The 115343-nt window shown below is 61.0% G+C and carries 88 protein-coding genes and 2 pseudogenes (2 of these 90 only partly in view); 42 read left to right on the top strand and 48 right to left on the bottom strand.

Annotation, left to right across the window (positions count from 1 at the left end; genetic code table 11):
• Together rfbD and rfbC are read right to left on the bottom strand one after the other, a co-directional pair.
• A protein-coding gene (gene rfbD, locus NHAM_RS05405; RefSeq protein WP_011509605.1) for a dTDP-4-dehydrorhamnose reductase crosses the window boundary here: on the bottom strand, window positions 1-4 show its 5' portion. The gene continues 911 nt to the left of window position 1, outside the view; only the first 4 of its 915 coding nucleotides appear in the window; its start codon is at window positions 2-4; its stop codon lies off the left edge, out of view.
• Window positions 4-558, bottom strand: a complete 555-nt coding sequence (gene rfbC, locus NHAM_RS05400) for a dTDP-4-dehydrorhamnose 3,5-epimerase (protein WP_011509604.1) — start codon at window positions 556-558, stop codon at window positions 4-6. The genes rfbD and rfbC overlap by 1 nt, the downstream gene beginning before the upstream one ends.
• A 105-nt stretch (window positions 559-663) precedes the next feature.
• On the opposite strand from rfbC, the gene rfbA reads away from it, so the two are divergent.
• The 3 genes from rfbA (at window position 664) to NHAM_RS05385 (ending at window position 4006) form a co-directional block, all read left to right on the top strand.
• Complete coding sequence (gene rfbA, locus NHAM_RS05395) at window positions 664-1539, top strand: glucose-1-phosphate thymidylyltransferase RfbA (RefSeq protein ID WP_011509603.1); 876 nt, start codon at window positions 664-666, stop codon at window positions 1537-1539.
• 25 nt (window positions 1540-1564) lie between these two features.
• Window positions 1565-2632 carry a dTDP-glucose 4,6-dehydratase gene (rfbB, locus tag NHAM_RS05390; protein WP_011509602.1) on the top strand — a complete coding sequence of 356 codons (1068 nt, stop codon included), beginning with the start codon at window positions 1565-1567 and terminating at the stop codon, window positions 2630-2632.
• A 72-nt stretch (window positions 2633-2704) separates the two neighbouring features.
• Window positions 2705-4006 (top strand): UDP-glucose dehydrogenase family protein, encoded by a 1302-nt coding sequence (locus NHAM_RS05385; protein WP_011509601.1) that lies wholly within the window; start codon window positions 2705-2707, stop codon window positions 4004-4006.
• 204 nt (window positions 4007-4210) lie between these two features.
• On the opposite strand, the gene NHAM_RS05380 is transcribed toward NHAM_RS05385, so the two are convergent.
• The 8 genes from NHAM_RS05380 to NHAM_RS05345 all read right to left on the bottom strand — a co-directional run bounded on the left by NHAM_RS05380 (window position 4211) and on the right by NHAM_RS05345 (window position 17126).
• Window positions 4211-5425 carry a glycosyltransferase family 92 protein gene (locus NHAM_RS05380; protein WP_245270014.1) on the bottom strand — a complete coding sequence of 405 codons (1215 nt, stop codon included), beginning with the start codon at window positions 5423-5425 and terminating at the stop codon, window positions 4211-4213.
• Window positions 5426-5734: 309 nt separating this feature from the next.
• Complete coding sequence (locus tag NHAM_RS05375) at window positions 5735-6658, bottom strand: glycosyltransferase family 2 protein (protein ID WP_011509599.1); 924 nt, start codon at window positions 6656-6658, stop codon at window positions 5735-5737.
• A gap of 15 nt (window positions 6659-6673) precedes the next feature.
• Complete coding sequence (locus NHAM_RS05370; protein WP_011509598.1) at window positions 6674-8878, bottom strand: glycoside hydrolase family 99-like domain-containing protein; 2205 nt, start codon at window positions 8876-8878, stop codon at window positions 6674-6676.
• Between the two features lie 188 nt (window positions 8879-9066).
• A complete protein-coding gene (locus NHAM_RS05365; protein ID WP_011509597.1) occupies window positions 9067-11106 on the bottom strand; it encodes a tetratricopeptide repeat protein in 2040 nt (679 codons plus the stop codon).
• Complete coding sequence (locus tag NHAM_RS05360; RefSeq protein ID WP_011509596.1) at window positions 11106-12455, bottom strand: HlyD family type I secretion periplasmic adaptor subunit; 1350 nt, start codon at window positions 12453-12455, stop codon at window positions 11106-11108. Before NHAM_RS05360 ends, NHAM_RS05365 begins: the two co-directional genes overlap by 1 nt.
• A complete protein-coding gene (locus tag NHAM_RS05355) occupies window positions 12445-14679 on the bottom strand; it encodes a peptidase domain-containing ABC transporter (protein ID WP_011509595.1) in 2235 nt (744 codons plus the stop codon). The genes NHAM_RS05360 and NHAM_RS05355 overlap by 11 nt, the downstream gene beginning before the upstream one ends.
• Window positions 14680-14976: 297 nt before the next feature.
• Window positions 14977-15534 (bottom strand): methyltransferase domain-containing protein, encoded by a 558-nt coding sequence (locus tag NHAM_RS05350; RefSeq protein WP_157043540.1) that lies wholly within the window; start codon window positions 15532-15534, stop codon window positions 14977-14979.
• A gap of 479 nt (window positions 15535-16013) precedes the next feature.
• Entirely contained in the window at window positions 16014-17126 is a 1113-nt protein-coding gene (locus NHAM_RS05345) for a calcium-binding protein (RefSeq protein WP_011509593.1), read from the bottom strand.
• Window positions 17127-17642: 516 nt separating this feature from the next.
• Here NHAM_RS05345 and NHAM_RS05340 point away from each other — a divergent pair.
• A complete protein-coding gene (locus tag NHAM_RS05340) occupies window positions 17643-18284 on the top strand; it encodes a ParA family protein (protein WP_041357732.1) in 642 nt (213 codons plus the stop codon).
• A 48-nt stretch (window positions 18285-18332) separates the two neighbouring features.
• Here NHAM_RS05340 and NHAM_RS05335 read toward each other — a convergent pair whose 3' ends face one another.
• Together NHAM_RS05335 and NHAM_RS05330 are read right to left on the bottom strand one after the other, a co-directional pair.
• Window positions 18333-18788 (bottom strand): helix-turn-helix domain-containing protein, encoded by a 456-nt coding sequence (locus tag NHAM_RS05335; RefSeq protein ID WP_245270054.1) that lies wholly within the window; start codon window positions 18786-18788, stop codon window positions 18333-18335.
• 799 nt (window positions 18789-19587) lie between these two features.
• Entirely contained in the window at window positions 19588-21282 is a 1695-nt protein-coding gene (locus NHAM_RS05330) for a methyl-accepting chemotaxis protein (protein WP_011509589.1), read from the bottom strand.
• A 528-nt stretch (window positions 21283-21810) separates the two neighbouring features.
• On the opposite strand from NHAM_RS05330, the gene pabB reads away from it, so the two are divergent.
• Both pabB and NHAM_RS05320 read left to right on the top strand, forming a co-directional pair.
• A complete protein-coding gene (pabB, locus tag NHAM_RS05325) occupies window positions 21811-23925 on the top strand; it encodes an aminodeoxychorismate synthase component I (protein ID WP_011509588.1) in 2115 nt (704 codons plus the stop codon).
• 176 nt (window positions 23926-24101) lie between these two features.
• Entirely contained in the window at window positions 24102-25031 is a 930-nt protein-coding gene (locus NHAM_RS05320) for a LysR family transcriptional regulator (RefSeq protein WP_011509587.1), read from the top strand.
• 132 nt (window positions 25032-25163) lie between these two features.
• Here the strand turns inward: NHAM_RS05320 and NHAM_RS28830 are convergent, their stop codons facing one another.
• The 6 genes from NHAM_RS28830 to NHAM_RS05295 all read right to left on the bottom strand — a co-directional run bounded on the left by NHAM_RS28830 (window position 25164) and on the right by NHAM_RS05295 (window position 32862).
• Window positions 25164-25295 carry a hypothetical protein gene (locus NHAM_RS28830; protein ID WP_011509586.1) on the bottom strand — a complete coding sequence of 44 codons (132 nt, stop codon included), beginning with the start codon at window positions 25293-25295 and terminating at the stop codon, window positions 25164-25166.
• Window positions 25296-25337: 42 nt separating this feature from the next.
• Window positions 25338-27545 carry a xanthine dehydrogenase family protein molybdopterin-binding subunit gene (locus NHAM_RS05315; RefSeq protein WP_011509585.1) on the bottom strand — a complete coding sequence of 736 codons (2208 nt, stop codon included), beginning with the start codon at window positions 27543-27545 and terminating at the stop codon, window positions 25338-25340.
• Window positions 27546-27708: 163 nt separating this feature from the next.
• A complete protein-coding gene (locus tag NHAM_RS05310) occupies window positions 27709-28725 on the bottom strand; it encodes an FAD binding domain-containing protein (RefSeq protein ID WP_011509584.1) in 1017 nt (338 codons plus the stop codon).
• Window positions 28722-29228: a (2Fe-2S)-binding protein gene (locus NHAM_RS05305; RefSeq protein ID WP_011509583.1), complete on the bottom strand. Its 507-nt coding sequence runs from the start codon at window positions 29226-29228 to the stop codon at window positions 28722-28724. Before NHAM_RS05305 ends, NHAM_RS05310 begins: the two co-directional genes overlap by 4 nt.
• A 128-nt stretch (window positions 29229-29356) precedes the next feature.
• On the bottom strand, window positions 29357-30118 hold the full coding sequence (locus NHAM_RS27480) for a hypothetical protein (protein WP_198137003.1): 762 nt from the start codon (window positions 30116-30118) through the stop codon (window positions 29357-29359).
• Window positions 30119-30525: 407 nt separating this feature from the next.
• Entirely contained in the window at window positions 30526-32862 is a 2337-nt protein-coding gene (locus tag NHAM_RS05295; protein ID WP_011509581.1) for a Tex family protein, read from the bottom strand.
• Window positions 32863-33115: 253 nt separating this feature from the next.
• Here NHAM_RS05295 and NHAM_RS05290 point away from each other — a divergent pair, with 253 nt between their 5' ends.
• The 3 genes from NHAM_RS05290 (at window position 33116) to NHAM_RS05280 (ending at window position 35175) form a co-directional block, all read left to right on the top strand.
• On the top strand, window positions 33116-34372 hold the full coding sequence (locus NHAM_RS05290) for an Hsp70 family protein (RefSeq protein WP_011509580.1): 1257 nt from the start codon (window positions 33116-33118) through the stop codon (window positions 34370-34372).
• Window positions 34373-34517: 145 nt separating this feature from the next.
• Window positions 34518-34760: a hypothetical protein gene (locus NHAM_RS05285; protein ID WP_011509579.1), complete on the top strand. Its 243-nt coding sequence runs from the start codon at window positions 34518-34520 to the stop codon at window positions 34758-34760.
• 154 nt (window positions 34761-34914) lie between these two features.
• Entirely contained in the window at window positions 34915-35175 is a 261-nt protein-coding gene (locus tag NHAM_RS05280) for a hypothetical protein (RefSeq protein ID WP_157043539.1), read from the top strand.
• Between the two features lie 48 nt (window positions 35176-35223).
• On the opposite strand, the gene NHAM_RS05275 is transcribed toward NHAM_RS05280, so the two are convergent.
• The 3 genes from NHAM_RS05275 to NHAM_RS05265 form a co-directional block, all read right to left on the bottom strand.
• Window positions 35224-35421 carry a hypothetical protein gene (locus NHAM_RS05275; protein WP_157043538.1) on the bottom strand — a complete coding sequence of 66 codons (198 nt, stop codon included), beginning with the start codon at window positions 35419-35421 and terminating at the stop codon, window positions 35224-35226.
• Window positions 35422-35762: 341 nt separating this feature from the next.
• Window positions 35763-36368 carry a helix-turn-helix transcriptional regulator gene (locus NHAM_RS24605; RefSeq protein ID WP_011509576.1) on the bottom strand — a complete coding sequence of 202 codons (606 nt, stop codon included), beginning with the start codon at window positions 36366-36368 and terminating at the stop codon, window positions 35763-35765.
• Between the two features lie 25 nt (window positions 36369-36393).
• Entirely contained in the window at window positions 36394-37266 is an 873-nt protein-coding gene (locus NHAM_RS05265) for a S1C family serine protease (RefSeq protein ID WP_011509575.1), read from the bottom strand.
• Between the two features lie 181 nt (window positions 37267-37447).
• On the opposite strand from NHAM_RS05265, the gene NHAM_RS05260 reads away from it, so the two are divergent.
• A complete protein-coding gene (locus NHAM_RS05260; protein WP_011509574.1) occupies window positions 37448-38404 on the top strand; it encodes a S1C family serine protease in 957 nt (318 codons plus the stop codon).
• Between the two features lie 85 nt (window positions 38405-38489).
• Here the strand turns inward: NHAM_RS05260 and NHAM_RS05255 are convergent, their stop codons facing one another.
• Complete coding sequence (locus NHAM_RS05255; protein WP_011509573.1) at window positions 38490-40004, bottom strand: CYTH and CHAD domain-containing protein; 1515 nt, start codon at window positions 40002-40004, stop codon at window positions 38490-38492.
• 84 nt (window positions 40005-40088) lie between these two features.
• On the opposite strand from NHAM_RS05255, the gene NHAM_RS28020 reads away from it, so the two are divergent.
• The 7 genes from NHAM_RS28020 to NHAM_RS05225 all read left to right on the top strand — a co-directional run bounded on the left by NHAM_RS28020 (window position 40089) and on the right by NHAM_RS05225 (window position 47393).
• The gene (locus NHAM_RS28020; protein ID WP_011509572.1) at window positions 40089-40256 is read left to right on the top strand and encodes a ParB-like protein; all 168 of its coding nucleotides are present in this window, start codon (window positions 40089-40091) and stop codon (window positions 40254-40256) included.
• Window positions 40257-40426: 170 nt separating this feature from the next.
• Window positions 40427-41590, top strand: coding sequence for a GNAT family N-acetyltransferase (locus NHAM_RS05245; RefSeq protein ID WP_011509571.1), 1164 nt, complete (start codon window positions 40427-40429; stop codon window positions 41588-41590).
• A gap of 236 nt (window positions 41591-41826) precedes the next feature.
• Window positions 41827-42192 carry a DUF2946 family protein gene (locus NHAM_RS29220; RefSeq protein WP_011509570.1) on the top strand — a complete coding sequence of 122 codons (366 nt, stop codon included), beginning with the start codon at window positions 41827-41829 and terminating at the stop codon, window positions 42190-42192.
• 96 nt (window positions 42193-42288) lie between these two features.
• On the top strand, window positions 42289-44664 hold the full coding sequence (locus NHAM_RS05240; protein ID WP_011509569.1) for a TonB-dependent receptor family protein: 2376 nt from the start codon (window positions 42289-42291) through the stop codon (window positions 44662-44664).
• Window positions 44665-44680: 16 nt separating this feature from the next.
• Entirely contained in the window at window positions 44681-45889 is a 1209-nt protein-coding gene (locus tag NHAM_RS05235) for a sialidase family protein (RefSeq protein ID WP_011509568.1), read from the top strand.
• Window positions 45886-46383 carry a TlpA family protein disulfide reductase gene (locus NHAM_RS05230; RefSeq protein WP_011509567.1) on the top strand — a complete coding sequence of 166 codons (498 nt, stop codon included), beginning with the start codon at window positions 45886-45888 and terminating at the stop codon, window positions 46381-46383. Before NHAM_RS05235 ends, NHAM_RS05230 begins: the two co-directional genes overlap by 4 nt.
• 824 nt (window positions 46384-47207) lie before the next feature.
• Window positions 47208-47393, top strand: a complete 186-nt coding sequence (locus NHAM_RS05225; RefSeq protein ID WP_011509566.1) for a hypothetical protein — start codon at window positions 47208-47210, stop codon at window positions 47391-47393.
• A gap of 28 nt (window positions 47394-47421) precedes the next feature.
• Here NHAM_RS05225 and NHAM_RS05220 read toward each other — a convergent pair whose 3' ends face one another.
• The 5 genes from NHAM_RS05220 to NHAM_RS05200 are packed head-to-tail and all read right to left on the bottom strand — an operon-like array spanning window position 47422 to window position 55822.
• Window positions 47422-48600 (bottom strand): NAD(P)/FAD-dependent oxidoreductase, encoded by a 1179-nt coding sequence (locus tag NHAM_RS05220; protein ID WP_011509565.1) that lies wholly within the window; start codon window positions 48598-48600, stop codon window positions 47422-47424.
• On the bottom strand, window positions 48581-48997 hold the full coding sequence (locus NHAM_RS05215) for a hypothetical protein (protein WP_011509564.1): 417 nt from the start codon (window positions 48995-48997) through the stop codon (window positions 48581-48583). Before NHAM_RS05215 ends, NHAM_RS05220 begins: the two co-directional genes overlap by 20 nt.
• 2 nt (window positions 48998-48999) lie before the next feature.
• Window positions 49000-51645 (bottom strand): LodA/GoxA family CTQ-dependent oxidase, encoded by a 2646-nt coding sequence (locus tag NHAM_RS05210; protein WP_011509563.1) that lies wholly within the window; start codon window positions 51643-51645, stop codon window positions 49000-49002.
• A gap of 39 nt (window positions 51646-51684) precedes the next feature.
• The gene (locus NHAM_RS05205) at window positions 51685-53655 is read right to left on the bottom strand and encodes a tyrosinase family protein (protein ID WP_245270011.1); all 1971 of its coding nucleotides are present in this window, start codon (window positions 53653-53655) and stop codon (window positions 51685-51687) included.
• A 16-nt stretch (window positions 53656-53671) separates the two neighbouring features.
• The gene (locus tag NHAM_RS05200) at window positions 53672-55822 is read right to left on the bottom strand and encodes a multicopper oxidase family protein (protein ID WP_011509561.1); all 2151 of its coding nucleotides are present in this window, start codon (window positions 55820-55822) and stop codon (window positions 53672-53674) included.
• A 314-nt stretch (window positions 55823-56136) separates the two neighbouring features.
• On the opposite strand from NHAM_RS05200, the gene NHAM_RS05195 reads away from it, so the two are divergent.
• Complete coding sequence (locus NHAM_RS05195; protein ID WP_011509560.1) at window positions 56137-56430, top strand: DUF6916 family protein; 294 nt, start codon at window positions 56137-56139, stop codon at window positions 56428-56430.
• Here NHAM_RS05195 and NHAM_RS05190 read toward each other — a convergent pair.
• Genes NHAM_RS05190 through NHAM_RS05175 form a run of 4 tightly spaced genes read right to left on the bottom strand, consistent with a single transcriptional unit; the run spans window position 56423 to window position 58679 of the window.
• Window positions 56423-56995, bottom strand: coding sequence for a GNAT family N-acetyltransferase (locus NHAM_RS05190; protein ID WP_245270053.1), 573 nt, complete (start codon window positions 56993-56995; stop codon window positions 56423-56425). The two genes, NHAM_RS05195 and NHAM_RS05190, sit on opposite strands and share 8 nt — an antisense overlap.
• 1 nt (window position 56996) lies before the next feature.
• Window positions 56997-57539 (bottom strand): phage tail protein, encoded by a 543-nt coding sequence (locus NHAM_RS05185; RefSeq protein WP_011509558.1) that lies wholly within the window; start codon window positions 57537-57539, stop codon window positions 56997-56999.
• Window positions 57540-57583: 44 nt separating this feature from the next.
• Entirely contained in the window at window positions 57584-58114 is a 531-nt protein-coding gene (locus NHAM_RS05180; RefSeq protein ID WP_011509557.1) for a phage tail protein, read from the bottom strand.
• A 34-nt stretch (window positions 58115-58148) separates the two neighbouring features.
• The gene (locus tag NHAM_RS05175; RefSeq protein ID WP_011509556.1) at window positions 58149-58679 is read right to left on the bottom strand and encodes a phage tail protein; all 531 of its coding nucleotides are present in this window, start codon (window positions 58677-58679) and stop codon (window positions 58149-58151) included.
• Window positions 58680-59194: 515 nt separating this feature from the next.
• Here NHAM_RS05175 and NHAM_RS23895 point away from each other — a divergent pair.
• Entirely contained in the window at window positions 59195-62473 is a 3279-nt protein-coding gene (locus tag NHAM_RS23895; RefSeq protein WP_049769296.1) for an IPT/TIG domain-containing protein, read from the top strand.
• The gene (locus tag NHAM_RS05165; protein WP_198137001.1) at window positions 62356-63642 is read left to right on the top strand and encodes an autotransporter outer membrane beta-barrel domain-containing protein; all 1287 of its coding nucleotides are present in this window, start codon (window positions 62356-62358) and stop codon (window positions 63640-63642) included. The genes NHAM_RS23895 and NHAM_RS05165 overlap by 118 nt, the downstream gene beginning before the upstream one ends.
• A 30-nt stretch (window positions 63643-63672) precedes the next feature.
• Here NHAM_RS05165 and NHAM_RS05160 read toward each other — a convergent pair whose 3' ends face one another.
• A complete protein-coding gene (locus NHAM_RS05160; RefSeq protein ID WP_041357725.1) occupies window positions 63673-63897 on the bottom strand; it encodes a hypothetical protein in 225 nt (74 codons plus the stop codon).
• 122 nt (window positions 63898-64019) lie between these two features.
• Here NHAM_RS05160 and NHAM_RS05155 point away from each other — a divergent pair, with 122 nt between their 5' ends.
• From NHAM_RS05155 to NHAM_RS05110, 10 genes are all read left to right on the top strand, one after another.
• Window positions 64020-66956 carry a monovalent cation/H+ antiporter subunit A gene (locus tag NHAM_RS05155; RefSeq protein ID WP_011509555.1) on the top strand — a complete coding sequence of 979 codons (2937 nt, stop codon included), beginning with the start codon at window positions 64020-64022 and terminating at the stop codon, window positions 66954-66956.
• Window positions 66956-67300 (top strand): Na+/H+ antiporter subunit C, encoded by a 345-nt coding sequence (locus tag NHAM_RS05150; protein ID WP_011509554.1) that lies wholly within the window; start codon window positions 66956-66958, stop codon window positions 67298-67300. Before NHAM_RS05155 ends, NHAM_RS05150 begins: the two co-directional genes overlap by 1 nt.
• Window positions 67301-67308: 8 nt before the next feature.
• Window positions 67309-68904, top strand: coding sequence for a monovalent cation/H+ antiporter subunit D (locus NHAM_RS05145; protein ID WP_198137031.1), 1596 nt, complete (start codon window positions 67309-67311; stop codon window positions 68902-68904).
• Window positions 68901-69389: a Na+/H+ antiporter subunit E gene (locus tag NHAM_RS05140; protein WP_011509552.1), complete on the top strand. Its 489-nt coding sequence runs from the start codon at window positions 68901-68903 to the stop codon at window positions 69387-69389. Before NHAM_RS05145 ends, NHAM_RS05140 begins: the two co-directional genes overlap by 4 nt.
• Window positions 69386-69664: a K+/H+ antiporter subunit F gene (locus NHAM_RS05135; protein ID WP_011509551.1), complete on the top strand. Its 279-nt coding sequence runs from the start codon at window positions 69386-69388 to the stop codon at window positions 69662-69664. Before NHAM_RS05140 ends, NHAM_RS05135 begins: the two co-directional genes overlap by 4 nt.
• Window positions 69661-70020, top strand: a complete 360-nt coding sequence (gene mnhG, locus NHAM_RS05130) for a monovalent cation/H(+) antiporter subunit G (RefSeq protein WP_011509550.1) — start codon at window positions 69661-69663, stop codon at window positions 70018-70020. The genes NHAM_RS05135 and mnhG overlap by 4 nt, the downstream gene beginning before the upstream one ends.
• 169 nt (window positions 70021-70189) lie before the next feature.
• Window positions 70190-71059 carry a bifunctional DNA-formamidopyrimidine glycosylase/DNA-(apurinic or apyrimidinic site) lyase gene (gene mutM / locus NHAM_RS05125; RefSeq protein WP_011509549.1) on the top strand — a complete coding sequence of 290 codons (870 nt, stop codon included), beginning with the start codon at window positions 70190-70192 and terminating at the stop codon, window positions 71057-71059.
• A gap of 1242 nt (window positions 71060-72301) precedes the next feature.
• A complete protein-coding gene (locus NHAM_RS28015) occupies window positions 72302-73291 on the top strand; it encodes an autotransporter assembly complex protein TamA (protein ID WP_347336451.1) in 990 nt (329 codons plus the stop codon).
• Window positions 73291-77754, top strand: a complete 4464-nt coding sequence (locus tag NHAM_RS05115) for a translocation/assembly module TamB domain-containing protein (RefSeq protein ID WP_011509548.1) — start codon at window positions 73291-73293, stop codon at window positions 77752-77754. The genes NHAM_RS28015 and NHAM_RS05115 overlap by 1 nt, the downstream gene beginning before the upstream one ends.
• Before the next feature lie 256 nt (window positions 77755-78010).
• Window positions 78011-78196, top strand: a complete 186-nt coding sequence (locus tag NHAM_RS05110) for a hypothetical protein (protein WP_011509566.1) — start codon at window positions 78011-78013, stop codon at window positions 78194-78196.
• Between the two features lie 139 nt (window positions 78197-78335).
• Here the strand turns inward: NHAM_RS05110 and NHAM_RS05105 are convergent, their stop codons facing one another.
• Both NHAM_RS05105 and NHAM_RS05100 read right to left on the bottom strand, forming a co-directional pair.
• Window positions 78336-79094 (bottom strand): transporter, encoded by a 759-nt coding sequence (locus tag NHAM_RS05105; RefSeq protein WP_011509546.1) that lies wholly within the window; start codon window positions 79092-79094, stop codon window positions 78336-78338.
• 67 nt (window positions 79095-79161) lie between these two features.
• The gene (locus NHAM_RS05100; protein WP_011509545.1) at window positions 79162-79944 is read right to left on the bottom strand and encodes a COG4705 family protein; all 783 of its coding nucleotides are present in this window, start codon (window positions 79942-79944) and stop codon (window positions 79162-79164) included.
• A gap of 330 nt (window positions 79945-80274) precedes the next feature.
• Here NHAM_RS05100 and NHAM_RS05095 point away from each other — a divergent pair, with 330 nt between their 5' ends.
• The 4 genes from NHAM_RS05095 to NHAM_RS05080 all read left to right on the top strand — a co-directional run bounded on the left by NHAM_RS05095 (window position 80275) and on the right by NHAM_RS05080 (window position 88021).
• The gene (locus NHAM_RS05095) at window positions 80275-80937 is read left to right on the top strand and encodes a response regulator transcription factor (protein ID WP_011509544.1); all 663 of its coding nucleotides are present in this window, start codon (window positions 80275-80277) and stop codon (window positions 80935-80937) included.
• Complete coding sequence (locus NHAM_RS05090) at window positions 80931-82247, top strand: ATP-binding protein (protein WP_081434956.1); 1317 nt, start codon at window positions 80931-80933, stop codon at window positions 82245-82247. The genes NHAM_RS05095 and NHAM_RS05090 overlap by 7 nt, the downstream gene beginning before the upstream one ends.
• Before the next feature lie 745 nt (window positions 82248-82992).
• Window positions 82993-84348 carry an NADP-specific glutamate dehydrogenase gene (gene gdhA, locus NHAM_RS05085; protein ID WP_011509542.1) on the top strand — a complete coding sequence of 452 codons (1356 nt, stop codon included), beginning with the start codon at window positions 82993-82995 and terminating at the stop codon, window positions 84346-84348.
• Window positions 84349-85618: 1270 nt separating this feature from the next.
• A complete protein-coding gene (locus NHAM_RS05080) occupies window positions 85619-88021 on the top strand; it encodes a glucan 1,4-alpha-glucosidase (protein WP_011509541.1) in 2403 nt (800 codons plus the stop codon).
• Between the two features lie 91 nt (window positions 88022-88112).
• Here the strand turns inward: NHAM_RS05080 and NHAM_RS27475 are convergent, their stop codons facing one another.
• From NHAM_RS27475 to NHAM_RS05070, 3 genes are all read right to left on the bottom strand, one after another.
• Complete coding sequence (locus NHAM_RS27475) at window positions 88113-88289, bottom strand: hypothetical protein (protein WP_198137000.1); 177 nt, start codon at window positions 88287-88289, stop codon at window positions 88113-88115.
• A gap of 146 nt (window positions 88290-88435) precedes the next feature.
• Complete coding sequence (locus tag NHAM_RS05075; protein WP_011509539.1) at window positions 88436-91582, bottom strand: efflux RND transporter permease subunit; 3147 nt, start codon at window positions 91580-91582, stop codon at window positions 88436-88438.
• 3 nt (window positions 91583-91585) lie between these two features.
• Window positions 91586-92734 (bottom strand): efflux RND transporter periplasmic adaptor subunit, encoded by a 1149-nt coding sequence (locus tag NHAM_RS05070; RefSeq protein ID WP_011509538.1) that lies wholly within the window; start codon window positions 92732-92734, stop codon window positions 91586-91588.
• Window positions 92735-93091: 357 nt separating this feature from the next.
• Here NHAM_RS05070 and NHAM_RS24600 point away from each other — a divergent pair, with 357 nt between their 5' ends.
• Window positions 93092-93340 carry a transposase gene (locus NHAM_RS24600; RefSeq protein WP_081434955.1) on the top strand — a complete coding sequence of 83 codons (249 nt, stop codon included), beginning with the start codon at window positions 93092-93094 and terminating at the stop codon, window positions 93338-93340.
• A gap of 280 nt (window positions 93341-93620) precedes the next feature.
• Here the strand turns inward: NHAM_RS24600 and NHAM_RS05065 are convergent, their stop codons facing one another.
• From NHAM_RS05065 to NHAM_RS05030, 8 genes are all read right to left on the bottom strand, one after another.
• On the bottom strand, window positions 93621-94763 hold the full coding sequence (locus NHAM_RS05065; protein ID WP_011509537.1) for a TatD family hydrolase: 1143 nt from the start codon (window positions 94761-94763) through the stop codon (window positions 93621-93623).
• Window positions 94760-95239, bottom strand: coding sequence for a c-type cytochrome (locus tag NHAM_RS05060; RefSeq protein WP_011509536.1), 480 nt, complete (start codon window positions 95237-95239; stop codon window positions 94760-94762). Before NHAM_RS05060 ends, NHAM_RS05065 begins: the two co-directional genes overlap by 4 nt.
• A gap of 118 nt (window positions 95240-95357) precedes the next feature.
• Window positions 95358-96785 carry a PQQ-dependent sugar dehydrogenase gene (locus NHAM_RS05055; RefSeq protein ID WP_011509535.1) on the bottom strand — a complete coding sequence of 476 codons (1428 nt, stop codon included), beginning with the start codon at window positions 96783-96785 and terminating at the stop codon, window positions 95358-95360.
• A 141-nt stretch (window positions 96786-96926) separates the two neighbouring features.
• Window positions 96927-97253 (bottom strand): DUF6220 domain-containing protein, encoded by a 327-nt coding sequence (locus NHAM_RS05050; RefSeq protein ID WP_157043537.1) that lies wholly within the window; start codon window positions 97251-97253, stop codon window positions 96927-96929.
• Between the two features lie 74 nt (window positions 97254-97327).
• Entirely contained in the window at window positions 97328-98233 is a 906-nt protein-coding gene (locus tag NHAM_RS05045; RefSeq protein WP_011509533.1) for an EboA domain-containing protein, read from the bottom strand.
• An 8-nt stretch (window positions 98234-98241) separates the two neighbouring features.
• The gene (locus NHAM_RS05040) at window positions 98242-99120 is read right to left on the bottom strand and encodes a UbiA family prenyltransferase (protein WP_011509532.1); all 879 of its coding nucleotides are present in this window, start codon (window positions 99118-99120) and stop codon (window positions 98242-98244) included.
• Window positions 99117-100319, bottom strand: coding sequence for a metabolite traffic protein EboE (gene eboE, locus NHAM_RS05035; protein WP_011509531.1), 1203 nt, complete (start codon window positions 100317-100319; stop codon window positions 99117-99119). Before eboE ends, NHAM_RS05040 begins: the two co-directional genes overlap by 4 nt.
• Window positions 100316-101509 carry a 3-dehydroquinate synthase gene (locus tag NHAM_RS05030; protein WP_011509530.1) on the bottom strand — a complete coding sequence of 398 codons (1194 nt, stop codon included), beginning with the start codon at window positions 101507-101509 and terminating at the stop codon, window positions 100316-100318. The genes eboE and NHAM_RS05030 overlap by 4 nt, the downstream gene beginning before the upstream one ends.
• Before the next feature lie 278 nt (window positions 101510-101787).
• Here NHAM_RS05030 and NHAM_RS05025 point away from each other — a divergent pair, with 278 nt between their 5' ends.
• A complete protein-coding gene (locus NHAM_RS05025; RefSeq protein ID WP_011509529.1) occupies window positions 101788-103167 on the top strand; it encodes a nucleotide pyrophosphatase/phosphodiesterase family protein in 1380 nt (459 codons plus the stop codon).
• A gap of 269 nt (window positions 103168-103436) precedes the next feature.
• On the top strand, window positions 103437-104930 hold the full coding sequence (locus NHAM_RS05020) for an MFS transporter (RefSeq protein WP_011509528.1): 1494 nt from the start codon (window positions 103437-103439) through the stop codon (window positions 104928-104930).
• Between the two features lie 232 nt (window positions 104931-105162).
• Here NHAM_RS05020 and NHAM_RS05015 read toward each other — a convergent pair whose 3' ends face one another.
• Window positions 105163-105963: an AMP nucleosidase gene (locus NHAM_RS05015; protein ID WP_041358781.1), complete on the bottom strand. Its 801-nt coding sequence runs from the start codon at window positions 105961-105963 to the stop codon at window positions 105163-105165.
• Window positions 105964-106292: 329 nt separating this feature from the next.
• Window positions 106293-106586 (bottom strand): GYD domain-containing protein, encoded by a 294-nt coding sequence (locus tag NHAM_RS05010; protein ID WP_011509526.1) that lies wholly within the window; start codon window positions 106584-106586, stop codon window positions 106293-106295.
• A 349-nt stretch (window positions 106587-106935) separates the two neighbouring features.
• Here NHAM_RS05010 and NHAM_RS24595 point away from each other — a divergent pair.
• From NHAM_RS24595 to NHAM_RS04985, 4 genes and pseudogenes are all read left to right on the top strand, one after another.
• Window positions 106936-107121, top strand: a pseudogene (locus NHAM_RS24595) (hypothetical protein); the annotation flags it as partial.
• A 698-nt stretch (window positions 107122-107819) separates the two neighbouring features.
• A complete protein-coding gene (locus NHAM_RS04995) occupies window positions 107820-109769 on the top strand; it encodes a PrkA family serine protein kinase (protein WP_011509524.1) in 1950 nt (649 codons plus the stop codon).
• A 15-nt stretch (window positions 109770-109784) separates the two neighbouring features.
• Window positions 109785-111104 (top strand): YeaH/YhbH family protein, encoded by a 1320-nt coding sequence (locus NHAM_RS04990; RefSeq protein WP_011509523.1) that lies wholly within the window; start codon window positions 109785-109787, stop codon window positions 111102-111104.
• The gene (locus NHAM_RS04985; protein WP_011509522.1) at window positions 111101-112639 is read left to right on the top strand and encodes a SpoVR family protein; all 1539 of its coding nucleotides are present in this window, start codon (window positions 111101-111103) and stop codon (window positions 112637-112639) included. The genes NHAM_RS04990 and NHAM_RS04985 overlap by 4 nt, the downstream gene beginning before the upstream one ends.
• 169 nt (window positions 112640-112808) lie before the next feature.
• On the opposite strand, the pseudogene NHAM_RS28010 reads toward NHAM_RS04985, so the two are convergent.
• Window positions 112809-112946, bottom strand: a pseudogene (locus NHAM_RS28010) (IS110 family transposase); the annotation flags it as partial.
• 223 nt (window positions 112947-113169) lie between these two features.
• On the opposite strand from NHAM_RS28010, the gene NHAM_RS04975 reads away from it, so the two are divergent.
• Window positions 113170-115343, top strand: partial view of a TonB-dependent receptor gene (locus tag NHAM_RS04975; protein ID WP_011509520.1) — the 5' portion only. The gene runs 115 nt beyond the window's last position; the window shows 2174 of its 2289 coding nt (coding positions 1-2174); the start codon lies at window positions 113170-113172; the stop codon falls past the right edge of the window.

The raw sequence follows: 115343 nt of genomic DNA, 5'->3' as shown, positions 1-115343 counted from the left end.
GCATCAGATCTGCCCATAGACCGGAAGGTTTTTTACGTCGGCGAGCAGCGGCGCGCCGGCGTCCTTGGCCGACAAGAACGGTGTCTCCAGGCCCCAGTCGATACCGATCGCGGGATCGTCCCAGCGAATCGAGAGCTCATCCTTCGGACTGTAGAGATCGTCGCATTTGTAGAAGAAATCCGCAGTCTCGGAGAGAACAACGAAGCCGTGCGCGAAGCCGCGGGGGACCCAGAGCTGCCGCCTGTTCTCTTCGCTCAGTTCGACGGCAACGTGGCGGCCAAAATTCGGACTGCCCACGCGCACGTCGACGGCGACATCCAGAACCTTGCCGCGGAGCGCGGTCACCAGCTTCCCCTGTGTGAGCGGATTTTGCAGGTGCAGCCCACGCAGCACGCCTCGGGCGGAGCGGGACAGGTTGTCCTGGATGAACGGACGACTGACGCCGTACTCGGCGTAGCGGTGAAATTGATAAGTTTCGAGAAAAAAGCCGCGCTGATCGCCGAACAGCCTGGGCTCGATGATGATGACTTCAGGGAGTTCGGTCTCGATAACATTCATTTTATGTCACTTCAGATTTATTAACCCATGGTATCACCGCATTGATAACAAACTTGCACACTTAACACTATATGTTATGTTATCACCGATAAGATGTGAGGGGCCATGAAGGGCATTATTCTTGCCGGCGGGACGGGCTCGCGCCTTTACCCGGTGACGACGGTCGTCTCAAAGCAGCTCCTGCCCGTCTTCGACAAGCCGATGATCTACTATCCGCTCTCGACGCTGATGTTGGGCGGCATCCGCGACATTCTGATTATTTCGACGCCGCAGGACGAGCCGTTGTTTCATCGACTGCTCGGCGACGGCAGCGAGATCGGCATGCGCTTTTCCTATGCCACGCAGAAAACGCCGCGCGGGCTGGCGGACGCCTTCATCGTCGGCCGCGACTTTATCGGCTCGGACGCGGTCGCGCTGGTATTGGGAGATAACATTTTCCACGGCCACGGGTTGCCCCGCATGTTATCGGCGGCGTCCGCCCGCAAGAAGGGCGCTACGGTGTTCGGCTACGTCGTCAACGCCCCCGAACAATACGGGGTGGTTGAACTCGACGACACAGGGCGCGCGCGCTCCATCGAAGAGAAACCGAAACAACCGAAGTCCAACATAGCCGTCACCGGGCTGTATTTTTATGACAACGACGTCGTTGAAATCGCAGCCGGCATCAAGCCGTCCGCACGCGGCGAAATCGAGATCACGGACGTCAACAACGCCTATCTCGAGCGCGGCAACCTTTATGTCGAGGTGCTCGGGCGCGGGTTTGCCTGGCTCGACACCGGTACGCATTCCTCGCTGGTCGAGGCCAGCCACTTCGTCCAGATCCTGGAGCAGCGCCAGGGCTTGCGCATCGCCTGCCCCGAGGAAATCGCGCTGCGGCAGGGTTACATCTCGCTTCAGGCATTCGAGAAAGCGGCCGAGAAGAACGGGAAAAGCAGCTACGGCGAATATCTGAAATCAGTTGCCCTTTCATACGAGTGTTGATTCCAGTCCACGGAGGCGATCGGTCATGCGCTTCAAGGCTTCGACCATTTTTGTCACAGGCGGCGCGGGGTTCATCGGTTCGGCGGTGATTCGTCACCTCCTGCACAATACCCACGCCCGCGTGGTCAATATTGACAAGTGCACCTATGCCGCGAATCTCGACTCGTTGCCTGGCACGAACGAGAACCTGAACTACGCCTTCGAGAAGCAGTGCATTTGCGATGGCACCGGCCTGCGCCATCTTTTCGAGAGATACCGGCCGGACGCGGTGATGAACCTCGCCGCCGAGAGCCATGTCGATCGCTCGATCGACGGCCCCGGCGAGTTCATCCAAACCAACATCGTCGGCACGTTCACCCTCCTTCAGGAAACGCTGCGCCATTGGCGCACGCTGTCGCCTGAGAAACGCAAGACATTCCGTTTCCTTCACGTCTCTACCGACGAGGTGTTCGGTTCGCTCGGCGATGACGGCTTTTTCACGGAGACCACGGCGTATGCACCGAACTCACCTTACTCGGCGAGCAAAGCCTCCTCCGACCACCTGGTGCGCGCCTGGCGCGAGACCTATGAACTGCCGACGCTGGTCACCAATTGCTCGAACAATTACGGGCCTTATCACTTTCCGGAGAAGCTGATCCCGCACATGATCATCAAGGGCCTGGCCGGTGAGCCGCTGCCCGTCTATGGCGACGGCAAGAATATCCGCGACTGGCTCTATGTCGAGGACCACGCGAAGGCGCTCACGCTGGTGCTTGAGCACGGCTTGGTCGGCGAGACCTACAACGTCGGCGGCCGTAACGAACGTACCAACCTGCATGTGGTCGAGAGCATCTGCAATCTCCTCGACGAGGTCGCGCCGGGGGCAAGGGGTGCCCGCCGCGAGCTGATCACCTTCGTCGCCGATCGCCCTGGTCACGATCGCCGCTACGCCATCGACGCCTCAAAACTCGAGCGCGAACTCGGCTGGCGGGCGGAGGAGAATTTTGAGAGCGGCATCGAGAAGACGGTCCGTTGGTATGTCGACGAGCAACCCTGGTGGCGGGCGATCCTGGCGCGAGGCTATGCAGCAAAACGCGTGGGGCTCAGCCAGTGACACAACCGGTGATCCGACAGGGAACGGCATGACTTATCTAACTTGCGATCGGCAACCCAGGTTCGTACCACGATGCGCATCGTGATGATTGGGGCCGGCTATGTCGGCCTGGTGTCCGGGGCCTGCTTTGCCGATTTCGGCCATGACGTCACCTGCATCGACAAGGATTCCGACAAGATCGCGGCACTGAACCAGTGCAGGATTCCGATCTTCGAACCAGACCTCGACAAGCTTGTCGAGTCCGGCATCAATTCGGGCCGGCTGAGGTTCGGGGTCGATCTCTCCGAGATCGGCGACGCGGACGCCGTATTCATTGCGGTCGGAACGCCGTCACGGCGCGGCGACGGCCATGCTGATTTGAGCTATGTGCACGCCGCAGCCGGCGAGATCGCCCCGCGCCTGGAGGGCTTTACGGTCATCGTCACCAAATCGACGGTGCCGGTCGGGACCGGCGACGAAGTGGAGCGGATCATCCGGGAGACCAATCCGGCGGCCGACTTCGAAGCCGTCGCGAACCCGGAATTCCTGCGCGAGGGCGCCGCGATCCGCGACTTCCAGCATCCGGACCGTATCGTGGTCGGCACCGAGGACGAGCGCGCCAGGAAAGTGATGGGCCAAATCTACCGCCCGCTTTATCTCAACCAGGCGCCGATCCTCTACACCAGCCGGCGCACCGCCGAACTGATCAAATACGCCGCCAACGCCTTTCTCGCGACCAAGATCACCTTCATCAACGAGATCGCGGACCTCGCGGAACGGGTCGGCGCCAACGTGCAGGAAGTCGCACGCGGCATCGGGCTCGACAATCGCATCGGCGCCAAATTCCTGCATGCCGGTCCCGGCTATGGTGGCTCCTGTTTTCCGAAGGACACCCGCGCGTTGTCGAAAACCGCGCTCGATTACGGCGTGCAGCTTCGCGTTGTCGAGGCAACCCTGACCGTCAACGACATCCGCAAGCGCACGATGTCGCGAAAGGTCGCCGGCGCGCTCGACAACGACATCCGCGGCAAGACCATCGCCGTGCTGGGCCTGACCTTCAAACCCGACACCGACGACATGCGTGAAGCCCCGTCGATCGCGCTGATTGCCGGCCTCCTCGATTTCGGCGCCAAGGTAAGAGCGCACGATCCCGTCGGCATGGAGCAGGCGAAGAAGGAGATTTCCGGCATCGAATATTGCGACGATCCCTACTCTTGCGCCCGCGGCGCACACGCGCTGGTGATCGTAACGGAGTGGCGGCAGTTCCGCGCGCTTGACCTCGAGCGGATCAAAGCAGACATGACTACGCCGGTGATCGTGGATTTGCGGAATATCTATCGGCCGGAAGACGTGCGTTCGGCCGGATTCAAGTATGAGAGCATCGGACGACGATAAGGCGGCATTCGGAACCGGCGGGAACACTGTCGTCGCGTCAAGACGCGTGCAGAGTTCGATACTTTCCGTCGATTCTTCTCGGGAATGGCTCGTCAGGTAAGGCGTCGCATCGGGCGAACATGAATCCGGGTCGGAAGCGCATACCACGCGCACCATGCACGGCACCTGCATCGCAATGCTTAGCGATAAACCGGTATCTTAAGCTCAGAGATGAACGAGCCTCTTAAGCTCGGGCAGGAATTTCAGGATCGTTAAATCCTCGACATCATTCCGGTCTCGAAGCGTAAAGAATTCCATCGCGCGTATGCGCTCGGGGTCACCTTCCCCTAAAGGCCTTCCCCGCTCCCGCTTCTTCAAAAGCTGCTGCCGAGACTTTGTATAGTAATGATTGATCGCCAGCTTCCGGCGCTTTGGAACCGAGCATCGCCCGCCGATCGGGAAAACCTGGGTACCATCTTCCTGGACATAACATCCTAACACAAGAGACTGGTGAGGATGGAGATAGGCCACGATCGCATCAGGACGTACAATTGATTTCATCACATAGTGATCCGGAAAATCATCAGGCGCCCGTCGCGTGAACGACTCGATGCTGAGACCTTGCGGTCTCGCGTCGTGACCGTTGGATCCGAAATTCAGCCAGTGAACCGCAACGGCCGGCGCCGATGAAACCTCTTCCAGAACATCTTTGATGCTGCCGCCCTCGACGGGATAGAGAAACTCGTCGGCATCGATGAAAGCGCACCATTCGGAGCTGTTTCGATAGCTGTCGATCGCGTGATGAAATGCGCGTATTTGACCGAAGTCGCCCTCCACGTAGTGGTACGTGATCATGTCCGGCCAGGGAAACGATTCTATGATCGTTCGTGTCCCGTCGGTGCTTTCATTGTCGTACAAATAAAAGTGGTCGACACCAGCCAGCTTGTGAAAGTGCAGCCACTCAAGCAGATCGTCCGCTTCGTTCTTCATCGCACACACAACAGACAATCCGTGCTTCTTGCGTCTCACTCCGGCATGCAGTTTTCTGGCATCCATGACTCGCAGGAGGCCGGCGAGTTCCCGGCGAAGATTCTCGCTCTGCGGAGCCAGAGCCAGGGCGGCAAGATAGGTGTCTTGCGCCGCCTGGGCAGACCCCATGTTCAAATGCGTTACCGCAAGTCGATGCAGGATACGAGAATCGGAAGGCAGCTCCCTGGCAAGGCGGGTCAGAATTTCCCGGGCTCGCGCAAAATCACACGCCTGCACGAGAACCGCGGCCTTCGCGAATTGATATTCGCTGAAACCGCTGAACTGCTCTTCCAGCTCCCTGACCGACTGCATCAGGTCTTCCGGATTCGGATTGGCGATCCGGCTGGAAAAAAACTCTCTCAATCTTCGCTCGATCTCGTTTACCGAGAGCGCGTCGATATCCAGGTCCAAGCCGAATCTTGTCAGTGTCGCAGTTTCCGTGTCCACCCTACAGCGCTCCAGGCTTGTTCAAAAAACCTAACACCGGCACTCCGGAAATTTCCGCCGGAGCAACTTTGATCTGCTGAAAATGTGACATAATCTTAACAAATCGACGCGGTATTCCAATTTATGTGTGAAACCTGTTCTTGATTGTTGTAAGGTTATTTCGAGGAAAATCAATCAGATCGTTAACGAAGACCTTTGTGCAGTGTTATGGTTATCTCGTCGCAAAGGCGCAAACCGTGTCTTTCGGCGGGGTCCGCGGCCAGCCGGGCAGGATTATCGCCAGTCGGGCGGCATCGTCCATTCATTCCAGTCCACGGTCCGATGATCGGGCTGATAGGGAGCATACAATTGCTTCGCCCAATAGTTGAAGTTCGGATGAAGCTTGATGAACTTGTAGAATGCATCTCCGAAGTTTATGGGACTGAGGCAAGCTCTGTTGATCGGCCGTTGGGCTATCGCGTTCATGCAGTATGACGACATGCAGGCCCTGGTCTCGCTTTCGGCCACGTTGCTCAGGCTTCGAAAGCTGTTCGTCGAATGAAGCCGATACATATAGCGATCCGATTCCACGTATCTGGGCTCGACCACGGTTATGGCGCGTAGCGCGAACTCCCAGTCGTGGCAGTATTTCAGGTCGGACAGCAGTCCGATCTTCCGCAGCAATTCCCGGCTCAACACGAAATTGCCGGTAGAGGCGGCGATCTGCGAATCCAGAAATGACCAGGATAGTGGAGAGCCGGTTATCCGGGCCCGATCGATGGCGTATCGAAGGCTCGTTGGAAATTGGTGAGTCGTTATCGGCCTGCCGCGTTCATCGATCGGTTCGACGGCCGAAAAGCCAAAAAACAGTTTCTCATTGTCATATTGGCTGGCGAATATCCGAATGCGATCCTTTGAAAAGGCATCGTCGGAGTTCAGGAAGAAGATCAAGTCTCCCTTTGCAAGGGACAACGCCCTGTTCCAGGTGCAGTGTGCTCCAAGATTGAGAGGGTTTCTCAGGAGCGTGCAAGACACGAACCGTTTGCTAAAAGACTTCTTTTTGGTGAGCCGCTGCGCGACTTCAAAACTCTTGTCAGGCGAATGATCGTCGATGACAACGAGCTCGATATCCGGAAAGGTCTGTCGATAAACAGTCTCCAGGCACTCTTCGATGTACGATTCATGCCTATAGCAAGCGATCACGACGCTGGCCAACATTGCGGATTCCTCAGCTCAACGTCGAACGATGATCGAGTGATTCGTCCTGATGAGCGCACGGCTTCCCTCGCCCACCTCCAGAACCGCGATCTGGTACTCTCCGTCGGGAATATCGTGGACGAAAAAGGAGAGCTGGAAGCCGAAATAGCAATCCCTGCTTTTCGCTCTCATATACTCCTTGACATCAAAGCGCTCGTGCCAGTCCACGACCAGGCAGTAACCGTTCTGATCCTGCTTTTCTGGGTCCGCGGAGATGAGGATCAGGAAAGCCGTCCTGTGCTTGCTCGCCTCGAAAGCCTCACCTGCACAGACCCACCCTCGTATGAGGACGATCGATCGCGGATCGACCACCACCCGTTCGCTCGTTTGAGAATTGACGTTCTCAATGACGAGCAGTGATTCAGGCGGATTCTCGGACGCACCTTGAGCCTCCGCGGGAATCCCGTTTCGCGTATGCTGCAAGCCCGAATAGGCCATCTCCGATCGATGAAGGGTCGCGAGCAGTTGAACGTGAGTGGCCGCTTCCTTCACCGCTCGCTCCAGCTCCTGCCGGCTCAGGCAGTCCAGCAAATCCGGATTCGAACGGACCTGGGTCGAGATCGGCTCGGACGATGCCACCCTTCTCACCGCCTCCAGAAATGCTCGTCCATACCGCGAGTCCGGCTCCAGGTGGGCCCCTTCGGCCCATTCGTTCCAGGAGTTGATGAAAACGATCGGCTCCGCAAATGCGCTTTTTCTCGCTCGGTTGGCGGCATCCCGCAGCCATACTTCGAACGCCTCCGGACTCGACCTGTTGAAGATGTGCCCCCGTGAACCCTTGCGGGGCGTATTGTCCCAGCGCGGCATAACGGCCGGGAAATAGGGAAAATCGTATGTCTTGCCCAACGACGAGCGCACGGCATCGACATAATCGTAAACCTTACCCGTAAAGCTCGCGGGGGCGCCCAGCTCCGAGAGCGGCTGCTCCATCGTCGAGACGGTATGCGGAGGAAACTCAACTGCGGCATCGCAGTTAAGGTCACGCGGATCAAACTCTCCGAACGTCATGGCGTTGCAGATCAGAATCTCTCCGATTCCCAGTTCCCTTGCTCTTGCGCGCCAGATCTCGAACAGGCGCTGCCTGTCCGGCAATAGCGACGGCCGGTAAATGAGAATGATCTTGCGGCCGTCCACCGTGATGTAACGTTCGTCGAGCAGAAGCTGTGCCATATCGTCGATAAAGCGAACATCGTCATCGAGCGAATGATTTTGTCCGAGCAGGAGTTCGGCATCCGAGCCGTCCCAGCGGCGTGACCAGTTCTCATTCGCCCAGCAAATGCAGAAGGGCAGATCCGGTTCTCCATCCTCCAGAAGGAGTTCCAACGGTCGTTCGAGAAGTCTGCGCCCCTGGAACCAGTACACGTAGTAGCAGAAGCCGTGGATGCCGTAGCGGCGGGCCAACTCGGCCTGTTGCCGACGGGTCTCCGTCAATCTCACATCATAAAAGCCGAGGTCCGCCGGCAACCAGGGAGATTGATGAGCCGGGAACTGAGGACGCATGCGCGAAATGTTGGTCCATTCGGTAAAGCCGGGTCCCCACCATCGGTCGTTCTCCGCGAACGCATGAAACTGGGGGAGATAGAAACAAACATGGCGCACCTGCTTCCCGGCCGGATCCGGAGCAGACGTGACGACCCTGTTATTATTCGGAATCAGCAGATCAGTGTAATCGGCGCTCGAAAATCCCAGTGCGACAACCAGTTCATCGGACGCGATGTTGTCAAACAGCGGAATCTCAAAAAATTCTCCATCGTCCAGGCTGACGCGGAGGTAGATCTGCGTCTGGCCCGGATCCGCCAATGTGTTTCTGAGCGCGCGCGCCAGGCGTCGACGCGCCGCCGGGTTCGCCAGATCGATGCGAAACCCGGGGCGACCGAATGCCTTGCGAGAGCCAATTCCGGTAGGAGCCGCGCGGTCCGTTCTCGTCTCTTCGATCGCATGGGACCCGACACAGAGAGAAAGAGAAACCGATGCCTTGGGCGAGCGCGCATCGACGATCCAGCCGGAGATTTCCCGGCCGGAATACTCCAGTATCGCACCACGCAGGCGCGCGCCCGACTCCAGATCTCCTAGACCAGGATCCAGGAACGAGTTTTGAAGATTTTCCTCTTGTGGAATAGGACTGGCAACGGGTTGCGTGTCCTTCGCAGTCCTGACGCCGCGCTCCGCAATCTTATTCATCGTACCCCGATCTCCTGCTAGAGCGTTTTCGAGCGAAGTGGATACCGGTTCGCGGGAAGAAAACGCGTCAAATCAAAATCATAGAGCCCGCTTCTGACTCCATCAGAAGCGAGAAGGCTCTAGTCCTCGGAACTAGAGCACGGCTCCGCATCCAATCTTCAATGATCGAGCCGCTCGCTGGGCGATGCTCAACCATCGACCAGCGTCACGCCGATCGCATCCAGACGGCGCACCGCCCCTTCGTGGTTTTGCCGCGCGGCCTGCTGATACCAGTGCACCGCCGCGTCCCGGTCTTGCGCAACGCCGCTTCCCGACATCAACGCATCGCCGAGCGCAACCTGCGCTTCCGCCATATCCTGCTCAGCCGCTTTCTCGAACCATTCGACCGCCTTCCCGGGATCGGCCTCGCAGCCCTGTCCTTTTCCAAGCATCACCGCGAGGTTGAACTGCGCTACCTTATGCCCCTGTCGCGCGGCAGCCTCGTACCAGTTCGCGCCCTGCGCGACATCCTGGGCTACGCCTGCGCCGGTGCAATAGATCACGGCGAGCTGAAACTGCGCGCCAGCATGGCCTGCATGGGCGGCTCTGGTCATCCAGGATACCGCTGCCTTCGCATCGCTCACGGCGTTGTTCGGATCGAGATACAGAAGCGCCAAAGTGTATTGGCCCTCGACATGACCTGCGCCGGCGGCACGGGAGAACCACGACACGGCAGCTTCGACATCCACGCTCCCGCCAAACCTGCCCATTTCCAACACACCGAGCTGGAATGCAGCCGGCGCGTGGCCGGCTTCAGCCGCCTCGCTCAACAGTGATCGCACCTGTTCAAGCCGCTCGGTCGAATCGTCGTGGTGAAGCAGGAAAAACGCATAGGCCGTCTTGGCGTCCGGCTCTCCGCCCGAAGCGGCCTTGCTGAGCCATTCTCCCGCCCGCTTGTGATCTCGCGGAACCCCATTGCCCGCCGAATAAAGCCTCCCGAGTTGCAACTGCGCGGCGCGGATGCCGCTTTCGGATGCGCGCTCGAACCATTCGATTGCGGCTTCCACATTGCGTTCGACGCCGGAGCCATTGAGATAGAAGATGGCGATGTTGAACGCGGCGGTCGCATGACCATTCCCGGCCGCGCGCTCGAACCATTTTGCGGCTTGACGGATATTCGGACCGACGCCGGTGCCCGTCGCATAGAAGCGGCCCATGAAAAACTGCGCCTGCACATCGTCCCGCTCGGCGGCCTTCTCGTACCAGACCGCGGCCTCCCGCAAATCGGGCTCGGAGCCTGCGCCGTGCGAATAAAAATCCGCCAGCGCCTGGACTGCCGGAAAGTAGTCCTTGCGCGCCGCCTTGCGCAGTGCGGTTTCGGCCCGGTCGATATCCTTCGCAACGCCATGGCCGTTCAAGCGCAACAGGCCGATGTTGTAGAGCGCGATCGTATCGTCTTGCCTGGCGGCACCCTGGAACAGGCGAGCGGCTTCAGCGGGGTCCTCCGGCAGGCCCGTTCCTTTCAGGTTCATGAACGCAAGCGCAACCTGCGCCCTGACATGATCCTGTTCGGCCGCCTTGCGGTACCAGACCGCCGCCTGCTCGAAATCAACGGGAACGCCTTTGCCTTGATAATGGACGTCGCCAAGCGCGAATTCGGCTGCGGCGCAGTTCTGGTCGGCCGCGGCCCGATACCATGCGAGCGCCGCACGGAAATCCTTCTCGCAGCCGACTCCCTCGCAGTACATGTTGCCAAGGACCGTCTGTGCTTCTGCTTTGCCTCTTTCCGCCGCGACCGCTATCCAACCGAAAGCAGCGTCGACATTCCGCTCAACGCTTGTTCCATGCGGAAACACGAGCTGGTGAATAGTTGACGCTTTGTCGCCGAGCCGAACGGCGGAGGACTGGCGCCACGTTTCGTGGCGACAGGGACCGAGCAGCGGCTTGTCTCCATGTAGAAAGATCAAGCCGAGTTGGAACATGGCTTCGACGTTGCCGAGTCGGGCCGCCCACTCATACCAGACGACGGCATCGGGCACGCTTCTGACGACCCCCTCGCCTCTCACATAGAGCATTCCTATTCGATAGCCCGCTTCGGCCTCGCCAGCCTCTGACGCGAGCTTCCAGAGCTTGATCGCCTCCAGATACTGACGGCGCTCGTATGCAGCCATTCCATGCGCCAGAGGGGCAGCGCGGGATGATGCGGAAGCCGGTCGAAACCACTCGAAAAGCGATCGCGATGAAAGCATCATGGTTCACGCATAGCCTCGTGGAAGCCCTTCAGCATTCCGCCGAGCAGATACATCGCGACGGAGCGGGTTCCGACATTGATGTCCCCCTGAAGGGTCATGCCTGGAATCAGACGAAAATTGCTCGGCACATCCTTGAAATTGGACGCGTCCACCGAGCACCGCGCCTTGTAGTAGGTGTAGTCGAGCGGCTTGCCATCGTCGTCCGTGGTGAACGCGCCCTCGCTGATCCAGCGCACATTTCCACTCGCCGTGCCATGCACCGCCGCATTAAAGGCATCGACCTTCATGGTGCAGGGATCGCCAGCCCGGATAAACCCGACATCGCGCGAAGAGATCCTGATTTCCGCTTCGAGCTTGGTGTCGATCGGCATGAGCGTGATGAAGGGGTCGCCCGGCTTGAGGACCGAACCGACCGAGAGCCGTGCCATCGTCAGCACCACCGAGGGGTCGGCAGCCGTCCAGCGCACGAGATTCTGGTGCTTGAGCGCCTTTTCATAGGTCGCCCTTGCTTCGTCGAGCTTGTTGCGCGTCGTCACCAAATCCTGGCTCAATTGCGCGAACCACTGCTGTTTGAATGCGTCACGGTCGGCGGTTATCGATCCCAGGGTATTTTTCGCCTCGATCAGGCCATTGTGCGCATTCTCCAGTGTCCGCAGCAATTCCAGCCGGGCGTCCTGGGAAATGTACATGTTGAGCCGCGATCCCGTGCCACGCTCGGCAAGCGTCGTGCGCATGGTCTCGATCTTCTGCAAAATCTCGTCGCGCTGTCGATACCGGGCATCGTCGTCACGAAGCTTTTCGATCGTCGCCTGGGTCTCCTTGATCTTCGACTCGAAACTGTTGAGCTGGGCGGTATACTGGGCCACGCGCTGACCGTAGAGCGCCTTCTGCAGGGCAGCGTATTTTTGGAAGTCGGGATCCGGGTTGTCGGCAAATACAAGCGGTTGCTGCTTCAGTTCGGCCTCATCGCGCGCCGCCTGCGCCTCGAGGCTCGCGACCTGCAACTTCGCCTGTGTCAGATCCGCGGACGTGAAGGTCGCATCGAGCGTGGCGAGCAACTGCCCCGTTTCCACCTGCTCGCCCTCGCGCACGTTGATCGTCTTGATGATCGATGGATCCAGCGCCTGCAAGACATTGACATGACCGACCGGCACGATTCTGCCGCTAAGGCTGGTGATGACGCGATCGATCCGCGTCAGGCACAGGATCGCGACGATCGAAACCAGGAACGCGGAGAGCACGAACAGGGTGGCGCGCGCGACCAGGGGCTCGGCGGCCTCCCGAATTGCATCGGTCTCCGACTGGAATTGGCGAACGGTTGCGAGCGAAGCCTGGCTAGGGGACAAGGGTCGGGCTCCGGAGTTTCGGCTTGTCGCTGCGGACCGCGGGCGCGAGATGCGTGTTCTGCTGGTACCAAAGCGAACTGTAGATATCGTTCCGCTCCAGCAACTCCTCGTGTCGCCCGATGTCGTCGACCGCCCCGCGGTCGAGTACGAGGATCGCATCCGCCCTCGTCAGCGACGACAGCCGGTGGGAGATAATGATCAGCGTTCGGCCATTTGCTATCCGCGCGATGTTGCCGTTCACGATGGCCTCGCTATCGGCGTCAAGTGCGCTGGTCGCCTCGTCGAGAATGAGGATCGGCGGATCGACGATCAACGCCCGCGCAATAGCGAGCCGTTGCCGCTGCCCTCCGGAAAGGTTGGGCGATCCTTCATAGACACGGGTTTCGTAACCGCGTGGCAGCTTGTCGATGAACTCCTCTGCGCCCGCCATTCGCGCCGCCTTGACGATATCGTCAAAGGTGGCGTCCGGCACGGCTGCGCAGATGTTCTCGCGAATCGTCCCACTAAAGAGAAAATTTTCCTGCAGCACGATGCCGACGTTCCTGCGCAGGTGATCGACATCGTATTCGCGAACGTCGACTCCGTCGATCTTGATCAACCCGTCATAATCGGAATGCAATCGCTGCAAGAGTCGCGTGATCGTGGTCTTGCCGGAACCACTCTTGCCCATCACACCAAGCGTGGTTCCCCTGGTTACTTCAAAGGAAATGCCGTTCAGCGTTGGCGAGACGGCGCCTTTATACCTGAAGGTGACATTGGAAAACTCCACTCTGCCCTCGATCGGCGAGCGAACGCCATGCCCGGAACGCCCCTCCTCGGCGGGCTGGTTCACGAGGTTGCGGACCGTGGCGACCGCACTACGCGCTTCATCGTATTGATTGATCAGCTGGGCCATCTGCATCAACGGGGCCGATACCCGCTGCGACAGCATCAGGAAGGCAAACAACGCCCCGATAAAGACCGGGTCATCGTTGGTCAGCGCGAGATAAACGCCGACCGCATAAGAACCGCTCACCGCCAGCCGCTCCAGCGGACGCACCACCGCCTGGATCGCGTTTCCGGTCATCCCTTCCGCGAACCGCGCCCTGGCGACACGTGCAACGAGCACATCCCACAAATGGCGCTGCCGCGCATCGAGCGCCAGCGATTTTACCGTCCGAATGCCGTTGAGCGTTTGAACCAGGAACGCGCCCTGCTCGCCTTCCGCGACCAGCACGGCGTTCGACGACTTGCGGTAAGCCGGCAGCATCAGGATAAGCCACCCGACGATCATCGCCGACAGCGCCAAAACCACCAAAGTCATGGTCGGGCTGAAGAAAAACATGACCGGTAGGAAGAAGATCAGCGTCGTTGAATCGAGCACCGTACCGAACAACTGACCCATCAGGAACGAGCGGATGCGGAACACTTCCCGGATGTCGCGCGCGACGAGGCCGACGGCGGTCTGCTCGAAATAATCGATAGGAAGGTTGAGGACCTTTTCGAAAACGTAAGTGGACAGCTTGACGTCAAGCCTGGTCGTCAGGCGATGAACAAGGATTTGCCTGAGAAACGCGAATGTCGCCTCGAAAGCGATGATGACCAGCATCGCCAGGCAGAGCACGTAGAAGGTATTGTACGCGTGATAGAAGATCACCTTGTCCGACAGCAGGCGCCAGAACATGATAGGCGCAAGGCCGAGGAATCCGAGAACCAGCGCAGCGATTGCGACGTCCCGGACGATGCGACGCTCGCGGAATATCAATGCGGCCACGAGACCAAAACTGAACGGCTGCGATTCGTCCGAGATTTCGTAGTTGCGCTTGGCGAGAACGACGTCCCCGGACCAGATATCTTCGAAGCGCGGTTGATCGATCACGAGCAGCGCGTCTTCCGCCGCGTTCGGGTCTCTCAACGCGATACGGGTATTGTTGGCGTCTCCATCGACGCGCAGCAACACCATGTAGCTTCCATCGCGCAGGCCGACGATGGCCGGGAGCGCCTTTTTCAGATGAGAAAGCCCGTCCCAATCGAGCTTAACGTGCTTCGATCGCAGACCGGCCTTCTCGGCGCAGCGGACGAGCTGGCCGGGAGCCACTTCCCGGTCGGTAAGAAGGTTATCCTTGATAAGCTGCGTCGCGGTGAGATCCAACCCGTGCGGTCGTGCGACAATGACCAGACATTCGAGCCCGGACGGATGAATCGGATCAACATCGGCATTCTCGGCGACGGCTTGCGCGATCATGAAAGCTCGGTCTGTATGTTACGATGAATGACAGGCCATCACGACCTCCGAGAGGAACGATAGCCTATTGTTATCGATAACATTACATACGATAAAAGTGACGGAAACACGAACATATAAAACGATAGCCGGTCGCCCGGCGGTGGTTCCGAACCGCATTCACGTAGCAGGAGCGTTTTCAAGCGAAGCATGTCCTCGGGCTTGACCCCGGGGATGGATGCGGTCCGCGTCAAGACAACGCGTCCAAAAACAAAATCATAGAGCCTCGCTTCTGATTCCATCAGAAACGGAAAGGCTTTATGTCAGTGCTTCCTGAAAATTAAAGCCGCTTTCTAACAAAGCCTTCTTGATGGCCGCATCATCGGCCTCGGGCATCAGCGCCAGCGCGCAGACCTCGAAGTTCTCCGTCGCCACCGACACAGTGGGGAAGCCCGCCATCAACAGCAGATTGCCGAGCCGCTCGGCCGTAAATCCGGTGCGATGGGCCATATGCACGTGCCCTTCCTCGATCGCGCGGGAATGGCCGTAAAGCATATCGAGCGGCCTGATCGGGCCTGCCGGAGAATTATAGGCGACGGCCGCAATACCTTGCTCGACGATAAAATGAGCTACGGCTTCGAGATCCGGGCTCATGATCAAAGCGAATCCGTCCAGCTTCAGGATCCGATGGAACTGGCGCAGCGTGGGAAAGATCTCGTGAGCATAGAGATGCTCAAGCACGTGCGACGACCATATCACATCGAAGGACTGCGGCTCGAAGGACGTCTCGATTTCGAGGATCGAGCCCACGACATCGGGTTCGACACCGGGATCGATGTCAAAGCGCACCTCTTTCAGGTCTTGCTCATGTACCATTCGAGCAATTCGTCGCGCGGATCCGGGTCCGGAGCCCGCATTAAGCAAGTGCTTGATACCGGGGGGCAAGATCGGCTCCTAACATCCCGATCGGAGCTATCGGAAACGGGGTGAACAATGCGGCTCCGGGTTGCCGACTATCATCACGTTATCGATGTGGCCTCACAAAGGCATAAATTGCCTCTCAAACCATCTTCACATCACTAAAACTGGAGCGTTACATATTTTGACGGATGCGCTTTGAAACGGCGTTGCCGGCATAAACGTTCGAAGAACGGCGTCGCTTGCGCTCGCTGGTGCGAAGAACAGCGTCGCTTTGGCTTGCCTATGCCCGGCAAAGCATTCTTCGTCAAAAAGATGGGTGCGCCGATCAAGTCCGCGCACGACAACATTGATTCAATGTTAAAATCACAATGATTAAAAGAAAAAGCCCCGCCGGTAGCGGGGCTTTCACAGATGCTGCTCCTCCAGAGGCCGAATTATGAGAGTTTCGGCAGGTTGACGACCTGGTCGCTGAAGTGAAGATCCTCAACTCCACTGACCGCAATCGTCTGGTCATCGCTGAAGTGGAGGGTGTAGGTCGACGTGCTCGAGTCGACATCAATCTTGGCCACATCGAAGAACGAACGGCCGACGAAGTCGACGGAGTCCTTACCATCACCGCCGAAGATAGTCGAGTTGCCGCTATGCGATTCAATGCGGAAGGTGTCATTGCCACCGCCGCCCTCCAGCGTGGAGTTGGCACCCGGTGCTCCACCGGAGAGCAAGAACTGGTCGTTACCTGCGCCGCCCTGCATGACGTCGCCCTGCACGCCAACCAGCGTGTCGTTTCCAGCGCCGCCTATAAGCGTGCTGTGCCCTTCCACATTGCCGCCAGGCCCTTGACCATCGCCAGGCCCCTGACCACCGCCGTGGCCATCCCCATGACCCTGACCACCACCATGGCCGTTTCCATGACCATGACCCCGGCCGCCGCCATGGTCATCATCATGCCCCTGACCGCCGCCCTGCCCCTTCCCGAAGACTTGGTCGTCCGCACTGGCGACGCGCGCGTTACCGCCCGTGCCCGACGCCAGCGCGCCCGACACCAGATAGTCGTTGCCGGAGCCGCCGTCCAACGTGTCGTTGCCGGTGCCGCCATAGATGCTGTCGTTTCCTGCGCCACCAAACAGCGAACTGTCGCCGTGGCCGCCGCGGATCACGTCGTTACCGCTACCGCCGTAGACCGTGTCGTTGCCGCTGTCGTGCAGGTTGATGGTGTCATTGCCCCTGCCCGCAGCGACAAATACGTCATTGTCGCCGCCGGTCACGTTCAGCCTGGCGCTATGGTCATCCAGAATGATCGCCTTCAGATTCGGATTTGTCTCGACGGTCGTCGAGCGAGACACGTCCAGGATCTGGACGGTCGGCGGGACCGCCCCGCCGTGAAACGGTCCATACTCGAACCACCCCCTCGCGCTGCTGTCGTCATCCTTGAATACGCCGCTTTGTTCGAGCGAGTCGATCAGCGCCGATCGCACACCCGCCTCGATGTTTCCGTTATGATGGAGAAACTCGCCTAGCTCGGTCTTCGTCAAGTAGGAAACGGCCATGGCACCCTCTGGACTGGATTCTCAAGAATCATGGCGAAAGCAGATACCCGGTCGACGCCAATCGACACCAATATGCTGCGGCTCGAATGTGCTAAGCTTGAACCAGAGCGAAGTGGTCTCGCCGGCCCCAACGCATCACATATTATGTTAGTATGCATCGCACCATTTGTTATTTGTATGTTAGGTGCGCGAGGCCGCCCAAGTCAAGGGGCAAAAATCACGCGCTGTTAACGCACATTTGACTGATATTATCGGTGGCGGGCTGGTGAATGGCGTAAAAGCCCGCTTCACAGGCGTATTTCGGTCAGTCAGTTTTGACGAACATCCGCTGGCTATTCGAAATTCGCCGACAAGGCATGCATGAGGACATGCATCACGATCAGACATTGCCGCAACCGAGATCCGACCGATCGCCGATTGTGATTGCCGGTTAAGAATTGGTAACGTTGACAGGCATTTTTACCTGGAAATGTGAGGATCTGTTATCGTGGCGCCCGAATGAACTCTCCCGGACCGATGCGGAGGATTATCACGGTTACCCAGCGCAAGGGCGGTGTCGGCAAAACCACGATTGCGGTCTGCGTCGCCGCCGCACTCGCCCGCCGCGGCCATGACGTTGCGCTGGTCGACAGCGACCCTCAACGCTCCGCCTCGCAGTGGGCGGAGCCGGGTAATCTCGAATTCCCCGTCTATGAAATGGCTTTGGAGCAAATGTCGGTGTCCGCCTGGGCCCAGGACGTGCGCGGCATCCAAGCCGGCGTCGTGGTCATCGATACCGCTCCCAATGCGCGTGGAATGGGAGCCTCAATCGCCCTGGCCAACCTGACCCTGGTACCCTGCACTCCATCCGGCCTCGATCTCGACGCGACACTGCAGACTCTTGCGATCATCGACGCAGCGCGGGAACATCGGGGGGATCGGATCAAGGTGATTCTGGTGCCCAACAGAGTAGACCGCCGCACGCTTGAGGGACGGCAACTGATCGATGAGTTGAGCGGATTCGGTGAGATCGTTGCGCCGCCGATCGCCAGCCGTGCGGCCTTCGTCCGCTGCTTCACCAGCGGTCAATCGGTCGCGAGCTTCATGCCAGGAGATGCCGCCGATCGGGAAATCCAGCAACTCACGGATGCAATCGAACGGGCTGACCGAGATGAATAGCGCGACGTCCGCCGTCGATCGCGATCCCTGCTCTCCCTTGACGGGCAACTACCTGGAATTGGAGGGACCAAGCAGAGCCTGGATCACACCTTGCGTGCCGGATTGACGAGACGAGCCGGCAACCGCGGCTTCCTCCAGCCTCATTTTCTCAAGCAACAGATCCGTGACTATCTTCCGAAGCCGCTGGTTCTCGAGCTTAAGCTCCTCCAGAACTCGGCGCGTCTCGTCCATCGTCGGCGGGTTGGTGAACGCCTTGCCGTCGTCTGCGCGATCCTGGGAAATATCTGCTTCGGGCTTGGGCAGAGGCAGTTTCCGCCACCGGTGCAGCGTCATGACGCTCACGCCAAGCGCCTTGCAAACATCCACCTGGGATTTGCCTGCGCGAGCAAGTTCGTCTGCCCGGGCCAGTTTCAAAAGAATTTCCTCGTGCGAATGCTTCTTCATCTTCCCGCCTAAATGCGCTCGGGTCATCGCCACCGGCGAGAAGTCGCCTCGAGCCGACACCAGAATCAATGTAAATACTCACCGTCAAAAACAAAGCTACAGCAGAAATATTCGGCAAGCCCGCGCCAGCTCAAGTGTCAATCATCATCCGCGATCCGCGCAAGTTAGCCTTTGGTGTTAGCTGCAGTGCAATGTAAACTTGCAAGCGGCCGACCGGCCAACAATCGTCGCGACCCCGAGTCTCATTTTATCAACAGATGCTGAACATTGCCACCATTGCGATTATACAGCGAAACATCGTGAGAGCATTGCTCTCTAACAGTATATCACCTCTTCAAACTATGGGGCGATACCGCCTGCGCCCGATCCGATCCCTCCCTATCGCGGCGCGCCACACTTCTCGCGCTCGCCAAATCCCCTGCAAAAAGCCATCTGCCTGCATCCTGCGTAATCGCAGCAGAACTGCCGGTCAACCTCGGACCGGTGCGCGATTGTAACGATTACTTGCGCGGACCAACGGCGCTCATGTGATGATTTGCGAAGCTCCACAGACGCGCCCACAGTCCCGCCGGGACCCTCTCCTTCCGCTCACGCAAAGGGACCTGTACCCGACCGATGCCGAGATCACTTGACGGTTCACGGCGTGTTGCACCGAAACCTATTTTTGCTAGTGGTCCTTTGATTCTAACATTTGCAAGGGCGCCCGCTGAAACGGGACGCAAATGGTAGAATCGGACCACTGGATCATGCTGTTGGTCAATTCTGCATACCCTCGCCACTCCATGGCAAGGAGCGCGTGGGCACAGCACTGACCCGCGCCAGGTTGCGCCTTTCCGACGCCTCGTCACGTGTCGATGCTTTATGCAACCCGAACGGAGTTCAGGAAGTTGTTGACCTCTGCCTTGAGCCGGGCGCTGTCGCGCGACAGCGTTTGCGCAGCGGACAATACCTGGGACGATGCAGTTCCGGTTTCCGCCGCTCCGCGCTGGAGATTGCCGACATTCGAGGAGACTTCCTGCGCCCCCTGGGCGGCGTGCTGCACATTGCGGGAGACTTCCTGGGTGGTCGCGCCCTGTTCCTCGATGGCGGACGCGATCGTGGAGGAGATTCCCGAGAGTTTTTCGATGGAATTGCGGATCTCGTTGATCGCGGCGACGGATTCCTGCGTGGCAGACTGGATGCCGCTGATCTGCTGGCCGATTTCGCCGGTCGCCTTGCCGGTTTGCTCGGCGAGCGCCTTCACTTCGGAGGCAACGACCGAAAACCCCCGGCCGGCTTCCCCGGCGCGCGCCGCCTCGATGGTGGCGTTCAGGGCGAGGAGGTTGGTCTGACCCGCGATATTGTTGATCATCTCGACGATGTCGCCGATGCGCGACGCCGCGCTCGACAGCGCGCTGACGCGCTCCGTCGCCGAATGCACCTGATCGACGGCATCGCCCGCCATGCGCGCCGATTCCTGCACCCGCTGGCTGATTTCGCGAACCGAGGCGGTCATCTGCTCCGTAGCCGAGGCCACCGAATTGACGTTCGAGGAGGCTTCGGTCGAGCCGTTGGCGACGCGTGCAGCAAAATCCTTTGCATGGTCGGCATTCGACGCGAGCGTGGTTGCGGAAGCCTCCAGTTCGGTCGCTGAGGTCGCGACAGCCCCAACGATCTCGCCGATCGCCGCTTCGAAGGAATCGGCGATTCTCGTCATGTCCGTCTTGCGCTGGGCCTCGGCCCGGCGTTGCGTGGAATTGACCTCTTCCCGGCTGAAGCGAATCAGCGTCTGAACGGTCTGAAGGTTGCGGAGTGCTTCGCCGATCTCGTCGTCGCGCTTGATCTCGATGCGATTGTCGAACTTGTCGTAGACGAGGTTCAGCATCGTCTCGTTCAGGTGCTGCATCGGCCCCTCAAACGCACGAAGCGTCTGGCGTCCCACGATCCCCCCGACGGCGACCCCGGCAATGGCAAGAAGGCCGAGGACGAGGCCCCACGTCCCGCCAGCCACGGTTGCCCCCAGCACACCACAGGTGAGCAGAAAAGCAGCCTGCAGCGCGATCAGCGTCGTCATTCGCGCCCGTATGGTGCGGGTGAACAGCCCGAAACGATCGAAGAACGACCGTTTCCGGATGATGCCGGCATCGATCCGGTATTGATGCGGCCGCTTTTCGCGAATGGCTGCATAAACGTCTTCCGCCAGCGCGCGCTGGTCGGCGGCAAGCTTGGTGCGGATCGAGGTATAGCCGGTGACCTGCCCGTTCTGCCGGAGCGGCGAGGCGCTCGCCAGCACCCAGTAGAAGCCGCCGTTCTTGCGGCGGTTCTTGATCGCTCCGACCCAGGGCTTCTCGGCCTTCAGGGTGTCCCAGAGATCCTCGAACGCTTCCGCCGGCATGTCCGGGTGGCGGACGATGTTGTGCGCCTTGCCGATCAACTCCTCGGATGTGAATTCCGCTGCGTCGATGAAGTCTTCGTTGACATAGGAGAGACGGCCTTTGAGATCGGTCCTGGAAACGATCAGCGTTTCGTCGGAGACGGGGTATTCGTCATCGGTAACCGGAAAATTTTTGCGCACGGGAAAACTCGTCGATCTGTTGTGGTTGAAGCAAGCGGCACGACCGATGCGCTGCCATGACGCGATTCGCGAGGAATTGCGTGAGCAGAACTCGGTAGCGATGCCCTCAAAAGCTTACCTGGGACAAACGCGCGTCGGGGCTGGGTGACAACTGGGCAAGCGAACCATCGCGGGGGCACCTTCTGTGGCTTACCGGGGACTCGGCTCTCGTCTGATCCATGTCGAATCGGAAACAGGATGGAGCAATTCGGTTAAAAAAGGATGGTTGGCGGTTCTCGCACACTATCAAGCATGGCCTTCAGTGGAAGAATGCGCCTTCCGGCTGCGACCAGCACGGCGCTCTACAACCGCCTCATCCGCAGGAGGCCGGTCGGGCGTATCCGGCCGCATCGGCTGGAAACCCTGCTTCGCGGATCGACGGCAGCGGCTAAAGTTGATACTAAATCCGAGTCCTGCGGAACAATTCGGGTATGAATCTATCGACGCCCACCGCTTCGTGCGGGCGTGGATGCGTGTCGAGGTCATGTGGTGAGGACGCTGATAATCGACAACTACGATTCATTTACCTACAACCTGGTGCATTTGATCGCAGATATTAATCAGGAAGAGCCCCTCGTCGTCCGCAACGATACAACGACCTGGGACGAACTCTCTGGGAGACGCTTCGATAATATCGTCATCTCACCGGGGCCCGGACGACCCGACCGGGTGACGGATTTCGGCCTGTGCAAAGCTGCCATCGAAGCGGCCACAGTTCCCTTGCTTGGCGTGTGTTTGGGACATCAGGGCCTTGCCATTGCGTCGGGCGCGTCCCTGGAGCGGGCTCCATCTCTCGTCCACGGACGCACCTCCGGAATCGTGCACCAGGGCTCCGGCCTCTTCGCAGACATGCCGCCATTATTCAACGCGGCGCGCTATCATTCCTTTGTTATCCAGCGCCCCCTCCCCTCCACTCTTGAGGAAATTGCCCGCACCGAAGATGGCCTCGTCATGGGCATCGCTCGTCGTGGCCGGCCGCAATGGGGCGTTCAATTTCACCCGGAATCGATCCTTACCGACAATGGCCGCATCTTGCTGCGAAATTTTCGCGACCTGTCGTTTCGCGCCTCGGGAAGAATATCAACGCCACCCCCGGCACGTGCGGACAAGCGACGTGCGACAGCGCCAACCGCGGCGACCCGCAAGGCCTTCTGGGTTGAAATCCCGCGTGCGATCGACACTGAGGCGGTGTTCTGCTCGCTCTTTGCCGACCAACCCTTCGCCTTCTGGCTCGATAGCAATCTCGCCGGGTCGGCGCTGTCGCAATGGTCTTACATGGGAGATGCATCGGGGCCCCATGCGGCGACGGTCCAGTATCGCAGTCACGACCCAATGATCGTTATCGATGATGCTCACGGTCACCGAACCGAGAACGTCGATATATTCGAGTATCTTCAAAGGGAGCGTCCCAGCCGGCCGCAGTCGGCGCCGCCCTGTCCGTTCGTCGGCGGGCATGTCGGCTGGTTCGGTTACGAGCTGCGACATGATTGCGGTTCGCCGACCGGGCGGCGCGCCGCAACACCCGACGCATTGTGGATCCGTTCGGACAGATTCGTCGCCGTAAACCATCTGGACGGGAAAACCTATGTGTGCGCCATCGATCATCCCGGCGAAGCCGGCCGCGCGCAGCATTGGATTCAATCGACACTCAAGCGAATCGAATCGGCACGCAGACCGCCTATGGAAGTACCCGACGCGGTCGGCCGGGACCCGCTTGAGTTCCTTATGCGGGATGGGAAAGCCAGCTATCGCTCCAAGGTCGCGCGCTGTCTCGACTTGATCGCACAAGGCGAGACTTATCAGGTCTGTTTGACCAACGAGCTTTCCTGTGCCGCCACGGTCGAGCCCCTGCGGGTTTATCGCGCAATGAGACGCGTCAATCCCGCTCCGTTTGCGGCTTTTCTCAAATGGCCTGGCGGGGCCGTCCTCAGTGCGTCGCCGGAGCGATTTCTTGCAGTCGATGCAGACGGCAACATCGAAGCAAAGCCGATCAAAGGAACGGTCCGGCGCGATGCCGATCCGCTTGAAGACGAGAGGTTGGTCGAAATGCTGCGAGCCAGCCGAAAAAACCGGGCAGAGAACGGGATGATCGTCGATCTGCTGCGTCACGATCTATCGCGCTGTTGCGAGATCGGGACTGTATCCGTGCCGAGCTTGTTCGACGTCGAAACGTATCAGACGGTCCACCAGTTAGTCAGTACGATACGCGGTGTTCTGAACCCGGAGCACACGCTCATTGACGTGCTGCGCAGCGGCGCGTTTCCGGGAGGATCGATGACCGGCGCGCCGAAATCTCGCACCCTTGAGCATATCGATCAGTTGGAACAGCGTGCCCGCGGCATCTATTCCGGCTCGCTTGGCTGGCTGGGTGACGATGGCGTTGCCGATCTGAGCATCGTGATCCGATCCATCGTGTCGGCGGATGGACGGTTCTCGATCGGTGTGGGAGGTGGTGTCGTTGCAGAATCGACGCCAGACGGGGAATTTGACGAAATGCTCCTAAAGGCCGAGGCTTCGATCAAATCGATCGTCATCGCCGCATTTGGAAGCTTTAGCGATGATCACTATCAACTCTTGGAATCCAGCGATGGTATGGCTCCCTAAGCTAGCAGTTCGCTGAAGAACTCACTCGCCACGAGGAGGAACTGGTACCGTGCTTGGGCCGTCCTGGTCGGGGGCGGTTGACGCCGCCTTCACACGCAAAATGAGGGGTGGCGTGCATCGGGTGTAGCCTACTATGTTTGGGTGTTATCCATCGGCTGGACCGATAGAGGGTGCCGATGCTTGAAAGCGTATCGTTCGACCAGTTGCGGATGTTCGTGGCTGCGGCCGATGAGGGCAGCTTTTCGGCCGCGGCGCGCCGCGTGCGAAGAACCCAATCAGCGGTCAGCGAGGCGATTCTGAGTTTGGAGACGCAGCTTGGCGTCGTGCTATTCGACCGTGCGGGGCGTTATCCCAAGCTGACGACGGACGGTGTTGTCCTGCTGGCGGACGCGCGCGCGGTCATCAGCGGCGTCGACGCCATGAAGGCACGAGCGAAGGGAATTGCTGGCGGGCTCGAGGCCGAACTGACCGCTGTCCTCGACGTGTTTCTGCCGATAGAGGTGATCGCCGAAGCGGCGCGTGAATTTCGTATCCAGTTCCCTGCGACGCCATTACGCATTTATGTCGAGGCGTTGGGCGGCGCGGTGCAGCCGGTTCTGGATGGCCGAGCGAGCATCGGCGTTGTCGGTTCTCTGCCGACGCTTCCGCCCGGTCTGATCAAGGAACGCCTGTTCGACGTCAAACTGATGATGGTGGCCGCAGCGAGCCATCCTCTTGCATCCTACCGTGGTACCATCCCCAAGGAGGAGTTAGCGCGGCATGTGCAACTTGTCCTGACGGACCGATCCACTCTCACCGAAGGCCGCACCATCGGCGTGATGTCGCCATCCACCTGGCATCTGGCGGACCTCTTTGCCAAGCATGCCTTCCTTATCAGTGGCCTGGGATTTGGAGGCATGCCCCTCCATACCGTGGCAAGGGATATTGCCAAAGGGCGGCTGGTCGAGCTTTCGATTGAAGAGGCGCCGCCTGGAGGGCTGCCTCTGCCCATGTTCGCAGTCTATCGGGAAGGCGAGCCTCCGGGGCCAGCCGGGCGATGGATGATCGAGCGCTTGAAGAACTGCTCGGCAGGCGTCGCAGCGAAGGAGACCTCGCGAACGTGCTGAGCGGAGCATGCCGTTAGGGCGCAAGATCGCTGCGCCCGGTTTGGTGGACGGCGAGACGGTATTGTCCGTCTTCCGAAAGCAGTCCGAGTGCAGCGCCGAGTGTTGGGCCGGCGCGGCGTATCGGTCATCTCGCTACTTCTTGCGAGACTTTTCCGCTTCCGATTGCATAAGGCCCTTCATGCTTGGAGCCGCCGCAATCACTTTCGGCTTTTCCTTCTTCGGCTTCTTGGTTTCGCGGTTTCCGCGTTGCTCGCCTTTTGCCATGGTTCAGTCCTCCGGCCCGGAGCGGGCCTTCGATCACACAAGCTAGGTGTCCCGTGTTAACTTGTCGAGAGTGATCGGGAGATCTCGCACCCGTTTGCCTGTGGCATGATGGACCGCGTTGGCAATCGCCGCGGGAACGCCGACGATGCCAATCTCGCCCAACCCCTTGATGCCCATCGGGTTGACGATGTCGTCCTGCTCGTCGACGAAGATCACCTCGACGTCGTGGACGTCGGCATTCACCGGCACATGATATTCGGCGATATTGGCATTCATGATCCGGCCGAAGCGGTGGTCGATCAGCGTTTCCTCATGCAGCGCCATACCGATGCCCCAGATCATGCCGCCCATTACCTGACTGCGCGCGGTCTTGAGGTTGAGGATGCGTCCCGCAGCGACCGCACTGACGAGGCGAGTCACGCGTATCACTCCCAACTGCTCGTCCACCTTCACCTCGGCGAAGATCGCCGAATGGGCGTTGTGAGCGTGTTTGCCGTCGTTCTGGAACTGCGTGGCCTTTTCCTGCGCGATACGGTCGACGCCGGCGTGCCGCATGACGTCCGCAATCGGAATCGTGCTGCGCGGCGGCTTTTTGGAGATAATGCTGCCATCGGCCAGCGCCACGTCGTCAGCCGTCGCGCCCTTCAGCGGCGAATCCGGCATTGTCTGCGCCTGCCGCAACAGTTCGTCGCGGATAGCGTTGCTGGTGGTGAGGATGCCGTTCGAGACCGACGCGGCAATCCATGACCCTCCTTCAACCGGGGATTGCGGCAGCGTCGAGTCGCCGAGCTTGACGGTGACGTTGTCGATCGGCAGGCCGAGCATGTCGGCGGCGACCTGCGCCATGATCGTATAGGTGCCGGTGCCGATATCGGATGTCGCGCACGCAACTTCCGCGTGGCCGTTGGCCGTCAACGTGATCCGCACGGTGATCGGGACCTGCAGCGCTTCCCAGATGCCGGTGGCCATGCCCCAGCCAATCAGGTCGTTACCGTCGCGCATCGAGCGTGGTGCGAGATTGCGCTTGTTCCAGCCGAACGCCGCCGCGCCTTGGCTGTAGCATTCGCGCAAGCTTTTGCTGCTGAAGGGCAAGCCGGTGATCTGATCGCGATCGGAATAGCATTTCAGCCGCAGTTCGAGCGGGTCCATCTTCAGTGCGACCGCAAGTTCGTCCATCGCCGCTTCCAGCGCATAGACACCGGTCGCAGCACTTGGCGCGCGCATGTCGCACGACGTCGGCAGATCGAGATGCGCGAGTTTGTGCGCGTAGCTTGCCGTCTCGCTCTTGTAGAGCAGGCCGGACCATGTGGTCTCGTTGCGGTGGAAGTCCTCATATTGCGAGGTAGTAGTGGTGGCATCATGGATGATCGCATTCAGCGTGCCGTCCGGCTTCGCGCCAAGCTGGATGCGCTGGATCATCGCCGGGCGATAGCCAACCTCGTACATCTGCTGTCGCGTCAGCACGACGCGAACCGAGCGTTTGAGCGCACGGGCGCCGAGCACGGCCAGCACGACCTGAAACTGCGGTCGCAGGCCGGAACCAAAGCCGCCGCCCATATAGGGCGACATCACCTGGATTTCGTCGGACCTGGCCTCGAACACGCCGCATAGATAGCGCTGAACGTTCTGCACGCCCTGGGTTTTGTCGTAGACCGTGAGCTTGCCGTCGCGCCACACCGCTGTTGAGGCAAACAACTCCATTGGATTGTGATGCTCGACCGGCACATAGTATTCGGCATCATGCCGGATATCCGAAGCCGCAAAGGCTTGCGCGGCATCGCCGCGAGGTTTGGCCGGCGCATCGAGCGGAACCGCGTTGCCCCGCTGCCGTTCGATATCGGTGATGTGTGGCTGCTCGTCATATTCGACGCGGACGAGGGAGGCGGCAAAGGTTGCGGTCTCGAAATCCTCTGCCAGCACCAGCGCGACCGGCTGGCCGTTAAACCTGATCTCGCCGTCGTAGAGCGGACGATAGGGTGAGCCTTGCTCGGGTGCGACGTCGTCCTTGTAGGCCTTGTCGTTATTTGCCATCGGCGGCCGATTCTCGTGGGTGAGGACGGCGATGACGCCATCGACCTTCGCAGCTTCGCTGGTATCGATCCGCCTGATCCGACCTTTGGCGATGGTCGAGGTGACCACGCTGCCATGCACAAGGTCGGGTGCGCCGTGCTCACCGGCGTAGCGTGCGGCGCCGGTGACCTTGTCGCGCCCATCGACGCGGGGCGTGGCTGTACCGATATAAGACGTCATGGTTTTGCTCGCTTGATTGGTTCCTGGCGTCAGCGGCGCCGCTGTGCTTCCGCCTAATCCGTATCCCATGGCGCCGACAGCGACGGCGCCTTCCAGCACACTGCGGCGGCTGATGCCATTAGTGTCGTAAGAACCGGATCGGGTGAAGCGCGCCATAACCAGCTCATGCGATTGTCTTATTAGATTGCGATTGCGGTGTGCCGTTCGCGGCTTGCGTCAACCCGCGAACGATGACGCGCCGAGCGAGGTCGATCTTGAAGGTATTGTGGCCGAAACCCTTAGCCTCGTGCAGAACGATGTCGGCCGCGCGAGCGAAGGTGTCGTGAGTGGCGGGCTGTCCGATCAAGGCTGCTTCGGCTTCCGGATTCCGCCACGGCTTGTGGGCCACACCGCCGAGCGCCAGCCGCGCATCGTGGATTGTGCCGCTATCGATCTCGAGCGCGGCCGCGACCGAGACCAGCGCGAAGGCATAGGACAAACGATCCCGGATCTTCAGATAGGTGTAGTGCTTGTTGAAGCGCTGCGCTGGCAGTTCGATGGCCGTGATGATTTCTTTCGGATCGAGATTGGTATCACGCTGTGGCGTGTCGCCGGGCAGGCGATGGAAATCCGCCATGGCAATGGCGCGCTCACCGTCGGGGCCGGCGATATGCACCTTGGCATCGAGCGCCGCCAGCGCGACGCACATGTCGGAGGGATGGGTGGCGATGCAGGCATCGCTGGTGCCGAGGATGGCGTTGATCCGGTTGATACCGTCTTTTGCCGAACAGCCGGAACCGGGCTCGCGCTTGTTGCATGGTGTCGCGACATCATAGAAATAGAAGCATCGGGTCCGCTGCAGCAGGTTGCCGCCGGTGGACGCCATGTTGCGCAGTTGGGCCGAGGCGCCGGCGAGGATGGCGCTCGACAGCAGCGGATAGCGTTCCATCACCAGTGGATGCCAGGCGAGGTCGGAATTCGGCACCAGTGCGCCGATGCGCAGACCGCCGCCGGTCGTTTCCTCGACCTTGGCTAGCGGAAGGTGCGAAATGTCGATCAGCCGGCCGGGGCGCTCGACGTCGTATTTCATCAGGTCGACGAGATTGGTGCCGCCGGCAATGAACTTTGCCGAGGCATCGGCCGCGATCTGACTCAGGGCGTCAGCAACGTCGGTTGCGCGCGAGTACTGGAAATTGTTCATGACGCATCCATGGCCTGCGCAATCGCAGCGACGATGTTCGGATAAGCCGCACAGCGGCAGATATTTCCGCTCATCATCTCCCGAATGTCATCGGGTGTCTTCGCCTTGCCTTCGGCGATCAGGCCGACCGCGGAGCAGATCTGGCCCGGCGTGCAGTAACCGCACTGGAGCGCATCGTGATCAATGAAGGCCTGCTGCACCGGATGGAGGACGCCATCGGTCGCAAGACCCTCGATGGTGGTCACCTCGGCGCCGCCTTTCATCACCGCAAGCGTCAGGCAGGAATTGATCCGTCGGCCGTCCACCAGCACCGTACAGGCACCGCATTGGCCATGGTCGCAGCCTTTCTTGGTCCCCGTCAGGCCAAGACGATCTCGCAAAGCATCGAGCAACGTTGTCCAGGGAGCAATATCGAGCTTTACCTTGGCGCCGTTGACGGTCAGTTCAATGCTGATCAGGCCGGGAAGCGAAACGGTTGCCGGAGCGGTGTTTGACCGGGCCATGCCGATACCCCCGCTAGTCTGGAAGAACAGGCGATAACGCGATCCCGGCCCACATGTTCCATGGGGGCCACCAACACCAATCCGAACGATAACGAATGCCGTACGTAATGACCGTTTCGCTTGCGTCGTTACTGCAACGGCATCGGCGGCCGCGGAGCGCTGTTGTCGCCAGGCTGCGGCGGAAGTCGGGCCGATCCGGGCGGCTGCGCCGGAATGTAGGCGTCGTGTTGTATCGGTCCTTGCGGGTGTATCCGCCTTTCAGTCGCCGGCGGGGGCGGAACGGAAGGACTGTGTGGAACTGCCGCTTGAGGCGAGGTGCGTTGTCGCCGTGGCGGAACAGGCGTTGCCCGGTGTTGCACAGGCTTGGGGTGCGCTTCGCGCTCTGCGGCCGTTGCGATCTCTCGGTGCAGTTGCTGCTGGCTGGCTTTCAACTCCTCGACCGCCTGCTTCAGCGCGGCGATGTCGTTCGCCATTGCCTCAAGCGACTGTGCAGTTTCGGCCGGAAGCGCGGCTTGAGCTGGTGGAGGTTGCGTCGGCGCCGTAACTGGATCCGTCGATGGTGTTAACGGCTGGGGTGCGACCGTCGCGGCGTCTTGCGCGGGTTCCGCTTCGGCAGTTGGCTGAGGCATGGCCGCTTGAGCCGCCGTGTCCTGCGCTTCAGTTAAGTTGGCGCCTTGTGGGGAGGCGAAAGTCTCCATTAGAATTTGCGGCAGTGGCATAAGGCGCGAAAGCCTCTGTTTGGCCTCTTCACCGTAGGAGTGCCAGGCCGTCGTTGCGGCAATGCCGGCACAGATGGCCAACAGCACTTTGAAGATACCGCGATGAGACCGTGCGCGCGGCATTGTATTGACGTGCGCGTCGGCGTTGTCGTTCGACGGCGCAACCTGCAACAATGATTCGTCGATCGGCTGAGACGTCTCCGTCGATGGAGACGTCTCTTTATTTTCAGACGGATCATGTGCGATGCGTGGCGCCAGGTCGCGAAGCTGCGCGACGATAGCGTCGTGCGGATCGGCCTGAGAACCAGCCGGTCGTGATCTGAATAACATTGGAGCCCCAAGTTGCTTGCTGCGCGGCCGGGGTTCGGCCGGGTCTGCATGTCGAGAAGGAGGCTCTGCGCTTTGGCCTCAGCAAGGCGGCAAGATGAAAAGTGTAAGGCAGGGGAACCGGCGACAGAGCGCTTTCGAGCCGAGCATCTCCTTAGGCTTGACCCGAGGATGGATACCTGTTCGCGTGAAGAAAACGCGCTAAATCAAAATCATAAAGCACCGCTTCTAACTCCATCAGAAGCGGGGTTCTATGACTTAGTCTTGCCGCTTCCGCTCTTCTCGGTCGCGCGCCGCAGGGCTTCAGCAAGCGCTCCGCCGCCGGACTGCTGATGCGGCCTGGCCGGCGGCGATGTCATCGGGCGGGTTTTGTCTCGTGGGAGGCCTTGCGCCGCACGCTCGCTCTTGCCGCCGAGTTCGTCATCGAGACGGAGCGTCAATGCGATCCGCTTACGGGCGACATCCACCTCCAATACCTTCACCTTGACGACGTCACCCGACTTTACGACCGCGCGCGGGTCTTTGACAAAGGACTTCGACATCGCCGAAATGTGGATCAGGCCATCTTGATGGACACCGATATCGACGAAGGCGCCGAACGCCGCCACGTTGGTTACGGCACCTTCGAGGATCATACCGGGTTTAACATCCTTGAGTGTCTCGATTCCCTCTTTGAACACCGCAGCCTTGAAGGCCGGGCGCGGATCGCGACCGGGTTTTTCCAGCTCGCGCAGAATGTCGACCACGGTCGGCAAACCGAAGGTGTCGTCAACGAAGTTCTGCGGCTTGACCTGACGCAGGATATCCACGTTTCCGATCAGCGCCTTGATGTCGCTCCTGGTTGCAGCAAGAATTTTGCGCACGACGGGGTAAGCCTCCGGATGGACTCCCGAGGCATCGAGCGGGTCGTCGCCGCCGGTGATCCGCAAGAAACCTGCGCATTGCTCGAACGCTTTCGGCCCCAGCCGGGGCACCTGCTTCAGCCCCTTCCGTGTCTTGAACGGCCCATTGTCGTCACGGTGTTGGACAATGGTTTGCGCCAACCCCGCGCCGATCCCTGATACGCGTGCCAGAAGCGGCGCAGACGCCGTGTTGGCATCCACTCCGACCGCGTTAACACAATCCTCAACCACCGCATCGAGGGAGCGAGCCAGCTTACTCTCGCCAAGGTCATGCTGATATTGTCCCACCCCAATCGCCTTCGGATCGATCTTGACCAGTTCGGCCAATGGATCTTGCAGTCGTCGAGCAATCGATACCGCGCCGCGCAGCGTGACGTCGAGTTCGGGCAGTTCCTCGGACGCAAAGGCCGACGCCGAATAAACCGAAGCGCCGGCCTCCGACACCACGATCTTCGACATCTTCATATCGGGCAGGAGTTTTACCAGATCCATAGCGAGCCTGTCGGTCTCGCGCGACGCCGTGCCGTTGCCGATCGCGATCAAGTCGACGCGATGTTGAACGGCGAGCTTGCCGAGCGTGGCGAGCGTGGCATCCCATTGCCGCTGAGGCTCGTGCGGATAGACGGCCGTGGTCGCCACCACCTTGCCGGTCGCATCGACAACAGCGACCTTGACGCCGGTGCGGAATCCGGGGTCGAGACCCATGGTTACGCGCGCGCCCGCCGGCGCCGCCAGCAGGAGGTCGCGCAAATTCGACGCGAACACGCGTACCGCCTCCTGCTCGGCCGCGTTCCACAGTCGCATCCGCAAATCAACATTGAGATGAACCTGGATCTTGGTCCGCCAGGCCCAGCGCACCGTTTCTATTAGCCACTTGTCGCCGGCCCGGCCACGATCGGAAATCGCGAAACGCCGCATGATCTTCAATTCGCAGGGGCTGACCGGGGCCGGCGTAGCGGAAACTGGTTCGGGCAACATTTGAAGGTCGAGGATATCCTCTTTCTCACCGCGAAACATTGCGAGGATGCGATGCGACGGCAACTTGGTGAGCGGCTCGCTAAAATCGAAATAGTCCTTGAACTTTTCGCCCTCGGTCTTCTTGCCGGAACGCACGGTGGACGCCATCAGACCGTTCGACCACATCTGTTCTCGCAGCGCGCCAATCAGGTCGGCATCTTCCGCGAAATGTTCCACCAGGATAGCGCGGGCGCCGTCGAGCGCAGCCGCGACATCGGCGATCGACTTTTCGGCGTTGACGAACGGCTCTGCTACCGTCTTTGGATCATTCTGCGGTTCGGCCAGCAGCAAGTGAGCCAACGGCTCCAGCCCGCGCTCTTTGGCGATCTCAGCTTTGGTACGGCGCTTCGGCTTGAACGGAAGGTAAATGTCCTCCAGACGCCCCTTGCTGTCGGCAGCGAGGATCGCCGCTTCCAGTGCGGCGTCGAGCTTGCCCTGTTCGCGAACAGAATTGAGAATCGTGACACGACGGTCTTCAAGTTCGCGCAAATAATTCAAACGTTCTTCCAGCGTCCGCAATTGAGCGTCATCCAGCGAACCCGTGATTTCCTTGCGGTAACGGGCGACGAAAGGAACAGTTGCGCCACCGTCGAGCAACGCTACCGTCGCTTCGACTTGCTGCTCGCGAACGCCGAGTTCTTCCGCGATCCGTCGATTGATGTTTGCCACGCGCGATCTTTCTGAACCATCCGCGACGGATAAAATGGCTCGCCGCCAAATGACGCTTATGGACCACCGCCGATTGATTTATCAACCCGTTTTATCAAGCCGTGGGACCAAACAAATTGATCTGTGGACTGGCTTCGATCGCAACCCGCGAGTGCGGCCATTTTTCAGAACGCCCTCGATACGTCATGCAACGAGATAAAGGTGGATCGGTGGCGCTTAAATGTGTAGACGAACGCTCCTTCCTGGAGTGCTTATGTCAATTTGCGGACTCGATTTCGGGACATCAAATTCCACGCTCGGCACCATCGCCGACCGTGAGCCGGTTCTGACGGCACTGGAGGCCGACCAGACCACGATTCCCAGCGCGATTTTCTATGAAACCGGCGGCGCCGTCTTGATCGGACGCAGGGCGATTGAGGCCTATGTCGAGGGTGTGCCGGGCCGACTGATGCGCAGCCTTAAATCAGTGCTTGGCACCGCGCTGATCGACGAAACCACACGACTTGGGCGCGAGCGGACCAGCTTTCGCAACGTGATCGCTTATTACGTCGGTGCGGTGAAACGGCGCGCCGAACAAGCTATCGGTCGCGAGCTGCGACACGTCGTGCACGGCAGACCGGTTCATTTCGTCGACAACGCTCCGGATGCCGACCACAAAGCCGAGCGGATATTGTGCGATATCGCTCGCGAGGTTGGCTTCAATCAGGTTTCCTTCCAGTTTGAGCCGATTGCTGCGGCACTCGACTACGAGCGGCAGATATCGGCTGAAGAAATCGCATTGATTGCCGATATCGGCGGCGGGACATCTGACTTCTCGATCGTGCGCCTCGGGCCGAAACGTCACGGCAAGGTAGACCGTTCAGAGGATATTCTTGCCAATGATGGCATACGCATTGGCGGCACAGACTTCGATCGCCAACTCAGTCTCGGCGTCATCATGCCGTTGTTCGGCTTTGGCAGCGCCATGAAGCGTCCAGGGCTGGAGGTGCCTTCGAGTTATTTCCACGACCTGGCAACCTGGTCGAATATCAATCGGATGTACGAGCCGCGAGTGGCGTCGGATATTCGTCGGGTTCGCCGCGATGCCGATGAGCCAGCCTTGCTCGATCGGCTACTGCGCGTAGTCGCAGAGCAGCGCGGCCATACGTTGGCGATGGAGGTGGAAGAAGCCAAGATTGCTCTATCCGGTGTGCCCCGCGCAAAAATCCCGCTGGATTGGGTCGCAGCAGGCCTCAAAGCTGCCGTCAGTCGACCGGATCTCGTGAATCATACAAAACAATTGGCCGATTGTATCGGCGCCCGCGTCAAGATCTGCCTCGCGCAAGCGCACTTGACAGCGAGCCGCGTCGATGCCGTGTTCCTGACCGGCGGGTCGGTGAGGCTGGCCCATGTCCGCAACGCAATCACAAAGACACTACCCTCAGCCCGTATCGTCGAAGGCGACACCTTCGGCGCAGTCGGCAAGGGCCTCACCCTTGAGGCCCTCCACCGATATGGGCCGGAGAAATAAGCCAGGAAGCTGGCCGGCGATCTGACCGTCCCTCTTGCCCCGAGTGCGACGATGCCGACAAGATCGGGGTGAATAAGGCTTTGCCGGTAAGACGAAAGCCGAGTTTGAATCTCATCAGGAAGTAGCTGCAGCACAGGAGTATTTGATGGCAAACGATGGTTTCGAGATGGAAACTGAAAGTTCCGCAATCGCAGCATTCACGCTGGCTCAGTTCGCGTTTTGGGGTCTTATCGAGAGCGGTATTATCTCGACTGAAAAGGCCTCAGAGATGCTGGAACAAGGAATAGCAGCCCATTCCAAAGGAGATCTGGTCCATCAGAACGCTGCACAAATGCTGCAAACCATCCTTGACATGGTGCAGCGAGATCAAAGATCTCCCGTGAACTGAGCCCATCCGCTGGTGGAGTGGGCGTCGGTCGAGGGCACGCAAATTTCTTATGATCCGCTAGACGGTGGGCACGTTGCGGAGTTTTCTATCGGGGCTTCGGCTTCGCTGCCGGTCGCTCCCGGCCCCCTCTCGACTCCTCGCCAAAGAAGAAGGCATGATCGGCCCCATTTTGGTCACCCGCCGCCCCATCCGAGGATCCCCGATGGACGTCATGAATTACCCCGACAAACTGAGTGTTGTCACCGTGACCGCTTCGCGCCCGTTGATCCGGCCTGATGGCCGCTACGCCATAGAGCTTTCGACGAGCGAGCTGGGCGACATCGCATTCGAGGTAGATGAGCGGGCGCTCTTTGCATTGCGCCAAGCCATCGGTGAAATCGAAACCGAGATGAAGCGCAGGCCCGGCCGGGCCTGATTGAATCCCCAGAGGCAATCCGACGCCTGGCCGCTTACCCTAAGGTCTTTACGCCACAACTATCGCGATACCGGCGATTTCTGCTGCACGCCGGGTCGGTTCCTGATCCTGATGCCATACGCTGCTGGCACGGGTAACCCCATGATCCGCTCTGTAAACAGCCGACACCAGCGCGTTGACGCCCAACAATGTTGCGATGGTTAGAATTGCTGCCAGGACAATCTTAATTTTCAGCTCGCTTTTCATGTCGCCCTCTCCTTTCATAAGCTCCAACGGAGAAACAATGCGCACGTTCCTATCTTCCCATCTAATGTGCGGTGAGATTGACAGATTTTAAGATCCTTAACCGGCGCACTTGCGCCAGGCCGTAGTGACGATAGTGGTCGATAGATTCTAACATTCGCAAGAAGGCGCGCTGAAGCGGGATGCGAATGTTAGAATCGGACCACCAGAGCGTTTTCGAGCGAAGCATGTCCTCGGGCTTGACCCGGGGATGGATACCGGTTCGCGTGAAGAAAACGCGTCAAATCAAAATCATAGAGCCCGCTTCCGATTCCGCTTCCGATTCCATCAGAAGCGAAAAGGCTCTAGACCAGCACCAGCCCCTGCCGCATAGCGGTGGCGATGGCATCGGTGCGGTTGGCGGCGCCAAGCTTCACAAGGAGCGCCGCGACGTGGAACTTGACGGTGTGGACCGAAATCCCGAGCCGGCGGGCGATCACTTTGTTGGGTGCGCCTTCGGCAAGCAACGCCAGCACCTCCGCTTCGCGCGGCGACAGGTGGATGGGGAGGCTGGCCGCAGTCTCTTCAGGATCGTTGGCAACCTCGTCAGAGAGACGAGCCGAAGCGCTGAGCGTACCTCCGGTTATCCGATAGCCGGCAGCCGCCAGGCGTGCCGCCGCGGCAATCAGAACAGGATCGGCATCAGCGCCAAGCGTTGCAGCGACAGTGCCGCGCGTGATTGCCGCGCTGTCGCGGCCGGAAAGCAGCACGACGGGCGTGCCCGGCGGCAAGCTTTTCACGGTCGCAACGTCGTCGACGACCGCAACCTCCGCGTGGTCGGGTTCCATATCCTCCCCAACCAACGCAATGACGCCGCCCAATCCGGCCAGCGATGCGGCAAGACGCTCGCCGCGACTGGCATCGCTGAGCGCGACGAGAACGAGAAGGCTGACCTCGCCGTCGTGTCTCATCAGCACCGTCTGTCCCTCATGCCGTTCAGCTCAATGGCTTCTCGCCAATGGTAACCGTCACATCGCGCGCCTCGCCGCCACGCAATACGCCAAGCGTGACCGCAGCGCTTGCACTGTCCGGTCCCAGTCTGCGGATCAATTCGCGTGGTCCGCGCACCTTCTCGCCGTTCCAACTGACGACGATGTCGCCCAGCACAATACCGGCCGCCTTCGCCGGTCCTTCTTCATCGAGGCCGACAACGATGGCGCCCTGTACATCGGTGTGATGGATCGGGTGCAGCCCGGCGCCAAGATAGCCGCGCACGACATGGCCCTTGCTCCTTAACGTCGCGACCGTGCGCTCAATCGTCTCAAAGGGGATGACCAGCGCCCGCCTGCGCGGACCAAACAGCAACATCCCGACCAGTCCGCCCCGGGCGTCCAGCACCGGTCCGCCCTCGAAGCGCCCCCCCGTCATCACCGCCAGATTGATCCGACGATCGATGGTGCCGCCGCGCAGCGAGCGCCACGCCGGCCCGACCTCGCCCACGGTTCCGAGCACAGCGAGCGACGAAGCCCCCTCACGCCCCGCTACGACGATGAGGTGGCCGGGCCGTACCGGACCGGCTTTCTCAAGGACAGGCGCGACGGCAGCAGTCGCCGAGTTAAACAGTGCGATGCCGGTCGATGGATCGCGACCGACCAGTTTTGTCGTGACGGTCTCCCCGGAAGCGAGCGAGAGCCGCAGATCCTCGTCCGGCTCGACAGCCTCCTCGGCGGCGACATAGAATCCATCGCCCCAATGAAAGGCCGTTGCGGTGCGGCCATGCTGGGTCACGAAACTGGCGGTGGTCGGTGCGGCCTGTTCGGCAATGCCGGCGACCGCGTCGGAAAAAGCACCAAGATCGAAACTGCTCATCACTCCCTCCCGGGTTCGGTCCTTCGAGACTTTCGATACCCGGATATTGTCGTGCCGCGGCGCACTTCCTACTCGCCCGACGGCTAGGGTGTGCGCCCACTGGCCATCCGGTCAGGTCGCGGAGCGACGGCGCACCCAGCACATATGGGCATCCGCTTCTTGTCTTGCCTGGAACGCTCCTATGGCTCTACCCGCGCCCGAACCGCAGCCGGATGACTCCCGCCTGCTCGATAGCTATTCCGCCACCGTCACCGACGCCGTCGACCGTATCGGTCCAGCCGTGTGCCGGATCGAACCCGTTGGCGCCCACCGCGATGCCGGACTAGGCTCCGGCTTCGTCATCGCGCCGGACGGTTTGATCGTCACCAATTTCCATGTTGTCGGCGATGCGCGCGCTGTGCGCGTCGCCACGCCTGATGGCGCGTCCACAGAAGGTCGGGTGCTCGGTCGCGACCCCGACACCGACGTCGCGTTGGTGCGCGCAGACGGGCATTTCTCCGACATCGCACCACTCGGCGATTCCGGGCGCCTCCGCCGCGGCCAGATCGCCATTGCCATCGGCAATCCGCTCGGCTTTGAGTGGACGGTGACGGCCGGCGTCGTCTCGGCGCTAGGCCGCTCCATGCGCGCCTCGACCGGACGACTGATCGACGACGTGATCCAGACCGACGCCGCGCTCAATCCCGGCAATTCCGGCGGCCCCCTGGTCTCGTCGGCAGGCGAGGTGATCGGCGTCAACACCGCCATGATCCGCGGCGCGCAAGGCATCGCCTTCGCCGTCGCTTCCAACACCGCCAGTTTCGTCATTGCCGAAATCATCCGCTTCGGCCATGTGCGCCGCGCCTTCATTGGCGTCTCGGCCGACACGGTCGTGTTGCCGCGCCGCGCCGCGCTGATGTCGCAAGTGACGAGCCGTACTGCCGTGCGGTTGCACTCGATCGAGGCGCATGCGCCTGCGGCAAAAGCCGGCCTGAAGGAAGGCGACATCATCGCGGCGATAGACGGCCGTGCCGTTGGCGGAGTGGACGATCTGGTACGCATGCTCACCGCTGAAAGGATCGACAGGGAAACGGTGTTTACAGTAGTCGGCCGCGCTGGGGTCAGGCAGATAACAGTAATTCCAACGGCGCGCCGCTGACTGCGAAACATCCATTGGATGAGTCGGGACCTGGTTGGCGGTAGCCAATCCGCGCCTGACAGTTTTCGCGGGTCGAGTGACGAACTCACCGATTCCAGAATGTCTCCGCCGTCTTGAATCGTCGCCATCTTTTGCGCAGCGCTTTCGCCGCCACCAACTGGTCGCGTGCCTGCCAGCCGGTGACCACGCCGGCGGCGAGAGCGAGCGCGGGTTGATCGTTCCGCCGGATTACATCGATCAGAGTGCGGCTGCTGGCGATGTCGCATGCTCCGCCGAGCGCGGCTTGAAGCCCGGCGAGGCGCTTCACGTAGCGCTTTACAGGTAAGTGAGCCGCATAAAGCGGTAACAGGAACTCCGCCGCGTAGCGCAATTTCTTGACGTCAATTCTGAGCCTGTGTTGCATGGCGGAGTCGAGGCGATTGAAATGCACGCCACGCTTGAGCGCCTTACGATGAAGTCGCGCTAAAATCTTGTCCGCGAGTCCCAGCATTGGCCGCGACAGGACGACCAGCGCCTCGCTGTCGATTTCATTGCGCCAGCCACGACGTTCTATCATGTGGCCCAGCGTGAGCAGAAAACGGCTGCAACGGGGATCGGCGAGAGCAGCCTGCACGGCGCCGTAGTTCGACTGGCGCTGCCGCTCGACCACCTCGCGCAAGCCGCTCAGGTCGATCTCCGGGATGGTTGTAGCCAGGCGAGTGGCGGTCTCCGCGAACACATCCCAGTCCCGCGTCCGTCCGAGCTGCTGCATCACCCACTTTGCTTCGGTGCTGACCGCCTGAAATACCGGCGACGGTATATAGTGCTGGAACATCGTGCAGACCGTCCGCAAACGGCGCAGCGCAACGCGCATCTGGTGCACCCCTTCTGGATCTGTCTCCTCCTGCGCCACCTCGCTATTCTTCACGAGATGATGCCAGCATGATCCCATCAGGCGCGCGATGACGTTGTCGACGACCTCGTCCGCGGCAATATCGGGCAGCCTGGCCTTCGTCGCTGACCGCTCGAGATCAAACGCGAGCATGTAGCCACGCTCCGCCGTATTGCAGACACTGAATTGCAGGGGCGCAGCGCCGAGCAGTTGTCCTCCGAGATCGAGCAGAACACCCGCATTGCCGCTCTTCAATTTGAGTTTGATTTCAAATACAGCTTCTTGTTGCGTACCGGCCTCGATCGTCCCTTCGTCGAATACGATGTCCGCCGACGCATCGGGGAAATCGAGCCGCTGCACATATCTGCGAACCTTCGTCGTGAAAACCGGCACCAACGTATTCTTGATCTGCGCCATTATCGGATGGCCGATTTCATCGGCGGGAAGCCGTGCCAAATCCGGAACGATACTGTCAACCGGCACATCCCGCTGCCGTCGTCCCAGAGGCCTGCCGTCGGCGGGTGGAAGCTTTAATGTTTGAACGAAATGCCGGCCGTTGCGCCGCACGCGCAATGATATGCCATGTCGAAATAGCAGTTGCTTCGCGGTATCGTAGTAGACCGATTCGAGCCGACGCAACGTGGCGCGATTGCGCGTATGCTGTATGACGACAGGCAACTCGCGCACCTTTTCGAAGGCTCCTCGCGATGCAAGCAGCCTCAACTCCATTCCCTCTTGTCCAGCTATTGGAGCAAGACTGGCGGCTGCGCGTTCAACGATATCTCCGTCGACGTCTTGCATGAATGCTTCACGATGGCTCTGGGGTTTTCGTTAGCTTACGCCTTCCTGACCGTGCTCGACAACCGCGCCGGAATGCACCCGTTCGATACCTCCGGCCGGCGGCGTCCCTACAACGATCTTCCCAAGAGCGTTGACAAACTCGTCCGGCAAACCATGCCGCTCGATCATCGACGCCGCTAATCTGAAGGCGCACCGTGCCGCCGCGAGCCTTTTTACCGGCATGGACAGTATCGAGGCTGTTTGTGACAGCACTTGCCCAAGGTGAAACCCGGAACTGCTCTCTCGCCGGCGCGTTGGTTCCTGACGACAAAACTGAGACGAAAGGCTGAGCAAAGCAGCCAGAACGGCGCATGGAACAGCACATTCCGGCCCCTGATTCCCTTTCGGTCGCACCGATCAGCCGCGACGAATTGCGAACCTGTGAGGCGTGGCGGACTGCCTTCGCCGACCGGCGCAAGGATCACCGCTACTACGAGATCATTGCGGACACGATCCGCGATCGCTTCGAGTATGGTTATTTCGCGATCCGCGATGCGTCAGGCCGGGTGCTGGCGGTGCAGCCATATTTTCTGCTCGACCAGGATGTCCTGGAAGGCGTCAAGCTCGATGGTTGGTCGCTCGTCGCAAGCATCCGCCGCCGCTATCCACGTTTCCTGAAACTGCGCACACTGATGCTCGGCTGCACGGCAGGCGAAGGGCATCTCGCGACCAGCGCGCACCTTTCGTCCACGGCCATCGCCATGGCCTTGGCGCAAGGTATCGTTGCCCAGGCGCGTGCGTTGGGTGCGCAGATGATTGTGCTCAAGGAATTTCCGCGCGGCGATCGTCGCGATCTTGCGTGTTTCGAGCGCGAAGGGTTCGGTCGCGCGCCGAGCATGCCGATGACCATACTCGACATCGACTATGACAGTTTCGATGACTACATGCAGAAAGCATTAAGCGCGAAGACGCGCCGTCATCTGCGCAAGAAATTCCTCGGCACTGAAAACTCCGGTCTCGCCATGACGGTGGCCGATAATGCGGCGAGCTTCATCGACGAGCTCTATCCGCTCTATTTGCAGACCTACGAGCACTCGAACTTTCATTTCGAGAAACTGACCAGGGATTACTTCCGCCGTCTCGGCTGCGAGATGAGCGACAAGACCCGCTTCTTCATCTGGGATCGCGGCAATACCCTGATGGCGTTCGCTCTATGCATGGTCGAGGGCGACGATATCTTTGCCGAGTATATCGGCCTCGATTACGACTTCGCGTTCGACCTCCATCTCTATCACTACATTACGCGCGACATGATCAGCTGGGCGATGGCCCATGGCTACAAGCGCTTCCGCAGCAGCGGGCTGAATTACGATCCCAAGCTGCACCTGCGCCATCGGCTCGATCCCATTGATCTTTATGTGCGGCTTGTCTCGCCGTTCGCCAACCGGATCCTGCGGTTGGTGCTGCCATGGATCGTCCCGGTGCGCTACGACGCGACATTGCGGAAGTTTTCCGACTATCATGAGATGTGGTGAGGTGTGCCATCGACGAAAACGGAGGCCGCCAGGCCATGCGTCCCGTCACCGGCCCTCCGTCGCCGGCTACCCCTCACCAAGGGCCGGGATACTCGCTCAAATGCAACTCCGCGGCGGCCTCATTATAATAATGCGATATAATAGTGCGATCGCACACCGACCTCCGGGCAGTGAGGCCCAGACTCGACGCCCATACTCAATCATGTTACCGGCAGGAATCGGGCTGAGGTGCAATAATGCGGCGGGCATTTAGCAAATTCCTACCTATTGTATTGTTCGCGCTGTGGGCACAGATCCTTGCGCCCATCGTGCCGTATTTGCTGACGGCTGCCGCGGCCGACCCGTCTCACTCGGAGATATGCTCCAGTCATCCGTCATCGGACCAGGGCGATCGACAGGCTCCGGCTCCCGTCCATGATTGCTGCTATGCACTGTGCCCGGCCCATGCGGGCGTTGGACAGGCGCTGCTCGGCGGCCTGCCGATCCATTCCCTTAACATTGAGCGTGAGCCACAACGCGTCGTTTGGCTCGATCGTGCTTCGACCCTCTTGCCGCACAGGTTGCATAGTCCTGTGCAGGCGCGCGCGCCGCCTGCGCCCTGACTCAAAGCTTTTGATCGTGCACTAGCGGGCCATCAGCTTGTCCGCGCCATTTTCATTGCATCAACCGGCGGGCATCCCCGGTATCAGGAATATCCCATGTTTCGCTCTCGCGTCCTTTCGGGCGTCAGCGCGCTGGCGTTGCTCGCTGTTTGCGACGATGCTGCCGCACAGACCGCCGTCCAGACACTGCCAGGCATTACGGTCGAAGCCCCGCGCCCTGCCCAAGCCAGTCCGCGCAAAAAGCGAACGGTCGCGCGCCGCACCGCTCCGAGACCGTCACAGCCGCGGCCGACCGTGGCGGCAAAGCCATCGCCCGTATCCATCGATTCGAACCTTGCGATCCTTTACCAGGCGCCGGGCGGGCAGACCCAAACATCCATTGGCCGCGATCAATTTGACAACCGGCCGTCTTTCTCCGTGGCCGACGTGTTGCGCGACAGCCCGGGCATCTCCGTCAAACAAGGGAACGGACCTCGGGACTTCGGCATCTCGATTCGCGGATCGAACGCGCGAAACGGCTATGGCATTCGCAACCTGGTGATCTTTGACGACGGCTTCCCGGTCACCCAGCCTGACGGATTGTCCCGCAGCGACCTAATCGATCCTCGTGCCTACGGGGCCATCGACGTCATCCGGGGTCCGTCTTCAGCGCTTTACGGCAATTACGCGACCGGCGGCGCGCTGAACTTCAGGACCCGTCGTGGCGCCGAGATCAACGGAATAGAGTACGGTCTCGATGCCGGAAGCTACGGCTACCTCAACAACTATCTGACCGCCGGCAAGAAGATCGGAAACTTCGAGGCTTCGCTGTTCGCGAGCGACGTGCGCGGCGACGGCTATTTCGGCAATAGCTGGTTCAATACCCAGACCGTGAACTTCCTGGGGACGCTGCAGGCGACGCCGGACGATCGTTTCACCTTCAAGCTGATCAACAACATGCTGGATGCGCGCATCCCGATCCGGTCCTCGCTCAATCAATTCGACACCAACCCTTTCCAGCGCGGCTGTGCGACGGCCGCGACGGCCGCTCCCGGCTGCGGCACGGTCACGCTGTTCAACAACGGCTTCAACGCGACCGCCGGGACCGACCGCGAAACGGCCGAGCAGGCCGGGCTCGGCCGCACCGATCGCCGGACCATTGTCGGCGGCCGCTGGGAACACGATTTCGACAACCAGACCACCTGGCGCAACCAGTTCGTGTTCGACGATCGCAATATCAACCAGCCGACCGGCACCACGAGCGCGATCGGCGATTATCCGTCCTATAATTTCATGAGCGACGTCGTCAGGCGGAGCCAGTTGCTTGGCATGGACGCGACCAGCTATGTCGGCGTGTTCTACAACACTCTGAACTGGTCCGGTGACACGCGTAACGTGATGCCCGGGGGGAACGCCACGCTCGGCCGGCTATCGTCGAATATCACCGGCGAACACACCAATTACGGTGTCCGCGCGCGCGAAGAACTCAGGCTTACCGATTCATGGACGGCCATCGCCGGTATCGGGTGGGAGACGACGCATCTAAAGGGCATCAATACAGCTTACGCCTATGCCGGACCAACGGGAATCGCGACCACGGCGATCAAAAGCGCGGACCGCCAATTCCAGAACACCGCGCCGGAATTCGCGCTGCAATACCGCGCGAACAAGGACTGGCTCTTCCATGCGCGGGTCGCGACCGGCTACGGGACGCCACAGGTCGGAAACCTGTTCGTGCTGCCAAATGGCCAGAACGGCAACAACACGCAGCTCAATCCCCAAAAGAACCTCGGTTACGATCTCGGCTTTGACTGGACACCGGATCCCACGCTCAGGGTGAGCGCGACCGGCTTCTACGAGTTCTTCCGCGATGAACTGGTCACACAGGCAACGCCCCTCGGCGCGCCCAATTCGAGCTACACGTTCAATGCCCCGAAATCCGAGCACCGGGGCGTCGAGCTGTTGGCGGACTGGCGCTTCCTGCCAAACTGGCGGGTGACAGCCGCTTATACTTATCTCGACGAGATTTACACCAGCTACACCGAGAATATCAACAATGGCGCCACTTTCGGCTTCAATCGGGCGGGCAACAAAATTCCCGGCGTATCGCCGAACGAACTGACGGCGCGGCTTTCCTATGACCAACTCTCTGGATCCTTGAAAGGCGTCGGTGCATTCGTCGAGTTCCAGTGGAAGGACGCATTCTACATGGACAACGCCAATCTCCTGAAGGCTCCCGGCTACGATCTGGTCAACCTCAACCTGCACTACGACAGGCCCCTGCAATCGGACTACCTGAAGTCGCTTCATCTTTTCTTCGAAGTGCGGAACGTCTTCGACAAGACATATGTGGCATCCGCCAACAATATCGCGAATTCGGTAACCGGCGCGGGCATTCAAAACCCCGCGAGCATCCTGGCCAATACCGGCGGCTCCATCTATGCCGGGTCGCCGCGCACGTTCATCGCCGGAATGAGGCTTGCGTTTCGATAGCATGAGGTGTGTGACCATGATCAGAACAGCAACCCTTGCTGCGATCGCGCTCCTCTTGCAGGGCGCCGCAAGCGCGCAAATGAGCCATCATTACGTATCGGAGGCCGCCTGCGATACGGCCGAACTGCGATGCGCCACCAAGGTCACGCCGGCATTCGCCCCGGACGGGACCTTGTGGCTGGCGTGGATGGCAGGCGGCCGCATTTCGGTGGCCAGTTCCAGAGATCGCGGAAAAACCTTTTCAACGCCGGTCGCAATCGTCGATCAACCGCTCGCGTTGGATTGGGGACCCGATGCACGCCCCAAGATGGTCGTTGACCGCCACAACCGGATCGCCATCGCCTTTTCGATTTTCAGGGACAAGAACTTCAACGGCGAGGTGTTGCACACGCGCTCGGTGGATGGAGGCCACAGCTTCGCCAAGCCCGTGCCCATTACGCCGAACACGGAAAGTCAGCGCTTCGAGCAGCTCGCGCTGGATGCCGACGGCTCGATCTTCGTGGCTTGGCTCGACAAGCGCAACCGGGCGCAGGCGCGCGCTGACAATCGAAGCTATAACGGGGCGGGGTTGTTCTTTGCATGGTCGAAGGACGGCGGCGGGACTTACTCCGAAGCCCGCATGGTGAAGGACAACACCTGCGAGTGCTGCCGGATCTCCGTCGCATTTGCAGGCCTTGGCCGGCCGGCCGTTCTGTTTCGCAATATCTTCCCGGGTAGCGTTCGGGACCATGCGATCGTCACCTTCAGGGATCCGGCTACGCCGGGAGAGATCTATCGCGTGAGCCACGACGACTGGAAGACCGAGGCGTGCCCGCATCAGGGGCCGAGCCTCGCCATTTCGCCGGGGGGGACCTATCATGCGGTCTGGTTTACCGGCGGCGGAATTCGAAAGGGTTTGTTCTATGCGCGCTCGACCGACGGTGGACAGACGTTTTCCGAGCCAACGGCCGTCGGCAGGCCGGACCGGAACGCATCCCGCCCCTACGTGGTGGCGAGCGCCTCGGGCACCGCGATCGTCTGGAAAGAATTCGACGGCGAGAAGACAACTGTGAAGCTTATGACATCCCGCGACGACGGGAGAACCTGGTCGCAACCGAAGGTCATCGCTGCGACAACCGACGCGTCCGATCATCCTTTACTTGTGAGTCATGGACGCGAGACCTTCCTGTCCTGGATGACCAAGGCTGACGGCTACCGCATCGTGCCGATCGGGGACGCACCATGAAGCGTCAATTATTATTTGCGGTCGCGTTCGTATGGGCGCTGCTCCCGCAACATCTTGCCGCGCACGATCAATTGCACGCATTCCAGCGCGGAAGCTGGCAAGCCATTCTCCATGCACACGCCGGCCGTCCCACGATGGTCAATTTCTGGGGCGTCACTTGCGGCCCTTGCAAGGTCGAGCTGCCGCTGCTCGGGAAGTTCGTCAAAGACAATCCGGGTGTCGATGTCGTAACGGTCAATGCCGACCTCGTTCCGAACGCGCCCGAAGCAACGCTGTCGATGCTTGCAAAGGCAGGCCTATCGTCAGTTGAAAACTGGACCTTCAGCGACGGTTTCGTCGAACGGCTGCGCTTCGAGATCGATCCCAACTGGCAGGGCGACATACCGCGCACGATGTTGATCGCGCGCGATGGCAAAGTCACGATCATGGAAGGCATCGTCGATTTCGCCGATGTGAGGAAATGGTTCGACGCTCAACCGATCGAAGCGAGATGAAAAGCTTCGGCCCGGCAGTCCGCCAGCTACCAGGCAGGACCATTTGACGCGATTCCACGTCGCGCTCTCGGCAGCCTACGCTTTATCCAGGAGTTGTCCAGGATTGCGCGGGCCTCCGAACCGTTGATCACGGTGACTTGCATCCTAAAAAACGCCGAGAGGAACCGTGTATTTGCTCCAGATCAAAGACCTCTTGTGAGGGATATGCATCCTTGACTCGTTAGGAAAGGAGATCCTCATGCCAACCGAAACAATCATTGTGGCCGGGTTTGTTACCGCTGTCATAACTATATTCTCGCTAACTATTGCTTATGGCCAGCGTCAGACCACGGCTTACCGCCGTGAACACCCGCAAAAGTAAGCGCGCTGGGCTGCATCAATCGCGACCGTGCCGCTCCAAACATCCGGACAGTCGCATGAAGCCAGCGTGAAGAAGCATGGCGACGGACGGCGCTTCGCTGTCCTCGCCCGCTCCAAACGCTTCCATAGTATCGCACCCGACCTTGCGGTCGGATGCTTTGACCAGAGAGTTGGCGCGGTAGGCGCTGTATTTCTCGACATAAGCACGACAACTATACGGCGTCGGCAGCGGATCGCCCGAATCGGAGCTTTCCTGCGGAAACTCAACCGTTCATCACTGCATCGCAGAACAGATCCCTGAACCTGATAGCGGGACTTCGTTCGTTGCGTTGTTACTACCGATTGGCGCGCTTGCCGGTGTTCCCGGTAGTAGCGTTGTTCTCTTTACGTCCCACACCAGCTTTACATCACGTGACCATCTTCGTAAGACGCACTATCCTCAACAAATGATGGACACCTGAGAAATGGCGAAGAAGGCCAAGAAGAAAATTGTTCGCAAGCTTTTCACAAAGGACGATGTGAAGACGCTCAAGGCTCATTCAAAAGCCAGGACGCCGGTCGCAAAGATCGCCAAGCAGATGAAGCGCACCGAAGGCTCGCTTCGTCAGAAGGCCATCAAGCTTGGGATCGGTCTTGGACATATGAGGTAGAACCAGAGCCTTTTCGCTTCTGATGGAATCAGAAGCGGGCTCTATGATTTTGATTTGACGCGTTTTCTTGACGCGAACCGGTACCCACTTCGCTCGAAAACGCTCTAACAGCGTGATTCGCGGCGCGGTCTTCGAGCTGAGGGCGACGCCGGTTCCAGAAAGCTGTGTCCCACCGCGCAGCGGCCGCATAGCGAGCCGCAAGGGCTGGCACGTAATCGGCAAAACCCTGCGCCGCGATCATCGCGTAGCGCTTGCGAGCAAGTTCATCCCGGCCGTCAATCATATCCGACGCGGCATAGGCAGCGAGGATGCCCGAGCGCAGCGCATGAACGATCCCGCGCGACGACAGCGGATCGGCGGTGAACAGGGTGTCGCCTGCTGCAACCCATCGCTCGCCCGCAGCCCGATCGACTGTGGCTGTTCCCGCTGACTTCACCAATTTTGCGGTTTCGTGGGCATCAGGCGGCACAAGCGGTGCGATAAACCGTGTCGCCGCCAAAGCGCGGTACCAGTGTTTCGACTGGCGCAGTTCGCTGCCCAGATCCGGATCGGTCAGACATGACACCACCCGGCATCGATCGGGCAAATCGGCGCTGTACCACCAGCCCTCGGGGCGCGCCTCGATGACCATTCGGCAATCGCCCGGCGCGCGGTCGAAGAAGCGGGTATAGGCCACAAGGTGGCTGTGCACCCGAAGCTTCGCGCCGAAGGACCGGGCGAGCCTCCAGTTACGGCCGGTTGCCCAGATCACCGCGCTGGCGCGAATCTCTCCATCAGCCAGATCGAGCCGCCAGGCCCGGCCTTCGCGAACCGCCGAGCGCACCGCGCTCCCGATTCGCACCTCGGTGCCTGCTGCCCTCGCCGACCGTACCAGCAGCCGATCGAACCGCGCGCGGTCGAGCTGCCAGCCGGCGCCCTGAGCGGAGAACATGCTGTGCCGCTCGTCGGGTGCTTCATCGCTCCATGCCGAAACGACCGCGCGGCTCCTTACGAACGCCTCGGCCGCGAACGGTGTCCAGACGTCGAGCTGGCGCAGCAGCCCTTGCGCCACTGCCGGCAAAATCTCGCCTGGTTTTGGCTTTTCGTGCCGCCCCGCCTCCAGGAGCACGACGCGCTTTTGGGGTGCGTGGCGGCGCAGTGTCAGAGCCGCCGCCGCGCCCGCCGGCCCACCGCCTATGACGGCGAAATCAACCTGCTCGGACGGCATAGAAGGATGCCACCACTCCCGCCGGGTTGGTGCCGCCGCCGCTGCCCGAATGCGGGATAGTGCGCACCACCGAGCCAACGATCGCGGGCACTTCGAGTCCGTCAGTGCTGTTCGGCCACACCGGCACAAGCCAGCCGATATAATCGTAGATCCATTGCTCGCCGCCGACCACGCCCTTGCCCTGGAAGCGCACCTGCATGGGCGAACCGTAGGCAAAGCTGCCGCGCAGGTTGAGCGACCATCCAGGTCCACCAATCGTTCCTGAAAGCTCGGTCTCGGACTGCTCCACAATCGCGATCGTGCCCTCGCCGAACAGCAGGTCGTTGGCGGCCTTGTCGAGATCGGGATCGTTGAGGAAGCTGCGATAGCTCCAGTTGCCGGCAAAGGGATTGGTCATCGTCATTCTCCCGAATCTTCGACGCAGATGTATTTGACGCCGGGCGATGGCTGATCGAGGCCTCCCCCGGGGTTGCGGACGACAAAGCCGAGTTTCGACCACTCGGTCACCATCTTCAGGTCACCGGCCAGCGTCTGCGGAATGCCGCGCGCCCAGCTGCGGAACTGGAAATCGCTGCCGACGGGATAATAGACCTGCATCGGCCGGTGCGCCGGCCACCACAGGGTCTCCCATACGCGACGCTCGCGCTCCAGCAGTGTGTTGCCGACGCTGTCGGGATAAAGGACGTTCCATTCCTCGTAGGTCACGTCGATGGTCTGAGTAGAGCATTCGTTGAAATCGGCCTGCCACGGCAGCCCGCTGAGTTTGGTGAGATCGCCGGGCTGCAAGCCCACATCGAAATCGCTGCCTTGCGACAGCGGGTCGGAAGCATAGGCGATGTAGCCCTCTTCGCTGACGCCTGCCCCCCACCGGTTGGCATTCTCCTGCGCCGCGGTCAGAGCGAAACTGTACCATTCAGGGTCGGCCTTGATCCGGTAGGGCTCGCGCCAGATCGCCGGGTTGCGGATGATCCATGCCACTTCGCCCCCCGGGCAGAAAGCGCCGCCGAGCCCGTTCGACAGCACGCCCCGGTCAAGACCGCGGCCGCCGGGCACATTCCAGTCATTGTAGGGCTGCCACGGATCGATCGCCGGCGCGAAGCCGGCATCAACTTCGTCGATAAATACGCCCGCTGCCCATTGTCGCAGCAGGAAAAGCTGCGTGTCCGTCAGCCGCAGGAACTTGCTCACCGTTTTGTTGGTGATCGGATTATCGCCGGCAAGCAGCGGCATCAGCGGCAGGTGATAGGTGCGCGTCGCGGGGTTGGCGTCGAGATGGAACAGATTCTCCTCGCCGGGTTTGCGCAGCAGATCGAACAGATATTGCCGCGCGGAACGGCCGGGATCAGTGATGGCATCTTTCGCCGCAGCGGCAAGCGCGCGCTCAAGCAACTGGCCGGAACGGTATTCGAGCGCCAGCCGCCGCAGCGCCGCTTCAATCGGCTCATCAGGATCGGTGCTTCGATCCGGCTCGGTGGGCTCCTGCCGCGACGAAGATCGGGCGAGCTTCAGCATCCGCTTTGGCGGCGGCGCGGCAGCCGCGGCGATGCGCTCAATCACACCGGCGACCACCGCATCGAAAGCGTTGCGTGCCTCCACGTAGGCGGCATCGGCTCCCGCGTCATTGCCTGCGAAGATCTTTTGCCAGCGCGCGGCGTAGGCGCGTGGCGCTTCACCATTGTCGGGCGGGCAGACCGCTGCGGTGAACGCCGCCGCCGCCGTCCTGAGCGCAGCGGCGGCATCGCCGACCACGGCATCATCCGCCGCGCCGGGGGCCTGCGTCGCATCGAGCAGCATCAGACTCGGCTCGACTGCGACCTCGAGGAGACGTCCGCTGACATGCTCGTCCTTTGAACGCGCCTCCTTCTGCGCCAGCGCGCGCGGCGCGATCCGTGGCGGGATGCACAGGCGATAGGGATCGAAAGTTCCCCGGCTCGACTGGTTGTGCGGAAAGTTCGATAGCTGGAGGATGTTGGCGAAATAGGAGAATTCGTCGGCGCGAAACAGGATCGGCCAGATGTCGCGCCAGAACCACGGGCGATAGGCCGGATTCCACTCAACCGACCCCGCCTTCCAGTGAAGCAGGGCCGCCGTATCGGTAGGATCGATCTTCTGCGGCGCGTCGAACGTCCCAGTGGTGCCGTACATATCGGTGCGATAGGCAAATTCGCGGATCGACATGTCCTCGACCACATCTGCAAGCGTGATCATGTCGAGCACTTCCGGCGCATAGCGCGGATAGCCGACCAGCACCCAGGCTGGATATTCGACATCGATGTAGCGCAATGCCTGGACGCGCTCCTCCATCATCACCAGCCGCGCCATCACCGGCCCGTCTGAGATGTCATCGAACCAGCCGTCGCTGTTGGCGTAGGTCTCGATGCGCGGATGGCCGAACCCGCTCAAGAACGAGCCGCTGTTGCCGTGCCCGCCAAGCACCAGCAGCCGTCCGCTGTCGTCCGTCATCATGTCGCCGAGCGTGGCGATGTCGTGCGGTGCCATCCCGGTCGGCGGGAAGGTGACGGCGTAGGCCGGATTGGTGTCTCGCCCGAAGCTCGCCTTGCGCCGCGCCGTGCAGTCAACGGCCTGGGGGCCAGCGTCGATGATCAGATTTTGCCGTTCCACCGGATCGGTGATGGCGGCATTGCGCAGCGGCGTGTCGGTGGGGTAGCCGGCCTCGCCGCGCAGGCCGTCGAACGTGAACCATACCGCCTTCTTGTTGGCGAGTTGAACGCGCCACTGGATATCGACCAACTTGCCACGATTGCCGCCGCCCTCGACATGATCGCCGATCTTGAGCGGAATGCCTTGGGGATTGGCCGCGTCATAGACGAAGATCTGGAAACGCGCGGCCTGGCGCTTGATGCGACCCTTGTTGTCCTTGAAGTGCTTGATCGGTGCATCGCCTTCGGCAGCGTTGCCGTCGGCGTCGCATTCGATCGGCAACTGCGACGGCTTTTCCGGCGAGATACAGAAGGCCTCGGGGCTGTCGCCGAGCCGGGCGATGCCGACGGCCGGGTGGATGCGATAGACTGTTGGGTCGGCCAATTGATTTCCCCCTGCGCCCGTACCGGCCGCGTCTTCCGTTCAATCGAGAAAGTTGAGCGAGACCCCGTCCAGCCTCAGCAACTCGCGGTCTTCCTCATAGGAGGCGCCGATCACCACCAGGCTCACCGTGAGGCGGGTGGCACCGGCCACGATCAGCCGCCGTGCCGCGCGAGTCACATCGATGCGGTGGTTGCGCGGCGTGTTCATGCTGCGCTCGCGCAGATCGAACTTGCGATTCTCCGCTGGCGGAATTTCGCAATGCCCAGGCCCGCCGAAACACTCACCATGGCCGAAGACCGAAGCGTAGCCGGCGTAGCCCGGCACATCGAGCGGCGTGCTGGCGTCGGCATCCGGCGTGTTGAGAAACACGCGGATGAAGCATGAGCGCGGCAGTTGCGGCACGCGGTGCAGCCGCACTTCGGCCGAGCGGAAGGTCTTCGTTGCATCGGGTACGGCAATCGGCGCCGAGACGAAGCGTCCAACGGGATTGGTCAATCCCACCGGCATGAGGCATCCGCCGCGAACATACTCATAGCCGAAGCGGTTCATGTCGAGCGTATCGCGCACGGCGTAGCTCCACGGCGTCACAGCGGAATCGAGATCGGCCGGCAGGCCGTCCGGGTGATCCTGCTGCCAGCGCCACCAGAGCCGGTCTATATTCGCGTGCACGGGCCAGAAGATCGGGTCGTAGGACGCGGTCAGGTTCGAGAACATGTCGCCGAACTGGGGCTCCGAATAGAGATCGTCGCGCTGGTGGAACTTGCGGCCGGCAACGCGCACCGCGCTGTTGCGGTTGGCGGGAGCATCGGTCGTGAACGCCGGGTTCATGCCCCCGGTCCAGATATGCATCGTGTTGTGCGGGTTCTGGTCCAGGAATCCGAAGCTGTCGACATAGAGGCTGCCGCCGCCGAAATCGCGGAAGGTGCGCAGGCTGAGAATCTCGTCGATGTCTTCCTGAGCCGGATAGTGGTAGTGGATGGCCGTGTTGATCGTGCCTTTGCCGAATTGGCCGGAATAGCGCAGCGGATACCAGAGCGAATTGGCTTCCAGCAGCGCGTCGATCAGCCTTTTGCGGTTCTCTCCCTCCACATAGTCCGCGCCGCAAGCGGCGCTGACTGCATCGTAGACTTGCGTCGGATTGGCCCACAGTTGGCCCACCAGCGTCTCGACCTCGGCCGGGAAACCATGAGCGCGCAGGAAGCGAACCGAGGCATCGGTGAGGAAACCCTTGAATGCATCGGGAAGGATCGCGCCATCGGCCGGATTCTCCGGCTTGTAGCGCGGGGCCGGAAAATCCCACCATGGCATGGTCACATCCGGGCAAAAGTCCTGCAGGGCTTGCTCGAACTCATAAAGATAGACGCGATGCCACGGCAGGAAACGCTCCCAGCCATGCTGACAGTGGTTCTGGTGGATCAAGGCCAGATTGTTGTAGCTGCGCTTGTCACCGACCCATTTGTTGAGCTTGTAGAGTTCGCGAAAGGCGTAGCGCAGCCGCTCTTTCTGCGGCTCGCCCAGCACATCGACATCCATTCGCTGCCGCAACTCGCCTTTGGCGTAGCGCCACGCCGCCGGATCGGATGCCGGACCAAAGACGGGACCGGCAAGCCCCTTGACCTGGACGCGAGCCTCGGTCGTCACGCTCACTTCGCCGGCGAGCGCAACCGACCCGATCAAGCCCTCGGGACAGCCTTCCTCGATCCACATTTCGATCCGGTCGATATCCTCATCGGCGACCGGCGAGCCGCCCCAGGGCAGTCGAGGAAACTGCTTCCCGTCGAACGGCGGCAGTCCGCGCAGCCCGCGGATCAGCGCCGATCGCGCACCACGGCCCTTGGTATCGCTTTTGCCGCAGCACGTGGTGGTGAGTGGCGCGACCAGCGGCATCCCATGCAGCTGGAGCGCCAGGAATTCAGGCAGCGTCAGCCCCGTCAGGCTGCCGGGTCCCTTGGTACCACCTGCGGCGGCAAAGATCGCTTCGACATCGCTCCATGTAAATGGCGCGGGCAAACCTGGCTGCTGCGCTTCATTTGTGGCCACTATGACCACCCGGCTGCATCTGGCTTTCCACCTGCACCGTATCGCCCTGGGGGGTGCCGACCACTTGATCAGGAAGCACCACGGCAACGTTCTGCATCATGCCCTGGTCCTCATGATCGAGGATGTGGCAATGGAGCACGTACTCGCCTATGTAGCGCTGATAGCGGGTGCGGACCTTGATCGTGTAGATGCCGTTGGCAGATTGCGGGATCAGGCTTTTGATCCACAGCGTATCCTTCCAGACACCCTTGAGGCCGGGATATTGCGGATCGGGGGGCGTGCCGCCGGCATCGTCGACCGCGCCCGGCGCGCTGACGTCCTTGCCGTTGGGATCGAGGATCGAGACGACCTGGAACGGATTGACGTGGATATGGAACGGATGGCTGACGAAATGCGACTGCAGCGTCCATTCCTGCGCCTTGCCGAGCGGCAACGAGCGGTCGATGCGGGTTGGGTCATAGGGTTTCACATCAGCGGTGTTGAGCGTGTTGCCGACTTCGAACTTAACGTCCGGCCCCGTCGTGTCGATGAAGAAGGTCAGCTCCTGCGTACCGTTACCCTTCACCTCGTCGTCCGTGACGTCGGGATGCGGCGTGAAGCTCGTCAGTTTTGTTCCGTTCTTGAGATCTGCAATCACCGTCGATTTGACGTCGTCCGGCATGTTGGCCTTGGCCAGCGTCAGCAGCTTGCCGTTGATGTAGGATTCGACATCCTTGACCGGCGCTCCCGCGGCGACATCGACCACCGCCAGCAGCCGTGGCCCGACATCGAGCCCGTTGACGACGCCCGATTTCGGCGCCGAGGAGTCGATCACGCAGTACCGTCCGGCGTCCGGGAACACGACAAGCGCGTCCACGCGATAGCCGGGCTGGAGCGTGGCAAGCCTGGTCATTTGCCCCGCGCCCATCGTCAGGCCGTCGACCGCGACCTGCATGTAGGGCACAGGCGTGGTGCCGCACGTATCCTTGATGAAGGCCGCAGTGGCGTCGGCTTTCAGCAACGTTTTCGTGCCGGGCTTCAACTTGCCGTCACGCACCTTGAAGAACTGCAGGCTGATCGTATCGCGCACGCCGGCATGGATCATGCGCCAGCGTTCGATCCGGCCCTGTTTCGCTTTCAGCGGGTTGTTCGGATCGAATACAAGCCCGTTGAGCGAGGTATAGCGACCTGACGCAGGCCAGGTGCCCGGGCCGAACTGGTCATAGCCCTCGATGCCGCCGACATCGCCCGGATCGCAGATATAGCGGCCGTTGGCGTCCTGCTTGATCGGGCCGAGTTCGCCCGGCTTGGCGGCAGGCCCGCGGCAGGCATACTGGATCTGCTGCATCACCAGCACCCGCTCCGGGATCGCCGAGGTCGGGATCAGCGTATCGAGGTCGCCATGCGCGGTCGGGGTCGGGAAACGGTTGCCGCGAATGATCAGGGCGCCGGCCATACCGCTCGAGACCTGCAGCGCGGTCGAGCCATGGCGGTGGGTGTGGTACCAGAAGGTACCGGAAGGATGATCCGACGGGATATTGTATTCGTAGGTGAAACGCGTCTGCGGGTTGATCGACAGCAGGACATTATCGCTGTTGCCGGTGGGGCTCACCCACAGCCCATGGGTATGGAGATTGGTGCCGTTGAAGCAGTGCGGGATATCAGGCATCTGCGCACCCGGCATGCAGCCGGGGTCACCAGGTTGCGGTCCTGCCGGCAGCTTGTTGTCGAGGGTAATGCGCACGGTGTCGCCAGGGATGGCCTCGATCGTCGGCGAAACATAAGGCGCCTTGGGGTCGACGCCTTTGCCGGTGTAGCCGCGCAAATGGACCTTGTCGTATCCACCCGTGGACGGATTGTAGATCTGGTTGTCGATATAGTCGATCTTGAGATCGAGCTGGCGGTCGCCGCGCACAGGCTCGGTATTGCCGGGCAGTGGCGCGGCAGGTGCCTGCTTCTTGAGGGTGGGCTTGTTGAGAGCAGGCTGGTTGAGGGCAGGCTTGGCAATCGGCGCCCGCTCGTCCTGCAGCACAGAGGGGTTGATGATCTCGGCGGCTGCGGGACATGCCGCGACGACCCCTAAGCCGACGACCCCTAAACCACTGACAAAAACACCCGCGAAAAATCTGGCGAGCGCCGCCGATCCACCACGCAACATGGGACCCCCTTCAACTGTCTCTGGCTTGAACTATCTTGATAGCCGCCCGCAAGTATAGTGCGTCAAATACGGAACCATGTCCAGAATGAAAGGCGAAATAACTTGAAACATACTTTTGATGAAAACAAAAAAGAAATTATATACTTGTTTATACTATGGATAGTTAGAATAATAGTCGATCGCTCGAAGCTGTTCGTCACCGTCCGATCGATGGCGGGTCCGGCGAGACATACGTCGCGCACTCCGATATTCGAAGGCATAGTTCTTAAACGGTTCATGTCGATGAACCGGGCAGGCAGAGGGGGCCTCATGGCATGCAATTGATGACACTGGAGCGCTTCGCCGGTTGCCTGGGGCAAGGGTTCGACGTCGATCTTGGAGCGACATCGGTTGCCTTGACGTTGTCGGAAGCGCGCCCCTTGCCGCAAAACGGCTTCGCGACCACGATGCGTCAGCCTTTCTCTCTGCTGTTTCGCAGCGGATCATCTGTTGTCCTTCCGCAGAAGATCTATCGAATGACGAACGCGACCGTCGGGCCGATCGAAATATTCATCGTGCCGGTGGCGCGCGACCGGCAAGGGATCGTCTACCAGGCGATTTTCAATTGACGGCAGGCAAAGCAACCTGTCCTGGGACAGCGTCCGGTTCGGGAGTCCATACCATCCGCACGCAAGTCGGTTCTTCGCGCGCAACCTCGCGAAAGCCCAGCCTGCGATAGAATCGCTGCGCCCCCTGATTGTCACAGGCAACATGGAGCACGACGCCGGCGGCGGCCGAAGCTTGCGCGTGCCGCTTGACTGCCTGCATGACCGCGAACCCAAGACCGCCATTGCGCCGCTCCGATGTGAGACCGATGTCGACGATGTGCCAATGGTCGTGGCTGGCGTCGAGATAGAGCCGACCGACCGGCATCCCCTCCGACAAGATCAGCAGGAAATCCGCCTGCGGAAAAGTCGCCACATAGGCGCGATGCTGGAGATCGAACTGCTGGTCCAGAAACGCGCGCATCTGTTCGGGGGACCACGCGAGCGACGCGAATTCGTCGGCGCGGAATGAGCGATACAACTCGCGCAGGAACGTCAGATCATTGCGCGTGGCACGCCGAAAAGTTACCGGCTCGGCGCAAACGGGAGTGTCGGCATGACGCGCCGGAAAATCCGGCAGCGGCGACACATCAGGCAACGGCATCGCCGAAAGCTGGAAAGACGCCCTGCAGGGCAATACAGAAGTTCATGGCGAGGTAGGGTTGCCGATTCTCATGTGGCTGGTTTCCGCCAGTCAAGCCGCCCATGTGTGGTGAAAACTGGGTATTCGCCGTTCCGCTCGAACTGAAAGGTGTGCTGTTTTGCGGAACGACCAGCGAGGAGCCGTTGGCTGGCGCGCTCGTGCGCTTGGTGGTGTCGGTCTGATTATAGACCGTGAACGAATGCGAATGCGAAGGCATTTCCTCCGAAACCAACGCCACGCTGTTCTCGCCGAAGGCCTCACCGATGGTGCGCGCCGTCAAACCGACGCCTTGACCCTGGTTGCAGCCGGTGCGGCCGGCGAAGTTCGGCAGCATGAATGTCGTGACACCGTCCCCGCCATACATCGTGCCGAGAAGGGAAAAGAGCGCCGTATTCTGCCGGATGGCCAATGTCGCTCCGTTGCAGAAAGCCCAGTTACGGGGCGCGTAGTTGAAGCCGAATATCTGGATCTGACCGATGAATGGTTCCATGGCGGCTGTGCCCTCGAAAGTTTGAACTGCGTTGAAGCGTCGGATCAGTTCTGAGCCGGGTAAATCCCAGCGAACGCGATGCAGAACTGCACCGGCAGCGTGGGCATGAGGTTATCGTGCGGGATATTGCGGCCTGCCATCGAGGTCGATGTCGGTGCCGTGTTTGCGCCGCCCACGTCCTTCACGTCGCTGGTGTACATGGTATCGCCCGCGACCGTCCCGAGTTCGAGGCTCGGTGTGATCTGGCTGGAATTGGCTGGCCCGGTCGTCGCGACCATCGGATGATCGTGGTAAGGCATGTGTGCCGATAGCAGAGTCACCTTTTCGCTGCCGCCGATCTCGCCGATAACGCGAGGCGATACGCCAGGACCGGTCCCGGAGTGAACGGGGACGCGGCCGCTGAGGTTCGGCGTGCCGAAGGTCGTCACACCATCGCCGCCATAGGTCGTTCCGACCAACGAAAAAAGCACTTCATACTGAGAGATCGGCTGGAGCGAGCCGTTGCAGGGGAGCCAACCCTGCGGCACGCGGGAGAAGCCGAACAGCCGGATTTCTCCGACATAGGGTTCACTCATTAGTCCGACCTCCGATCGGTTGAACGTCAGCGTGTCAATTTCGGGAGGGGTATATTCCCGTCAGCGCGATGCAGAAGTTGATGGCGGCAAAAGGCTGCATGTTGTCGTGCGCCAGATTGCCGCCGACGCGCGCAATGGTCCCCCCGGACAGGGTGACTTCGCCGGTTCCGGCGGTACCGTAGATCGGCGCGCTGTTTGCCCCGTAGAGCGCGTTGGTTGGATTGCCTTTGTCGCCTGTGGTGGTGGTGCCGCCGCATTGATGGGCGTGCGATGGCAGTTGCGCGATGGTCAGCATGACGGTTCCCGTGCCGGCCTTTTCGCCAAGCTCGTAGGGGGAAATCGGCCAACCCGGATCGGCGGAGGGACCGAAGCCCACCGGTACGCGTCCGCGCAGGTCCGGAAGGGCGAACGTCGTTGTCCCGTTGCCGCCATAGACCGTGCCCAACAGACTGAACAGGGCCTGGTTCTGCGCGATCGGCAGGATCTGACCGTCGCATTTGGCGAGGCCGCGCGGCGCGAACGGAAATCCAACCGGCAACACCTGGCCAACGAACATATCAGACATGCCGCCCTCCCCGCGCATTGGCGATCCGATCCGCACATGCGCGCCAACGCGCTTCGGCAGTTTTGGCGCAAATGCGGGAACCGTGCAAGCGCAACGTTTGTCCTCTGGATATTGCTACAAATGCGCGAGAACTGCTTTGAATTGATGTTTGGTTTGTGTACAACCGCCACGCGTCTCGTGAGGAGGCCGACCTTGGATGGACCGCAACACAGCGTGGTCCGGTCGGTGTTGAGCTGATCGTCCCACGATTGCAGCGGACATTCGCCCAATGCCTCCCTCAGTGCGGCGCCTGCGGTGCGGGCAGGGGTGGGGCAATGATTCACGATCGATCGCAACACCTCGGCTTGTCGCGGGCGGCGGGCGATTGCGTCTCGTGTTTTCCGGGCTTGATAGCACTGCTTGGCGCGGCCTCGTCGGCCGTACGGGCGTGGGCAGTCTATTTGGCGCACGCAATGGTGGCGGGGAAGACTCTCCGTCATCGGTCGTTTGCCCCGGCGCGGGCGCGGCTCGTCCACATGCCACGCGTTTGGCTCGCGATATTTGCTCTGGTGGTGGTGCTACTGCCGAATGCTGCCCACGCCGCGTGCGGCACCTTCGACGTGCCCGATTCGCACACCTCGCCCGCGACCTCCCCGATGGCATCCGGCGGCACGATAACCGTTACCCTCGGCGATCTCTGCGATACCTATGGCCTCAATCCCTATCCACACGGAAGCACGACATTTCCGCAGCACGGCGCGGTGAGCGTGAATTCGAATGCCGGGATCATCACCTACACCAACAACGGAGACGGTGCGCTCACCGACACCTTCATTGTCGAAGATGCAAGTGCTCATTCCTTCACCGTCAATGTTGCGATCGCGGCCGCCACCAGCCCGATCACTGTCTCGCCCTCTTCGCTGCCGACGCCGAACGTTGGCACGTCCTATAACCAGACGTTGAGCGCGAGCGGCGGCACGGCGCCCTATGGTTTTTCTCTGACCGGCGGCTCGCTGCCGCCGGGTTTGAGTTTTACCGGCACCACCATCTCGGGCACGCCCAACCAAGCTGGCTCCTATTCAGCCACGTTCACCGTGACTGACAATGCCAGCCTGACGGCGACAAAGTCCTACACACTGATCGTGCCCAACCCGTCCTCCGGGATCACGATTGCAGCCCCGCCCAACGCCAACCTGAACACGTTCTACAGTCACGCCCTGTCTGCGTCTGGCGCGCTGGCGCCCTATACTTTCTCAATCCAGAGCGGCGCGCTGCCACCGGGCCTCTCGCTGGCGGGCGGCGTGATCAGCGGCACACCGACTGCGGCGAACACATATGCTTTCACTCTCCTCGTGACCGACAGCAGCCCTAACCTGGGCGGGTCGTCGCCGGGACCCTATTTCAAGGTGATCAGCACCGCCATCACGGTGCAGAACGTGCCGCCAGTGGCAAATCTGGTCAGCGCCACAGTAGGCTACGGCAGCGGCGCTAACCCGATCACGCTGAACATCACTGGCGGCGCGGCAACATCTGTTGCAATCGGTACGGTGGCATCGCACGGCACGGCCACGGCCAGCGGCACCTCGATCACCTATACGCCGACCGCCGGCTATGCCGGTCCGGACACCTTCACCTACACCGCCAGCAACGGAGCCGGCACGTCCGCGGCGGCGATGGTGACGATCACAGTGTCGCCGCCCACTATCACCTACACTCCGGCCAACCCGCCTGCCGGGACCGTGGGCGTGGCCTACAGTCAGTCCATCGCCGGGGCGAGCGGCGGCGCGGCGCCCTATACCTATGCCGTGACGAGCGGGTCCCTGCCGCTTGGGCTGACACTGGACGCTGACGGCACACTGCACGGCACGCCGACCGCGTCGGGATCCACCTTCAGTGTCAAGGCGACAGACAGTTCGGCCGGGGGCCCGTTTTCATCGGCACCCGCCAATGTGACGGTGACCATCAATCCCGCCGCCGCCCCGACCGTCGGCGCGGTCAGCGCTACGGTGGGCTACGGCAGCGGCGCTAACCCGATCACGCTGAACATCACTGGCGGCGCGGCAACATCGGTTGCGATCGCTATGGCGGCATCGCACGGCATGGCCGTGCCCACCGGCACGTCGATCACCTATAAGCCGAACGCCGGCTATGCCGGTCCGGACAGCTTCAACTACACCGCCACCAACGCCAGCGGCACCTCCGCGCCGGCGACCGTGACGATCACGGTGTCGCCGCCGACCATCACATACAGCCCGGCCAACCCGCCTGCCGGGACCGTGGGCGCGGCCTACAGCCAGTCCATCGCCGGCGCGAGCGGCGGCGCGGCGTCCTACACCTATGCGCTGGCATCGGGCACTCTACCGGCAAACATCACGTTGAGCGGAAACGGCACCCTGAGCGGCACACCGACGACGGCGGGTACGTACAGCTTCACCGTTACGGCAAAAGACAGTTCGACCGGCCCTGCGGCGCCGTTCAGCTCGGCGCCGGCCAATGTGACGGTGACGATCAATCCCGTCGCCGCCCCGACTGTTGCCTCGGTCGCACCGAACTCAGGCTCCACAGCCGGCGGCACGGCGGTGACCATCACCGGCACCAACTTCGCCGGGGCAACGGCTGTGACGTTCGACGGCGCGGCAGCCACGAGTTTCACCGTCGTCAACGGCACCACCATCAATGCAACGACACCGGCGCACGCGGCCGCCGGTGCGGTCGCGGTCGCGGTGACCGCCCCCGGCGGCAACGCCTCACTTCCGAACGGCTTCACCTATGTGGCTCCGGCCCCGACGGTCTCCGGGGTCGCACCGAACTCAGGCTCCACAGCCGGCGGCACGGCGGTGACCATCACCAGCACCAACTTCATCGGGGCAACGGCTGTGACGTTCGACGGCGCGGCAGCCACGAGTTTCACCGTCGTCAGCGGCACCACCATCAATGCAACGACGCCGGCGCACACGGCCGCCGGTGCGGTCGCGGTCGCGGTGACCGCCCCCGGCGGCAACGCCTCACTTCCGAACGGCTTCACCTATGCGGTTCCGGCCCCGACGATCTCCGGCGTCACACCGAACTCAGGCTCCACAGCCGGCGGCACGGCGGTGACCATCACCGGCACCGGCTTCACCGGCGCGACGGCTGTGACGTTCGCCGGCGCGGCGGCAACGAGCTTCACCGTCGTCAGCGGCACCACCATCAATGCAACGACGCCGGCGCACACGGCCGCCGGTGCGGTCGCGGTCGCGGTGACCGCCCCCGGCGGCAACGCCTCACTTCCGAACGGCTTCACCTATGCGGTTCCGGCCCCGACGATCTCCGGCGTCACACCGAACTCAGGCTCCACAGCCGGCGGCACGGCGGTGACCATCACCGGCACCGGCTTCACCGGCGCGACGGCTGTGACGTTCGCCGGCGCGGCGGCAACGAGCTTCACCGTCGTCAGCGGCACCACCATCAATGCAGCGACGCCGGCGCGCACGACCGCCGGTGCGGTCGCGATTGCGGTGACCGCACCCGGCGGCAACGCCAACCTGCCGAACGGCTTCACCTATTCTGCTCCCTTGCCGACGGTCACAAGCCATACGCTCCAACTCACTGCCGGCGCATCGGGCACGGTGAATTTGACGCAGGGAGCGACCGGGGGTCCCTTCACCGCGGCCACGGTGGCACCCCACCGCCGACCTCAGACGGCACGGCGAGCATCGTGCAGAACGGCGCGCAGTGGCAGCTTGTCTATGCTTCGGCGCTCACGGCTGCTTCGACCGTCGTCGTCCGCTATACGCTTTCGAATGCATCGGGCACGTCCGCGCCCGGCACGGTGACGTTCACCGTCGTTACGCGCCCGGACCCCTCGCGCGACCGGGAGGTGATCGGGTTGCTCAACGCCCAGGCCCAGAGCGCCCAGCGTTTCGCGAAATCGCAAATCACCAACTTCCGCGACCGGCTCGAACAGCTTCACGACGATTCAAGCCGTGAAGCGACCTCGATGAACGTGCGGCTCGGCGTCCCTCAAGACCCGACCGATCCCAACGCGCTGGGCTATGCTCGGGAAACCAGGCCATCCGATCCGACCCGCAATGCGTTCGCCTACGCGCCGAACGATGCCGGGGATTCAAGAAGGCTTTCCGGAAAAACACCTCCGCCCAAGAGCGGATCGCCGAGCGATCTCGCCTTCTGGGCCGGCGGCTTCGTCAACTTCGGCACATCGAACAGATACAATATCGATCTCGGCCATACGCTGATCGGCGTCAGCGGCGGCGCGGATTACCGGTTCTCGCCCAGCTTCACCGCAGGTATCGGCCTTGGCTACGGACGCGATACCGTCGATGTCGGCACCAACGGCACGCAGAGCAACGGCCAGGCGTTCAGCACCGCGCTCTATGGCAGCTACCATCCGCGCAGCAATGTGTTCGTTGACGGCCTGCTCGGCTACAGCGCGCTGGACTTCGGCAGCAGGCGTTTCGTCACGTCCACGAGCGGCTTCTCGAGCGGCGACCGGTCGGGCAACCAGGCGTTCGGCTCGCTCAGCACCGGCTACGAATACAAGGGCGTCCGTTTCCTTGTGTCGCCTTACGGCCGCATCGAGGCGGCGTGGACGCAACTGAATGCCTTTACGGAAAGCGGCGCGCCGCTTTACGACCTCACCTTCGGCGACCAGCGCATGAACATGCTGGCGGGGGTCGCGGGCCTGCGCGCCGAATACGCCTTCCCACAAGACTGGGGCTTGTTCAAAACGCGCGGCCGGCTCGAATACACCCACGATTTTTCCGGCTCGAGCTGGGCGAGCATGGGCTATGCCGACCTCAAGAACGGCTTGCCCTATGCGCTGAACATTGACGCCTTCACCCGAGATTACGTCGCGGTCGGTCTCGGCTTCGACGCCACTGTCGGCAACGGCGCCACGCTCGGCTTCGACTACACCACCGCGCTCGGCTTTGAAGGAAAGACCCAGGCCCACAACTTCGCGCTGCGATTCGGCGCCAAATTTTAGTGGGGTGACTTTGTCATTCGCTCCCCACTGTCAGTGAAGACATGCCCGCGAATGCGCGACGCTCCAGGGCGCTCTGATCCGGTCGTGGCGTAGCGCGGCGACCCGCCGTGAGGTCACGCCCTCAAAGCCATCGCACCCATCGAGCAACGACCCGCAAAAAAAGAAAATACCAAAACTTCCTTGGTTTTTCAGCAAGCTGCCGGGAAGGATGATGGCGATCTCGCGGGCAATGGCGCCCCCGGCCGCCTTCTTCATACCGATCGCTTCGCCAGGCACTGGCTTGCCCGCGACTCGACGCCAGCTTGCCTTGTCACCTACAAATCGACCATATCTTGGACGCCATAACCGCTGGAGTTTTCTTCCCGAAAAGGTCACGAATGACGATGTCATATGAAACGATCCTCATCGTCGTTCTCGCGCTTCCCTTCGCCGGGAGCTGTCTTGCCGCGCTCCTTCAGGCCAATGCCCGCAATGCCGAAGCCTGGCTGGCGGGCGCAGTTGCGCTCATCAGTCTGGTGCTCCTGGCCGCGAGCTACCCCCGCATCGCCAACGGCGGGGTCATCCGGCATACCGTGGAATGGGTGCCGGAACTCGGCCTCTATTTCTCTCTGAGGATGGACGGTTTCGCCTGGGTGCTCGCCGCACTGATTACCAGCATCGGGTTCCTGGTGGTGCTGTACGCCCGGTACTACATGTCCCCCGCCGATCCCGTGCCGCGCTTCTTCTCATTCCTGCTCGCCTTCATGGGTGCGATGCTCGGCATCGTACTCTCGGGCAACCTGATCCAGCTGGTCTTCTTCTGGGAGTTGACCAGCCTCTTTTCCTTTCTGCTGATCAGCTATTGGCACCAGACCGCGCAGGCGCGGGATGGCGCACGCATAGCGCTGATCGTAACGTCGCTCGGCGGGTTTTGCCTGTTCGCCGGCATCCTGATTCTGGGACATATCGTCGGCAGCTACGACCTCGATCGGGTTCTGGCGTCTGGCGCCACGATCCGTTCGCATCCGCTCTACATCCCGACGCTCGTCCTCATTCTGATCGGAGCCTTGACGAAAAGCGCGCAGTTCCCGTTCCATTTCTGGCTGCCGCAGGCGATGGCGGCGCCGACACCCGTTTCGGCCTACCTACATTCCGCCACCATGGTCAAAGGCGGAGTGTTCCTTCTGGTGCGGCTCTGGCCTGCGCTGGGCGGAACAAACGAGTGGTTGTGGCTCGTGGGTTCTGCAGGACTTATCAGTTTCATCCTCGGCGCGTTCATTGCTCTTTTCCAGCAGGATCTGAAAGGGCTGCTCGCCTACTCGACCATCAGTCATCTCGGACTGATCACTCTGCTCATCGGCCTCGACTCACCGCTCGGGCAGGTCGCCGCCATCTTTCACATCATGAACCATGCGACATTCAAGGCGTCGCTGTTCATGGCGGCCGGGATCATCGACCACGAAAGCGGCACCCGCGACTTGCGCCGCCTGAGCGGCCTGCGGCGCTTCATGCCGATCACGGCAACGCTCGCGATGGTCGCTGCCGCCGCCATGGCTGGCGTCCCCCTGTTGAACGGGTTCTTGTCCAAGGAGATGTTTTTTGCCGAGACCATCGAAACGCACGACAACTCGCTGCTGGATCAGGCGCTGCCCTATATCGTCACGATGGCCAGCATGTTCACGGTCGCTTACTCGCTGCGGTTCATAGCCGAGGTGTTTTTCGGTCCACCGCCGCAGGATCTGCCGCGCACGCCGCATGAACCGCCGTTCCTGATGCGCTTCCCCGCCGGGCTTCTCGTCCTCGCGTGTCTTCTCGTCGGCATCGTCCCCGGCCTTACCATCGGTCCTTTGCTCACGACCGCGCTCCACGCCGTCCTCGGCGACGCTATTCCGAAGTATAGCCTTGCAGTCTGGCATGGCTTCACTCCCGAGTTCCTGATGAGCCTGGTCGCGATTTCCGGTGGCATAGCCATCTACCTGATGCTGCGCTCATATTTGCTCGTCACTGAAGGACCGCCGCTACTGCGCCACATCAAGGGTCAGCGCATTTTCGACCGCGTGCTCGTCGCCGTCTCGTGGCAGTTCGCTAGACGGCTGGAGGTACTGCTTGGCACGCGCCGCTTGCAACCGCAGTTGCGGTTGCTGATTTGCGCAGCGTTGCTGGTCGGCCTGGCGCCAGTGTTCACGCAAGGGATCGGCTCCTGGGGAATGACGCAAACTGCTTTCGATGTCGGGTTTGCTCTGATCTGGGCCGTAGGGGGCGCTTGCGCACTGGCTGCAGCTTACCACGGCAAGTTTCATCGCTTCGCGGCCCTCATCCTTGTCGGCAGCGCCGGGCTGGTGACGTGCGTCAGTTTCGTGTGGCTGTCTGCCCCCGATCTGGCGCTGACCCAGCTGGTGGTCGAGACGGTCACCACGGTTCTGCTTCTGCTCGGGCTGCGCTGGCTGCCGAAACGCGCCGAGAAAATCCATGCGGCCGGCTCGCCGGAACCGGGCATCCGCTGGTATCAGTTCCGCGACATCGGCATCGCGGCTGCTGCCGGAGGGGGGTTGGGAGTGCTGGCGTACGCGGTCATGACTCGCCCCGAGCCGAGCAGCATTGCGCGGTTCTTTGTCGAGAACGCCTACGCCCTGGGCGGCGGGACCAACATCGTCAACGTCATCCTCGTGGACTTCCGTGCGTTCGACACGTTCGGCGAGATCACGGTGCTCGGCATCGTCGCGCTGACCGTCTATGCATTGCTGCGGCGTTTTCGTCCTGCTGCCGAAAGCATTCCCGTGCCGGAGCAGCAGCACAGCCAGGACCTCTACGATGAGGCCCAACCGAGCCGTCAGAAGGGTGACACGCTCAAGAGCGCCATGTCCGTCCCCGCGCTCATGATGGCAATGCTTTTCCCGGTGATTTGCGCGACGGCGATTTTCCTTCTCCTGCGCGGGCACGACCTGCCCGGGGGTGGATTCGTCGCCGGCATCACGATGGCGGTGGCCTTCATTCTCCAATACATCGCCCGCGGAACCGCCTGGACGGAGGCGCATCTGCGCATCCTGCCTGTGCATTGGATGGGCGCGGGCCTCCTCCTGGCGGCCTGTGCCGGAGCGGGCGCCTGGTTGTTCGAACGGCCTTTCCTGAGCACGTCATTCTCCTACCTCGAGGTCCCGTGGATCGGCTCGGTCCCGCTGGCAAGCGCGCTGCTCTTCGATCTTGGCGTGTTTGCGCTGGTCGTCGGCGCAACGGTCCTGATGTTGATTGCGATCGCGCATCAGACCGTGCGTAGTCACCGGGCCCCGGCCAGCCGTGCAGCGCCCGCGGCGTCTCCAACGGCCGAGGTGCAGTAGTGGAGATCGTACTTGCTCTCGGCATCAGCGTGCTTGCGGGTTCGGGCGTGTGGTTGCTGCTTCGATCGCGCACGTTCCAGGTGATCATCGGCCTGTCGCTGCTCTCTTATGCGGTCAATCTTTTCATCATCGCGATGGGGCGAGTGAGGACCGATGCCGCTCCGATCCTGGACTCACATGCGGCCGGTGATCCGGCCAGCCTGCCGGATCCGCTGCCGCAAGCACTCGTCCTGACTGCAATCGTCATCAGCTTTGCGACTACTGCGCTATTTCTGGTCGTGCTGCTCGCATCACGTGGTCTGACGGGGACCGACCATGTCGACGGACGGGAGCCGGGATCGTGAATCATCTGATGATCGCGCCGGTCGTGCTGCCGCTGCTCGCCGGCGCGATCATGTTGGCGCTTGGAGGAGAGCAGCGCCGCGACCTCAACGCCGCGCTGAGTCTTGCGACCACGTTCGCACTGGTGGTGATTTCCATTGTGCTGCTGCGATCCGCCGACGCCGCGCCGACCGGCTTGGCCGGGGTCTATCGTCTGGGCGACTGGCCCGCCCCGTTCGCAATCGTGCTCGTCGTGGACCGGCTGGCCACGCTCATGCTGCTGCTGACCAGTCTCCTCGCGGCGGCGGCGGCGGTATTCTCGCTGGCGCGCTGGCACCGCGCGGGGGTGCTTTTCCATCCCCTGTTTCAGTTCCTGCTGATGGGCATCAACGGCGCGTTTCTCACCGGCGATCTGTTCAACCTGTTCGTTTTCGTCGAGGTCCTGCTCGCGGCGTCCTACGGTCTGGCGCTGCACGGCTCGGGATCTGCCAGGGTTATGGCCGGATTGCATTACATCGTCGTCAACCTCGCGGCGTCGCTGTTGTTTCTGATCGGAGTCAGTCTGATCTACGGTGTGGCCGGCACGCTCAACATGGCGGATCTGGCCGTACGCATTCCGGCGATCCGCGCGGAGGATCGGGGACTGCTGGAGGCGGGAGCCGGCATCCTGGGCGTTGCGTTCCTCGTCAAGGCCGGAATGTGGCCGCTGTGCTTCTGGCTCCCCAGTACCTATGCCGCCGCGCCGCCTCCCGTGGCCGCGATTTTCGCCGTGCTGACGAAGGTAGGCGCCTACATCATCCTGCGGCTATCGCTGCTTTTGTTCGGTGACGAGGCGGGAGCGTCGACTCAATTCGGCAGCCAGTGGCTGCTGCTGGGCGGCATGGCGACCGTGGCATTCGGCACCATCGGAAGCCTCGCTTCGCAGGATATGCCGCGGCTCGCCGCCTTTTCGGTGCTTGTATCCTCCGGCACGATACTCGCCGCCATCGGTCTGGAGCAGGTCGGCGTGACCGGGGCTGCCCTGTTCTACCTCATCAGTTCGACGCTCGGCCTGGGTGCATTCTTTCTCCTCATCGAACTCGTCGAGCGCGGCCGCGAGCCCGGTGCTGACGTGCTTGCGGTGACACGGGAGCTCTATGGCGACGAGGATGATCCGGAAATTTTTCAGGAAACCGGCATCGCGATCCCGGCGACGATCGGCATCCTTGGTTTGGCCTTCATCGGCTGCGCCCTTGTCATTTCGGGCCTGCCGCCTCTCTCCGGATTCGTCGCCAAATTCGCGATCCTGACGGCCGCGCTCAATTCTCCGATCAGCACCATCCCGATCTCCAGTTGGATTTTTCTTCTGCTGTTGATCGTGTCGGGACTGGCGGCGTTGATCGCCATGACGCGCGCCGGCATCCGTGCGTTCTGGGCTTCACCGGATCGCACCGTACCCCGCGTGCGCCTTATCGAGATGGCGCCTGTCGCGGCCCTCCTGCTGCTTTGCGCAATCCAGACGGTCGAGGCAGGCCCGATCATGCGCTTCATGCAGGCAACGGCGCAATCGCTGCACGCTCCTCACAACTATATCCGGGGGGTTCTCGGGTCTCCGATCGAGCCAGGCAATTCGAGGGGACCGACATGACCCGGCTGCTGCCGTTTCCCATCGTTAGCGCCAGCCTCCTTGCGTTCTGGCTGCTGCTCAATCAGACACTTTCGCCGGGGCATATTCTTTTGGGCAGCGCCGTGGCCCTTATCGGCGGCTGGGGGCTCGCAGCATTGCGGCCGCCGAAAGCCCATCCACGGCGGCCGGGCGCAATCGTCCGCCTGGCTGCTGTCGTCTTCGCGGACATCGTGCGGTCCAACATCGCCGTCGCACGCATCATTCTCGGGCCGAAACGAAGCGAACGGACTCCGGGCTTCGTGGAGATCCCGCTTGAACTCCGCGATCCCTATGGCCTGGCTGCGCTCGCTTGCATCATCACGTCGACGCCGGGCACTCTATGGGTGGACTTCAACGAAGCGAGCGGAATTTTGACCATCCACGTCCTTGATCTGGTCGATAAAGCCGAATGGGTCCGCACTATAAAGACACGTTACGAGCGGCGGCTGATGGAGATTTTCACATGAGCATGATGCTCGCCTGGTCGGTCACCGCGGCGCAGATCCTGCTGGGCTGCGCAATGGCATGCGCGGCCTTCCGCATCCTCCTTGGACCGAGGGCGCAGGATCGCGTCGTCGGGTTCGACACCCTGTATGTGAACGCAATGCTGCTGCTTCTCGCCTTCGGCATCAGAACAGGCAGCACGTTTTACTTCGAAGCCGCCCTGATCATTGCTCTGCTCGGGTTCGTGAGCACGGTGGCGCTCGCCAAATTCCTGCTTCGCGGGGAGGTCATCGAGTGAATGCAGCAGGCGAACTGTCTACGCTGCCAGCCATCCTGACGGCGGTTTTCCTGGTCGGCGGAGCTGTCATCACTCTGATCGGCTCGTTAGGATTGCTACGGCTCGGGAGGTTTTACGAGCGGGTACACGCACCCACCCTCGGGACCACGCTCGGTACAACCTGCATCGCAATCGCGTCCATGATCTACTTCTCGGCGCTAGGAACGCGCCCGGTGCTGCATGAGGTGCTCATCATTATTCTCGTCATCGTCACGACGCCGATCAGCCTGATGGTACTGGTCAACGCTGCACTGTTTCGGGACAAATCCGAAAACGGCGGGGCGTCTCCAGGAAAAGCAGAAGACGAGCGTCGCTAGCTTTGTTGTTTGACGGGGGCACCCCTAGAATACTCACCAGCAGATCAGGACGCACCGCTACCCGGCGGATCAGGCGTGAAACGGTTCACAGCACCCGCAGGCGGTGGAAGGCATTCGGAGAGAGTATGGTCCCTCACGCCGTCACCAACTTTCGCGCATAGACGCCACCATGCCTGAACTTCCCGAAGTCGAAACCGTTCGCCGCGGCCTGCAGCCGGTGATGGAGGGCGCGCGTATCACGCGCGTCGAACTGCGCCGCGCCGACCTGCGTTTCCCGTTTCAACCCGACTTTGCCGCGCGTCTGACTGGACAGCGCATCGTCGGCCTCGGTCGGCGGGCAAAATTCCTGATGGCCGACCTTGCCTCGGGCGACGTGCTGATGATGCATCTCGGGATGTCGGGTTCGTTCCGCATCGGTGCCGTACCAGTCGGCGCGTTTCACCATCCCCGCAATGTAGAGCGCGTCAACGACCATGTCGTGCTACGGCTGAGCAGCGGCAAGATCATCACCTACAACGATCCGCGCCGGTTTGGCTTTATGAAGATCGTCGCCCGCTCCGCGCTCGACGACGAGCCGCTGCTCAAGGGGCTCGGTCCCGAACCGCTCGGCAACGCCTTCGATGCTGCCACCTTGGCAAAGGCCTGCGCCGGCAAGACCGCCAGCCTCAAGGCGGCGCTACTCAACCAGCATGTCGTCGCCGGGCTCGGGAACATCTATGCCGCCGAGACGCTGCACCGCGCCCGGTTGTCGCCTAAACGCCGCGCCTCGACGCTGGCCAGCCACAGCGGCGCACCGACTGACCGCGCCAGACAATTGGTCGCGGCGATCCGCGCCGTGCTCACCGAGGCCATCGCGGTTGGCGGCGCGACGCTACGCAACTGTCGCCACCCGGACGGCAAGCTCGGCTATTTCCAGCACTCGTTCGAAGTCTATAATCACGAAGGCCAGCCTTGCACGACACCCGGCTGCGACGGCGTGGTGCGCCGTTTCGTGCAGAACGGCCGGGCCACCTTCTGGTGCCCGAAATGTCAGAAGTAACGGGGCTGGTGACCTCAATCGATGTGCGATAGCACCGCGGCTCCATATTTTCGCCCAACAAAAAATCACCATAATGTCCATGAGTTTCACGCGGGTGCCTGTTGCGCTTCAGAGGCAGGGGAATCTCCGGAACCTGAGCGGACCAAAGCTCAGGTTGAGCCGATAATGAGCTCGGGGGAGCGGAATAATTCAGGAACAGGTGCTGCCACAATGTCTGGCCCCCTCGGGGTGGCCGGCAAGGCGAAGAAGCTTTGTCGCTGCGGCGCGGCTGTTTCTGTGTACCGGTTGTGCCGCCATCGGAACCGCTGGCTGGTCGCTATGTGAGCCTGCTCGCGCGTTCGACCTTCCCGGCCCGTTCGGTTCCGACAAGCCGCCGCCGATCAGCGCAACAGCATTATCGTATCGCGTGGAGATCGAGGCCAGGACAGCCGACGGCCAGAAGAACAGTGACGCTGAACAGGCGCTACGCGATGCCTCCGCGGCTTATCGCCTCAGGCAGGAGCCGCCGCCGGACGGCGAAGGCCTCGTGCGCCGCCTTCAGGCCGACATCAATCCGCTGCTCGACGCCCTTTGGGGGCTTGGACGCTACAACGCCGAGATCGACATCACGGTCGGCGGGATTCCGGTCTCGCGCGACGAGACCGGTCTCGCCGCCGCGGTGCGCCGCGCCGAGAGCTTTCGCAACCGGGAGATCATCCCCGTCAAGGTCGCCGCGCGGCTCGGTCCGGTATTCAAGCTGCGCACCGTCGATGTCGATTATCCGCGCGAGATGGCACCGCAGCGGCTGCCGCGTCGCGCCTTCCCGCTGAAGCCCGGCGATCCGGCGATCTCCGCCGACCTGCGCGCCGCGCAGTTGAAACTCATCGACTGGTTTCGCAGCAACGGTCATCCGCTGGCGAAGATCGCGGACGTGAAAGCCACCGTGGATCATGCGGCCGCCGCAATGGATTTTCGGCTGCGGGTCGAGGCCGGTCCCAAGGCCGGCATCGGCCATGTCGCGATTTCAGATAGCGGAGATATCGATCCGCGCGTGGTCGCGACCCATGTCCATCTGCGCGAAGGCGAGCCTTATTCGCCCGAGCGACTGGCGCTGGTGAAAACCTCGATCGCAAGGATTCCGGCGATCGGCGGCATCCGCATCCGCGAGGGCGACAAGCTCGACGCCAACGGCAACGTGCCGATCTTCATCGACGTGACCGAGAGGCCGAAGCACGCGGCAGCTTATCGGCGCGGTATTCGACCATCGATGGTCCCGGCGTCTCCACCTATTACGAGCATCGCAACCTGTTCGGCAACGCCGAACGCTTACGGCTCGACGCATCCGCCTCGCTGCTGCGGCGGCTCGATGGCTCCTCCTATTCGAACCTCACCGATCTCCGCGCCTCGGATTTCGGCGCGCGATTCACCGCGACTTTCATCAAGCCAGGCTTATACGGCACGCCCAACGATCTCCTCGTCGAGGCCACCGCCTTCCGCGAGCGCGTCGGCAACAACGACCTCGGCGGCTACACCAACGATGCGGTGCGCGGCACCATTGGCGTAATCCACCGCTTTTCGGAGATGGCCTCGGCCCAGGCCGGCCTCCAGCTCGAGCAATCGCAATCGCGGGACGTGCTCGGGCGGGTCGATGCGACGCTGATCGGCGTCACCGCCAGCGGACGCTATGACACAACCGACAACCTGCTCGATCCCACGCGCGGCGTGCGCCTCGCCGCGACGGTCAATGCCTATCCGAAGCTGATGGGCTCGACGATCGACCTCTATGAGGCGCGGCTCGCGGGCTCGACTTATTACGCGCTCGACGAAGAGGCCAACTATGTGCTGGCGGGCCGGCTGGCGATGGGCTCGCTCGGCGGCGCGCCGCTGGCCGGTATTCCGGATGCGCACCGCTTCTTCTCCGGTGGCGGCGGCTCCGTCCGCGGGTTCGGTTTCAACACGATATCGCCGATGATGCTCGGCAAGATCGTCGGCGGGCGCAGCCTGGTCGAAGGCTCCGCCGAGGTGCGGGTGAAGGTCACGCCGACTATCGGCGTCGTGCCGTTCATCGATTTCGGTACCGCCTCCAGCTCATCGCTGCCGAACTTCGACGATTATGTCGGCTACGGCGCGGGCATTGGCCTGCGTTATCTCACGCCGGTCGGGCCGATCCGCCTCGATGTCGCGACGCCGCTGAACCCGCGCCCCGGCGACAGCCGTTGGGCGGTCTATGTCAGCATCGGACAGGCGTTCTGATGCGCGCGCGGCGAACCATCCTGCTCGCCGCCGCAGCACTCGGGCTCGCCGGCGTCGCGACGGCCGGCGTCGTTGTCTACAAGATGATCGGCGCGGCCGGCGACAATCAGCAGGACCTGCTCGCCGGCCTCGTTTCGCGGACGCTCTCCACGCCAGCAATCCAGGTGCATATCGGGGCCGTCGACGGCGTGCTGTCGTCCGACGCCACGATCCGCGATGTCACCATCACCGACAAGGATGGCACCTGGCTGAAGCTCGATCGCGCCCGCCTTGTCTGGCGGCGCACCGCGCTGCTGCTGGGCCGGCTGGAGATCGACCGCCTCGAGATCGGCACGCTGGAGATCCGCCGGAAGCCGCAAGCCGCCGACCAGCCCGTCGCGGAGCCTGAGCAGCCTGCCGCGGAGACCGGCCAGTCCGGCACCGAACAGAGCGCACCCGCCGCACAGCCGGGGCCATCCGCAGCGGAGTCCAGCCAGTCGATCCTGCCCGACCTTCCGGTGAAGGTGCAGGTGAAGGCGTTCGATCTGCACGCGCTGGTGCTCGGCGAGCCGGTTCTCGGCGAGGCCGTAAGCTTGGCTGCGACCGGAAACACCGAACTGGGCTCGCCCTCGGAAGGGCTCATCCTCAATCTCGACGCCACCCGCAAGGACTCCCCGGGCCGCTTCAAGGTGGCGCTTGCCTTCGTACCGCAGGGCAATGCCCTCACCCTCGACGTTACGCTCGACGAGCCATCCCATGGACTATTATCTAGGCTCGGCCGTTTTCCCGGTGAACCGCCCATAGCCTTCGCGCTTCGTGGCAAGGGCACGCTCGACAGCTTTCGCGGCGCGCTGAAATTCCAGGCCGGCCCCACCATCGATGCGACCGGCGCCATCACGCTCGACCGGAGCGGAACCGGCCGGGTTCTCGCGACCAGGGTCTCCGGTCATCTCGGGCCATGGCTGCCGCCGCTTGCCGCCTCCGTCTTCGCCGGCGAAACCAGGCTCGACAGCGCGACGCGCATCGGCGACGACGGCAGCGTCGTCTTGGACGGGTTGACGCTCACCAGCCGCCTCGCCCGGCTCGAGGTGAAGGGCGCGCTCGGCGCCGACAAGATGATGGATTTCTCGGCGACCGTTCGCTCGCTGCCGAGCAACGGCGACGTCACCGAAACCGACCGGGGTTCGATCCGCATCCTCACCTTCGACGGCCGGGTCAACGGCCCGGCGAAGGCGCCCCGCGTTTCGGCGAAACTCGCGGTGTCCGATGCCCGTTTGCCCGACGGCAACCTTGACGCGCTCGAAGCCTCGATCGACGTCGTTCCCGACGCCGAACTCAGCGACCACGCCACGACCATCGCGATCGATGCAAGCTTGCGCGCTTCCGGCATCGCGCTGCGAGACCCTGCTCTCGCGGCAGCAATCGGCGACAGCGCATCCCTCGTGCTCAAGGGCAGCACGAATCTCGGTGGCCAGGCAAAGATCGAGCGGCTGGAGATCGGCACATCCACGGTTCAGGCCGCCTATACCGGCGAAGCCAGCCGAGACCGGCTGCGCGGCCGCGCAACCGGTACCGTGCCCGATCTCGGCCGCTTCGGCGGCCTTGCCGGATTGAATCTCGCCGGTGAAATAAAGCTGGGCCTCGATCTTGACGGCGACCTTCGACGCGGCCGCATCGACGCCAGGCTGTCCGGCACCGGCGACCGGTTCGCCACCGGGCTTGCGGCGCTCGATGAACTCGCAGGGCCGCGCGTCACCCTCGCCGCCGATTTTTCATCTGGCGGCAACGATACCTACAGGGTCCGCGCAGCTTCGCTCGACGGCGCCCATGTCACGGTTCGCGCCAGGGGAAGCCTGACCCGCGAAGCCAGCGACCTCGCGGCGCATATCGAGCTTCCGAATCTCACAGCGGCCGATGCGCGCCTGACCGGCGTGGCGTCGCTCGACGCACGGCTGACCGGAGGGTTAGCGCATCCCGGACTATCGCTCACGGCGGCGCTGGATCGCGCGACGGCGATGCAGCGTCCGATCCCACATCTGGGACTCACGGCGACGGTCGCCGACATCAACGGGCCTTGCATCATCGACGTCAGACTCGACGGCTCCGTCGACGGCAAGCCGGCGCGCGGCATTGTTCAGGCGAGCCGCCGGCCGATGGAGCACGACCCCGGCACCAAGGCCGATCAGGATGCGCGCGACAAGCCGGCGGCTGCCTTCGCGGGCTGGAACGCCAGGACCCTCGACATCGCCATCGGCTCGGTGTCGCTGACAGGTGCGGGCACGATCGACGCGCAAAACCTCGCGCGCGGGCAGCTTCGCTTCGCGGCCGGGTCGCTGACGGATATCGCGCCGCTCGCGCTCACCGATCTTGCCGGCGCGGCCTCGCTCGATCTTGCGCTGACAGACGACGGCGGGCGGCAGTCCGTCCGCCTTGCCGGCAAGGGCACGGGACTTCGGGCCGCCGGTGCGGCGATCCGTAATTTCGACCTGCGCGCCGATGGCGACGATCTCTACAGCCATCCGGTGCTCAATGCGGATGCCGAGATCAACGGCGCGGAGATCGGCGGCCGGGCGATCGCGAACGCAACCTTAAGCGCGAAAGGCGATGCCGACGCGAGCACGATCGGCCTGTCCGCCAAGGCCGCGGGCTTCAATCTCGACGCCGCGGGCGTGTTGACACCGAAGCAGCCTATCCGGTTCGACCTCAACCGCTTCACCGCGAAACGCGGTGCCAAGGCGGTCGCGCTGCAAGCGCCCGCGAGCTTCACGCTCGACGACGGCACCGTGCTGATCCAGCATCTGGCGATCGGGATCGGCGGCGGCCGCTTTACGCTCGACGGTAAGATCGGCAAGGTGCTCGACCTCAAGGCCGTGGCCAGCGCGGTCCCGCTCGCAGAGGCCGAGATCGCGGTGCCGGGCCTGGGGCTCGCCGGGACTCTCGACGCCTCCGCCCTGATCGCCGGCTCCGCGAGCGCACCGACAGGCGACTACAAGATCGCTGTCAAACGGCTCACGGCGCCGCAGACCAGAAGCGCCGGCGTGCCGCCGATCGATATCACTTTGGACGGCCGCCTCGAAAAGACCCGCACAAAGCTCGATGCCACCGCCTCGGCAGGCAAGGCAGGCACCGTCGCGGCGGCGGGCACGGTGCCGTTCGACGCCTCCGAGACGATGGCGCTGACGGCAAAAGGCCGGCTCGACGCCGCCGTCGCCAATGCCATGCTGTCCGCCTCCGGCCGCACCGTTTCCGGAATCGTGCAGATCGATGCCCGCGCGGGCGGCACGCGGGCCAGGCCCCAGGTCGACGGCATCGCCACCATGAGCGGCGGCAGCTTCCGCGATAGCGTGCTGGGAACGCGGCTCGATGCCATCGAGGCAAAGGTCACGGCGCAAGGCGAGCGCATATCCGTCGAGCGACTGAGCGCGACGACCCCCAACGGCGGCACGCTGTCCGGCTCCGGCCAGGTCCGCATCGCGCCCGATGCGGGCTTTCCCGGCACGGTCTCGATCCGCGGACAGCAGGCGACGCTCGCAGCGAGCGCCCTCGCAACCGCTCAGGCGAATCTCGCCATCAACGTCACCGGTGCGCTTGCGCGCGATCCGAAGATAAGCGGGCGCGTCGATCTCACCCACGTCAGCGTCGATATTCCGGAGCGGCTGCCCTCGACGCTGAAGCCGATCGACGGCATCGACCATGTCAACGCCACGGGCCAGGCCGCCACCCGGCTGGCCGCGGCGCGCAAGGCGGAGGCCGCCAGGAACAGCAAGGGCAAGGGCCGCCAGGCGCTCTTCAACGCCGCGCTCGATGTCACTGTCTCGGCGCCGAACCACGTGTTCGTGCATGGCCGCGGGGTGAACGCGGAACTCGGCGGCTCCCTTCACGTCGGCGGCACGACCGACAAGCCCGTGCCGAAGGGGGCGTTCTCGCTCTATCGCGGCAAGATGGCGGTGCTGGGAAAGACGCTGAATTTCACCAAGGGCAACCTCTCCTTCAACGGAGACTTCGCGCCCGAACTCGATTTCGCGGCGGAGATACAGGCTTCCGACATCACCGCGCAGATCGGTATCTCGGGCCCGGCGGCCGCGCCGGTTTTCGCCTTCACGTCGCGACCGGAGCTGCCGCAGGATGAAATCCTGTCGCGCATCCTGTTCGAGAAGGCGTCGGGCAGCCTGACGACGGCGCAGGCCCTGCAGCTTGCGGAAGTCGCGGCGCAGTTCGCCGGCGGTGGCGACGGGGTGCTGGACCGGATGCGCCGCTCGCTCGGCGTCGATAGTCTGGACGTGGGCGTCGGCGCCGGCGGCCCGACGGTCGGCGCGTCGCGCTCGATCGGCGACAGGCTGAGCGTAGGCGTCCGGACCGGTGCGACCCCCAGCCAGTCCGGCCTCTCGGCCAATGTGGACGTGACGCGCCATATCCGGGTGGAATCGGATGTCGATGCGATGGGCTCGACGTCGGTGGGAGTGGGCACAAGATTCGAATGGTGAGGCAAGAGTGATTTCTGTCGTGCCCTTGATGCGGCTATATGCAAGTAATACACCTGTCCGCGGATCAAGCCCGCTGAACGGGCGCAGATAGCTCACCCGGAAAGTGGCTTGGCGCCTCGACCTTGGTAACGCCGGCGGCGGTCAGCGCCCTGTTCATGTCCCGCCAAGGCGTACCGCGTTTCTCCCATACCGGTTTACATCACGTAACCATCTTCGTAAGACGCACCATCCTCAACAAACGATGGACACCCAGGAAATGGCGAAGAAGGCCAAGAAGAAAATTGTTCGCAAGCTTTTCACAAAAGACGATGTGAAGACGCTCAAGGCTCATTCAAAAGCCAGGACGCCGGTCGCAAAGATCGCCAAGCAGATGAAGCGCACCGAAGGCTCGCTTCGTCAGAAGGCAATCAAGCTTGGGATCGGTCTTGGACATATGCGGTAGAACTGCCTGCGAATTCACGATCGTAGAGCTTGTCATGGCCCGATCGGGCTCGCTTGTTCGCGCCGCGATCGCTATCTTTGGCGTCTGGCGCGCGCCCGCTTTCCTCGAATAGTCCGTGTGCTCTGGAAGGGACAGAGCCTCAGAACGTGAATAAAACCGCCGCATACCAAGAATACTGATTTGTGGTCGGTGCGTTCTGAATGCCCTTGGCGGCATAGCCGAGGAGATGGATGTTTTCATCCAGATCGTATTTCGCCCCGATCCCGAGGCTTGTCGTCGCGAGGTTGCCTGCCCGGTCGGCGGTTTGATGAAAGATTTCGACCCCAAGCTGTAGCTTGGGCAAGACCTGTCGGGTCAAGGTGCCACCATAGATGCAAAAATCATGTGATCGTCCGGCGGCACTGAATTGACAGCCGCCGCCTCCAAAGGCCGACCACTCGCCCCAATCCTTCTGCACCCAGATCGGCAATAGAAAAGACGCCTGGCGATCGCCGACCGACCGGGAGCCGCTTGGCAGGAAGACGCGTGGAAACACGGCGACGTCAAATCCGAACTTATCCTGGTGAAGAAACCGGTACTTCGCGGCGAGTTCGATGTTGCTGAGACCGAACGCGGTCATCCCATTCGAAGGAAAGTCGAATCCGACCGGCAGCGTTGCGGTGAGTTGCAGGTCGGGGGCCGCACCGTAGTTGAAGTCGATGCCGCTCGCGCCCGATAGATCTCCTTTGAAGCGGACTCCCTTATTGAAGGTGTAGATTTCGTAGTGGCGATAGTCGGTCGGCTCCGGATCGTCGGATTGATAGGGAGGGCCCGCAATGGCCGGCAGCGCATGCATGACCGTCAGCCCGGCGGTCAGGGCGATGAAACCAGTCCAGCGCAGGATGCTTCTCTCCGACATTTTGTTCACAATGGCCGCAGATTCCAACCTTTGGTCGGCGCGAAGCAGCCGATCATTTCGTCCGGGATCATGCAGGATGCTGGCCCGCGCGCTGAGGCAACAGAAAAATCAGGCCAACGATGACCGCCGCCAGCATCGTCGAAGCGAGTGGCCTGCTCAAGTCAAGACCGCCGTGGCTGATCGGTTTATCAAGGAAGTCACCTACGGTTGCCCCAAGCGGTCGCGTCAAAATAAAGGCGGTCCAAAACAAGAAAACACGCGATACACTCGTCCAATAATAGAACGCCGCAACGATTGCGAGCGCGGCACCGAAGACCAGGGCGCCGCCCTGATAGCCGAGCCCACCGGTATCGGCGAGCCAATCGCCGAGGGCGGTGCCGAGCGTTTGAGAGAAAGTAATCGTCACCCAATAGAAGATTTCGACTTTGGGAGTTGCGACGGTCATAACGTCCACAGTGCCCATGGCAAAATACCAGATCGCAAGGGAAGCCAAGACAAGAAGAAAGAGGATCGAAGCGCCACCGGTGTAGCCAATTCCCAAGGAGCGGTCGAAAAAGTCCGCCATGGCGGTGCCGACTGTCGTCGACGCTACGATGGCGATCCAATAGACCCAGGCGTTGAATTTGTTCGTTGAGATCTGGGCTGCGACCGCGGCAACAAATATAGCCAGGAATATTGCTGTGCCGATCAGATACCCGCCGTTGTGCGCATTGGTGTCGGCGTGAAAAACGGTCATCGTAAGCGCATCGCCGCCGGTTTCCCCGAGCGTCGTTGCAAGAATTTTGATGATCCAGAATCCGAGCGTGACGGCCGGCACCTTGCTCAAGCCGGCAGAGGAATCATGTTTCATGAGGAATTACCTTCGATCGATGCTTTTGCTTCCGGCCATACGTGTCGGGTCTGGTGGCTTCCCCCGACGGGAGTCGGTGACCGCCAATGTGCGGTGTGAATGAGCCCGCCGACTTAGGGATAACTTAGAAATTGAGCGATTGACGGGAGGATTGGAGGCCGTCTGCGCTAAGGAACCTCTAAGTGTTCTGATGCATTCAGACCGAAACGTTCCCGAACATGAAGGTGAAGATCGCTTTCGGAAAGGCCGGAATGCCGCCGCCGAAAAAGACCGAACGGCCAGGCGGCTGGTATAAAGGGACGTTTCAACGCGCCGTCGGCATGGTGATCGATGCGTATTCTCTTGGTTGAAGACGACCAAATGGTTGGGGCGGCGGTGACGCAGGCGCTCAAAGATGCCGCCTATGCGGTGGATTGGGTCAAAGACGGCCAAACTGCGATCGAAGCTGCGCGTGCGGAAACCTACGATCTCACATTGCTCGATCTCGGATTGCCATCTCGGGACGGCACCGAAGTGCTGCGTGCCTTCCGGACGATGAATCGGCAGTTGCCCGTCATCATCGTGACTGCCCGCGATGCGATCGACGACCGTATCCACGGACTCGATCTCGGCGCGGACGATTACCTCGTCAAGCCTTTCGAAATCCGGGAACTGCTCGCACGTATGCGAGCCATCCTGCGGCGGCAGGGCAGCGGCAATGCGGCGATCCTGAGCAATGGCACGATAAGTCTCGATCCGGCGACCCACGAGGTCGCTCACGGTGGCGGCGCTGCGCGCCTGACGGCACGGGAGTTCGCTCTCCTTCAGGCTCTCATGCTTCGCCCGGGCACGATCCTGTCGCGGGTTGATCTTGAACGGCACATCTACGGTTGGAACGAGGAGGTCGAGAGCAACGCTGTGGAGTTCCTGATCCATGCGATCCGCAAAAAGCTCGGAGCGTCGTCGATCCGCAACGTCAGGGGCGTCGGCTGGATGGTCGATCGATCATGTTGATCGCCTCGCTGCGTGGGCGACTCTACACGGGGCTCGCCATACTCACCGTCGGGATGGCGCTCGCAGCGGGCTATCTCGCCTACCGATGGGCGTTCGATGAGGCGATCGAATTGCAGGACGCGATCCTGTTGCAGGTGGGGTCGCTGGCGGCAAGCAACCATCTCTCGACCACACTTCCGTCGGAAGGAAACATTGACGGCGAGGCGCAGGTCCTTATCGAAGAGATCAGACCGGGCGCGGCGGCCGACGCCCGGGGAAACCCGGCTTCCCAACTGCCAAGTGATCTCCCGGACGGATTCCAGACCGTCATGCGCGGTGGGACGCAATGGCGGATACTCGTCCGCACGCGCTCCGATGGAAGTCGCGTCGCCGTCGGTCAACCGACGGCCAACCGCGACGAAGTCGCGCAGGACAGCGCGCTGCGGACGATCGTGCCGCTGGGAGTCCTGATCCCTTGCCTGATGGTGTTGATCGCCGTTGTCGTTGATCGAAGCCTGCGTCCGCTCTCCCGATTGGCAAGGCATCTTGACGCGAAGCAAACAGATCATTTGGAGAAACTGCCGACGAGCGCCATTCCAACGGAATTATTGCCGTTTGTCGCATCGATCAATCGCCTCCTCGAGCGCATCGCAATGATGTTCGACAAACAGCGGCGGTTCGTCGCCGATGCGGCGCATGAACTTCGCACGCCCATCACCGCCTTGGTTGTCCAGGCCGAGAATCTGGATCATGCTAATCTTTCGCAGGACGGGCGCGAGCGTCTCAGTTCCCTCAAGACCGGGATTCGAAGGACGGGGCACCTGCTGGAGCAACTGCTCGCGCTGGCGAGGTACGACAACGGTACATCCGCAGATGGCCCGCAGACCGAGTTCGGTCAGATCCTCAAGGAGGTGGTTGCCGATCTGCTCCCTGCGGCGCGGGACAAGTCGGTTGATCTCGGCTTTGTTCGGATCGTATCCGTTTCGGTTCGGCTCGAACCCGTCGCCCTCACAGTGCTGGCTCGAAATCTGCTCGACAATGCCCTGAGACACACCCCCGCAGGCGGACAAGTCGACGTAAGCCTGTTTGCCGAGAATGAGTTCGTGGTTTTTAGGGTTGACGATACCGGATCCGGCATTCCGGATGCTGATCTCGATCGGATCTTCGAACCCTTCTTCAGGGGAAGCCGTTCTCAAGGCGAGGGGACCGGTCTGGGTCTTTCGATTGCACGACGCATCGTCGATCGATGTCACGGATCAATCCGACTTCAAAATAAGCCAAGTGCCGAAGGGCCTGGTCTACGGGCGACAGTCCGTTTCCCGCTGAAATGAGCGCACGCCGGTTGCCCGGTATCGCTGACCTGAATACATCTGGCGGTCTGACGCTTCGTTCAATCCGCCACGGTCATACCCTGAGCCTGACGCGTAGCAAGCGAAGGGCATTTCCGACCTCGATCCCGCCACCGTCATGCATCGACCGCGGCTCCTGTCGGATACCGGTTCGTCATACGTGGCAAGCGATCTGGCCGCGTGGCTCGAAGACTAAGGCATGCAGCAGGTGCGGCGTCCCGTATCGTCCCGGACCCAGGGACAGCGATTTAAGTATCTCAAACTCTACGAAGCCACAAACCTCATAATTTTGGTAGATTGGTTCGACCATATGTGAAATGACAAGCAAGTATGCATCACCAGACAAGCTTCGAGAATGTTGCGTTATTTGGCGGATGCAATTTTCGATATGGGATTTTGCGAGTTGTTCGTTATGAGAGGTCGATACCCAAACTCTGATGTCCGTGCGGACCTGGATGAGTGTCTTGAAGTCGCGAGCGACCGACGCGTGAGCGACGCCGACGCCCTGTTTCCATTCGGACTTGCAGGCTCCGGCCGCTCTCGCGAGAGAACAATAACATTTTAACCACCTTTGCCGGAACAGGCGCAGGCCATCGAAGCCCGCGCCATCGACGCCGCCATGGCCGCAGCCGTGCCGCCAGCCTTTCGGCGCAGGTGTTCGAATGATTCGTTCCCGCCCGCGCCCACACCCGCCGATCATGAAACCCGCTTCATAGGCTCCCCCGTAATGACCAGCATCGACGAAAAGCTCCAGCCCATCCTCGCCTCTGTCATCCGCCGCAATGCGGGCGAGGCGGAATTCCACCAGGCCGTCCAGGGCGTGCTGGAGAGCCTCGGCCTCGTGGTGGCCAAGCACCCGCATTACCTCGACCAGGCACTGATCGAGCGCATCTGCGAACCCGAACGGCAGATCATCTTCCGCATCCCCTGGGTGGACGATGCCGGCCATGTGCAGATCAACCGCGGCTTTCGTGTGCAGTTCAATTCCGCGCTCGGCCCCTACAAGGGCGGCATGCGCTTTCATCCCTCGGTGAATGTCGGCATCATCAAGTTCCTGGGCTTTGCACAGACCTTCAAGAACGCGCTGACCGGCCTGCCCATCGGCGGCGGCAAGGGCGGATCCGATTTCGATCCCAAGGGCCGGTCGGAGGGCGAGATCATGCGCTTCTGCCAGTCGCTCATGACCGAGTTGCACCGTCACCTCGGTGAATACACCGATGTGCCCGCCGGCGACGTCGGCGTGGGCGGGCGCGAGATCGGCTATATGTTCGGCCAGTTCAAGCGCCTGACCAACCGGTATGAGGCCGGCGTCTTCACCGGCAAGGCGCTGGCCTATGGCGGCTCGCGCGCGCGGACGGAGGCGACCGGATACGGCAACACCTATTTCGTGCGGGCGATGCTGGAAACCAGAGGCAGCAGCTTCGACGGCAGAAAGGTGGTCGTTTCCGGTTCGGGCAATGTGGCAATCTACACGATCGAAAAGGTGCAGTCCTTCGGCGGCAAGGTTATCGCCTGCTCCGATTCCAGCGGCTATGTTGTCGATGAAAGCGGTATTGACCTCGCGCTGATCAAGGAAATCAAGGACGTGCGGCGCGGGCGCATTGGGGAATATGCCAAGGCCAGGGGCGCGGGCGCGCACTTCGTTCCCGCCGGCAAAGGCTCCGTTTGGGATGTGCCCTGCGATGTCGCCATGCCTTCGGCCACCCAGAACGAGCTTTCCGGCAAGGACGCGGCCACGCTGGTGAAGAACGGCGTGATCGCGGTGGGCGAAGGCGCGAACATGCCATCGACCCCCGAGGCGATCAGGCTGTTCCAGGAAGCGCGCGTGCTATTCGGTCCCGGCAAGGCAGCCAACGCCGGCGGGGTCGCCACGTCGGCGCTGGAAATGCAGCAGAACGCCAGCCGCGACAGTTGGACCTTCGAACAGACCGAGGAGCGTCTCGCCACGATCATGCGCAACATCCACGATACCTGCGCCGCCACCGCCGACGAATATGGTGCGCCGGGCAACTATGTGCTGGGCGCGAACATTGCGGGTTTCGTGCGCGTTGCCGAGGCGATGCAAATGCTGGGCGTGATCTGACAGGTGACATGCGGACATAGCTGGCGACAGGGAAGCGACACCCGTTCCCCTCGCCGAGCCTGTTGCTGCGATTCCAGATTATCAATGTTGCCCGTGCTTCGTGCCGCTGAACGGGGCGAGGTACGGATCGACGAGATTGTCGGAAAAATCGCAGACGCGCTCGCGCTTCACGGCGCGCACCACGCTGCTTGCCTCGGGCCGTCAGACCGCTTTCGCTAATCGTGTGCATCCGGGCCAAAGCATATCTCGCCAAGGCCGGACTGGCTGGCCGCTGCACCAGACCGGATAGCCCCGCCGGATTTCTTCGAACGGCTGTTGTTTGGCCCACCTCGCGATTGGCGCGAGCCTGATTTTGCACTGGTTATCCGGAAGTTGATCCAGCAGATCCGCCGCAGCGTGAGCGCTGGCGCCCAATGGGTTTGTGGCCTTCATCAGATGGCCCCGGGAAATACCGTACACACCGGTTATTTCTTGAACGGCGATCAGCCGGCCGCCTGAGCGGCAGCGCACATCCGAACGCGCCCCACGTAGTCACAAAAAGTTGTCGATCGCATCGCTGAAGTTCGTTGCGCTCGACGCGTGTAAAGATATATAAATGATATATCTTTAAGAACAGCCATCGACCATGCGGCGTCGGTGTCTCGGCTAACCGCAGCAAGGCTTGGGCAGGATAGGTCGCGATCCTGCCTCGCCGATCGCGATCCGCGACTGAAGGAGCAGCAATACCAGAGAGAGTCGAATGGTTCAGCCGCAAACGAAATGTCTTGGCAACCGCAAGGGGCGGTCTTTCACATTGGAGAGGTACGATGACCACAGCTAACAGATACAATCAGTTCCATGTCCGTGACGATGGACCATCGATCGATCCTGCTAACACTTTGGTGCCGATGCTGATCGGAGGTCTCGGTCTCATTGTCATTGGTATGATCGCAGTCGGCATATTCGTAGGATAATCGCAGCCGACGACATATTCGCACGCGCTGTCAGCGCGGTAATTCAGCCGTGCAACATCTAACAAGGCTCACCAGCGCACCTTGCACAACAAAAGGTGCATTGCTTGTCGCTTAGGTCCACCGATCAACCTACCAAACAACGAGGCATGGCGTACGCTTCAGCACCACGCAATGTTGAAGGATTTCAGGTGGGAACAATCGGCGTGCCACTAAATTAAGCTTCATGAGACCCTGCTCGAATAAATCCAATCAAGAGCGCGACGACCGTCCGATCGTTCCGGCTATCAGTTGCCTGTCATTCGAATGGAAAGACACAGATGCCCTTAGACAAACCCGCGCCGGGGTGGCCCGGCAGCCCGGCGCGGTGGACGTCGAGTACCAAAAGTGGCGTCGGCACGGCGCTGGAGCCCGGCAGTAGCGTCTGGTTCACCGTGAGCCACGGTATCGTCAACGAGGTCTACTATCCTCGGATCGACCAGGCATGCATTCGAGATTTAGGCCTCATCGTCGCTGACGGGCACGGGTTTTTCTCGGAACAAAAGCGCGACACACGTAGTACCATTCGATTGGTCGCTGAAGGTGTGCCCGCTTTTGTCATTAGCAGCACCTGTACTCAGGGCCGTTATCAAATCGAGAAATTGGTGTTTGCCGATCCTCGCCGCGACGTCGTGCTTCAGCGTATCGCATTGCAGGCGCTCGTGGGCTCGACGGCGGAATACCGGCTCTATGCACTGCTCGCGCCGCACCTGGTCAACAAGGGAGCGGGCAATACCGCCTGGGTCGACGACTACAAGGGCGTGCCGATGCTCTTTGCCGAAGGCGGCGGAACGGCGCTTGCTCTCGGTTGCTCGCCGCCTTTCGTTGCGAGATCGGTCGGCTTCGTCGGCGTCTCGGACGGCTGGCAGGATCTGCGGCAGCATTGCGAACTGCGCTGGCATTACGATGTCGCGCGGAACGGCAATGTTGCCCTGATCGGCGAAATCGGCCTGGCGGCAGGTAGCGGCAGCGTTGTGCTGGCCTTGGGTTTTGGCAGAACGGCCGCAGAGGCAGCGCTCCGCGTTCGCATGAGTCTCGACGACGACACCGAGACGAAGATCGAAGAATACATCGCCGGATGGCGCACCTGGCAGGATACGCTTCTGCCGCTCGACCCCGCCGGCCATTCAACCAACCACAATAGCTACAGAGTGAGCACCGCCGTACTGCGCGCGCATGAAGCCCGCTCCTTTGCCGGCGGCTATATCGCGAGCCTGTCCGTGCCTTGGGGCTTCGCCAAGGGGGACGGCGATCTCGGCGGTTATCATCTGGTCTGGCCGCGCGATCTCGTCGAGAACGCGGGCGGACTGCTTGCCGCGGGCGCGAAGAAAGAAGCACGGCAGGTCATCGCCTATCTTCAAGGAGTTCAAGAGGCGGACGGTCATTGGCCCCAGAATTGCTGGCTCGACGGCACGCCCTATTGGAATGGGGTGCAACTTGACGAATGCGCCTTTCCCATCTTGCTCGTTGACCTTGCCTTTCGTGAGGGCGCGTTATCCGGGGCGGAGTTGCCGGGCATCTGGCCGATGATCGAGAAAGCAGCCGCGTTCATCGTCGGCAACGGGCCTGTTACGGGGCAGGATCGGTGGGAGGAAGACAGCGGTTATTCACCCTTTACGCTCGCGGTTGTGATCGCGGCGCTTTTGGCCGCTGCCGATATTGCCGACCGCCTGTCCGCGCCCGGGAAAGCGGCCTATCTCCGCGAAACCGCCGACGTCTGGAACAGCTCGATCGAGCGGTGGACCTATGCCACCGGCACATCGCTCGCCGAAACGATAGGCGTTGACGGCTATTACGCTCGCATCGCTCCGCCTGAGGTCGCCGATGCCGCTTCGCCCCTGAACGGATTCGTTCCGATCAAGAACCGCCCGCCCCAGTCGAGCTGCCAGCCGGCCTCGCTGGTGGTGAGTCCCGATGCACTGGCGCTGGTGCGCTTCGGGCTGCGCGCCGCCGACGACCCGCGCATTCTGAACACCGTGCGCGTAATCGATGCCCTGCTGAAAGTCGATTTGCCTGCGGGTCCGTGCTGGCATCGCTACAATGGCGACGGCTACGGTGAACACGAGGACGGCCGACCGTTCGACGGCACCGGAACGGGGCGATGCTGGCCCCTTCTGACCGGCGAACGCGCGCATTACGAACTCGCAGCCGGCCACCGGGCCACGGCCGAGACCTTGCTGGCGGCGCTCGAAGGCTTTGCAAGCGACGGCCATCTGATCCCCGAGCAGATTTGGGAAGCCGCAGACATTCCCGAGCGGGAGCTTTTTTTGGGCCGTCCTTCCGGGTCGGCGATGCCGCTGGTCTGGGCGCATGCGGAGCATGTCAAGCTCCTGCGCTCGCTCAGGGACGGCCGCGTCTTCGATATGCCGCCGCAGCCCCGGCAGCGCTATCAGGTTCAAGGCCAGCGCCCGCGCCACGCCATCTGGCGCTTCAACAACAAATGCCGCCGCATACCGGCGGGGCGCGTTTTACGAATCGAGCTGTCGTCGGAGGCCGTTGTCCATTGGAGCGCGGACGATTGGCGTAACGTCCGTGACACAGCGACCGCGGACAGCGGCCTCGGCATTCACTTCGCCGACCTCGATACCGAAGCTCTCAAGCCCGGCGGCACCATCGTCTTCACCATCCACTGGTCGGCGCAAGATCGCTGGGAGGGTGTCGACTACAGACTTGACGTCGCCTGATCGTTGCCGCGGGCGCCCGACGCTATCGGGAGCCCGGCGTACCCACTCGCCGCTACGGCTTTGGCGACTGAGGCACTTTTTATTGGACCGGTTAAGACCGAAACAGTGCAAAATAGATCACGTACAGCCAGCCTAAAATACCGTGGATGATGGCCCAAAGTATCGAATGGTTGGCGGTGTATGATATCGCGATAGCAAGAGCGGAGCCAAAACCAACGCCGTATTTTGCTCCCTCGACCCGCACCCCGTAGTAGCGATTTCCGTTCATGTTTCCAGCCTCCAGGAAAATTCCAGAACTTCCTTGGTTTTTCAGCAAACAACTAGAGCCTTTTCGCTTCTGACTCCATCAGAAGCGAAAAGGCTCTAGCTTGCCAGGATGTCGTCGAACGGCACCGGCGAGCGCCTCCGCCGGCTCTACCGCTCTGCCGGATCAGGATCAGCCGTTTTCCTCCGATTGAAGAATCCACTTGTTCGCTCTCTGATCGATTCCCAGAAGACATAGAGCATCGGAATCAAGAACAGTCCGATACTGCTCGCAGCGATCATGCCGACGAACACCGGCGTGCCGACGGCATGCCGCGCGATCTGCGATGCGCCGGTCGCCCAGACCAGCGGCACCAGCCCGAGGATGAATGCGATCGATGTCATCAATACTGCGCGGAACCGCATCTCGGCGCCGAGAGCTGCGGCCTGTTCAAGGCCCAACCCTTGCTCACGCTGTTCCTTGGCAAACTCGACGATCAGGATGGCGTTCTTCGCCGCCAGCGCAACCAGAACGACGAGCCCAATCTGTGCATAAAGATCGAGCGTGAGGTGCGCGATCAGAACGCCGCCGATGGCGCCGACCACACCAACCACCACGGAGAACAGCACCGGAATCGGGATGACCCAGCTTTCGTAGAGCCCGACCAGAAACAGGAATGCGAACAGCAACGCCATGCCCAGCACGATTATCGTCTGGCCGCTTGCGGCTTGCTCCTGATAGGCGGTGCCGGTCCATTCGAACGCATAGCCTGGGGGAAGCGTCTTGGCCGACACCTCGGCCATGGCGGCCAATGCGGTACCCGATGCCACGCCCGGAGCCGGGCCGCCATTGATGGTCACCGAGCGGTAATTGTTGTACCGCGTGATCACTTGCGGCCCGGTGACGGTACGAGCCGATGCAATCGACTGTAGCGGCACCATCTCACCTTTTGAATTTCGAATGAATATCTTCCAGAGCGCGGACACGTCGCGCCGGTCCGCCGCCTCGGCTTGCAAATTCACTTGCCAGGTGCGACCAAACAGGTTGAAATTATTGATGAAGTACCCCCCCAGTGTGGCTTGCAACGTGGTGAAAACATCGCTGAGGGTAATGCCGAGCGACTGCGCCTTCTCGCGATCAATATCAAGGAAGATGGATGGCGCATTGGCGCCGTAGGTTGAGAAGACGCGCGAAAGCCGCGGGTCCTGATTGGCCGCGGCGACGAGCCCCTGAACCACCGCACCCATTGCTTTCGGATCGGCCCCTTCCAGATTTTCAAGCTGATATTCGAACCCGCCTGTGGTTGACAGACCCACGACCGGGGGAAGATTGAACGGCAATACGTTCGCCGTACGTATCTGCTGGGCTGCCCCGAAGACATGCGCGATCAAGGCTTGCGCGGAATCGGCCACCTTGGTGCGGTCTTCGAATGGCTTCAGGGTGGCTATCAGGAACGCATTGTTGCTGGCGGAATAGCTGTCGAGCAACGAATAACCGATGATCGCGGTGGTATCCTGCACCTGCGGCATCGACTTCAGAATGTTCTCCACCTGCTTTACGGTTTCGCTGGTCCGGTTGACCGAGGCGCCATCCGGCAGTTGCACGTTGATAAAGAAAGCGCCCTGATCTTCCTCCGGCAGGAAGCCCGTAGGGGTAACCTTCATCAGGCCAAAAATACCCAGACCGAATGCGGCGACCAGCACCATTGAAATGATCGACAAACGTAATGTCTTGCGAACGATGGTGGCATAACCGTCGCGCACTTTGTCGATTCCCCACCCGATACGCCCCATGATGCCGCGGCGCGGGGAGTGACGGAGGAACACCGTGCACAGCGCCGGCGAAAGTGTCAGCGCATTGACCGCCGAAATCAGCACCGAGGCACTTATCGTTACCGCGAACTGGCGAAACAGCTCGCCTGAAATGCCGGAGATGAAGGCAATCGGAACAAACACGGATAGCAATACCAGGGTAATGCCGACGATCGGCGCGGTCACCTGCGCCATGGCTTTCTTGGTCGCATCCGCAGGTGAAAGATCCGGTTCTTCCTCCATCACCCGCTCGACGTTTTCGACCACGACGATCGCATCGTCCACCACGATGCCAACCGCGAGCACCAGCGCCAGCAACGAGACGGTGTTGGCAGAATAGCCAAGCGCAAGCAGAACGAAGAAACTTCCAACCAGACTGACCGGAATGGCAATGATCGGAATAATGGTGGCGCGCAGATTGCCGAGAAACAGGAATACGACGATAGCGACCAGAACAAATGCCTCGATAAGGGCGTGAATGACGGCGCTGATCGTATCGGTCACGAAAACCGTGGAATCATAGACGACGCGCGCTTGTAGCCCTGCGGGAAAGCGCCCTCGCAACTTTTCCAGCGTTGCGTTCACGGTCTTCGCTACGGTGATGGCATTGGCGCCGGGCGCGAGATAGATGCCGATCGCCACCGACGGGTTGCCGTTGAGACGACTGAACGTATCCAGGTTCTGCGCGCCCAGTTCGATACGGGCGACGTCCTTGACCTGCAGCACCGAACCGTCCGGATTGGCGCGGATGACGATGGCACCGAATTCCTCCGGGGTCGTGAGGCGCCCCTGGGTCTGCAGGTTCAACTGAAACTGCTGATCTTCAGGAACCGGGCGTGCGCCAAGACGGCCGATCGGCGCCTGGACGTTCTGCGCCTGCACAGCACGAATAATGTCAGACGGTGCGAGGCCCAGGTTCGTCAGCCGCGAGGTGTCGAACCAGATCCGCATCGAATAATCTTCGCGCCCGAACAGGGTCGCCTGCCCGACGCCCGGCGTCCGCGATAACTCGTCCATCACGTTGATGATGGCGTAATTGGTGATAAACAGCGGAGCGAGCTTTCCGCCTTCGCTATAGAGGGCGATGAATTGAAGCAGCGACGACGACTGCTTCTGGACGGTCAATCCCTGGGCCTGCACTTCGGTGGGCAGGTTCGCCATCGCGGTCTGAACGCGATTATTGACGTTGACGGTGTTGATGTCTGGATCGGCGCCAAGGGCAAAACTGACGGTGAGATTGTAACTTCCATCGGCTCCGCTGCTGCTCTTCATGTAAATCATCTTGTCGACGCCCACGACCTTGGACTCGATCGGCTGCGCCACGGTCGCTTCCAGCACCGAGGCAGAGGCGCCCGGATAGACCGCCGAGACCTGAACCTGCGGCGGCACGATGTCGGGCAACTGAGCGACAGGAATGCGCGAGAGCGCCAGCAGGCCTGCGAGCGAAATGACGATGGCGATGACGATCGCCATGCGGGGGCGATCAATAAAATATCCGGAGAGCATGGGTTATCTCCCCGCAGGCGTTGATGAAGCCGGCGCCGGCGCTACCACAAGATTTGGCCGCACCCGCTGGATTCCCTCCACGATGACCCGTTCGCCCGGCTTCAAACCATCGACCACCGCGGCGACGTCAGGGGTTGATTGCCCCAGCTTCACGCGGCGTTGCTCGGCCACATTCTTGTCATTGACCACGAAGACATAGTCACCCTGCTGGTCGGACAGAATCGCGGCGCGCGGGATAGCCAGCACCTTGAGCGGCTCGACAGCCTCAAGCGATACGGTAACAAACTCATCGTCCGTCAATTCGTGAAGCTTGCTCTCTCCGACCGTCTGAATCACCGGATTGGCGATTGTACCGCGCAAGGTGATGGTGTCTGTGTCCCTGGCGACGCCGATATCGACGAAACCGAGCTTGCCGGTCTGACCGTACATTTCCCCATTGGGCAAGCGCACGCGAATTTTGACGGCGTCAAAGCCACCCTTGCCGGCATATCGATCCCTTAGTTCAAGGACGCGGCGCACCGAGACGGGAAAGGTCACGTACATGGGATCCGGGCTGACAATCGTCGCCAAGGTACCGCTGGTGGGGCTGACGACGTTACCGACCGTGATCGAGGTTCGGCCAATGCGGCCGTCGATCGGCGCTTTTATTTCGGTGTAATCGAGATTAATCTGCGATTGATGGAGCTGCGCCTGCGCGGCCTTCACCTGCGCTGCCGCCGTGCGCTGCGCCGCCAGCGCGCTGTCGGCCGTGACCTGGGTACCGGAATTTTTCCGCAACAGTTCCTGCGCACGGGAAAGCGCTAGATCGGCGTTCTCAAGTTGAGCCTGAGCCTGAGCAACAGCCGCTTCTTTAGCCTCGACGTCGGCTTCGAACGGCGCCCGCTCAAGCCGATACAGAAGCTGGCCCTTCTTGACGTCCGCGCCTTCCGTAAAGAGACGTTCGTTCAAAAACGCTGTTACACGCGCAACCAGATCAACGCGATCCCTGGCCTGAATGCGACCGTTGATTTCCGTGCTCTCCGCCATCGGTTTGAATTCAGCCGTAACAACTCCTACCGCCGGGGGTGCACCAGAGCTCACTTGCGCAACCGCAGATGTCGTCAACAGAAATGTTCCAGCAACGATGATTTTGACCGACGGGAGGGCGTGCATAGCTGTTATATTCCTCTGGCAATCGGACCCGTAGGACGTCGTCGATGCCGCCGCGGCGGTATCGGCTCAAGTCTAAACACGGACGGAAACGAATAGCTAAAGTGCTTGCGGTTTTTCTTAAATCGTACGGTGGCCGCTTGGGATTGTGAACCCTATTCAGAGCAGAGCGCGAATAAATAACGAATAACGCGCGAGAGCAGGATGGATGTCCCTGCTAGCGGAATAATGCGTGAAGAAAACGCGTCAAATTAAAATCTCTGATTCCATCAGACGCGAAAAGGCTCTGGTCCTCCCTTAAGTCACCCCCTAAGTCCCCTTCTAAGCCCCGGGGCTTATCCCTTACCATCGGCACGCCCCATCGTTCCTCGGCAACGCGAAGGTTATCGGCAACGGCTCAGCGAGGCGGATAAACGACGGATCGCCGGGGGAGAGATGCAACCTGGCGCAGGCGTCGCGGAGGTCGCGCGTCGTTACGGCATTGATCGCCGTGTTCTGCGTCGATGGAGGCAAGAGCTGGCAGCATTGGTGCCGCCGCAGTTCGTCACCGTCCAGATCACCAATGCGCCATCTCGTCCGGCGCCCAACGCTGCGGAGACCGCGTCATGACGACTTTGCTCCCTTCGAACGTGAAGGTGCATCTGGCGGCGGGTTTCATCGATATGCGGAAGGGCATGCCACGGCCACCGTGCCGCCGATACCTCCTCCTGGGATGCACTTGCGGGGGTGGTCCTGTGCGGTAAATTGACGACTTCAGTACAACGTCGGTAAGCGTCAATTCGTATCACGGGGTTTATCCGTATCTGCTTCGGTATCTGACCATCGATCAGCCGAACCATGTATCGAGCGCGGGCATGGGCCTAGAAGCTCTTGTTAGCTCGCTGACTATTCAGGTGATTTGCAGTTCGTCCGCGCCGCGGCGCGGCTGCTCGATACGGGGCGTCTGACCGCCGCGCAGCACCGAGTTGCCTTCGTAGAGCGTGCGCTGATCGATCGCCGATGGCGCCAGCCAGTGCTCCTCCTTCATTTCGGCATTCAAGCCGTAGACTTTCAGCGCGTTGCCATAGACCACCTGATGAATGGCTTCGGCGCTGATGCCGTGTTGCGCCATCAGGCGCGCGGTCTTGGCGACCGCGAGCGGATCCGATACGCCCCAATCACACGCGGAATCCACGATCAGGCGCTCCGGGCCATAGTTCTCGACGATCGCCGCCATCCGCTTGCTGCCCATCTTAGTATTGGGATAAATCGAAAACGCGCACCAATACCCGCGATCGCGAACCTCGCGAATGGTCTCTTCATTGTTATGGTCGATGACGCAACGCGCCGGGTCGAAGCCATGCTCTTTTAGCACGTCCATGGTTCGTAACGTGCCCGGCCGCTTGTCGCGATGCGGCGTGTGAATCATGATCGGAAGCTCAAACTCCTTGGCGAGTTCGATCTGCGCCCGCAACGCTTTGTCTTCGAGCGGAGTCTGCTCGTCGTAACCCAGTTCGCCCATGGCCACGACGCCTTCCTTGACCAGAAAGCGCGGCAGCACATCGATCACCGCTTCAGCCAGAGCTTCGTTATTGGCTTCCTTGGGATTGAGCCCGATCGTGCAGTAATGGCGAATGCCGAACTGGCCGGCGCGAAAGCGCTCGAAACCCGAGATCAGCGAGAAATAGTCAATGAAGCTGCCGACATTGGTTCGCGGCTGCCCGAGCCAGAACGCCGGCTCGATGACTGCGACCACGCCGGCCTTGGCCATCGCTTCATAATCGTCGGTGGTGCGCGAGATCATGTGCGCGTGCGAATCGATGATTATGCCCATGGGGCTGACGCCGCTGGAGGGCTGCGCGGCTGCAGCCGCCTGGGTGGGCACACGTCCTTGCGCCAGTCTCTGTACATCGTCCAACAGCCGCGCCAGCTTCTCGGGCGTCAGCCGGCCGTTGCAGCAGGGGCAGTTCAGCGTGGTGTCTCCGAGCAGTTCTTTTAAGGAGTCGGAATCACACGCGAAGGCACCAGGGAACGATGAGCCGATCGTGGTCATTTATCGAGTGTTCTCACATAAGCGATGATTTTCAGTATCTGGTCCTGCTGCATGCCGCGGCGGAAGAACGACTGCATCGCGCCGCTGGCGCCGCCATAGATGATGGAGAACATGCCGGGGTCGGTCAGTGCTTGCGGATAAACGACGTCTTTACCGACCAGGGTCGGGCCCATCTTTCCGGTGCCGTCGGCTCCATGGCAGATAATACAATTCGCCGTATACAGTTTTTTGCCCTCGGCGATGGCGTCGGCATTCCCTCTGTACTCATTGACGCCGGTCGCCTTGAAATTTTTCACCGCCGGCGTCTCAATCTCGCCGGCCTGCAGCGGGAACGTCATGGGCGAATTGTCCAGCGGACTCTTGAAGTCCACCAGATCACCGGCCGCTGCCGGCAACAGACCGAGCGCACCCGCTATTACTGTTACCGCCAACGCCAACAGCGACACGCGAGAGGCTGAGAGGAGTTTCAATTGCATCGATCGGCGTCCTGACTGGCGAGAGCATCGTCAAGCACGGCTCTCAAAACTAGCATCACCCGCTACCATCGCCCGCAGGATGTGCGGGCGATGGTAACTGTTAGCTCGCGAGGGGCAGTTACTTTTGGTTACTTTTTGTCTTCGCGACCTCCATGTCGGGCGTAACCTTGTCGGCAGGTATGATGCGCCAGAGCGCGCCCACCGGATTGGCATTCGGCCCCTTGTCGTCGGTGTAGAAGCAGTAGCAGTTGGTTGCGAGCACGAAGCCGTCGGCATCGACATTGCCGGCAGTAAACTGCAACTGGGTCTGCATGAACTCCTGCATCTGCCACTTGTTGGCGCTGCTATCCCAGGCCACGCCGAACAGACGGCCGGAACACCAGTCTCCGACCAGATAGGTCTTGTTCATGCCGCCGTAATTGGCGACGCCAAGTCCCTGGGCCGAACATCCGGTACCCTCTTTGGCCTTGGGGCCGGTCTCGAACGGCTGGTCGTGGGGGTATTCCGCCGCCGGCAACACGCCGACGATCGGGCACTTCTGATCTTCCGACAGCGCCGGGTGGCAATATGAGCCCTGGTTGAACTTCCAGCCGTAGTTTTCTCCACCCTTCGACGCCGCCGGCTGGTAGTCGATCTCCTCCCAGTGGTTCTGTCCGACATCGGCGATGAACAGGTCACCCGACTTCTGGTCGAAGTGGAACATGTAGGGATTGCGCAGGCCGTAAGCCCAGATCTCCGGACGCGAACCGATTTTGTTTTGCGCAAAACCCTGCTCGTTGATGCCAAACAGCGACATCAGTTGAGCCTTGTCCGCCTTGGCGAACGGATTGTCCTTTGGAATGGCGTAAGCCACATCATCCGGCGTATCGACGTCGATACGCAGCAGCTTGCCCCAGAGCACATTGATGTTCTGCCCGGCATTGAGCGGATCGCCTTCCCAGCCGGCGTCACCCTTGCCGATGTACAATTTGCCGTCGGGGCCGAACGCGATCATGCCGCCGTAGTGATTGTAGTAGGGCTGCGGGATGTTCATCAGAACCTTGATGCTCTTGGTGAGCTGTTCCGATGTGACATGGTTCGGGCTCTTGGGATCGACGGTGATCCGCGCGATGATGGAAGCGCCGTTGAACGGCAGCGACGCGTAGTGGACAAAGACGTAACCGTTGTCCTTGAACTTGGGATGAAATGCGATCGACCACAGTCCCTGCTCGACAAACCCGGTCTGCACGTCCGAACCAAGCGGATTGAAATTGGTGAGATCGATGAACGGCTCAGGCAGCACCTTGCCGTCCTTGCCGACGATCCTGACGCGGCCGGCGCGTTCGACCACGAAGATACGCCCGGAGCCGTCATTGGCTGCGGTCACGCCGACCGGATCATGAAATCCGTCAGCTACCTTAACGAGCGCCAATTTCTGGGCGCCTGGAATTTTTCCACCTGGTTTTGCAACATCTGCCGGACCTGCCGGCACCTGCTGTGCATAGGCAGCAGCAGGTATCACCATTGTTGTCGCCGCCAAAACGGCAGCGAGCGCCATCGCTCTCATGATGATTGCTCCTCGTTCTATTCGTTTCTGGGCCTCAAATTTTTTCGAGTTTCACTTACGTTCACCTCAAACGATATCGGGTCCACGCAAACTTGCAACAGGAAGATTTTTCAATCAGCGCTGCGAATGCGGAGAGAGATGTCATGCGTCATTCCAACCGAGCGTCAACGCGGTCGCGACGACCAGCATCACCGCACCATTGACCGCATGAAGTCCGACGCCAATCGGCAGGCGGCCATCGAGCGCGCGGTGAACAAGAACGTATTGCAACGCAATCTGCGCAATCAGGAGCGACGCCAGCGAGAGTCGGCCGATACGTGGCTTCCCGCAAAACCAGGCTAATAGCGGTAACGGCAAGACCAGCCATTGGAAAAAGCTGATCCATATCTTGTGATAGTCCCACCAATCCGGCGCTGTCAGTGACGACATGCCCGCGATAAAAAATTGAATAAGAATGGCAACGGCCAACAACCCCGATAGAATTTTCAGGAGCCGATTCGCGATGGCTGGAAGGCGGCCGGTCGCGACATCACGGCTTTCGTTCATGCCAGATCCCGCCAGCTAATTTTCTCCAGTTCTAGTCTCTCTTGAAGTTTCGCAATCTCTTGTATCGGCACACCTTGCATCAGCAGACCTTCAATCCGCGACGATCCCCGCAGCGCCAGTACGATCGCGAGGCGCTCTCTAACGCTTCCCGCATTCCAGCCATGCGCGAGCGCAGTAAAGCCTTCGCCGTCGTAGTGCGGGGCGACGCATCGCCATAGCTCCCCGCTGACTGGGCGGTCGGCCGCCCAACGCTCCTGCGCCAGTCCCACCAGCATGCGCGCGAGACGGGGGTTGGCGCGTTCATCCAGTCCCTGGATCGGCCAGAGCGTCGAGCCGATAAAGAATGCTTTCACCACCATCTGGTTCCAGGAGTCTTCCGCAAAAGACTCCAGGGGATACGGATTGCGATGGGCAACGGCTTCGAACACCGGCTTCATGCCGGAGCGCACCGCTTCGCGCGCACGCGGCTCGTTCAACGCGGCGTTGGGATAAAGCGGAAGCCCGCGACACAGCGCAATCAATTCATTGATTTCAGCGGTGGTGCAGAAGCTGTCGAACCGCGCCGCAAAGGCGGCATCGTCGCCGCCATAACTGCGGACCATCAGCGCGACCCGCGCCAGTTGATCGATGCTCCAGTCGCTGAGATCAAGACCCGGACGCAATGCTTCCGCGCGCGCCAGATCCGTCGCCGGCAGCGCCAGATCGGCCTTGCCCAGTCGTCGCGGCGCCAGACCGATCGCCACGCTCAGCGGCCGTTCGGTCGTGGCCGTTGCCACCTCGCTGAGGGCCCCGCGAAACCAGGCGGCGCCGCGCTCGTCGGTCCGTTCGGCGATCCAGCCGTCGGCCAATGCGAGAAATTCATTCAGCGTCTCTTGGGGTCGGCGGGATTCGAAAGCAGGCATGACACCCCTCATGTGCCGGGAATCGACCTCTGGAAAAGCCGTGTCAGCGGATAGCCCAGCGCGCAGACCGCGACGATAACGAACCCGCCTCCGGCAGCGGCAATCGCCAGTGCATCGACCAGACAAATCGCCGCGATCAATCCGGACACCGCCAACGGCACGCCACGCTGGACCGGCCGCTTCGCCAGCAACCAGATCGCAAATGCGTCGGCCGCCAACAGCAGGACAAAAGCCGCAACAATGATCCATCCGCTGAACAGAACCGGCAGCGCCACAAACAACGGCACGGCGAGCAGCGCCAGCGGCCAAAGTTTCCCAACGCGGTCGAGGCTCTCCTGTTTGGCCGCATAGGTAATGCCGGCAACATGACACGCCAACGCGACGGCGCCGACGATCATCGGGTTCGAAATGCCGCCGGTCACTGCAACGCCGGTTCCGACGTAGACCAGCGCACGGCACAATCCCATCACGACGGGACTGAGCGCATTACCTTTATGCCAGACATCATAGAGCACGATCACGCTGCCCAGCAGCAGGCCGCACAGGACCGCACCGGTCCCGAACGTCATCATCAGCATGACGCCGAGCACCAGCAGGCCAAAGCCGATCGACAACACCGAGCCGGCGCTAATTTTGCCGGCATCGATCGGCCGGCCGGGGCGCTCGCGCGCGTCGATGGCGCGGTCGAAATAATCGTTGAGATACATGCCGCCGACATAGAACGCGGTCATAGCGAGGATAATCGGCACGATTTCAGTCGGGAACTGTGCGCCGCCGGCGATGATGGAGCCCGCCAGAACGTTGGTCCACACCGTCGGCACGTTGGAAACCCGGCCGAGACGCAACAAGGTCGACAAACCGGGCATCGTGGTGACAGTCGCACTCATCCGACCAGTTCCTTGACGCAGAACGAAATCTCGCGCGCGATATCGGCGGCCTTGGATCCTGTTCGCAGTTTCTCCGGCAGCACGTCCCAGGTGTAGGTCTCGATTTCCAGATGGGACGATCGGGGTTTCCGACGGAGCGCCGCCAGCGTCGATACCAGATCGGCATGCGTCGATCCGATCTCGCCAAGGTCGGACAGAAACAGCGGCACATGGCAATGAATCCGCCATTCGCCGCGGGCGCGGCCCTCCTTGAACGCCGCGACGGCATCCGGCAAGTCAACATAGCGCGTCAGCCCTGACGGCCCGCGCACAATGGTCTGGTGCAGATACACACCATCGTCATAGCGCATCACCGCGTCGATCAGCGCATCGGCCATCGCAGGAACGCGCATCGCCGCGGAGAGCTGAACCTTCGGCACCGCAATGCCGGCCGCCAGCAGCCGGTCCAGCGCAGCAACCGGATCTTCATATTCGACCGATCCATGGCAGATATCGTAGCAGATACCGAGATGACGGCGCAGCATGGCTTCGGCGCCGCTGCGGTCTTCGCCAATGCCTGCCGCGAGCAGGTCGAGCGCCTCGGCCTGCAACAGGACGTCCTGGAAGAAGGCCAGGCTTTCATCTGTGGTTTCGAGGAAACAGCACGGTTCGGGTTCTAGTGCGAGGGCAATGCGCTTGCCGGTTCGCCGCTCGATCGTCACCAGATCGGCAACTGCCTGCATCAGGCCGGCAGCAATCGCGGCGACGGCGCCATGGGCGCGGCCATTGGGCTTGAACGCCCCGGGCACGGTAGAGATGCTGCCGTCAGTGCCGTCAGGCAGCACAGCGGCAAGCACGGCGGCGCTGTCGGCGGTGAACGCGATGCGCTCGGCGCTGCGCCAATCCGGCAGGTAGACATGCTCCTTGACGCGAACGCCATGGAAAGGACCGAACGGAAAGGCATTGATGGTGAAGACGTAGGCGCCGAGGTTGGCGAGCTGCTCGCGAAAGGCTGCCAACTGCTCCGGTTGCCGCGCCACGGCCGCGGCCTCACCCGACAGCCGCAAGCCGATTCCGAGCGGGCGATCCGGTGCTACCGCCGCCTTGATGGCGGGGACATGCGCATCGAGGCTGGCACGGATATCCGGCCAGCTCTCGCCGGCATGGATATTGGTGCAGTAGGTCAGGTTTACATTGCCTGCAAGCTGGTCGACTTTCATCGGGCTTGCGCCTGTTGCCGCAGCCAGTCGATGCTGCTCCCGACCAATTCCGCATGCATCTCGTGCACTTCGATGCCACGGCCAATGTCCGAGAGCAGCGTGACGGTCAGTTCGCCACCGAGATGTTCCTGGAAATCCGCCAACCCCTGCAGCAAGGCGAGTTCGCCCTTGGCATTCCGCTGTCGCAGCGCGTCATGCCACAGCGTGAAGCCCAGCCGCTTGAGAACATCAAGCACGCGCCGGTCTTCGCCTTCCGCCAGCAATCCGGTCACAACCGAATAGCGGGTATCGAGCGCGATACCGATCGCGACCGCTTCACCATGGTTGACGTCATTGCGCGTGAGACATTCGAGCTTGTGGGCGGACCAATGGCCGAAATCCAGCGGCCTCGCCGACCCGGTTTCGAATGGATCGCCGCCGAACCTGATCTGGCGCATGTGCAATTCCGCGCAATCCTTGATCAGGCGATCGAGATGGGGCGGCGAAAATTGCGCCAGCGCCGCTGTGTTGCTTTCAATCCAGCGAAAGAAATTGCCGTCGCGGATCAGCGCCACCTTCACCGCCTCGGCCATCCCGGCGCGTTTTTCGCGCGGCGGCAACGCGTCGATAAAGGCACTGTCGTTGATGATGGCCCAGGGCGGCGCGAAGGTGCCCACCAGATTTTTCAGGCCCAGCGCATTGACGGCGTTCTTGACACCGACGCCGCTGTCGTCCTGCGCCAGCACTGTGGTTGGGAAACGGATATGGCGAACGCCCCGGTGAAAAATTGCCGCCGCATAGCCGACCGCGTCCAACACCGCCCCGCCGCCGATCGCGATCACGAAGGAGTGTCGGTCGATCGCGAGTTCGGAGAATTTTCCCAATAGGTGTGAAACCGTATCGGGATCGTTCTTGCAGCGCTCCCCACCGGGCACGGCGACCGGCTCGCCGACAATTCTGAGATGCTTGGCGTGGAACGACGCGTAATCCGCGATCCGTTCCGGAAGATCCGGCATGGCGGACAGCACGCCCTCATCAATGAAAATACCGCAGCGGTGAAGCTTGCCGCCCTCCCGGCGCGTCAGGACGTCGATCAGGCTGCGATTGCCGGAACTGAAGGCGTCGCGCGTGAACACGATAGGATATTCGTAAGCAATGGTGAACGACTGCACGCGAACGTCGTTCATCGTGTTCGACGGTGTGTCGAGCATGACATTCTTCCTGATACGCACTTTATCTTGTTCAAGACTCGATCTTGCTCAAGACTCGTCCCGTCCAAGAAACGGCGGCATCACTCGCTTTGGACACTGGCAATTCCAACAGCACCGCCAGTGCCGCGGCTATATTCTCTCAATCAACAAGGTTGCCACTTCACGGATGGACTTGGCAAGCTAGTTTGCGCGGCAGAAAAAACTGCAACGATGACGCTGTCGGTTCGAACTACGACCAAAGACCAAGAATATGCGAACTACCGTTTTGGAGAGATAATTTGAAACCGGTTCTGGCGATGATCGTGGTCGGGCTGACGCCACGCCATCTGGGCACGCTGACCCCGCGGCTCTCAGCACTCGCCCGGGAAGGCGCGATGTCGGCGCTGCGAACCTTGACGCCTGCCGTGACGTGCAGCGTTCAGGCCACTTTCATGACCGGGCTGACGCCGCGCGGGCATGGTATCGTCGCCAATGGCTGGCTGTTCCGCGACCTGATGGAAGTGATGCTGTGGCGGCAATCCAACCGTCTGGTGGAAGGTGAAAAGGTTTGGGAGGCCGGAAAGCGGCGTGATCCGGCATTTACCTGCGCCAACATGTTCTGGTGGTACAACATGGCCTCAAGCCATGATTTTGGCGCAACGCCGCGGCCGATCTACAAGGCCGACGGGCGCAAACTGCCGGACTGCTATACCGTGCCGGACAGCCTGCGCAATCGCCTGACCGAACGGCTGGGGCCCTTTCCGCTGTTTCAATTCTGGGGACCGGCGACGACGATCGCATCCACCCGCTGGATCGCGGAGGCGACCAAGGTCGTGATGGTTGAGAACAATCCGACGCTGACCTTGGCCTATCTTCCCCATTTGGACTATGACCTGCAGCGCTACGGGCCAGATGAAACCCACGCCGCGGTCAGAAAATCTCTCGCCGAAATCGACGATGTTGCCGGCGACCTCGCGGATGCGGCGCGCGCCGGCGGGCGTTCCGTCGTGATCCTTTCCGAATACGGCATCACCAATGTCGATCGCCCGATCCACATTAACCGCGCGCTGCGCGACGCTGGCCTTATCGCCGTGCGGGAGGAAGACGGCGCCGAATTGCTCGATCCGATGGCGTCGAAAGCGTTCGCGGTCGCAGACCACCAGATCGCTCATATCTATGTGTCCGATCCGAACACACTGCCAAAAGTGCGGGAGGTGCTGCAGGGTCTTCCCGGCGTCGAGCGCGTTTATGGCGCCGCGGACAAATCCAGCCTCGATCTCGATCATCCGCGCTCGGGCGAATTGGTGGCGATCGCGGATGCGCGATCCTGGTTCACCTATTATTACTGGAACGACGACCGCCGCGCGCCGGATTTTGCCCGCACCGTCGAGATCCATCGCAAGCCCGGCTACGATCCGGTGGAACTGTTTCTCGATCCGGCCATCTCATCACCCAAGCTTGCGATCGGAAAGCGGCTGGCGATGCGCAAGCTGGGCTTCCGTACCCTTATGGATGTCATCCCGCTCGATGCAGCGCTGGTCAGGGGATCGCACGGCCGTGTCACCGACGATGCCCATGACGGGCCGCTTATTATCTCCGACCGTGCCGACCTGGTCGATGGCAGGAAGCTGGCGGCCACCGATGTGAAGTCGCTATTGCTGGATGCGGTTTTCAAATGACCCCGCGCCGAGAGTGGCTGTTCACCTATCGAGCGTCATGGCAAATTTTGCCCTGAGACTCAAACCGCAGGCTTCCGGACAAATCTTACAAACCTTCTTGTGAGCAACAAGCGCCTTGCGCCAAGAGCGGTCGCCTGCACGCTATTTCTCAGGTTCTGCGTGAGCGCCGATCGAAAGGATCGGACTGCCTACATCCAACCGTTGACTCCATGGCGGCTCGGCCTGCTCTCGCTGGTTCTCCTGGCGCACGCACCCTACATTGACTGCAAATGAGCAACGCCCTCCACGTTCCCTGCGACGCCGCGACCGCGCGAACAGCCGGAGGGACGCGTTCGCCCGCATACCCTCGCCTCGTTGTCGCGACGACGATCCTGGCATCGAGCTTGGCGTTCATCGATGGTTCGGTCGTGAACGTTGGACTACCGGCGATCGGTCGGAGTTTTGATGCAGACGCCAGCGGCCTGCAGTGGGTCGTCAATGCCTATTTGCTTCCCTTGAGCGCACTCCTTTTATTGGGAGGAGCAGCGGGAGACCGGTTCGGGCGACGCCGGCTCTTGATCGTGGGCGTTCTGCTGTTTGGGATCGCCTCTCTGGCTTGCGCGGTGGCGCCGACCCTTGTCTTGTTGCTGCTTGCTCGCTTCGTGCAGGGTGCGAGCGCCGCCATACTGATGCCGAACAGCCTCGCGATCCTGGGCCAGAGTTTCTCTGGAGAAGCGAAAGGTCGTGCGATCGGCATATGGGCAGCGGCCGGAGCCGCCGCGGGCGCGATCGGACCTATCCTTGGCGGGTGGCTCATCGATGCCGGCAGCTGGCGCCTTGTCTTTCTGATCAACGTTCCGTTGTCTATAGCCGCGATCTTGCTGGCGTCCTGCTACGTTGACAAGGACGTCGACGACACAGCCGGCCATCTCGACTGGTCAGGTGGAGCGCTGGCTACAGTTGGCTTGGGCCTTGCGACCTGGGCATTGACCGAAGGATCCGGACGAGCCTGGTCGCCTTCTGTCTTCGTCGCCCTGGGAGCGGGGTTGATCTTCTCGCTGCTCTTCCTGTCTGCGGAGCGACGGCTTGGCGACAGGGCCATGATGCCGCTCGCATTGTTCGGGTCCAGGAGCTTCGTCGGCCTCACGCTTTTGACACTCCTGCTGTACGGCGCTCTCGGCGGGTTGTTCGTGCTGGTACCCTATGTGCTGATTCAAGCAGGCGGATACACCGCGACGCAGGCCGGCGCCGCGCTCCTGCCCCTGCCGCTGGTCCTCGCCGTAGCATCGCCTGCCGCCGGTGCGCTGGCAGCCAAAGTAGGTCCACGATGGCTGCTGACCACAGGACCGGTCATCGTCGCGTCCGGCCTTCTCCTGATGCTGCGGATCGGGTCGGCCACAAGCTACTGGCTTGGGATGTTTCCCGCGATGGCCGTGGTTGCTTTGGGAATGGCCTGTGCGGTCGCGCCGCTCACAACAGCAGTTCTGATGTCCGTCGACAGCGGCCATACGGGTGCAGCATCCGGGCTGAACAGCGCAGCGGCGCGTACTGGCGGATTGGTTGCTACAGCCCTTGTAGGACCGGTGATAGCGTCATCCGGACCTGCTCTGCTTTCAGCTTTTGGTATCGCTGCAGCGATTGGCGCAGTCATCTGTTCGGTAGCAGCGGCGAGCGCCGCTATGCTGATTCGCCCGGGCAGGGAAACCCAGCCTTCTAATGGGATGGACGGCTCCCCCTCCACCATTCAGGCTGAGAGCCTGCGACAGGAAGAAGAACTGCAATGACTGTCGAGACGCTCGGTATCGATATCGCCAAGAACATGTTTCAACTTCACGGGGGTCAATCATCATGGCCGCGTCGTACTGAAGCGGGTGATCCGCGATCAGCTTCTCGACATTGTCGCGCAAGTCGAGCGCGATCGTGGTCGAATCCTGCACCGGCGCGTTCTACTGGTCGCGCAAGTTTGAGGCCCTCGGCCACCAGGTGAAGATCATCAGCCCGCGGCGTGCCGTCGCTTTATGCCTCATGCCCTGCATCGAAATCGTCTTCGAAACGCAAATGCTTCACGCTGCGGCCACGGCGCCGCACCAGCTTCAGGGCCTCTATCCCGACCTGGATATGCTTTTCGACATAGTTCGCGGTCACCACCTGATCCGACGCTTCGGTCTTCACGCCCTCGGGGATCATCGGCTGATCGGACACAAGAAGCAGCGCACCAGTCGAAATGCGGTTGGCAAATCCTGCAGCAAAGATTGTTGCAGTCTCCATGTCGATCGCCATGCTTCGTGTACGACGCAACAGATCCCTAAAGCGATCATCGTGTTCCCAGACGCGACGATTGGTCGTGTACACAGTACCTGTCCAATAATCGTGACCGAGATCGCGGATCATCGTTGACACCGCGCGTTGCAACTGGAACGCGGGCAACGCGGGGACCTCCAGTGGCAGGTAATCATTCGAGGTGCCTTCGCCGCGAATGGCCGCAATCGGTAGAATCAGGTCGCCGATTTGATTTTTGCGTTTCAACCCGCCACATTTGCCAAGAAACAATACGGCTTTCGGCGCAATGGCACTTAACAGATCCATCACGGTGGCAGCATTCGGGCTTCCCATGCCGAAGTTAATCAGAGTGATGCCATCGGCAGTCACGTTGGGCATCGGTCGATCTACGCCCTTTACCAAGCCGCCGTGCAGCGTGGCGAACCATTCGACGTAATTGTCGAAGTTGGTCAGGAGAACATATTCTCCGAATTCAGCAAGCGGCGTGCCGGTGTAACGCGGCAGCCAGTTTTCTACGATGTCCTTTTTCTCTTTCATTCCTTTGGTCTCATTTGGAGAGCGCAACAACATAGCTTGTCAAAGCTAGTGGATAGATCCGTTCCCTGTCCAATGTGAGCCACCTGGATTTGTCGGATTCCACTAATCCAGCGGGCGACGGGGATTCGTTGATACCGTTTGCCTACAACACCGGCAGGTGGCGATCTCTGGCCATCAGCCCCTCGAGGAAGTCGAGCGACACACCAAGCCCGCCAGTCGAAAGAGACGGCTGATGTGGCGATCACAAGACCTAAATAGTCAAATTGGTTTCGTCACGTGCCTGGTGACGCGGCGGCAGTTCTACGGATGCCGGTCAGTAATATCGGTTGTCAGAGCATCTTGCCGACAATCGTCGCCATTTCATCCGCCGAGAAAGCTCGCAACGATTCGGTGCGAACGTTGCCGAGCGCGCTAAGACTCAAGCTAAGCGACATGGCGGAAAACTCGTCTGGCGCTTCGACGATTGTCACGATGTCATACCGCCCCTGCGTCCAGAAGATGTCCTTCACGGTCACTCCAAACGTCTTCGCCATTTGCTTGAAGGCGTCTGCCCGCTTCGGGGAATCTTTGGCGTTGCGGACTCCCTGATCGGTAAACTTCGCAAGCACGACATTCGTTACCATGGTAATCCTCCCTAGTTAGGACCCTGTGCAACTTGGCGTGAGGCAGCTGTGCTGCGCTTTTTCCAGCAGCTCCAGCAGAATTTATCTATATCATAGTTCGCATGCCAATGGTTGGTTTGCCGTTCTTGTTATCACTTGGAAGCGGTTCAACGCTCGGAACGCATGTTGGCGTCGCCCGCCCGGTATGCCCAAACGAAGCGGCAGTAGTCACTAACGCCGTTGGTCCGGACGCGGAAGTCATCGCGTTGGCGCCTTACAGAGGCCTTGGTGGCGATATTTGCTCGGCGCTCAAATAAGAAAGGCCCGGCAGCGATGCCGGACCTTTCTACATTAGCTACGCGTCGATCTCGACGACGACGGCTGTATGGAGGTAACCGTTCTCAAGGGGTCAAGCGGAAACGTGCAGCACTTCGTCGATCGGACTCGCGCCGAGCATGGCGTCCGCTATGGCCGCGTGCCAACGATCCCGACCTCGGCTAAAATGAAGCACTGCCCGAAGGCACCTTCGCAAATCTGTCAGCTATTGATCGGCTGATCAATCGCGCTCGCAGCCAAGGTCATACAACCCGCCATGTATTCGTGCCGAGAGGGGCCAATTTGGTCCATGCCTAACTGATGAGGTCCATAGGCCGCTCCCGGAACGTCGTCCGTATATTAGCCGCTACGCTGGTGCCCGAACATTGCAGCAGCGGTCACTGCGGCAAACTTTGCAGGTGGAGTCATATTATCTCCTCTGCTTAAGGGCCAACGCAATTGTTGACCCACTCCTGACAGCTGTGTCGTGCTACCCAATCTGTCAAGTGGCTGATCGTGTTCGGCGCGGCATCACACGATCTGCCCCAAGAGGAATGCATTCTGCAAGGGCTGAACGCAGGTGATGTTCAGAATTATTGCGCCTGTTAATTGGCCTGCCGTCCCAAGCGCCATAACCGCCGGTGGCAACCGAGCGCGATAGCTACCGCGCCGCAACCCGCTTCGAAAACCACCCGAAATTACCGGATCGCCATGGCGCCGGATGCGGCGGTAGCATTCGCCGATAGCAGCATGGAGGCGGTCTCTTTCCACGCCATCGCGCTTCTTGCGATCTTGGTGCCGAACGCGGCAGCTAGCGGTGATCGCTTCCTCGTTCGCTCTTGCTCCGAACCACGATCAATTCAGCACGTGAACGGGAACCGCCGCGGCTTCATGAAAGTTGTGATGTAAGGACATCGCGGCGGGCACCGGGAGGCGACTATGCACAGCGAGCAGTCTGACGTCTTCGAATTGTTCTCTAAAATCTATAGCTCCGTGGCCCCGGAAGAGATGAGCCTCCAGCAATATCTACTGGCGTGTCGGGAGGACAAGTCGATGTATGGTTTGGCGCCCGAGCGCATGGTCGACGCGATCGGCGAACCCAAGCTGGTCGACACTAGCAAGGACGAGAGGCTCGGCCGCATTTTCGCGAATAAGACGATCAAGCTTTATTCGGCCTTCTCCGAGTTCTATGGCATGGAAGACACGATCGAGCGGATCGCCGGCTATTTCCGCTATGCTTCGCAGGGGCTGGAGGAGCGCAAGCAGATCCTCTACTTGCTCGGCCCGGTTGGCGGCGGCAAATCTTCGCTGGCAGAGCGACTGAAAAGCCTGATGGAGCAGCGCCCCATCTATACCCTCAAGGCCGGGAATCAAATTAGCCCGGTTTTTGAATCGCCGCTCGGCCTTTTCAGCCCTGACCGCATGGCCGATTTGCTGGAAGACAAATACGGGATCGCGCGGCGACGCTTAAACGGCCTAATCTCACCTTGGGCGGCGAAACGTCTTGATGAACTGGCCGGTGATATTTCCAAGTTTTCCGTTGTAAAGCTTATGCCGTCCCGGCTTCGCCAGATCGGCATCGCCAAGACCGAGCCTGGTGACGAAAACAACCAGGACGTCTCTGCGCTGGTCGGCAAGGTCGACATCCGCCAGCTCGAGAACTACAGCCAGTCCGATCCGGATGCCTATTCCTACAGCGGCGGCCTGAACCGCACCACACAGGGCCTGCTGGAGTTCGTCGAGATGTTCAAGGCACCTATCAAGGTGCTGCACCCGCTGCTCACGGCAACGCAAGAGGGCAGCTACAACGGCACCGAGAATTTCGGATCATTTCCATACCAGGGAATAGTCGTGGCCCATTCCAACGAATCGGAATGGCTGCAGTTCAAGAACAACAAGAACAACGAGGCGTTTCTTGACCGCATCCTGGTGGTCAAGGTGCCATATTGCTTGCGGATTACCGAGGAAAGGCAAATCTATGATAAGCTGCTGCGCGAAAGCGAGCTTGTCGACAGCACCTGCGCGCCGGAGGTCCTGGACATCCTCAGCCGGTTCACGGTTTCAACCCGTTTGGCTGAACATGGCAACTCGCCCCTCTACACCAAGATGCGGATCTATGACGGCGAAAACCTTAAGGACGTCGACCCCAAGGCAAAGTCGGTCCAGGAGTATCGGGACGCTGCCGGCGTCAATGAGGGCATGACCGGCGTCAGCACCCGTTTTGCTTTCAAGATCCTGTCGCAGACCTTCAACTATGATACCGAAGAAGTCGCTGCCGACCCCGTTCATCTGATGTATATTTTAGAAGATGCCATTAAGCGCGAACAGTTTCCGAAAAAGGCGGAATCCGCCTATCTCGATTTCATAAAGTCTGAGCTCGCCACCCGGTACGCCGAGTTTATCGGCCATGAGATTCAAAAGGCCTATCTCGAATCCTACAGCGAATACGGCCAGAACCTGTTCGACCGCTATATTGCCTATGCCGATGCCTGGATCGAAGACCAGGACTACAAGGATCCCGATACCGGTCAGATCCTCAACCGCGAGGTGCTGGACAACGATTTGTCGCAAGTCGAAAAACCGGCCGGCATAGCCAACCCGAAGGACTTCCGCAACGAGGTGGTGAAGTTTACGCTGCGGGCGCGGGCCCGCAATGACGGCCGCAACCCGTCATGGACGAGCTACGAGAAGCTGCGCGAGGTGATCGAGAAGCGCATGTTCGGCCAGGTCGAGGATCTGCTGCCCGTGATCAGCTTCGGCTCCAAGCAGGACAACGTCACCGAGAAACGCCACCACGAATTCGTGCAGCGGATGATCGCGCGCGGCTATACCGAGCGCCAGGTGCGGCGGCTGGTGGACTGGTACATGCGGGTCAACAAGGCCGGTTGAAGGTGGGGGCATACAATGCCGATCTTCATCGACCGCCGGCTCAACCCGAAAGACAGGAGCCTCGGCAACCGGCAGCGTTTCCTTCGGCGTGCGCGCGAGGAGTTGAAGCGCAGCATCCGTGATCGCGTTCGTAGCGGCAGGATTTCCGACGCGGACGGCGAGCAGGCAGTCTCGATTCCGACGAGGAGCACGGACGAGCCGCGCTTCGAGGCAGCCAAGGACAGCGGCCGGCGTGAACATGTGCTGCCGGGCAATAAGCATTTCGTGCCCGGCGATCGGCTGCGCAAGCCCGGCCATGGTGCTGCCGGTACGCCCGACCCGTCGATGAAGGACTCGGAAGACGATTTCCGCTTCGTGCTGTCGCGCGAGGAGGTGCTCGACCTCTTCTTCGAGGACCTCGAACTGCCCGATATGGTCAAGCTTAGTTTAAAGGAAATCCTCGCTTTCCGGCCGCGGCGGGCGGGCTTTGCCGCGACCGGTTCGCCGACCAACATCAATGTCGGCCGCACCATGCGCAACAGCTACGGCCGCCGCATCGCGCTGAAACGCCCCAAACGGGAGGAGGTCGACGCAATCCGGCAGGAGATTGCGGAACTGGAATCGGGGTCGCAGAGCCCGGTTGCCAGACAGCGCATCGCCGCGCTGCAAGCCGAAGTGGAGCGGCTGGAACGGAAGCGGCGGCTGATCGCCTATGTCGATCCGGTCGACATCCGCTTCAACCGCTTCGAGGCGCAGCCCATTCCGAACGCCAAGGCGGTGATGTTCTGCCTGATGGACGTGTCCGGCTCGATGGGCGAACGCGAGAAGGACCTTGCCAAACGCTTTTTCGTATTGCTGCACCTGTTCTTGAAGTGCCGCTACGACCGCACCGAAATCGTTTTCATCAGTCACACCCATGAAGCGCAGGAAGTGAATGAGGAAACCTTCTTCTACAGCACACAGAGTGGTGGCACGGTGGTCTCCACCGCGTTGGAAAAAATGCACCGCATCATCGCCGAGCGCTATCCCGGCAGCGAATGGAACATCTACGCCGCGCAGGCGTCTGACGGGGATAACGCCGCCGCCGATTCGCACCGCTGCATTACGCTCCTCGACGAGGAGATCATGCGACTTTGCCAGTACTACGCTTATGTCGAAATCATCGATGAGCGCGAACGGCATATCTTCGGCACAACAGAGAACGGAACCTCACTTTGGCGAGCCTATAGTTCCGTCAACGCGAACTGGCCGAACTTCCAGATGACCCGCATCGCCGATGCAGCCGACATCTACCCGGTGTTCCGGCAACTCTTCACCCGGCAGGCGACGGCGGAAAAATTGAGGGTTCGCCGATGAATGCCACCTCACGTAAACCCGGCCTGCTGTTCTCTGGTCCTGACTGGGATTTCGGTACCCTGTCGCAGGCCTTCGACGTGATCGAACGGGTAGCAATCGAAGAGCTTAACCTCGATATCCATCCGGTGCAGATGGAGATCATCTCGTCCGAGCAGATGCTGGACGCCTATTCCTCCATCGGCATGCCGCTGATGTACCGGCACTGGTCGTTCGGCAAGCACTTCCTCTACCAGGAACAGCTCTATCGCAAGGGCGGTCGCGGGCTGGCTTATGAGATCGTCATCAATTCCAACCCCTGCATCGTCTATCTGATGGAAGAAAACACCATGGCGCTGCAGGCGCTGGTGACCGCCCATGCCGCGCTCGGCCACAATCATTTCTTCAAGAACAACTATCTGTTCAAAGAGTGGACCGATGCCGGTACGATCCTCAGCTATCTCGACTTCGCAAAGAATTACATCGCCCGCTGCGAGGAGCGGCACGGGCTTGCCGCCGTGGAGGCAATCCTCGACCCGGCGCACGCGCTGATGGAACAGGGCGTGTTTCGCTACCGGCGGCCTCCGAAGCTGTCGTCGGAGAAACAGCGGCAAGGCCTTCGCGAGCGCCTCGAATATGAGGAGCGATCCTACAACGACCTCTGGCGCACCTTGCCGCCGTCGAAAAGCGGGAGCCAGGTCGAGGGGAGCGAAAGCAAGACGGCCGAGCGTCGCAAATCGCTGAATCTTCCGGAAGAGAACCTGCTCTATTTCCTCGAGAAGAACAGCCTGATCCTGGAGCCGTGGCAGCGCGAAATCCTGAGGATCGTGCGCGTCATCGCCCAATATTTCTACCCGCAACGGCAGACGCAGGTGATGAACGAGGGTTGCGCCACTTTCGTCCATTACACGGTCATGAACGCGCTGTTCGATCGCGGCCTGATCAACGAAGGCGCGATGCTGGAAATCCTGCGCAACCATTGCAACGTGACCTTCCAGCCGGCCTTCGACGACCCGCGCTATACCGGCATCAACCCCTATGCGCTCGGGCTGGACCTTATGCAGGACATCCGGCGCATCTCGACCGAACCGACGGAAGAGGACCGCGACTGGTTCCCGGACATCGCCGGCAAATGCGACTGGCGCGCCACGCTGCTCAATGCCTGGGCTAACCACCGCGACGAATCCTTCATCCGGCAGTATCTGAGCCCCACGCTGATCCGAAAATGGCGGCTTTTCCTGCTTTCCGACACCGCCAGCGAACCGCATTACGAGGTTGCCTCGATCCACAACGAGCGCGGGTACGAAAAAATTCGCTCGGCGCTTGCCCACAGCTACGACATCGGGGCAAGCCGTTCCGACATCCAGGTCGTCGATGTCGATCTGCTCGGCGACCGGCACCTGCGGCTGGAGCACAAAGTTGCCGACGGCGTTTTGCTGGAGGATGGTAGCTGCGGCGCGACGTTACGACACATCCGCAGGCTGTGGGGCTATAAGGTTAGTTTGGTAGGCGTGGATGCAGATACGGGCGCAAAAATCTATGAACGCTTGAGCGATTAGGAGACCTGCGCGCGGGTGGGTGTATATTCATTCAGGAAGTAAGCGCCAATCAGGTGGCGCTGTACCTGCGTGAAAGCGGCGTGCTCGCCCCCGCGATTCTGTTGGGACAATTGGGGTGCAGGCCATCGCGACAGCTCCCGGTTTCCAGATCGACCAGAGATATCGACAAGTCATTGCTGCCGAGGATCCGCTGAATAACACGTCGCATGCTCACGTCCGACGTATCGACCTCGCCGAAGCAGCGGACTTCTCCTTCCCGGCCGGCATCCGCAATTGCTATGGCATTCCTCAGCTTCGCAACATCGATTCCGACAACGCCACCTCACCGCCAGAAGCGAATATACGGTCTTACGACTAAACCGCTCTCGACGTGAATCGAACTGTAACGCCCACTCAGAAAAGCGTCCCGCAGTTGTCCCATTGTCCCATGACTTAGATCGATTCTACTTCTCGGTTCGCCACGCGAATTGACCCGTATGTCGGGACACGTGCATAGGAGCCTGCTGAGGCAATGGGGTTGGGGTTGATGAATGGCACATGAAGTCGCGGCCAGAAATATTGTACGCATTGTTTCGCTTGGAGCAGTGAGTTGTCTTTCCCTCTCCTTGGATTTTCCAAACGGTAGTCAGAAAGCATTCGCTCAAGCGAGTTTGCCGCCTATCACGGTGGTCGCTCCGCCAAACCCAACGGTCCGGCAAGCAAGCCAAAAGCCTCGAACGTCTGCAGCGCATACAAGGAGGCGTGTTGCCGTACCAAGTTCGCGGCAGGCACAACCAGTTCCCTACCTGACACCTTCCACCGCGACGCTGGGCGTGCCGCCCGTTTCCTATGCCGGGGGGCAGGTCGCGACCGGGGCAAGCCTTGGGCTGCTCGGTAATCGCAACGTCTTTGACACTCCTTTCAGTACGACGAGCTTTACGGAGAAGCTCATTCGCGACCAACAAGCCCGAACGCTTCAGGACGTTGTCAACAATGATGCGTCTGTGCGCACCAACGTGCCCGCTTACAGCGGCATCCAGGGCTTTTTCATCCGCGGCTTTCCGGTGTTTGCGCAGGACATCGCCTTCAATGGGCTATACGGCGTTGCCGACTCCTTCAGCCCCGCACTCGAACCGATCGAGCGTGTCGAAGTGCTACGCGGCCCGAGCACGATGCTGAGCGGCATGCCGCCTTTCGGCACGATCGGCGGGACCATCAATCTTGTTCCAAAGCGCGCCACGGACCTGCCACTCACGCGCTTCACAACCGGGTTTATCTCCAACGCCCAGAGTTATAACGCAATTGATGTCGGCCGGCGCTTCGGGCTCAACGGCGAGTGGGGAGTACGCTTCAACGGTGCCTACCAGACTGGTCACACCCCGATCGATAACCAGAAGCAGGAGTTCGGGGTCGGGGCTCTTGCCATCGACTACCGCGGCGATCGTTTGCGATTTAGTGCAGACCTCGGCTACCAGCAACTGGATTTCAACTCCCCTCTTCGAAACCGATCTGTTTTGCCGGGCTTTCCCATCCCCAAGGCGCCCGACTTACGCATCAATCAACAACAGCCTTGGGAATATCGTGACAGCAATAACAGGTCCGCAGCCCTCCGGGCTGAGTACGACGTGAGCGACCAGCTCACCGTCTATGCCGCGTATGGCCATAGCTTCTTTCATCAGGTCTACTTCGGAGGGCTGCCATCGATCTTCAATGCGCGCGGTGATTACCGCTACCCGATCCGATTGACCCCGTATCAGACCAATAGCGACACCGGCGAGGTTGGGCTGCGGGGGCAATTTGAGACGGGTCCGGTGAAGCACCGGATCGGCGCCACCGTGGTCGGCCTCTGGCAAGGTACTGGTTTGATCAATATTCCGGTCGGATCAACAATCACTTCAAATATCTACAATCCTGTCTACGCCCCGCCGCGCAGCGATGTCGGCCTGCCCCGTTTTTCGCCGACCACCGCAGAGCGATTTAACCGGAGCGTTGCGATCGCGGACACGATGTCATTCCTGGATGACCGTGTGGAACTCACCATCGGTGGGCGATGGCAAGGCATCGGGGCAAAGGCCCTTAGCCCGACGATGGGCCTGACAACTTCGGATGCAAACAACGAGGCCTTTTCTCCCGGTGCCGGCATCGTCGTAAAGCCGATCGAGCATCTGTCTTTGTATGCCAACTATGTCGAAGGGCTGACATCGACGGCGCCGCCGATCAATGCCGTCAACCTCAATCAGAACTTTCCCGCCGCGGTATCGAAGCAGGTGGAGGTCGGAGCAAAATACGATTTCGGCTCCATTGCGGTAACCGTCGCTGGTTTTGAGATCAAACAGCCAAGCGGCTTCCTCGATCCGACGACCATGGTGTTTGCTCTCAACGGCGAACAACGCAATCGCGGACTCGAGGTCAACGTGCTCGGCGAGCCAATCCAGGGATTGCGTGTTCTGGGCGGCGTCAGCTTGATTGAAGGCGTGCTGACCAAGGCCTCGAACCCCGCATTCAACGGCAATACTGCCGTCGGCGTCCCGGCGGTGCAGTTCAATCTCTACGGCGAGTACGACTTGCCATCCGGGTTGGCGCCAGGCGTGACTTTGACGGGACGGGTCATCCACACGTCATCGCAATTTTACGATCAGGCGAACACGCAAAGCATCCCGGATTGGACCACGCTTGATCTCGGCCTTCGCTATACGACCACGATCCAGCGGACGCCCGTCACGCT

Source organism: Nitrobacter hamburgensis X14, from assembly GCF_000013885.1.
GTDB classification, from domain to species: Bacteria; Pseudomonadota; Alphaproteobacteria; order Rhizobiales; family Xanthobacteraceae; genus Nitrobacter; species Nitrobacter hamburgensis.
Note: the sequence above shows the minus strand (reverse complement) of the source record. Positions and strands in the feature narration are given on the sequence as shown.

Excerpts from the sequence above, each read along its gene's own strand:
- rfbC (WP_011509604.1), bottom strand. The coding sequence starts at position 558 with ATGAATGTTATCGAGACCGAACTCCCTGAAGTCATCATCATCGAGCCC.
- rfbA (WP_011509603.1), top strand. The coding sequence starts at position 664 with ATGAAGGGCATTATTCTTGCCGGCGGGACGGGCTCGCGCCTTTACCCG.
- rfbB (WP_011509602.1), top strand. The coding sequence starts at position 1,565 with ATGCGCTTCAAGGCTTCGACCATTTTTGTCACAGGCGGCGCGGGGTTC.
- NHAM_RS05385 (WP_011509601.1), top strand. The coding sequence starts at position 2,705 with ATGCGCATCGTGATGATTGGGGCCGGCTATGTCGGCCTGGTGTCCGGG.
- NHAM_RS05375 (WP_011509599.1), bottom strand. The coding sequence starts at position 6,658 with ATGTTGGCCAGCGTCGTGATCGCTTGCTATAGGCATGAATCGTACATC.
- NHAM_RS05370 (WP_011509598.1), bottom strand. The coding sequence starts at position 8,878 with ATGAATAAGATTGCGGAGCGCGGCGTCAGGACTGCGAAGGACACGCAA.
- NHAM_RS05365 (WP_011509597.1), bottom strand. The coding sequence starts at position 11,106 with ATGCTTTCATCGCGATCGCTTTTCGAGTGGTTTCGACCGGCTTCCGCA.
- NHAM_RS05355 (WP_011509595.1), bottom strand. The coding sequence starts at position 14,679 with ATGATCGCGCAAGCCGTCGCCGAGAATGCCGATGTTGATCCGATTCAT.
- NHAM_RS05350 (WP_157043540.1), bottom strand. The coding sequence starts at position 15,534 with ATGGTACATGAGCAAGACCTGAAAGAGGTGCGCTTTGACATCGATCCC.
- NHAM_RS05345 (WP_011509593.1), bottom strand. The coding sequence starts at position 17,126 with ATGGCCGTTTCCTACTTGACGAAGACCGAGCTAGGCGAGTTTCTCCAT.
- NHAM_RS05340 (WP_041357732.1), top strand. The coding sequence starts at position 17,643 with ATGCGGAGGATTATCACGGTTACCCAGCGCAAGGGCGGTGTCGGCAAA.
- NHAM_RS05320 (WP_011509587.1), top strand. The coding sequence starts at position 24,102 with ATGCTTGAAAGCGTATCGTTCGACCAGTTGCGGATGTTCGTGGCTGCG.
- NHAM_RS28830 (WP_011509586.1), bottom strand. The coding sequence starts at position 25,295 with ATGGCAAAAGGCGAGCAACGCGGAAACCGCGAAACCAAGAAGCCGAAG.
- NHAM_RS05315 (WP_011509585.1), bottom strand. The coding sequence starts at position 27,545 with ATGACGTCTTATATCGGTACAGCCACGCCCCGCGTCGATGGGCGCGAC.
- NHAM_RS05310 (WP_011509584.1), bottom strand. The coding sequence starts at position 28,725 with ATGAACAATTTCCAGTACTCGCGCGCAACCGACGTTGCTGACGCCCTG.
- NHAM_RS05305 (WP_011509583.1), bottom strand. The coding sequence starts at position 29,228 with ATGGCCCGGTCAAACACCGCTCCGGCAACCGTTTCGCTTCCCGGCCTG.
- NHAM_RS05290 (WP_011509580.1), top strand. The coding sequence starts at position 33,116 with ATGTCAATTTGCGGACTCGATTTCGGGACATCAAATTCCACGCTCGGC.
- NHAM_RS05285 (WP_011509579.1), top strand. The coding sequence starts at position 34,518 with ATGGCAAACGATGGTTTCGAGATGGAAACTGAAAGTTCCGCAATCGCA.
- NHAM_RS05280 (WP_157043539.1), top strand. The coding sequence starts at position 34,915 with ATGATCGGCCCCATTTTGGTCACCCGCCGCCCCATCCGAGGATCCCCG.
- NHAM_RS05275 (WP_157043538.1), bottom strand. The coding sequence starts at position 35,421 with ATGAAAAGCGAGCTGAAAATTAAGATTGTCCTGGCAGCAATTCTAACC.
- NHAM_RS24605 (WP_011509576.1), bottom strand. The coding sequence starts at position 36,368 with ATGAGACACGACGGCGAGGTCAGCCTTCTCGTTCTCGTCGCGCTCAGC.
- NHAM_RS05265 (WP_011509575.1), bottom strand. The coding sequence starts at position 37,266 with ATGAGCAGTTTCGATCTTGGTGCTTTTTCCGACGCGGTCGCCGGCATT.
- NHAM_RS05260 (WP_011509574.1), top strand. The coding sequence starts at position 37,448 with ATGGCTCTACCCGCGCCCGAACCGCAGCCGGATGACTCCCGCCTGCTC.
- NHAM_RS05255 (WP_011509573.1), bottom strand. The coding sequence starts at position 40,004 with ATGGAGTTGAGGCTGCTTGCATCGCGAGGAGCCTTCGAAAAGGTGCGC.
- NHAM_RS28020 (WP_011509572.1), top strand. The coding sequence starts at position 40,089 with ATGGCTCTGGGGTTTTCGTTAGCTTACGCCTTCCTGACCGTGCTCGAC.
- NHAM_RS05245 (WP_011509571.1), top strand. The coding sequence starts at position 40,427 with ATGGAACAGCACATTCCGGCCCCTGATTCCCTTTCGGTCGCACCGATC.
- NHAM_RS29220 (WP_011509570.1), top strand. The coding sequence starts at position 41,827 with ATGCGGCGGGCATTTAGCAAATTCCTACCTATTGTATTGTTCGCGCTG.
- NHAM_RS05240 (WP_011509569.1), top strand. The coding sequence starts at position 42,289 with ATGTTTCGCTCTCGCGTCCTTTCGGGCGTCAGCGCGCTGGCGTTGCTC.
- NHAM_RS05235 (WP_011509568.1), top strand. The coding sequence starts at position 44,681 with ATGATCAGAACAGCAACCCTTGCTGCGATCGCGCTCCTCTTGCAGGGC.
- NHAM_RS05230 (WP_011509567.1), top strand. The coding sequence starts at position 45,886 with ATGAAGCGTCAATTATTATTTGCGGTCGCGTTCGTATGGGCGCTGCTC.
- NHAM_RS05225 (WP_011509566.1), top strand. The coding sequence starts at position 47,208 with ATGGCGAAGAAGGCCAAGAAGAAAATTGTTCGCAAGCTTTTCACAAAG.
- NHAM_RS05220 (WP_011509565.1), bottom strand. The coding sequence starts at position 48,600 with ATGCCGTCCGAGCAGGTTGATTTCGCCGTCATAGGCGGTGGGCCGGCG.
- NHAM_RS05215 (WP_011509564.1), bottom strand. The coding sequence starts at position 48,997 with ATGACCAATCCCTTTGCCGGCAACTGGAGCTATCGCAGCTTCCTCAAC.
- NHAM_RS05200 (WP_011509561.1), bottom strand. The coding sequence starts at position 55,822 with ATGTTGCGTGGTGGATCGGCGGCGCTCGCCAGATTTTTCGCGGGTGTT.
- NHAM_RS05195 (WP_011509560.1), top strand. The coding sequence starts at position 56,137 with ATGCAATTGATGACACTGGAGCGCTTCGCCGGTTGCCTGGGGCAAGGG.
- NHAM_RS05185 (WP_011509558.1), bottom strand. The coding sequence starts at position 57,539 with ATGGAACCATTCATCGGTCAGATCCAGATATTCGGCTTCAACTACGCG.
- NHAM_RS05180 (WP_011509557.1), bottom strand. The coding sequence starts at position 58,114 with ATGAGTGAACCCTATGTCGGAGAAATCCGGCTGTTCGGCTTCTCCCGC.
- NHAM_RS05175 (WP_011509556.1), bottom strand. The coding sequence starts at position 58,679 with ATGTCTGATATGTTCGTTGGCCAGGTGTTGCCGGTTGGATTTCCGTTC.
- NHAM_RS23895 (WP_049769296.1), top strand. The coding sequence starts at position 59,195 with ATGCCACGCGTTTGGCTCGCGATATTTGCTCTGGTGGTGGTGCTACTG.
- NHAM_RS05160 (WP_041357725.1), bottom strand. The coding sequence starts at position 63,897 with ATGAAGAAGGCGGCCGGGGGCGCCATTGCCCGCGAGATCGCCATCATC.
- NHAM_RS05155 (WP_011509555.1), top strand. The coding sequence starts at position 64,020 with ATGACGATGTCATATGAAACGATCCTCATCGTCGTTCTCGCGCTTCCC.
- NHAM_RS05145 (WP_198137031.1), top strand. The coding sequence starts at position 67,309 with ATGATCGCGCCGGTCGTGCTGCCGCTGCTCGCCGGCGCGATCATGTTG.
- NHAM_RS05140 (WP_011509552.1), top strand. The coding sequence starts at position 68,901 with ATGACCCGGCTGCTGCCGTTTCCCATCGTTAGCGCCAGCCTCCTTGCG.
- NHAM_RS05135 (WP_011509551.1), top strand. The coding sequence starts at position 69,386 with ATGAGCATGATGCTCGCCTGGTCGGTCACCGCGGCGCAGATCCTGCTG.
- mutM (WP_011509549.1), top strand. The coding sequence starts at position 70,190 with ATGCCTGAACTTCCCGAAGTCGAAACCGTTCGCCGCGGCCTGCAGCCG.
- NHAM_RS05115 (WP_011509548.1), top strand. The coding sequence starts at position 73,291 with ATGCGCGCGCGGCGAACCATCCTGCTCGCCGCCGCAGCACTCGGGCTC.
- NHAM_RS05110 (WP_011509566.1), top strand. The coding sequence starts at position 78,011 with ATGGCGAAGAAGGCCAAGAAGAAAATTGTTCGCAAGCTTTTCACAAAA.
- NHAM_RS05105 (WP_011509546.1), bottom strand. The coding sequence starts at position 79,094 with ATGTCGGAGAGAAGCATCCTGCGCTGGACTGGTTTCATCGCCCTGACC.
- NHAM_RS05100 (WP_011509545.1), bottom strand. The coding sequence starts at position 79,944 with ATGAAACATGATTCCTCTGCCGGCTTGAGCAAGGTGCCGGCCGTCACG.
- NHAM_RS05095 (WP_011509544.1), top strand. The coding sequence starts at position 80,275 with ATGCGTATTCTCTTGGTTGAAGACGACCAAATGGTTGGGGCGGCGGTG.
- NHAM_RS05090 (WP_081434956.1), top strand. The coding sequence starts at position 80,931 with ATGTTGATCGCCTCGCTGCGTGGGCGACTCTACACGGGGCTCGCCATA.
- gdhA (WP_011509542.1), top strand. The coding sequence starts at position 82,993 with ATGACCAGCATCGACGAAAAGCTCCAGCCCATCCTCGCCTCTGTCATC.
- NHAM_RS05080 (WP_011509541.1), top strand. The coding sequence starts at position 85,619 with ATGCCCTTAGACAAACCCGCGCCGGGGTGGCCCGGCAGCCCGGCGCGG.
- NHAM_RS27475 (WP_198137000.1), bottom strand. The coding sequence starts at position 88,289 with ATGAACGGAAATCGCTACTACGGGGTGCGGGTCGAGGGAGCAAAATAC.
- NHAM_RS05075 (WP_011509539.1), bottom strand. The coding sequence starts at position 91,582 with ATGCTCTCCGGATATTTTATTGATCGCCCCCGCATGGCGATCGTCATC.
- NHAM_RS05070 (WP_011509538.1), bottom strand. The coding sequence starts at position 92,734 with ATGCACGCCCTCCCGTCGGTCAAAATCATCGTTGCTGGAACATTTCTG.
- NHAM_RS05065 (WP_011509537.1), bottom strand. The coding sequence starts at position 94,763 with ATGACCACGATCGGCTCATCGTTCCCTGGTGCCTTCGCGTGTGATTCC.
- NHAM_RS05060 (WP_011509536.1), bottom strand. The coding sequence starts at position 95,239 with ATGCAATTGAAACTCCTCTCAGCCTCTCGCGTGTCGCTGTTGGCGTTG.
- NHAM_RS05055 (WP_011509535.1), bottom strand. The coding sequence starts at position 96,785 with ATGAGAGCGATGGCGCTCGCTGCCGTTTTGGCGGCGACAACAATGGTG.
- NHAM_RS05045 (WP_011509533.1), bottom strand. The coding sequence starts at position 98,233 with ATGCCTGCTTTCGAATCCCGCCGACCCCAAGAGACGCTGAATGAATTT.
- NHAM_RS05040 (WP_011509532.1), bottom strand. The coding sequence starts at position 99,120 with ATGAGTGCGACTGTCACCACGATGCCCGGTTTGTCGACCTTGTTGCGT.
- eboE (WP_011509531.1), bottom strand. The coding sequence starts at position 100,319 with ATGAAAGTCGACCAGCTTGCAGGCAATGTAAACCTGACCTACTGCACC.
- NHAM_RS05030 (WP_011509530.1), bottom strand. The coding sequence starts at position 101,509 with ATGCTCGACACACCGTCGAACACGATGAACGACGTTCGCGTGCAGTCG.
- NHAM_RS05020 (WP_011509528.1), top strand. The coding sequence starts at position 103,437 with ATGAGCAACGCCCTCCACGTTCCCTGCGACGCCGCGACCGCGCGAACA.
- NHAM_RS05015 (WP_041358781.1), bottom strand. The coding sequence starts at position 105,963 with ATGAAAGAGAAAAAGGACATCGTAGAAAACTGGCTGCCGCGTTACACC.
- NHAM_RS05010 (WP_011509526.1), bottom strand. The coding sequence starts at position 106,586 with ATGGTAACGAATGTCGTGCTTGCGAAGTTTACCGATCAGGGAGTCCGC.
- NHAM_RS04995 (WP_011509524.1), top strand. The coding sequence starts at position 107,820 with ATGCACAGCGAGCAGTCTGACGTCTTCGAATTGTTCTCTAAAATCTAT.
- NHAM_RS04990 (WP_011509523.1), top strand. The coding sequence starts at position 109,785 with ATGCCGATCTTCATCGACCGCCGGCTCAACCCGAAAGACAGGAGCCTC.
- NHAM_RS04985 (WP_011509522.1), top strand. The coding sequence starts at position 111,101 with ATGAATGCCACCTCACGTAAACCCGGCCTGCTGTTCTCTGGTCCTGAC.